The organism is Acidimicrobiales bacterium, assembly GCA_016794585.1.
Lineage (GTDB): Bacteria > Actinomycetota > Acidimicrobiia > Acidimicrobiales > DATDAH01 > JAEUJM01.
The window spans coordinates 1-114,053 of record JAEUJM010000042.1; the positions used below are offsets into that span (position 1 = coordinate 1).

The following is a 114,053-nucleotide window of genomic DNA, read 5'->3' on the forward strand; positions in this document are numbered from 1 at the left end:
GTCGTAGTCGCGTTGTGCTTTGGTGCGGGGCCCTTCGGGGCTGTCGGCGGGGTCGGGGCTGTCGTGGAGGTCCAGGGCGGTCTGGAGGAGCTCGGCGTCTTCGTTGGTTCCCCAGATCTCGGTGGAGGCCATCCGCCCGGACCGCCGGCGGCGCACCGAACGCTTCGAGAGGTCGGGGGGTTCTTGTTCGTCGACGGCGTCGATCCAGTCGTCGAGGAACCCGACGAACTCCTCGAGCGTGACGATGCGCCGGGCGGCTTCGACCATCGCGTCGACACACGCCGCGAACGCCGTCTCGTGCTTGTGTTCGGCCTGGGCCAACAGCCGTACCCGCAGGACCGGGATCTCGTCGCCGTCCAACGCGGCGGCCACCTCGGGGTGGCGGGCGTAGAGGCCGGCGGTCTTGACGAGCAGTTGGGCTTCGGGGCGGGTCATCTGAAAGCGGTGGGTGAGCCACGGGACCGGCCCGGTGGCGCCGTCGTCGGCCCACGCCCCCGCGGCGTCCCACTCGGCCACCGCCCGCACCCGCTCCGCTTCAAGGCGCTCGGTGGCGCCCAACACGTCGAGCACCCGATCCGACCGGGCCAACGACGACCACCCGGCGCGCTCCTCGGCGGCGAGCCCCTTGATGCCCACCCGCAGCTCGGCGACCGGATCGAACATACGTTCATTCTACGGACCCCCTGTGACAAGAAAGAGGGGGCGTCGACCGTGTCGGCCGTCCCACTTGCCGGGTGGACACTCAGAACCCGACGGTCGCCGCGGGACGCCGCCCACCCGCCGGCCCGCCGCCGCCTCACTAGCGTGGTGCCGGTGAGCCGGGCACGTGAGCGCCACCCGTGGAACACGGGCTTCGAGTGGGAGCTGCCAGAGCGGGCGCCGGCGACCATCACCGCTGAGCAGCGGGACCAGTACGACCGGGACGGGTTCCTCGTGCTGCGGGGCGCCTTCGCCCCTGAGGAGCTGGCACCCGTGGAGGCGGCGTGCGACGAGGCGGTCGAGCTCGTCGCCGGGCTGCTCGAGCAGGTGGAGGGCGGGCGGCTCTCGGTGGCGGGGCTCGACACGCAGGTGGTCGCGCCGCACGTCGTGCTGCGGTCCGAGGCGGCCAAGGCGTTCTGCCGCCACCCCGTCTTCGCCGGCGTGTGCCGCGATCTGATGGGCGACGACGTCCGCCTCTACTGGGAGCAGGCGGTCTACAAGGTGCCCCACGGTGCCGAGCCGGTGCTGTGGCACCAGGACAACGGCTACACGTTCATCGAGCCGCAGGCGTACCTGACCTTCTGGGTCTCGCTCACCGACGCCACGCCGGACAACGGCTGCGTCTCGATCATGGCGGGGGCCCATCGGGACGGGACGCTGACCCACGCCGAGACGCCCATCGGCTTCGAGTGCTGGGGCGACCACGACCAGGCGATCGACGTACCCACGCAGGCCGGCGACGTCGTCGTCTTCTCCTCGCTCAGCCCGCACGCCACCCGGGTCAACACGACCGACGCCGTGCGCAAGGCCTACATCGTCCAGTACTGCCACGCCGACGCCGTCGGCTACCTCGGTAACGGCGCCGGCGGCCGAGGCGACCCCGTCCCGCAGGACGACGTCGCCCGACAGATGCCCCTGCTCGTCGGCGGCGCCCCGGTGCCCCCGAGCTGAGCGCCACTCAACCGATCTCGTCGATGAGCTCGTCGAACAGCGCGATGAGCGCCGGCACTCGCTCGGCGGCCACCTCCCAGACGATCCGATCATCGATCTTCGTGTACTCGTGGATCAGCACGTTGCGGAACGCGACGATCCGAGGCAGATCCGGGATGCGTTCAACCAGATCCGGGGCGGTCTGCCCGAACTGGTTGAGCGCCTCGCCCACGATCTCGAACTGGCGCTCGACCGCAGAGCGCACCAAGGCATCGTTCTCGTAGTCGTCCCACGAGCGGCCGGCCAGGAACTCGACGATGAGGCCCGCGGCCTGGCGGGCATCCCAGAGGAACGCCCCGAGGATCACGCGGCATACAACACCTGGCGAGTGGGCTCGACGGAGGCGGCGAAGAACGGGTTGCGCAGGGCCGATGGGTCGACGAGATCGATGGGGAGACCGAGCAACTTCTCGAGCGACTCCTTGAAGCCGAAATAGGCGTCCAACCGGCTCAGGCCCGTCGGCGGTTCGAACTCGACGAGTAGGTCCAGGTCGCTGTGGTCAGGGTCGAACCCACCGGTGACTGCAGAGCCGAACAGGTCGAGGCGCGTCACGCCGAAGCGTCTGCACAGGGCGTCAAGGGCGTCCCGCTGGGCGACGACCTCATCGAGCACGGTCACGCCAAGGATTCTCCCACGCTGACCCAGCGTCGGCAGCTTGCGCTGGGACGGCCAGGTCGCCGCCCGGCTCACTCCAGCCAGTCGGCGAGGTCGGCGGCGTCCCAGTCGTCGGGGCCATACACGGTCCCCGGCATCGGCGTCATGAGGTGGGTGTCGCCGCCGGTGACGAACCCGGCGACGGTTCGTTCCCACGCCACCAGGCGCTCGTCGCCGTCGCCGTCGCACAGCCCACGGGCGGCGTCCCGGGCCCGCCGCAGCGCGGTCTGCGCAGCGATGGACGTCGCCCACAGCACCACCACCTCGTGCTGGTTGCCCAGCACCTCGTAGATCCCGGTCGGCTCGTGCCCGTGCTCGCGCCACACCGGCACCTGCTCGCGCACGACGGCGTCGAGGTAGTCGAGTGCGGTCCCCGGACGCACCGTCAGCAGTTGCTGGACGAACAGGGTCCCCCGCACGCCCGCCGCCGCGATCGACGCCGTGGACGGCGATCCGGGCACGCCGCCGCACAACCGGTCGAATCCGCCGGTGCGCCATTGCGCCGCCTCGTCCCACCAGTCGCCGTAGAAGGCGTCGCGGCGCTTCAGGTTCAGCCGGTCGACGTTGGCCGCCCACCCCTCCCAGCCGGCGGGGCCGACGTCCCACACGTTCACCACCTGGGGCCAGCGCCCGCCGCCCATCGCACAGACGAAGAACGTGCCCTGGAGCGAGAGCATGTCGGGCATCGCATTGGTGGGCTCGCGGGCGGCGTGGGCCATGTAGTCGTACTGGCCCTGCCCGACGATGTCGATCACCTCGTGCAGGTAGAGGTCACGCTCGGCCACCGGCCCACCGTAGGGCGGGCGACGAGCGCAGGGCTCGAGCGGAGCAGCAGCCGATGAGTCGCGCCGTCGACCTCCGTCACCTCTCCCATGGGAGAGCCACGGCCTCTGTGCCGCGTGCGGGTGGAGCGCTCCGACGGGTCGGTCGTGGCCGATCGGGTCCTGCACGGCTTCGGCGAGCCCGACCTCGACACCCTCGACGCCGTGGCCCGCCTCCTGCTGGCGGCACGGCGAACGGGGGAGCACCTCGTCGTGGTCGACGCGGTCCCCGCCCTGTGGGAGCTGCTCGAGCTGGCCGGCCTACCCGTCGAGGTGGGCGGGGAGCCCGAAGCGGGGGAAGACCTCACCGGGGTCGAGCAGGTCGAGGAAGAAGCTCATCTCGGCGATCCGGCCGTCTGAGATCTCGAGCACCTGGATGGCCCAAGGGGCCCACCCGCCGGCGGGGTCGGGGCGGTACTGGCCGAACGCTGGGCACCCGTTGGCGGTGGTCGCCACCAGGCGCGAGCCGCGGCACCCGCTGGGCCCCGGCTCGACCATCCAGGCACCGATGTCCTCCGCGCCCTGGAGCCACAAGGCGAAAGGGGGCATGGACTGGATGGCGTCGTCGTGGAGCAGGGTGACCAGCGTCTCGATGTCGTAGCGCTCGAAGGCGTCCACGTAGCGCTCGAGCAGGGCGGCGTCGGCCTCACCCAGATCGGTGGGGTGAGGCCGCTCGGGCAGCTCGGCCATGGTGGCGCGGGCCCGCTGGAGGGCGCTGTTGACCGAGGCGACCGTCGTATCGAGCAGCTCGGCCGCCTCGGCCGCCGGCCAGCGCAGCACCTCGCAGAGGATCAGCGCCGCCCGTTGCTTGGGGGGCAGGTGCTGGAGAGCGGTCACGAAGGCGAGGCGGATGGTCTCGCGGTGGTGGGCCACCTCGGCCGGGTCGGAGGTCTCCGGGGCGATGCGACCGTCTCCGATCGGCGTGACCCACGGCAGCTCGGGCTGTGGAGCGCCCAGCAGGCGCTCGTCGGGCGGCGAGGAAGGGCCCATCTCCATGGGACGGGCCCGGCGCTGCACCTGACGGCCCATGTCGATGCAGACGTTGGTGGCGATGCGGTAGAGCCACGTGCGCAGGCTGGACCGGCCCTCGAAGCGGGCGGCGTTGCGCCAGGCACGCACCATCGTCTCCTGGACGGCGTCCTCCGCCTCGGACCCGGCGCCCAGCATGCGGTAGCAGTAGCCCGTCAGCTCGCGCCGGAAGGGCTCGAGGTCGAGCACGACCTCGGTGTCGGAAGCGGTCATCGCGTCCCAGGGTAGGGAGCGCGGACGGGTCGGCGCTCGGGTGGCCATGGATGGGGGACGGACACGGGCAGCCGAACTCATCGTGCCCGGCGCCGCGCCCGACCTCAGCCGAACGCCGCCTCCCGCCGGCGCAGGATGGCGCACAGCGTCTGGTTGAACGGTGCCTCCAACCCGAGCTCGCGGCTGAGGTCGACCACCGCGCCGTTGATGACGTCGACCTCGGAGGGCCGGCGGGCCAGGTGGTCGAGGCGCATCGAGGGGCTGGCGTCGGGGATCGTGGCGGCGAAGTCGGTGACGTAGCGGACGGGGTCGTCGAAGGGGAAGGCGACGCCGAGAGCCACGCCCGCTCGATGGGCCTCGAGCATGCACCCGAGCGCGACGGCCCAGGCCTCCTCGTCGGCCATCAGCTCACCGACGGTCAGGTCGAAGGCCGCGGTCGGTGCGCTGAGGGTCACGTTGCAGAGGAACTTCTCCCAGATCATGAGGGGGAGGTCGGGGAAGGCCTTCACGTTGAACCCGGCGTCGCGCCACGCCGTTTCGAGGGCCAGCAGCCGGTCGGTCAGGCCGCCGCGCAGCTCGCCGATACGGATGAGGCGCATGCCCTCGTGGTGCACATGGCCGGGCTCGGGGATCGACGAGCCGAAGCCCTCGGCGATCCCGATCAGGATGTGGCGCTCGGGCACGTGGCGGGCGACCCGCTCGCCGGCACCGAGTCCGTTCTGGAAGGCCATGACCATGTCGTCGGGGCGCAGCAGAGGAGCGACCTCGGCGGCCACCGCCTCGACGTCCGCGGCCTTGGTGGCGATCAGCCACAGGTCGGCGGGGCCGGCATCCTCGGGCCGACGCCCCGCGGAGATGCCCTCGACCACCCGGTCGCCGCTGGCCCCGGAGACCCGCAGGCCCGCGCTGGCGATGGCGTCGACGTGCTCGGCCCACCGGTCGACGGCCCACACCTCGTGACCGGCCGCGCCCAGCAGCCCGGCGTACACCGAGCCCATGGCCCCGGTCCCGACGACGACGATCCTCATCTGCGCTCCTGTCCTGCGGGCGGCCTGCCGGGTCGAGCGCTCAGCTCGCGGTCAGGCCGTTGTCGATGGTGTAGACCGCGCCCGTCACCGACCGGGCCTCGTCCGACGCGAGGAAGGCGAACAGCGCCGCCACCTCGTCGGGCTCGGTCATGCCCCGGTGCCCCACCATGCGGCCCGCCAGCTCGGCATCGAGGTCGTCGGGGAACGCCGCGGTGGCGGCGATGTTGGTGCGCGTTCCGGCCGGCGCGATGGCGTTCACCCGCAGTGGGGTCTTGAGGTACTCCGTGGCGAGGGCCCGCGTGAGCTGGACGACACCGCCCTTGCTCATGCAGTACGCCACCACGTAGGGCACGCCCTGGAGGCCGGCGTTCGAGGCGATGTTGACGATGTTGCCCTCGGCCTGGAGCAGGTGAGGGATGGCGGCCTGCGAGAGGAAGAAGGGGGCGTCGAGGTTGATGGCCATGAGCTTGCGGTACTGCTCGCGGGTCACGTCCGTGGCGTGTGCCGCCACGAGGATCCCGGCCACGTTGCCGAGCACATCGAGACGGCCGAATCGACCGACGGCGGTGTGCACGGCGGTGACGCAGGCGTCGGGGTCACTCAGGTCGGCGATGGCGGTGGCCAGCTCACCGTTGCCCTCGGCGAGGGCCCCGAAGCCGGCCGTGTCCTCCAGCCCGGCGGCATCCACGTCCACGGCGAGGACGGACGCGCCCTCGTCGAGCAGGCGCAGCGTCACCGCCCGGCCGATCCCCGCTCCTGCCCCGGTGATCAGTGCCACCTTGCCCTCGAAGCGATCCCCCATCAGGTGCGTCCTCCGTCTCGTGTGCGTCGGGCGAGTCTGGCACCGCCGGGGCGAGCGCTCCGAACCCGCCAGCGGGAGCTCGGCCCCAGCCGTCGTCAGTAGGATCGTGGCCATGCCGACCTACGAGTACCGGTGCCGCGCCTGCGGCGAGACCTTCGAGCTCCGGCGTTCGATGGCCGACTCCGACGCCGCCGCCACGTGTCCATCGGGCCACGACGACACCACCCGCCTGCTGAGCGTGTTCGCCTCCGTGGGTTCGGCCACCGCCTCCGGCCCTGCGCCCAGTGCCGGCCCGCCCGCCGGCGGGTGCGGTGGCGGGTGCGCCTGCTACCCGAGCTGACGCCCGCCGACACCCGGGCCGCCCGGCTCGCCCGGCTCGCCCGGACGATGCCGTGCTAGCTTCTGGACACTTGTCCAGTTCAGGGGGGACCGGGATGTCGAGAGCGCCGCTGCGCGTCGTCCAGATGGCCACGGGCAACGTCGGCACCGAGATGGTGCGCCGCCTCGTCGACCACCCGGACCTCGAGCTGGTGGGCCTCTACTGCTGGTCCCCCGCCAAGGTGGGGCGCGACGCCGGCGAGATCGCCGGGATCGACCCGATCGGCGTGATCGCCACCGACTCGATCGACGACGTCCTCGCCTTGGCGCCCGACGTCGTGGACTTCAACGGCGTCTGGCCCGACATCGACCTGTTCTGCACCCTGCTCGACCACGGCATCAACGTGGTCACCACCTCGGACTGGATCACCGGCCACCACCGCAACGCCAACCATCCGCACCCCTCTGGCCGCCGGCCGAGCGAGCTGATCGACGAGGCCGCCAAACGTGGCGGCGCCAGCTTCTACGGCACCGGCATGAACCCCGGCCTCGCCCAGATCCTCAGCGTCGTCGCCACCGCGGGCATGGGTCGGGTCGACCACCTCACCGTGCTCGAGACCGTCGACGTCTCGTGCCACCACTCGGTCGACACGTGGAAGAACGTGGGCTACGGCCGTCCCGTCGACGACCCCGAGGTGCCGGGGTTGCTCGAGAAGGGCTGCACCGTCTTCGGCGACTCGATCCACCTCATGGCCGACTGCCTCGACGTCGAGATCGAGGAGATCACCTTCGAGTGCGAGCTCGGCGCCTGCACCGAGGACGTCGACCTCGGCTGGTGGACCCTGCCGAAGGGCTCGGTGGGCGGCAGCCTGGCCAAGTTCAAGGGCATCGTCGCCGGCGAGCCGAAGATCGAGGTGCACCTCGAGTGGCAGATGACCCCCAAGACCGAGCCGCACTGGGACATCCGGGGCTGTTACATCACGACCATCGAGGGCGACCCGATGATCATCAACCGCCACATGATCCTGCCCGCCTCGGGCACCCCGCACACCCTGATGGACTCGGACTACTTCGCCTCGCTGGGCATGACCATCACGGGCATGCCGGCGCTGAACGCCATGCGCTCGGTGTGCGAGGCCCCTCCGGGGCTGCTCACCAGCGCCGACCTCCCGCTGCGGGCCTTCGCCGGGCGCTTCCACGACGGGACCGCGGCCCGACGGGGCTGACCCCGGAGCCGACGCCATGAGCCGTTATCCCTTCCCGTCGGCCCCCAACGGGTGGTTCGGGGTCGCGGCCTCCGATGACGTGGGCGTCGGCGACGTCCGGGCGGTCGAGTACCTCGGACGCGAGCTCGTGGTCTTCCGCGGCGGCGACGGCGCCGCACGGGTGTTCGACGCCCACTGCCCGCACCTCGGCGCCCACCTCGGTCACAGCGGGAAGGTGCGCGGCGACGGCCTCGCCTGCCCTTTCCACGGCTGGTGCTTCGGCGGTGACGGGCAACTCGTCGAGGTGCCCGGCCTCGACCGCACCCCACCCCGGGCCACCGCCGGCCCGTGGCCCGTCTGCGAGCGCAACGGCCGCATCTTCGTGTGGCACCACGCCGACGGCGGCGCCCCGACGTACGACGTGCTGGGCTACCGGGCCGACGAGGACGCCTGGACGCCGTGGCGGCGCAACACCTACAGCGTGCGGGTCCACGTGCAGGACCTCACCGAGAACATCCTCGACCGGGCCCACTTCGCCACGGTGCACGACATGGCGCCCCCCGAGCGCGAGCACTTCGAGGTGTCGTTCGACGGGCCGACGATGGTCGTCGAGCAGCGCCTGCGGGTGACCGCGGTGTCCGACACCGGGGTCGAGGTGCTGGCCCGCACGACGGCCTGCGGCCCGGGCATCGCCGCGGTCGAGGTGACCGAAGGCCCGCTCGAGATGCTCACCTACATCACCCAGACCCCTGTCGACGACGAGCACACCGAGGTCAACCTCGACTTCTCGATGAAGCGCCTCGACGACGACGACACCACCGCTGCGGTGGCCGAGCTGAACGACCAGATCACCAACCTGCAGTTCACCCAGGACGTCCCCATCTGGGAGCACAAGGTGTACCGGGAGCGGCCGCTGCTGACGAAGGTCGACGGCCCGGTGCACGAGTACCGGCGCTGGTTCGCCCAGTTCTTCACCGCCAGGTGAGTGTGTGCGTCGAGCGGCGCCTCGGTCAGCCGGGTAGAACGCTGGGATGAGCGGGCCAGTGACCTCGTCGGACGCCTCCCCCACCCCGGAGGCCGACCAGCCGGGCGGACCCGGTCTGGAGGTCCTCGACGGGCGCGCCGCCGAGGTAGGGGGCTTCGCGGTCCGCCGCGTCCTACCCCGCCGCGAACGGCGCACGGTCGGCGCGTGGTGCTTCGTGGACCACATGGGCCCGGGCACGGTCGGGCCGGGCCACGGGCTCGACATCGGCCCCCACCCCCACATCGGCCTCCAGACCGTGACGTGGCTCCTACGCGGCGCCGTGTTGCACCGGGACAGCCTCGGCTCCGAGCAGCTGATCCGCCCCGGCCAGCTCAACCTGATGACCGCCGGCCAGGGGATCTCCCACTCCGAGGAAACCACCGGCGTCCACGAGGGCGAGGTGCACGGGGTCCAGCTCTGGGTGGCGCTGCCCTCGGCGACCCGAGCGGGCCCACCCGACTTCGAGCACCATGCCGAGCTCCCCCAGGTCGATCTCGGTGGCGCCACCGCCACCCTCCTCGTCGGCGCACTGGGCGGCTCCACGTCGCCGGCCCGGGGCGACACCGACCACCTCGGCGCCGACCTCGAGCTCCATGCGGGGCGCACCGTCGTCCCCGTGTCCCCCGAGCACGAGCACGCCGTCGTGGTGCTCGAGGGAGCCGTCACCGTGGACGGCCAGGCCCTCGAACCCGGTCGACTCGGCTACCTCGGCACCGGACGGGACGAGGTCGCGGTGGACACCACCGAGCCCGCCCGCGTCCTCGTCCTGGGTGGGACTCCCTTCCCCGAAGAGGTGCTCATGTGGTGGAACTACGTGGCCCGAACCCGCGACGAGGTGGCCGCGGCGCACCGGGACTGGTCGACGGGCGCACCCCGGTTCGGCACGGTCGCCTCGCCGCTGCCGCGGATCGATGTCCCCGACCCACCCTGGTCGACCGGAGCCTCGTCACCGCAGGACCAGACCGCTCGACCGGGACGGACGGGATGACCCGCCGACCGACCGAACCGTCGGATCGGGCGGCGCCCGACACGCCGTGGCGTCGCCCGGGTGCGGCCCGTTACGCGCGTCGCCGCCTGCGGGGCATCCTTCGGGTCCCCGTCACCGTCGACGAGCCGCCGTCCGGATCGGTGGTGATCGAGCCCGATCTGCCCGTCACCACGCGCGACGGCACGGTCCTGCGGGTCAACGTCCATCGGCCACCGGGGGACGGCCCGTTCCCGACGATCGTGTGCACGCACCCCTACGGGAAGGACAAGGTGCCCGTGCGCACCCGTCGCGGGGGCTACCGCGTCTCGTTCCAGTACCGGGTCCTGCGCCAGACCGACCCCATCCGCTTCTCGAACCTGACCACCTGGGAGGCACCCGATCCGGCGTGGTGGACCGCGCAGGGCTATGCCCTCGTGAACTGCGACCTCCGTGGGGCCGGCACCTCGGAAGGCATCGGGAGGCTCCTCTCGGCGCAGGAAGGTGAGGACATCAGCGATCTCGTCGAGTGGGCGGCGGCGCGGTCGTGGAGCACCGGCGCGGTCGCGCTCGTCGGGGTCTCCTACCTGGCGCTCTCGCAGTGGAACGGCGCCAGCAAGCGGCCGCCGTCGCTGCGGGCGATCGTCCCGTGGGAGGGGTTCACCGACCCGTACCGTGGCCTCCTGCGGCCTGGCGGCTTCGCCGAGGTGGGCTTCCTGAAGCTCTGGGCCCAGGGGATGAAGAGCACCCGCCAGTCGTACTCGCTCATGGACGCCTGCCTGGATCGCCCGCTCATGGACGACTGGTGGCGAGCCCTGACGCCGGACCTGTCGGAGATCGAGGTGCCGGCGCTGATCTGCGGCAGCTTCTCCGACAACAACCTCCACTCGCGGGGATCCATCGACGGCTTCGAGCAGATCCGGTCCCGCGAGCGCCACCTCCACACCCACCGGGGCGGGAAGTGGGCGACGTTCTACAGCGACGAGGCCAAGGCCGTGCAGCGCCAGTTCCTCGACCGCCACCTGCGCGGCCTCGACGTTCCCCGCCTGCCCACCGTCCGCCTCGAGGTGCGCGAGTCCGCCGACCAGGTCGTCGAGGTGCGCGACGAGGCCGCCTGGCCGCTCGCGCGCACCGTGTGGACCCCCCTGCACCTCAGCGCAGCCGGCCTCACCGAGGCCGCAGCCGACGCCGACGGCTCTCTCCGCTTCGCCATCCGCAACGGCGGGGCACGCTTCGGCTGGACGGTGCTGGACGACGTGGAGCTCACCGGGCCCATGGCGCTGCGCCTCCACGTGTCGGTCGACGGGACCGACGACGTGGACCTGGTGGTCGGGGTCGAGAAGTGGCGGGACGGGCAGTACGTGGGCTTCGAAGGCTCGTACGGCTTCGGACGCGACCGCGTCGCCACGGGTTGGTTGTCCGCCTCGCTCCGCGAGCTCGACCCGGATCGCTCCCGCCCCTTCCAGCCGGTGCCCACGTTCACCGGGCGCCGACCGCTCGGCGACGGCGAGATCGTGCCGGTCGACATCGCCCTGGGTGCTTCCTCCACGCTCTTCCGCCGCGGCGACCAACTCCGACTCGTCGTCGCCGGCCGGTGGCTCTGGCCCGTCAACCCGCTCACCGGGCAGTTCCCCGCCCGCTATCGGACGAGCAAGCGCGGCTCCTGCACCCTGCACTGGGGCCCCGACCACGACGCCCAGCTCCTGCTCCCGGTCATCCCGCGGAGTTGACGCTCACGCCTCCAAGGCCTGGGCGAGGTCGTCGAGCAGGTCGGCGGGGTCCTCGATGCCGACCGAGAGGCGCACGAGGTCGGCGGGCACCTCGTTGGTGGTGCCCGCCACCGAGGAGTGGGTCATGCGGCCGGGGTGCTCGATGAGGCTCTCGACCGCACCGAGGGACTCGGCGAGGGTGAAGACCCGGGCGCGGGCGCAGACGTCGAGGGCGGCCTGCTCGCCGCCGGCGAGGCGGAACGACACCATGCCCCCGAAGCCCGACATCTGACGGGCGGCCACCTCGTGGCCGGGGTGGGAGGGGAGGCCGGGCCAGCGGACCTCGGTCACCGCGGGGTGGTCCACGAGCAGGGCGGCGACCGCCGCCGCGGTCGACGAGTGACGCTCCATGCGCAGCGCGAGGGTGCGGGCCCCGCGGTGCACGAGGTAGCAGTCGAAGGGGCCGGGGACCGCACCGGCGGCGTTCTGGAGGAAGCCCACCCGCTCGGCAAGGCGCTCGTGGGACGTCGCCACGAAGCCCCCGACCACGTCGCTGTGGCCGCCGAGGTACTTGGTGGTGGAATGCACGACCGCGTCGGCGCCCAGGGCCAGCGGTTGTTGCAGGGCCGGGGTGGCGAACGTGTTGTCGACCACCACCACGGCACCGCGGTCGTGGGCCAGCTCGCAGAGCGCGGCGATGTCGACGATGGTGAGCAGCGGGTTGGTCGGCGTCTCGACCCAGACCATGCGGGTGTGGGGTTGCCACGCCGCGGCGACCGCGTCCAGGTCGGAGAGGTCGACGGTGTCGACACAGGTGCCGGCGGGCGCATGGACCTGGAAGGCGAGGCGCACCGTGCCGCCGTAGGCGTCGTCGGGCATCAGCACGTGTTCACCGGGGGCGACCGTGCGCAGCAGCGCGTCCTCGGCGGCGAGACCGGACGCGAAGGCGAAGCCGTGGGTGGCACCCTCGAGCGCCGCCAGGTGCGCTTCCAGCGCCGCCCGGGTTGGGTTGCCGGAGCGGGCGTACTCGAAGGCCCGCAGGCCACCGACGCCGTCCTGCGCGAACGTCGACGACACCGAGATCGGCGGGACGACGGCTCCCGTCACGGGGTCGGCAGGGCCGGCGCCGTGCACGCAGCGGGTGGCGAAGCCTCGCCCGGTCAGGTCGTCCACGGCATCCTCGGGTCGGTCAGCGGGCGCAGGGCGATTTGGGTCACGGGCGCGCGCCGCCCACGTTGGCGATGGCGCCCAGGAGATCGGCGCGGCTGACGACCGCGACCGGATGGCCGCCGTCGAGCACCAGTGCGGCAGGGGCGGACTCGAGCCTGGCGGCGACCGAGGCCAGGGATTCGCCGATGCCCACGGTGGGCAGCGGCGGCCCCATGATCGACCCCACGAGCTGGTCGAGGACCGCCGGGTCGGCCACGGCCGCGCCCAGGAGGTCCCGCTCGTCGACCGAGCCCACGACCTCGGCGAGCACCACCGGCGGCTCGTGCTTCACCACCGGCATCTGGCTCACGCCGTACTCGCGCAGGATCTCGATGGCGGTGCGCACGGTCTCGTCGGGGTGGCTGTGCACCAGCGAGGGCAGTCCGGGGTCGCGCTCGCTCACGAGGTCGCCGACGGTCGGGCCCGCCGTGCGCAGGAACCCGTGGTCGGCCATCCAGCCGTCGTCGTAGAGCTTGGACAGGTAGCCCCGCCCCGAGTCGGGGATGTGCACCACGACCACCGCCTCGGCGGGGAGCCCCTGTGCGACGCGGAGCGCGGCGGCGATGGCCGTGCCGCCGGAGCCGCCGATGAGGAGGCCCTCTTCCCGGGTCACCCGTCGGGCGGTGCTGAAGCTCTCGGCATCGCTGACCGCGATCACCTGGTCGACCACGGAGGGGTCGTAGGTGGTGGGCCAGAAGTCCTCGCCGATCCCCTCGACCAGGTACGGCCGCCCGCTGCCACCCGAGTAGACCGAGCCTTCCGGATCGGCCCCGATGACCTGGATGGCCGGGTCCTGCTCCTTCAGGTAGCGACCGATGCCCGAGATCGTGCCGCCGGTTCCGACGCCGCAGACGAAGTGGGTGATGCGCCCGGCCGTCTGGCGCCAGATCTCCGGTGCGGTGGTGTCGTACTGGGCCTGGGGGTTGTCGGGGTTGTGGTACTGGTCGGGCTTCCAGGCGCCGGGCACCTCCCGGGCGAGCCGGGCCGACACCGAGTAGTACGAGTCGGGATGCTCGGGCTCGACCGAGGTGGGGCACACGATGACCTCGGCGCCGTACGCCCGCAGCTGGGCGATCTTGTCGGGCGCGACCTTGTCCGGGCACACGAAGATGCACGAGTAGCCGCGGCGAGCGGCCACGATGGCCAGGCCCACCCCGGTGTTGCCACTCGTCGGCTCGACGATGGTGCCCCCCGGCTGGAGCCGCCCGTCGGCCTCTGCTGCGTCGATCATGGCCAGCGCCGGCCGGTCCTTCGAGGAGAACCCCGGGTTGAAGAGCTCGAGCTTCGCCAGCAGGTGGCAGTCGATGTTGCGCGCCGTCCGATCGAGCCGCACCATCGGGGTGTTCCCGATCAGGGCGAGCAGGTCATCGGCGACGTCCATCGCCGGGCCGGGGTCGGACAAGGGGTGCACGTCCACCCCGTCGATGGGCTCGGCACCGTCCGCATGGAGGCTGACCGGGAGGCCGTGGTCGTGCAGCTCCCGTGCCACAGGGGCGGCGTCGGCGGCCGCGCCGGCCACCCCCACACGTCGCGGGATGTGCCCGCGCAGGTCGGCGAAGACGCTCGTCAGGTCGTCGCCGGGCCGCAGGTGCTCGGTGCGCCGCGCCCGCAGCGCCAGGCCGGCCGGTACCTCGACGTGGCCGACGACCAGCAGGAGGTCCATCGCACGAACGGTATCGACCGCCCGGTCCGCCCGCTCGGGGGCCGACCCTCAGGAGGCCGAGGACGCCGACGGCACCCGCCGCACCCGGAGGCAGCGGGTGTTGCCGAACAGACGGATCTCGCGCTGCTCGGACGGCGAGAACTCGTGGCCCGAGTCGGCGGTGTCGAGCAACTCGGGCGCGGTGACCGTGTACGTCTCGCCCTCGTGGACGATGGTCGCCCCGCCGGCGGCGAGCACGTTGCGCACCCAGTCCGGGCGGTCGCCGTAGGGCAGGAGGATCACGAACCCGTCCTCCGTCGGCAGCGGCACCACGGGCGTCTCGTAGGCCCTGCCACTGCGCCGGCCCACGTGGCGGACGATGCCGGCGTAGGCGCCCGCCGTCCCCGCGGTGCGCATCTGGCGCGGGTTGAACACACGGCGGTTCACCCGGCGCTGGAAGTCCCGCACCGGGGGCCACTTCGTGCGCATCCCGACGAACCAGACGACGGCCAGCGCGAGAAGCGCAGCAAGGAGCACCCCGAGGATCAACAGCACGGTTCCGATCACGTCATCGCTCCCTTCTCCTGTTCCGCCTGCTCGCCGATGGCGACCACGACCTTGCCGCGGACGGCGCCGTCCTCCATGCGCTGGAGCTCGGCGGCCACCTGCTCCAGCGCCACGACCCGCTCGATGGACGGGACGACCCGGCCGGACGCGAGGTGCCCGGCGAGGAGCTCCAGGTCCTGCCGGCGCTCGGGCGCCACGAACATGCACATCCGCTGGCGCAGGAACGGCGACCAGAGCACCGCCCGCACCTGCCGGTCGATGCCGCCGAACCAGTCTCCACCGCCTTCGCCACCGACGATCACGAGTGTGCCCGTGGAAGTCAGTGCCCGCCGCAGGTCGCGGAGACGGCGGTTGCCGCCGATGTCGAGGATCAGGTCGTAGCGCACGGATCCATCGGTCGGGTCGGTGACGGCGTAGTCGAGCACCTCGTCGGCGCCCAGCGAGCGGACGAGGTCGACCTTCGCGCCGCTGCACACGCCGGTCACCCGGGCGCCGAAGGCCTTGGCGAGCTGCACCGCGTAGGTGCCGACGCCTCCCGAGGCGCCGAGGATCAGCACGGCCTGGACCGCCTGCACCCGGCCCTGGTCCCGGAGAGCGTGCAGCGCGGTCTCCGCGGACACGGGGACTGACGCCGCCTGCACGAACGTGACCCCGGCCGGCGTGCGGGCGAGCTTGGCCGGATCGGCCACCACGTACTCGGCCAGGGCACCTCGTGCGGTGCCGAACACCGCGTCGCCGACGGCGAGATCGTCCACCTCCGCGCCGACGGCCTCGATGACGCCGGCGTAGTCCAGGCCAGGCACCTGGCGGCGGGGTCGGCGCCGCCCCTCCACGAGGCGGTAGAGGTAGGGCAACCCGCGGACCAGGTGCCAGGTGCCCCGGTCGAGGCCGGCCGCTTCGACCCGGACGAGCACCTCACCGGGGCCGGGATCGGGGCGGGGAAGGTCGTCGGCCACCTCGAGCAGGCCGGGGGTGTCGGGGCGTCCGTAGCCGCTCTGGCGCAGGCCGCGCATGCGGGTCGGGGTCGGCGCCGGAATCGGGGTCGGCGCCTCCGTGGTCACGTTCTCCATACACTGTAAGGTAGACGTACATCGTAAGGTGGTCAAGTCCCGAAGGTCCTGATCCGAAGGTCCCGATCCGACGAGGAGGTCGCGATGTCGCCGGTCGATCGCCGCAGTCCGCTCAACCGCGACCAGGTCGTCGCCGCCGCGGTGGCCCTCGCCGACGAGGACGGGATCGCCGCGGTCAGCATGCGCAAGGTGGCCGGCCGCCTCGGCGTCGAGGCCATGTCGCTCTACCACCACGTGGCCAACAAGGACGACCTGCTCGACGGCATGGTCGACGCCGTGACCGCCGAGTTCACCGTCCCCACCGACACCACCGACTGGCGGGCCGTGGTGCGCGGTCGCTGCCACGCCGCACGGGCGGCGCTGCGCCGCCACCCCTGGGCGGTCGGCCTCATGGACTCCCGCTCCTCGCCCGGACTCGCCACCCTCCGCCATCACGAGGCCGTCCTCGCGAGCCTGCGGGGCGCCGGCTTCTCCGTGGCCGGCGCCGCCCACGCCTTCGCCCTGATCGACAGCTTCCTCTACGGGTTCGCCCTCCAGGAGCGGAACCTGCCCTTCGCTACCGGCGACGACGTCGCGAAGATGGCCGAGGAGCTCGTCGACCACCTGCCGCCCGACGAGTTCCCGTGCATGATCGAGATGGCCACCCAGCACGTGATGGTGCCGGGCTACGACTTCGGCGACGAGTTCGAACCCGGCCTCGAGCTCGTCCTCGACGCCCTCGAGCGCGCCCGTCCGACCACCTGACCCGGCGCCGCCGCGACGGAGGCGCGAACAGCCATCACTAGGCTGGCCGTTGCACATCGACGGCGAGAGAACAGCCACGCCATGGTCCCCGAGCCACCATCGGACACGATCACCGCTGCGGCGGAGGTCGCGGGCACCCCGACGCTCCGCCGCCGCCTCGTCTGGATCCCCGTCGGGCTGCTGTGCGTCGGACTCGGCGGCGTCGGGATCGTGTTGCCCGGGCTGCCGTCGACCATCTTCTTCCTCGCCGCGGCCGCCGCCTTCTCCAAGTCGTCCCCGAGGCTCGAGGCCTGGGTGCTCGACCTGCGCGGCGTCGGCCCCCTGATCCGGGACTACCGGGCCGGCCTGGGCATGCCCCGGCGCGCCAAGGTGATCGCCATCACCATGATGTGGGCGGCCATCGTGCTCAGCGGCCTGGCCACCGGCCGGGCCGTCGTGGCACTCGGCCTTGCCCTGCTCGGCGTCGCCGGCACCGTGACCATCCTGCGCGTCCGCACCCGCGAAGCCTGAAGCACGGGCCCGCCGCCAGGATCGTCGACCCTGACGACGGGACCGCAGGTTGGTCAGTTCTTGTGGAGGACGTCCTTCACCTTGTCGGTGGCGGTGTCCACGGCGTCCTTGACCTTGCCGGAGGCCTTGTCCGTCTTGCCCTCGCGCTTGAGGTGGTCGTCACCGGTGAGGTCACCGGCGGCCTCCTTGGCGCGACCCTTCATCTCGTCCTTGTTCTGCATCTCGTGCTCCTTCGTGGGGGAACCCTCCTCCTACCCATCCGGGAGCCGAACATCCGCCGCTCAGCGCTTCGTCGATCGGGCGCGCCGCTTTCCCTCGTGCATGGCCTGCACCCGGGCGACGGGGATCTCGCTTCCCTCGGCGACGAGATCGGCGGTGAGCGCCTGCGGCGCGGGCATGGCCTCGCACCACGGGTCCTGGTCGCCGAGGCGCTCGAGCGCGATGCGCAGGGTGAAGTCGCCCGGCGTGACGTCGTCGAGATCGGCCCAGGAGACCGGGAACGAGACGGGGACGCCGGACCGCAGGCGCGGGCTGTAGGCCGCCACGACGGTGGCGCCGGCAGTGCGGGTGGAGTCCACGAACACCTTGCCCTCCCGCTCGTCCTTCACGAAGGCCGTGGTGGCGACCTGTGGCACGAGCCGCTCGACACGCGCCGCGAGCGCACGGGTGGCTGCCGCCGCCTGCGCGCCGTCGACCTCCGCGGTGATGGGCACGAACACGTGCAGCCCCTTGGCGCCGCTGGTCTTGACCGCACCCTCGAGACCGGCGCCGTCGAGCACCTCGTGCACGGCGTGGGCGACCTCGACGGCCGCCCCGAACCCGTCACCCTCGGGCGGGTCGAGGTCGATGACCAGGTGGGTCGGCCGGTCGAGGTCGGGGAGACGGGCGAGCGACGGGTGGAACTCGATGGCCCGCTGGTTGGCGAACCACACGAGGGTGCGCCGGTCGTTGCACAGCGCGTAGGCGACCTTGCGCTTGGACGTCTCCGCCCAGAGCTCGATCGTCTCCACCCAATCGGGCGTGCCCCGGGGGACGTTCTTCTGCATGAACGCCTCCTGCCCCCGGTGCACCCGGATGACCGACAGCGGTCGGTCGGCGAGCTCGGGCAGCAGGCGGTCGCGGACCCCGTCGAGGTAGTCGACCAGCTCGCGCTTGGTCACCCCGGCGTCGTCGAACAGCGGTTGGTCGAGGTTGGTGAGCGGCACCTCCGCCCTCGACTCGCCGCCGGCGTCCTTGGCCATCATGCGCAGGCTAAGCGTCCGACCTCACGAGCGCCGCCGGAACTCCTTGAGGGCGAGGGCCCCCACGATGGCGATGGCGATCACGAAGATCACGGCGACGGGCTCCATGGTGACGTTCTCCTCGGCTCGGGATCCCCGTGCCTACCCGGCGCGAACCGAGGATGTGTTCGCCGAGTGTGGACGCGTGGCCCCCTGCGGTCGGGTCGATCGCTCAGGTGATCAGCGGCGCCGCGGCGAGCAGCAGGATGAGCACGACCACGCCGATCATCAGGAGGATCGCCCGACCCATGGGATGAGCGGGCGGGTGGTCGCTCTCGGGCCCCGGTCGGCGGTGAGTCGGCATGGGACAATTGTATAGTCTGAAAGTGTGGAACTAGACGTCGAGGGCGAAGTGGGTGTCCGTGTTCGTGTGCACCCGGCGCTCTGCGAGGGCTGGGGCAACTGCCACCGATTCGGCGGTGACGTCTACCCGCTCGACGCCGACGGCCACGTCGACCTGCACCTGCTCGACGTTCCCGCCGAGCTCGCCACGCAGGCCCGGCTCGGGGCGAGCGCCTGCCCGGAGCAGGCCATCACGGTCATCGACCGCCAGCGCTGACTTTCCTTCTAGGGTGCCCAGCGGTGCGCCGCACGCTCGTCCAGATGGCCGGTCACGCCGGCTCGGGGAAGTCGACCCTGGCCCGCCAGATCGCACGGCACACCGGTGGGGTGGTCATCGACCTCGACACCGTCAAGTCCGCCCTGCTCGACGCCGGCGCCGACTGGGACGAAGCGTCGTCGTGGAGCTACTCGGTGCTCTATGCGCTGGTCGAGGACGCCCTCGACGCGTCCGAGGTCTGGGTCGTGGTCGACACGCCGTCGTACTGGCCGCAGATCCACGAGCGCCTGACCGCGGCGGCCGACCGGTCGACGGCGGCCTACGTCTTCCTCGAGTGCGAGGCCGACGAAGCGGTGCGCGCCGACCGCCTGGCCCGGCGGCGTCCGAGTCGGAGCCAGGTCCGGGGACTTGCGCGGCGCCCCGCCGACGCCCCCGACTCCCTGGACGCACCGCACCTCCGCCCGATCCAGCGCCCGACCGGACGCGCGTGCATCCGCGTTGTCACCGACCGGGAGGTCGACGTGGTCGGCCTCCTCGCCGACCCGGTCTTCGGCGCGCCCGCCCGGTAGGCCGGTGGGTGCCGGCGCGCCCTCAGTCCGCCGGCTGGGGCGTGGGCGGGGCCCAGGAGCCGTCGAGGACCTCGGGGCGGGGACGGTAGAGCCGGACCGTGTAGTTCCAGCCGTCCATGACGTAGAGGTGGTTCGGGGCGTCGCCGGGCTCGGGGGCGAGGTGCAGGACGACCGAGCCGTCGGCCTCGGGGGTTGACGTCACGGAGTTGGCGCTGAAGGAGTCGTAGGGGTTGGGCTCGAAGTAACCCTCCTGGTTGTAGATGCTCACCGACCAGAACGCGTCCACCGGGACGTCCCGGAAGGTGAGGGTGAACTCACCCACCGGGCGCGCCTCGCTGTCGATGGCGTAGAACGCCTCGGTCTCGGGCAGGCCACCCCACCCGGCGGCGGTCCCGATCAGGTGCCGGACGGGGTCGACCGCGGACGGAGGCCCGAACGTGCGGACCGCGTCGTGCACGCCCTTGCCGAGCGCCAGCACGGCGGCACGCGTGGCGTCGAGGCTCTCGGCGTCGTAGTCGGGGTGCTCGTAGGGCCCGGCCGATCCCGCCTCGATGACGAGCTGGTCCTGGATGGCGTTCACCGCGGCGACGTCATCGGGGTCCTCCGGATCGAGGAACACCCGGGCCGCCACGGCGACGAAGCGGCTGCCGTGGTCCTCCTGGCGGAGCGCGTGCGGGCCGGCGCCGTGCAGCACGTCGTTGATGTAGTGGTCCTCGTTGACGACCATCGCGGACAGGTAGCGGTCACCGGCCTCGGGCAGGGTGACCGTCGCCCCATCGGCCAGATCGACCACGGCGATGCTGTAGAGGGTGTCCCGGTTCATCCGGATCACCGGCTGGTTCTCGACCGGCGTCGGCGCCCGGAAGTGCAGCCAGCGGTTCACGCCGCCGCTGCCGGCGACGAACTGGTCCAGCATCCGGGCGGTCTCTGCGGCGACGAAGTTGTCGGCGTTCACGGGCACGGTCATCTGGGTCTCCTCTGTCATCGGCCGCTCGGACGCGGCCGGTGAACCACGCGGTCACAGGAGGTATAGCGGCCGACCGCACCGGTGCGGTCACCCGAACCGGGTGGACCGACGAAGGCGGCTACAGGATCGAGCGTGCCACCGCCCGGTCGGCGAGGCCCTCGGCCTCGACCGGGTCGACGCCGAGGGCGGCGAGCAGCCTTCGGATCACCGTGCGGCGGTGGTCGAGGCCGGCTTCGCCGTCGACGATGCGACGAGCGGCCAGCAGGAGCGACCCGAGGACGACGTCGAGCGTGGCGGCGTCGGGCGGGCCGTCGAAGCGGCCGGCGGCGTGGCCCGCGGCGAGGTCGCCGCTCAGGTGCGCGAGCGGTCCGTCGACCAGCAGTGCCCGCTGCACCGCTTCGAGGCGCAGCGCCACCCGCACCAGGTCCGGCGCCTCTGCCGCCACCGCCAGCGCCCGCGCCGTGATGACCGCGAACCGCACCGCGGGATCGGCCTCCTCGACCTCGGCGGCGGCCCGGGTTGCGAAGGCCTCGACCAGCACGGGGACGAGCGCGGCGACGAGGTCCTCGCGGTCGGTGAAGTAGTTGTAGAAGGTGCCGTGGGACACGCCGGCCCGGGCGGCGACGTCGACGACGTTGAAGGACTCGCCCTGTTCGACGAGTACGTCCAGTGCCGCGTCGAGCAGCTGCTGGCGGGTGCGGGCCTTCTTCTTGTGGCCGCGCGTGAGCGCCGGCTCCGTCGCCGTGGGCATGCCCTGATACTACTCAGTATTGACAACCTGTCCAATATTGGAGACTCTGTCATTCATGACGGCCCCCAACCCGCAGCTCCGCCTCGGCCACGTCACCCTCGCCGTGCGCGACCTCGACGCCATGGTGGGCTTCTACGCCGACGTCCTCGGCTTCACGGTCACGAACCGCGGGGAGCCCGTCCCCGGCATGGGCGAGATGGCCTTCCTCTCGCAGGACCCCACCGCCCACCACCAGATCGTGCTGGTGGAGACACCTGAGCCACCGCCCCGGGCGTTCATGATGGCCGACCACCTGGCGTTCCGGACCGAGACCCTCGACGACCTCCGAGCCATCGGCGAACGCCTGGTCGCCGCCGCGGTCGACTCGGTGATCCCCGTCTCGCACGGCAACGCGTGGTCGCTCTACTTCACCGACCCCGAGGGCAACGGACTCGAGTGTTTCGTCGACTCGCCCTTCCACGTGGCCCAGCCCTACGCCGGCGCCCTCGACCTGGCGGGCTCCGACGCCGAGATCGAGGCGGCCACCCGCGGCGAGATCGAGGGGCTCCCCGAGTTCCAGCCGTTCGACGAGTGGCGGGCCGCGCTCGCCGATCGCCTCGCCGCCCGCGGGGCCTGAGCGGTGGACCTCGGCATCGCCGACCGCCATGCGATCGTCTGCGCCTCCAGCCGGGGGCTCGGCTTCGCGTGCGCCGAGTCGCTGGCCCGCGAAGGTGTCCACGTCACCCTGAACGGCCGCGACCCGGCGGCGCTGGCCGAGGCCGTCGACCGACTGGGCGCCCACCGGGTCGACGTGGGCTCGGTGGCCGGCGACATCGCGGACCCGGCGACCCACGCGGCGCTGCTGGCGGCCTGCCCCACTCCCGACATCCTCGTGAACAACAACGGCGGGCCGGCGCCCGGCCGCTTCGCCGACTGGGACCGCGACGTCTGGATCGCCGCCCTCGACGCCAACATGCTCGCGCCCCTCGCCATGATCCGGGCCGTGCTCGACGGCATGGTCGAGCGCCGCTTCGGCCGGATCGTGAACATCACCTCGGCCATGGTGAAGACGCCGCTCTCCCCGATGGGCCTGTCGACCGGCGCCCGGACCGGGCTCACCTCGGTGGCCAAGGCACTGTCCAAGGACGTGGCCCGGGCCAACGTCACCATCAACAACCTGCTGCCCGAGCGCATCGACACCGCCCGCCAGCGCCAGATGGCGGAGCTGCACGCCTCGTTGGCTGACATCACCGTCGAGCAGGCCTACGAGCACATGGCCTCGACCATCGCCGCCGGCCGCCTGGGCCGCCCCGAGGAGGTCGGCGACGCCTGCGCCTACCTGTGCAGCGCGCAGGCGGGCTTCCTCAGCGGCCAGAACCTGCAACTCGACGGCGGCAGCTACGGAGGGCTCCTCTGATGACCGACACCCCCACCCTCGACATCCCCGTGCTGATCGTGGGCGCCGGCCCGGTCGGGCTCACCGCGGCGCGCCTGCTGGCCAACGCCGGCCGGCGGTGCCTCGTGGTCGAGCGGCGGGACGGGCCGCAGCGCAACCCCGCGGCCCACGTCGTCAACGCGCGGACCCTCGAGATCTTCCGTCAGGGCGGCTTCGACATGGCCGAGATCGACCGCATCGCCAAGGACCCGGCCGACGCCGGCCACGTGAACTTCGTGACCCGCCTCGGCGGCGAGCTCATCGGTCGCCTGCCCTTCGAGCGCCAGGGCGACGAGTGCCTGGCCCACACGCCCACACCCCTGCGCAACATCAGCCAGCACCGCCTCGAGCCGCTGCTCGCGGCGGAGGTCGCCCCACTGGTCGACCTCCGCTACGACACCGAGTGGGTGTCGGCGTCCCAGGACGACGAGGGCGTCACCTCGGTGATCCGCGACCGGCTCACCGGCGCCGAGACCACCGTGCGCAGCGACCACCTGATCGGTGCGGACGGAGCGGGGAGCGGGGTGCGGAAGTGGCTCGGCATCTCCATGCTCGGCCCGGCCAGCATCCAGAGCTTCGTCGCCATCCACGCCGCGGCCGATCTCCGGCCCTACGTGGCCGACCGTCTCGGCGTCCTGCACTTCGTGCTCGACCCCGAGGCCCAGGGCACCTTCATCGCCCACGACCTCGACCGGGAGTGGGTGTTCATGGTCGCGTTCGACCCCGAGGGCGAGTCGGTGGACGACTACGACGACGCCCGCTGCACGAAGATCCTCACCGATGCCGTCGGCGACCCGGGCGCGAAGGTCGACATCCTCGGCGTGGGCACCTGGCACATGTCGGCGCAGGTGGCCGAGCGACTGGGCGAGGGCCGCACCTTCCTGGTCGGCGACGCCGCCCATCGGTTCCCCCCGACCGGCGGCATGGGGCTGAACACCGGCGTGGCCGATGCCCACAATCTGGTGTGGAAGCTGTGTGCGGTCGCGGACGGGTGGGCCGCCCCGGCCCTGCTCGACTCCTACGAGGCGGAACGGCGCCCCGTGGCGGAGACCAACTGCCACCAGAGCGCGTCCAACGCGTTCAAGATCGTCCACCTGCACGAGGCCCTCGGCGTGCGGCCGGGGGCGACCAGCGCCGACCTCGCGGCGACGCTGGCCGACCCCGCTCGACGCCCCGCCATCGATGCCGCCGTCGCCGAGCAGGCCACCCACTTCGACATGCTGGGCCTCCAGCTCGGCTACGTCTACGGCGAGGGTGCGCTGGCCCGCGACGCCGACGTGCCGGCGCCGACGCCGATCGAGGACCCCAGCGCCTTCGTCCCGACGGCAGAGGTCGGTGCCCGCCTCCCCCACGGCTGGCTGACCGACGGCCGTTCCACGCTGGACCTCATCGGTGGCGACGCCCTGGTGCTGCTGACGTGTGGCGCCCACGACGCCTGGGCCGAGGCCGCCGCCCCGCTCGCCGACACACTGCCCCTCCGTCAGGTGCGTCTGTGCGAGGACGCAGAGGTCGACGCCGCGTGGTGTGTCACCAGTGGTCTCGGCGCCGACGGCGCCCTGCTCGTCCGTCCCGACCAGCACGTGGCCTGGCGGGCCGCGACGCTCCCGGCCGACGCCGGCGCCGCCCTGGCGGTCGCGGTCGCGGCCGTGCTCATCTGAGGGTCGGGCCCCGACGGGGCGAGGCGACCGCCCGACAGCCGCCCGCCGCGTGAGAGCCAGTCAGCGGTCAGGGCGATCGGCGGCCAGGACTGCTGGCACCGGGCGCCGCGGGTCGAACCAGCGCAGCCACGCCCGCACGGCGTGGGTCCCCGCCCGGGTGCGGTAGCGGTCGAGGGTGTCGGGCCCGCACGACGCCGTGCCGAGGCCGCGCTGCAGCGCGTCGAGCGCGAGCACCGTGTGCCGGGGACGGTCGAGCGGGGTCAGCTCGTCGACGTGCGTGGCGGCGAACAGCTCCGCGTCGTCGTGGTGGCGGACCGACCACCCGAGTGCACCCGGCTCGTCGGCCACGACGAGCAGGCCGAGGCGGGCGGTGGGGTCGGTGACCGCGAGCCACCGCAATCCCGTGTGGTGGCCGTGCTCCTGGGGGAAGGCGTAGGGGACGTACTGCTCGGCGACCGACGAGCGCCAGCGCCCCACGACGGCCGCGGCCCGCCGGTCGGGGTAGCTCTCTCGGGGCCCGTCGCCGTACCAGTCGAGCTGCGCGAACGAGGCCGGCAGGGTGGCGGTCACCCCCATCCGCGGGACGTCGGCGTGCTCCTCGTCGAGCGTGATGGCTGCGTCCAGGCGCCACCAGCCCGCGGGGTCGTCGACCGACCCGACCGGCTCGAAGGCCACGGTGGCGGCGACCGACGTGGGCAGGCCGTCGGCGAGCGCGGTCCAGGGCGCGAGCCGGGACTGCAGCGCCCGCATCCACCCCACCTGGATGGCGTCGTTGTCGGTGAGGGCCCGGAACAGCGTCGGCGTGAACGACAGGTCCGGGACCGCGGCCTTGGGCGCCGCGGCGCCGGTCCCGGCCGTCCGTGCCCGGCGCCGGGGCGCCGGCAGGTCGACCTGCTGGCGCGCGACGACGTGCCCGGCCGGTGCCCACGACGAGCGCCGCCGCGTCGTCCACGTCACCGTCAGGTGGGCCTCGCGGCCGGCGGCGCCGGCCGGCGGCCGCGTCGGCACCAGCACCCGGGTCGACGCGCCCGGCGCCAGGTCGTCCACGTCGAGGGGGCCGGCCTGGAGGACCTCGCCGTCAACACTCAGCTCCCATGCCCCCCGCAGGTCGGCGAGGGAGGTGAACCACCGGCGACTGGTGACCTCGACGCCCCGGGAAGCCAGGGCCACGTCCACAGGGCGGCCGACCCACTGCACCTCCGCCATGGCCGGGTGCGGCGTGCGGTCCGCGGCGACGAGGCCGTCGCAGATGAAGTTGCCGTCGTGGGGCTCGTCGCCGAAGTCACCGCCGTAGCCCCAACACGGGCCGCCGTCGGGTCCGGTCCGCCCCGGCAGGGCGATGCCGTGCTCGAGCCACTCCCAGATGAACCCGCCCTGCAGGCCGGGCGTGGCCTCGATGGCGTCCCAGTAGTCGGCCAGCGAGCCGTTTGAGTTGCCCATGGCGTGGGAGTACTCGCACAGGATCAGCGGGCGCCGGAGGTCGCCCTCCCAGCCCGCTCGGGCGACGATCTCGTCGATGCCCGTGTACATCGGGCACACGACGTCGGACACCAGCGCCTCGGCGTAGAGGTCGTGCATGAACGGGCCCTCGTAGTGCAGAGGCCGGCTGGGGTCGAGGGCCCGGACGGCGCCGGCCGCCGCCGCCTGCGCGGGGCCGTCGCCCGCCTCGTTGCCGAGCGACCAGAGCACCACGGACGGGTGGTGGCGGTCCCGTCGCACCATCCGGGTCACGCGCTCGACGATGGTGGCCGTGTAGCGGGGGTCGTGGCAGAGCGAGGTCTGGGCGGCGTGGGACTCCACGTCGGCCTCGTCGCACACGTAGAGGCCGAGCTCGTCGCAGAGGGCGGCGAAGTGCTCGTCGTGGGGTGCGTGGGCGGTGCGCACCGCGTTCAGGTTGTGCCGCTTCATGAGCACGAGGTCCGCCCGGCTCAGCGTGGGCGGCACCGCGCGGCCCCGCTCGGGGTCGTGCTCGTGGTGGTTCACCCCGTGGAGCAGCACGGGCCGACCGTTCACCAGCAGCTCCCGGTCGCGCACCTCGACCGAGCGGAACCCGGTGACCAGCGCGGTGACCTCGACCACCTCGCCCTGCGGGTCGCGCAACTCGGTGACGACCCGGTAGCGCTCGGGAGCCTCGGCCGACCAGGGCGTGATGCCGGGCACCTCGAGCCGGGCGGTGACCGTGCCGGGCCGCACGAACATGGCCGTGACCATCGCCGCGGCCTCGCTGGTGTCGTCCCATGCGGTCACGGCCTGGGGCCCCGTCGTCGCCAGCGCGCGACCGCCGAGCGTCTCCACGCCGACCGCCACCGTCCAGCCGGTCTCGGTGCGAGCGGGGCCGTCGACGCCGACGGCCACGTCGAGCGTGCCGGTGCCGACGCCCGGTTCGACACCCGGGTCGAGAGCCGCCAGCCCCGGCGTGAGGGACAGGTCCGCGAGGTGCGAGGGCGCCGTCGAGTAGAGGGCCACGCTGCGCTGCAGGCCGGCGTGCCACCACTGGTCCTGGTCCTCGACCCAGCTCTGCGCCGACCAGCGCACCACCACCAGGGCGATGGTCGCCCGCCGGCCGGGCCGGACGTGGTCGGTGACGTCGAACTCGGAGGCGAGGCGGCTGTCGGTGCCGAACCCCACGAAGCGGCCGTCCACCCACACGGCGAGGAAGGACTCCGCCCCGCCGACCCTCAGGACGACGCGGCGGCCGCGCCAGTCCCTCGGCACGGTGACGGTGGTGCGGTGCACGCCCGTCGGGTTGGGGGCGTCGTCAGCGGCGCCGGGCACGTCCGGGGGCGCTCCCCGGAACGGCATGATCACGTTCGTGTAGTGGGGGGCGCCGTGCCCCTGCATCGTCCAGGCTCCCGGCACTTCGAGGCGGTCCCAGTCCCGGTCGTCGGTGGCCGGGTCGACGGCGTCGACGGGGACATCCTCGGGCCGGTCGTGGAGGCGGAACCGCCACGTGCCGTCGAGCGACCGCCACCACGGCGAGGCCGCGTAGGTGGCCGGGTCCGTGGCGTCGAGGGCCCGGGCGGTGGCCCGGTCGGGGCAGGGCACGGCCAGCGGCCGCATCGGCAGGCGCTGCCACGCCGTCAGCTCGGGGTCCAGCCAGGGCCGGCCCCCCAGGGTGTCGAACAGGCGCAAGGCGGCGAGCGTAGGCGCGACCCGGGGCCCCGACGGCCCGCCGACGCCCTGCCCGCGCTCAGGCGGTCGGCGTGAAGGTGCCGTCGGCCACGTCGACGGGCAGGCCCACGGGCTCCTCGATCTCGAACCGCGCCAGCACGGCGGGGTCGAGGCACGCCGCCATGGTCCGGCACCCGTCCGCCAGGTCGACCACCGCGATCGCCCGCTCTGGAGCACCGCCCTTGTGGAGCACGGTGGCCGCCACGATCGTCCCGGGGCCCGACGCCTCGTCGTCGACGGGCAGCGCCGGCTCGAGCGTCGCCACCTCGGCGGTGACGTCCAGCACCGTGAACGCCTGGTCGGGCGGCGCGGTGGCCAGCACGGTGAAGCCCTGCTTGGTGTAGAAGCCGCTGACGCAGGTGACCAGCGCCGTGGCGCCCTGTCCGTCGGCGAGCAACTGCGCGGCCCGGGCCATGGCCTGGAAGACGTAGTTGTTGAGGGGGCCGCCGGCGAAGGACATGCCACCGGTGACGGTCAGGTCGCGGCCGGCAGGCACCTCGAGTCCCTCGGCGGCGGTGGTGACCGCGACGGGAAAGCAGCTGTAGAGGTCGAGGAGGTCGACCTCCACAGGGTCGACGCCGGCGACCCGGCGGCAGGCATCGGCCATGGCGCGCATGGCGCCCGGCTGGGTGAGGTTCCGCCGGGCGGTGACCGGAACCATGTGGTTCGACTCGACCGCGACCACCGGGTAGAGCCAGCGCTCCTCGGGGATGCCGAGGCGGCGGGCGGTGCCCACCGTGGTGAACAGCAGCGCCGCAGCCTGGTCCACCGTCCAGGTGGTGACCATGAGCTTCGTGTACGGGAAGGCCACGTACGGGTTCTCGGGGGACGGCTCGGCGAGCTCGTCGGCGGCGCGGACGTCACGGCGCACGGCGTCGGGGTTGGCCGCGGCGATCTCGGAGAAGCGGGCGTAGAGCCGCCCGAGGTCACGGCGGTTCTCGTCGGGTGACTGGCCGAGCCGCGCCCGGCGCTCGCTCTCGAGCAGGGCGTAGAAGGCGGGCGCGCCGCCGGCACCCGCCGCCCGCTCGCAGGGGAGGGCGAGGTCCTCGGCCGGGACGAGCACCTCGTCGGGCTCGACGGCGGCGTCCTGGGGGGTCGGCGCGACCTCCTCACCCGCAGCGAGGGCCACGACCTCGCGGTAGCGGGCCTCACCGCCGACGACCAGCGCGAGGGTGGCATCGCCGGACTGCACCCGGGCGCAGGCCTGGGACACGAGGGTCTGCTGCATCACGCCGATGCGGGCCTGCACCGTGTGGGCCGTCGGGGCCCCGATCGCCTCGGCGACGAGCCGGGCTGGGTCGGGGTAGTGGGTGAGGCCCTGGGTGGCCCCCACCCAGTCGACCTGGGCCAGGACCGTGCCGGCCAGCTCGAAGGGCAGCGACGACCGCGCCGCCTCGATCATCAGCCCGGCGGCGTCGAGCGCCCCCTCGTGGGTGGGAAGGCGCTGGTGGGCGGTGGCGTAGCCCACGAGCACGGGGGTGCGGTCGTCCAGGAGATCCATGGGGGAGTCAGCTTGCCGATCGGCACCAGGTGAGCGCCACCCGTCGGCCGCCCGGAGGAGCCGAGGAGCCCCGTCGACGATCAGGTCTCGAGCGCCGCCGCGAGACGGGCGAGGGTCTCCTCCATGCCCCGGCGGTTGTGTTCGGCCCGCTCGCTGACGCCGGAGATGGTGGCGGTGAACTCGATGACCTCGGGCGGGCGGCCCTCGTCCCACGTCTCGGTCACGACGCAACCCTCGTCGGTGGGCTCGATTCGATAGCCCCACTTGGCGAAGCGCAGGTCGCCGAACACCCCGTCGAAGGCGAACGCCCGGCCGGGGACCCACTCGGTGACCTCGCACTCGGTGGCCCACTCGAACTCGCCGTTGCGGTTCTCCCCGGTGAAGATCGACCCGACGCCCGGCGGCGTGTCCGGGTCGTTCCAGGAGCACGTGTGGCATTCCGGCGACCACTCGCCCATGCGGGTGACGTCGCTGACGGCCGCCCACACCTCGTCGGCGGAGGCCTTGATCTCCCGGGACACCTCGACGTGTTCGATCACGTCGAAGACCGTACGCCAGCCGCACGCACCAGACCCGACGAGTTCAGCCCTCCAGCACCCGGAGCGTCGCCAGCGTCGGGTCCGCGGCGTAGGCGATGCGGACGCCGGCCCCCTTGGCGGACCTGAGGGCGTCGAGGACGGCTGGGGTGAGCCGCTCGCCCGGCGCCACCACGGGGATGCCCGGCGGGTACGGGGCGACGAGCTCGGCGCTGACCCGACCGGCGGCGACGGCGATCGGCACCGCCTCCGCGGGCGCGAAGAACGCGGCCCGCGGGGCGACCACGGTCTCGGCCTCGACCCCGTAGGCCGCGGGACCCACGACCGGCCGGGGCGCACCGCGCCGACGCTCGATCGACGACACGAGCGCCGCGGTGAGGCGCCCCAGCGTCGCCTTCGTGTCCGCCAGCGACACCACCGCGACGAGGACGTCGCGGTCCGCGGACTCGACGGGCAGGCCGGCGGCGAGGAGGTCCCGTTCGATGGCGTTGCCGTCCGCACCGGTGGCGGAGAGCACCAGCGTCAGCTTGAGCGGGTCGACGTGCGCGCCGTCGAGCACGACGAGGCCCTCGACCTCCTGCAGGCGGTCCCGCGCCCTGCGCACCGCGGCGAGGGCGCCTTCGAGCAGCGCCTCGCCGTGGCGCTCGAGCAGCGCCCGCGCCGCGTCGATGCTGGCGAGGATCGAGCCCGCCGGACTGGTGGTCGCCGTGGCCTCGACACCGGCGTCCAGCCGGGACGGGTCGAGGCGCTCGGTGCGGGCGAGCAACAGCGCCCCTTGGCTGTAGGCGGGCAGGGACTTGTGGGCGCTCGTCACCATCGCGTCGGCGCCGAGGGCGAGCGCGTGCGCCGGCAGGGCCGGATGGAAGCCGAAGTGGGCGGCCCATGCCGCGTCCACGACGAGGGGGACGTCGTGGGCGTGCGCCGCGTCGGCCAGCCCCGCGAGGTCGCCGACCGTGCCCACGTAGGACGGGTCACCGACGAAGACCGCCCGAGCCCCTGGGTGCGCGGCGAGCGCCGCGGCGACGGTCGCCGGCGCCACCCCGAGAGGCAGACCCGTGGCCGGGTCCACCTCGGGGCGAACCCACACGGGGGTCAGACCGGCGAGGACCAGACCGAGGAGCAGCGACCGGTGCAGCGTCCGGCTGACCACCACCTCGTCGCCGTCGCCGGCGACTGCAAGGGCGATGGCCTGGTTGGCATGGGTCGACCCGCCGGTGGAGAACCGGCACACGTCGGCGCCCCACAGCGCCGCGGCGCGGGCCTCGGCGTCGGCCAGCACCCCGGTGCTGAGCTTCATCGTGTCCAGGCCGGCGTAGAGCGGGACGTCGCCCTCCACCACGTCGCCGACGAGGTCGGTCCGCTGCTTGTGGCCGGGGATGGTGAACACCGTCGGCGCCGCCTCCTGGAACCCCAGCCAGGCGTCGAGCAGCGGCGCCGAATCCCGCAGCCCCCGGGGATCAGTCGCCATCGGGGCGCTCTCGGCCGGGCACGGCATCCGCCGTCATGGTCTCCATCGCCCCGAGGCTACGGATCGCCGCGACCTCGGTGACGCCCGGTGTCGCCCCTGGCCGAACGGGCGGTACCGGGGCCGTCCCGGCGCGAGGATCAGGGGCACGGCAGGCGTGAGAGGAGCGGTGGTGCGGGTACGACCGATGGTGCGAGAAGAGCTCGACGTGCTCGTCGAGTGGGCGGCGCTCGAGGGGTGGAACCCGGGCCGCGACGATGCGGACGCCTTCTGGGCCGCCGATCCCGACGGCTTCGTCGCTGCCGAGCTCGACGGCGAGCTCGTCGGCGGGGGTTCGATCGTCACCCACGGCCCCCGCTACGGCTTCATGGGGTTCTTCATCATGCGCCCCGAGTTCCGCGGTCAGGGCCTCGGCCGCGAGCTCTGGTTCACCCGCCGCAACCGCCTCCTCGACCGGCTCGAGCCCGGCGCGGCCATCGAGATGGACGGCGTGTTCGCCATGGAGCCGTTCTACGCCGCCGGCGGCTTCGTCACCCAACACCGTGACCTGCGCTTCGCCGGCGTTGCCGCGACGGCCGACGACCCGCCGACGATCGAGGTCGTGGACGTCGCCGACGTGGCCTTCGAGGTGGTCGAGGCCTACGACCGCGCCCACTTCGCCGGCGAGCGCGTGGCGTTCCTGCGCCGTTGGCTGTCCCCGCAGGACGGCCACGCCCTCGCCGTGGTGGGCCCAGACGGGTGCCGCGGGTACACCGTGCTGCGACCCGCCCGGGAGGGGTACCGCTTCGGGCCGCTGTTCGCCGACGACGCCGAGGTGGCGGAGGCGCTGTACGCCGCCGCCACCGCCCGGGTCGTGGGCGCCGCGGTCTTCCTCGACGTGCCTGAGCGCAACGCGGCGGCGCTGGCCCTGACCGAGCGCCACGGGCTGACGGAGGTCTTCGGCTGTGCCCGCATGACCTACGGCCCGCCGCCGGCGCTGCCGTGGGACGAGATCTACGGCGTCACCACCTACGAGCTGGGCTGACCAGGGGCGCCGCGACGATTCGCCTTGGGGCCACAGGCCCCCTGGGCCGTAGCGTCACCCCATCGCCTCGCCCACCCTCGCCCCGGCGCGCCATCGGCGCGGCTACGTGCTCGTCCTCGGCGGGGCGACCCTGTTCGGCATCAACGCCAGCGTGTCCAAGGTCGTCCTCGCGAGCGGTCTCCAGCCGGCCCGCCTCACCGCGCTGAGGTGCACAGGGGCCGCCCTCGGCCTCCTGCTCGTGCTGACCACGGTGCGACGGACGTCGCTGCGCATCCCGAAGGCCGAGATCCCCAAGCTCATCGTGCTCGGGCTCAGCGGCGCCGCGCTCCTCCAGTGGCTGTACTTCGTCGCCCTCGACCGGCTGCCCGCCGCCATCGCCCTGCTGCTCGAGTTCACGGCGCCGCTCATGGTGGCGGTCTTCTCGGTGGTCGTGCTGCGCCACCGAATCGCCCGCCAGGTGTGGTGGGCCCTCGGGCTGGCGCTCCTGGGGCTGGCGCTCGTCTCCCAGGTCTGGACCGACGTCGGCCTCGATCTGATCGGGGTCCTGGCCGCCCTCGGCGCCGCCGCCTTCCTCGCCACGTTCCACCTGCTCGGCAAGCACATGCTCGAGACCAGGGACCCGCTCGTCCTGAGCTTCTGGATGTTCGCCATCTCGTCGGTCTTCTGGGCCTTCGTCCAGCCGTGGTGGGACTTCGACCCCGGCGTCCTGACGGAATCCACGTCGATGCTCGGCCGACTCGCCGCCTATTCGATCCCCGTCTGGCTCGGCGTCCTCTGGGTGATCCTCCTGGGCACCCTCGCCCCGTACGCCCTCGAGGTCTTCGGCCTGCGCCACCTCTCCCCCACCACGACGGGCATCGTGTCGATGATCGAGCCCGTGATCGCGGCCACTGTGGCGTGGATCTGGCTCGAGGAGGTCCTCAACGGCGTCCAGCTCCTGGGCGGTCTGCTCGTCCTCACCGGTGTCGGCCTCGTCCAGGTCGCCCGCACCGGCGCCGGGGAGCCCGAGCCCGAACCACCGTTGGTCGGCGAGGCCACGCCCGTGCAGTGAGTCCGCTATAGTTAGGTATGTGCCTAAGTATTCGGAGCCGGTGAGCCTGGTGTTCAACGCCCTCGCCGACCCGACGCGTCGCCAGGTGATCGAGCGGCTGGGTAGAGGTCCCGCATCCACCTCGGAGCTCGCCGAGCCGTTCGCCATGGCGCTGCCGTCGTTCACCCAGCACCTCGCGGTGCTGGAAGGCGCCGGCCTGGTGACGTCGCACAAGCAGGGGCGGACTCGGACGTTCCGGCTCGCGCCACGCGGGCTCGAGACCGCCGAGGGCTGGCTGGCCGGCCAGCGCCGCACGTGGGAGCGGCGCCTGGACCAACTCGACGAGTTCCTCCTCAACCAGAAGCTGGAGACACCGTGACCTTCACCCCCCGTACCCTCGACCCCGCCCTCGACCTGGAGCTCGTGCGCGAGCTGCCCGTGACGCCCCAGGCCGTCTTCGCGGCCTGGACCGACCCCGAGTCGCTCAAGGTGTGGTTCGCGCCCCGCCCCTTCTCGATCGAGCGCTGCGAGATCGACCTCCGCCCCGGCGGCGGCTTCCGCACCGTGATGAACGACCCCGACGGCAACCAGATGATGGACAGCACCGGCTGTTATCTCGAGATCGTCCCCGACGAGCGCCTGGTGTGGACCGCCGCGCTCACGACGGACTACCGCCCCCAGGCCGGCGACATGCCCTTCACCGCGATCCTCGAGCTCGAGCCGACCGCCGGGGGGTGCCGCTACCGGGCCATCGCCGTGCACCAGGACCCCGAGGGGGCCCAGCAGCACGAGTCCATGGGCTTCCACGACGGCTGGGGCACGGTCGTCGACCAGCTGGTCGAGCACCTGCAGGCCTGACGCGGTCGGCGCGGCCCGTCGAGTGACGTCGGCGGACCGCCCCGCCGCGCCCGTCGTCTCCCGAGCACGGCCGGTTACGGCGGGTCAGGATGTGGGGATGATCTCGCTCATCGTCCACGCGGTGCTTGGGGTGGCGACGACGGCGTTCGTGGGCTGGCGCAACCGCCGACTGTTCGCCGGGTCGTGGGCCGGCCGGCGGGTCACGCCATTGGAGGCGACGTTCTACGTCGTCGGCCTCGTCTCGGTGGCCCTCGGCTGGTACTGCAACGTCCGCTACGTCGACCAGTTCGGCTCGACCGCGAGCTGGGTGCACTTCACCGAGTCGCTGTTCGCGAACTGGGCCTCGAGCTCCGGCGCCCAGGACTACATCATCGCCAACGTCGTGCTGTTCCCGCTGTGGACGATCGTCGACGGGCGCCGGCGCGGCATCGTCGTGCCGTGGGGCTTCTTCGTGATGAGCCTGTTCACCAGCTTCGCCTTCTCCATGGCCGCCTACCTGGCCGTGGTCGAGCGCCAGGTCCGCTACGACCGGGCTCACGGGTCGGCGGCGCCGGGCGGGACGGTCGCCTCTCCGCCGGCGCCGGCTTCGGTGCCCGCCGCCGGGGCGTGAGGACGACGTGACCTCTCTCGAGCACGTCGACGCCTCCGCCGACCCGGCCTCGATGGTCGCCGCCCTCGAGCGCGACGGCGCGGTCGTGGTCGAAGGCCTGCTCGCCGCCGACGTCGTGGCCCGGGTGAACGACGAGGTCGAGGAGGCGGTGGCCGCCGACGACCCCTCGAACCCGATGTTCAACCCGATCATGCGGGCCTTCCACGGGGCCCACACCCGTCAGGTGTCCGGGCTGGCCCGGGTGTCGCGGACCTTCGCCACCGAGGTCCTGTGCCACCCGGTGCTGCTCGCCCTGGCCGACGCCGTGCTCCTGCCGGCGTGCGCCCGGTACCAGATGAACATCGGGCACCTGCTCGAGCGGGGCCCCGGCGCCGAGGCGCAGCTACTCCACCGGGACGAGGCGGTCTGGAGCGACGTCCCCCGCCCGGCGCCGGAGCTGCAGCTCGCCTCGGTGATCGCCTTCGTGGACTTCACGGCCGACAACGGCGCCACCCGCCTCGTGCCCGGCAGCCACCGCTGGCCCGACCGCGACCTGCCGCCGTTCGAGCAGGCGGCCCAGCCACCGCCCGGGCCCGACCAGGTCGTGTGCGCCGAGATGCCCGCGGGCTCGGCCGTGGTCTACACCGGCGGCGTGCTCCACGGTGGCGGCGCCAACACGTCCGACGTCCCCCGCCGCGGCGCCCACCTCAGCTACTGCCTCGGTTGGCTGAGGACCGAGGAGAACAACCTCCTCGCCGTCCCATCCGCGGTGGCCGCCACCCTCCCCCGCCAGGCCCAGGAGCTGCTCGGCTACGCGATGTATGACAACCTCTCGCGGGGCGGCGCCTACCTCGGCATGCTCGACAGCCAGGACCCCGTCGAGCTCCTCGCCCGCGGCGAGCTCTGACCGGCCCGTCCCAGGGCCCGACCGTGCGATGACCGCGATGCCCGGCTTCGCCGATCCTGGCGAGCTCCGCGCCCTCCTCGACGGACGGCGGGGGCCACTGGGCGACCCCCGAGCGTCGGTCGACGCGCTCGACGACGTGCGGGCGGTCGTCAAGGGCCTCGACCCGGTAGGGCGGGCCGAGCTCGGCCGTGCCCTGACGTCGATGCTCCCCGATCCGGAGTCCCCGATCGCCACCGCCGCGGCCCTCTCACTCGGGATCATCGGCGCCGACGTCGACCTCCCCGGGCTGGTGGACTGGCTGACCGGCGCGGACGCCGCCGACGCAGCGGCCCTCGACCGGGCGCCGATCGGCTTCGCCGCCGCGAGCCGGCCGACGTTGCGGGCGGAGCTGGTGGCGGTGGTGTGCCGCCACGTCCGACCGGACCGGCCTGACCACGCCGCCGTGGTCGCCGCCGTCGACACCTGGATCGAGGCGCCGCCGGGAGGGCTCACCCGCGGCGATGTGCTCCTTCTGGTCGCCGACCGCTGGGCCGATGCCATCGCCCGGTGGGCCCCGGAGTGGCTGACCACGGCGGACACCGGCGTGCTGGTCCGGCTCCCGACCCACTGGCACCGCCTCGCCGTGGCCGGCGCGCTGCGCCCGTGGCCGGACGCCGCCGCCGAGCCGGTCCGCACCGCCGGCCGCACCCAGGGTTGGAACCCCATCGAGCTCGAGGCCGTGCTGCGGGTCATGGCCGACGACGCCCCCGAGCTCTCCCGGCTCCCCGGCTTCGAGGACGAGCGCCGTTGGCGGATGGTCCGCGAGCGGTCGTGGGACTGGACCATCTGGGCGGCCGACGACGGGACCTGGGCCATCGAGGTCGTGTGCGGGCGGGTCGGCGTGTACACCGTGGCCGAGCTGCTCACCGTCGGAGAGGCCGAGCGGCTGCTCGACGCCCCCGAGCCGGAGGTCACCGCCTTCGCCCGGGCCGTCGAAGCCCGGCACTGAGCGCCCCACGCCATGACGCCCGGGGTGATCGAGGCGCACCTCGAGGCGAGCCTCTCGGCGCTGATCGGCTGAGCAGCCCACCCGTGCTCAGGGTGTGGCGACCTCCGGGAACCTGGCGGCCAGCGCGCCGCTGATCTCGTGGTGGCGCACCAGGAACGCCGCCTCGTCGAGCTTCTTGCGCCGCAGCCAGCCGGTGACCTCGTCGTTGCACTTGCTGGCGTTGCACGAGGGGCAGGCCGGCACGATGTTGGCCAGCGTGTAGCGCCCGCCCCGGGACAGGGCGAGGACGCAGTCCCGCTGGAGGGGCCGCCCCACCGCCCCGCAGTAGGCGCAGCCTCCCCACGCCTCCCGCAGCGCCGCCCACTGCTCGTCGCTCAGGTCGTGCTCGACCCGGTCCATGCGGCGCTTTCGCTTGCGGGCGCTGCGAGCGCGACGACTGCGGTTGACCGCCACGGCCGCAGCGTACGACTCACGCCCGCCCGGAGTGACCTGGCGGTCGTCGATGCGAGCGAACTCCGACATCGAATCGTCCAGATGATCGAGGGCCGCCTGGCCGGTCGAAGGCGACAGGCGCATCCGGGTGAAGGCACCGATGCGGTTCGGATTGACACCGAAGCTGAAGTCGCTCCACCACGAGAAGTCCACGACCACGTCAGTGCCTTCGTCATAGGCGTTGCCGAAGTGCCACACGAAGAACGGGTCCGTCTCGATCCACCGCAGCTCGCTGCCGTCCCTCGGGGATGAGCGCGACCCTCAGCCGGCGCAGGCGTCGAGCCCGAGGTCCGTCGCCAGCTCGTTGACCGGAGCGAAGAGCTGGTCGAGGGTCGCGCTCGGCCCGCTACCAGCGCCTCGACGCCCTCCTGGCGGACCTGCCCGACGAGAACCGAGGAGAAGCCCAGTGAACGAAGCCGAGATCATCGTCGACGACTAGCTGCCCGTCGTGCGCCTCATCCGTGAGTTCGACGCCCCGCCCGAGAAGGCGTTCCGGGCCCACGTCGATCCCGACCTGTTCGTGCAGTGGAACTGGATCGACGACTACACGGTCACCTTCGACCACTTCGACTGCCGCACCGGCGGCGCCTACCGCATCACCATGTCCGGTCCTGAGATGGCCGGCAGCGTCCACGGCTCGTTCCACGACGTCGTCCCGAACGAGCGCATCGTCCAGACCTTCTCCCCCGACGGCATGCCCGACCTCGTCGTGCTCGAGCGCCGCACCTTCGAGGACCTCGGCGACGGCCGCACCCGCCTCACGTCCCAGTCGCTCGTCGAGAGCTTCGAGTACCGCGAAGTCTTCCTCGACGCCGAGCTGGTCCAGGCCTGGACCCGCCTCGACGCCCTCCTGGCGACGCTCTAGGACTTCAGCACGACCCGGTCGCGGCGAGGCCTGCCCTCGCAGCGTGACGTCGATCGGCAACAGGATGTCGAGCCGGCGCGGGACCGGCCACCCACTGCGTCGGCCCGGAGCTCCTTCGACCAGTCACACCTGGCCCGTCCCCTGCCGCACCCATCGACCTCCGATGCAGGCGTACCTGTACGGCTCGATGTACATCGAGTCCCCCGGTGTGCACTGCTGGCGTCGTGCACCTGTGCTGTCGACTAACTCGAACTCGTCGTCGCGGATGCGGCGAAGGACACCCGGGGTGCCGTCCCCACAGTCCTCGACCTCGATCTCCTCGTGTTCGTCCATGCCTCATTGTCGCGTCCAAGGCCTAGGCGTCGAGCGGACTAGACCTTCCGGCAAACCCAGAAGCAATCCGTGCCGCCCTGCACCTGCTTGCAGACGAGCCGGCAGCGGCCTGCGTTTGCGTCACGTACGGCCTGCACGTCGTCCGAAGAGGCTGGTCGAGCGACAAGTTCCACGTCTGGCGGCACCCGGATCCCGCGATCCCGCAGCATCGTCGCCAGGTCCCGGGCGGGATCTCCGTCACTCCCGAGAAACGAGGCTGCGACGTCGGCAAGGATCTCGTCTGCGTCGTCAGGAAGGGCCCATGCGCTCATGTACTGCAGTCTCGCGCCGCACCAGACCTCGGCATCGCGAGACATGGATCTCTGCGAGCCGGGCGCTACCGGCAGCGACCATCGTCAGCAACTGACGAAGGCCCCTCCCGGAGGAGGGGCCTTCTCAGAACTTGGTGGCGGGGGCAAGATTTGAACTTGCGACCTTCGGGTTATGAGTTACACGATCAGAATCTCAGCCCGTACCAACGCGTACCGGAATGTGCCCTTGACCTGGGGTTTCTTCGATCAGACTACACCGGCCGTGCCAGTCCGTACACCCCCGTACCGCACCGCACAGTAGAAGGAACAGTAGAAATCCGACCCTGGGACGGGCCCCGCAGCAGCATTGTTCTCGATCTCGCTGGGCGACCGTCAGAACATGCTGCTGTGGGCTGTCTCCGGTTGAGGGTGGCGGTCCGCGGGCGATCTTCGGGTTCTGGTCACACCCGCGGGGCGAACATGATGACGGCGACCCCGACGAGGCAGATGGCGGCGCCCAGGTAGTCGAAGCGGTCTGGCTTGAAGCCGTCCATGATGATGCCCCAGGCGAGTGATCCGGCGACGAAGATGCCGCCGTACGCGGCGAGGATGCGGCCGAAGTTGGCGTCGTCTTGGAGGGTGGCGACGAACCCGTAGCCGGCGAGCGCGACGATGCCGGCGCCGATCCAGGCAACGCCGCGGTGCTCGCGGACGCCTTGCCAGATCAGCCACGCGCCACCGATCTCCGCGATCGCGGCCAAGACGAACAGCGCGACCGTTCGCAGGACGCTCATGAACGATACGAACGCATGCTTGCGTCGTCGGCGCGACCAGCGATGGGATCCTCAATGGGCACCGTGCCAGCGCTGCGACCACCGAACCCGAGGACCCGGGCAAGGATCCAGCTGCCGCCGATGAGGACCACGGCGATCGCGGCGACGAGCCCGAGGAACACCCCGGCGGTGGCGGCGAGCCCGCCGGTCACCCCGAGCGCGGCGATGATCGGCGGAGCGCAACAGGCCACGCATGCAGCGGCGGCGAAGCCGCCTCGTCCGAGTGCTTGGCGCGCCTTCACGGCGCGGTCCCGAGCCGGTCGCCGACCTCATGCGGCAACAGGGTGCATGCGATGACCGACCCATCTCGGTCGTCGCGCCGCATCCCGAGCAGGACGGGTTGGTCCGCGGTCGTTGGGCCGTCGCTGGTGCAGCCGCAGGTGTCGTCGCACGGTCCGGCCGGGGTGTGGGTCCCGAGCGCGACGGCCACCCGTCGAAGCTCGAGGGTGAACGCCTCGAGTTCGGCGACCTTGGCCTGGGCGTCTGCGATCTTGGTGTCGACCAGGTCACGGAGTCGCCCCTGGACCGGGGCGCACTCGTCGTCGCCGAGCAGTGCGAGGAGCTCGCTGATCTCGTCGAGGGACAGCCCGAACCTCTTGGCCCGCCCGATGAACGACAGGCGTTCGAGGTGGGTGTCGTCGTAGCTGCGGTAGCCAGACGGGGTGCGGTCGGGGCGCACCAGCCCGGACTGCTCGTAGAACCGAAGCGTCGTTGGTGGGAACCCGGTGCGTTCAGCGACCTGGGAGATCGAATAGCCGTCCACACCGGCCACCGTAAGGGTTCGACCCGACTCGAAGGTCAAGTCGCAAGCCAGGTGCCTCGTCGGCGCTCAGCAGAGCTTGCCACTGCGGTGGCGCCGCACTGCGGCGGCACCGACGACGATCGCGGCGACGGCGAGGCCGACCAGCAGCCACCACTCCCCGGCGACGGCGCCCGACACCGCGGCGACGCCCCCCACGGCGAACGGAACGGCCAGGCACGCGACCGCACACGCCGCGGCCAGCAAGCCCGCCTTGAAACCCGTCCGAGAGGTCGTTGCGGCGGGCGCCGACCGGTCGGGGGTGCTGCAGCCACAACCCGAATCGGCGCACGAGCGATCGACGGCGCAGGCTTCGGTGTGCTGGTCGGGCGGGGGGCTAAGGGTGCTCATCGGGTGCCTCCGTGGCGGTCGGCCGCCCGGCTGGCGGCTGCTGCTCGGACCGTAAGGGCAGTACCCGACTCGAAGGTCAAGCGCCGATCTCGCTGTCGTCGAACGGGCACTCGCCGCGGTCACACGCACCCATGACCGTGGTGACTTCGCGGCGCACTGTGCGCAGTTCGGCGATCTTCGTGTCGATGCGCTCGAGCACGGCTTCGAGGCGCCACCGCTCCGATGCGCAGGTCGCGTTGCCCTGATCGGTGGCGTGCAACGCGTCGACGACCTCGTCGAGGGTGAACCCGAGTGCCTGTAGTCGGCGCGCCAGTCGTATCCGTTCGACGGTTGCCGGTGTGTAGGTGCGGTATCCCGATGCCAGTCGTTCCGGTATCGGGAGGAGGCCGCGGCGTTCGTAGAACCGCACCGTGTCCACGCTCACGCCGGACTGCTCCGCGACCTGACCGATCTTCACGCCCGAACATTCTCTTGACTCTGGACCTATGTCAAGAGTTTACGTTCCTCTCGTCGGAACCAACTCCGACCGGCACCGAGGAGACCCCATGACGAGCCAGCCCATCCCGATCGTCTGCGACATGACCGATGCACCCGACACCACCGAGGAACGGCTCGCCGAGTACCGCCGGCTCTTCGGCGGCGATCTGGTCGGCCGTGAACGCACCGAGGAGGGGATCCGGTTCCGGTTTCGGGTTCGCGACGGTCTCGCCGAGGAGATCCGCGACCTCGCCGCCCGGGAGAAGGCGTGCTGCGCGTTCTTCGATTTCGATATCCGCGAACACGGAGACGAGATCACCTGGGACGCGTCCGTCATCGACGACCCCGTCGCCCGCCAGATCCTCGACGATTCCTACGCCCTGCCCGACACGCTGGCCGGTTCCGTTGCCGAGCTCTTCGACCGGTTCGCCGACAACGGGCTCGAGATCGTGATCAACGACGACGGTGTCATGCGACCCGCGAACAACACCGACCTCGGCATCGACGTCCTGTAGCCCGGATCCAGTTGGTGCCGTGTTCGTGCATCGGTTCACCCGCGACCCGTTGCGCGCCAAGAGCCTCGAGCCGGCGGGCTTCGGTCTCGATGTCGACGAGGTCGATGTCGAGGTGCATGCGGTTCTTGACCCGCGTGGCCTTGGAGCAGCGGCTCCGGCCCCCTGTCGTCGGGGTCCAGCAGCGGGACGCGAGTCGGTCTACAACAGCGGCGAGGTCCGCTCCCGGCGCCGTTGGCGACCACCGAATGGTCACCACCTCAGTACAGCTGGCCGACGAGGAACCAGACTGCGAAAGCGGTGAGAAGGACCCCGAACGGCTTGCGCAACCGGTCAGCGGGGAGATGGGCAGCGAACCTGGCGCCGGCGAGGGTTCCCGGCACGAGACCAAGCGTGAAGGCGACGGTGATGGACCACACGACGTCACCCACCAGAGCGTGAGTCACGAGGGTCGGGATGGTCAGGGCTGCGGCGACGACGAGGCTGGTACCGGTGGCTTCGGGCATCTGCAGCCCGAACAGGACGATGAACAGGGGTACGAGCAGGAACCCGCCCCCGTTGGCGAGCAGACCTGCGAGGAACCCCACCGCCGCCGCCATCCCGACGACCAGAGCGGCGCTGTTCCGTCTCGCGGCGGCCCGTGCTGTCGCCTCCGGGTCGGCGCGGGTGGGCCACAGGATCCTGACCCCGACGGCGATCAGCACAACACCTGACACGACCACGAGCGGGCCGCCACCGACGTAGCGGCTGCACAGCGACCCGAGAACCGAGGCCGGTACTCCGCCGGCGACAGCCCGTCGGGCCATCGTCCAATCGATGCGGTCGGCCTTGGAGTAGGTCCACGCACCCGCCGCGGAACCCGGGAGCAGCGCCGGGAGCGGGCAGACGACCGCAGCGAGACCCGGGACACCGATGAGGGCCAACAGCGGCGTGGCGAACGCGGAACCAACCCCGAACAGTCCGTAGAGAACGCCGATGGCCACACCCGCGGCGACGATCTCGGGGAACGGAGGCATGCGTTCAGTACACCTGACGACCTTGTATTGGCGCTATGCCATATCACCTCTATGTGGCATAGCCTTTGGCTATGGAGTTCCATCAGCTCGCCGCGGTCGTCGCGGTCGCCGACCACGGGAGCTTCACCGGTGCAGCCGAAGCCCTCGGTCACTCGCAGCCTTCGATCTCGTTGGCCGTGCGACGCCTCGAACGCGAGGTCGGCATCGCGCTGTTCGAACGGCTGTCCACCGGCGTGGTGCCCACCACCGCCGGCGAGGCCCTGCTGGGTCCGGCCCGCCAGGCGCTACGCGACCGCGACATCGGACTCGAGGCAGTCGCAGACGTCTCGGGCCTCGCTGCGGGCCACCTCGACATCGCCTGCATCCCGACCCTCGCCGCCGACATCGCGACGCCGATCCTGGGAGCATTCCGACGCTGCCACGACCACGTGTCGATCCGCCTTCGCGAGCCCGAGGTCGGAAGCTCGGTCGAGGACCTTGTTCGACGGGGTCAGAGCGAACTCGGGTTCTGCGCCCTTCCCGCCGATGGCACCGGTCTCGCGCAACTCCTCATCGAGGACCAGGAGCTCGTCGCGGTCCTCTCTGCCGGCCACGCGGCCGCCTACGAACGAAAGGGGGCGATCCCCATCGAGCGTCTCGCTGACCTGCCGCTCATCACCGCACCCGAGGGGGCCTCGACCCACACCCAACTCGCTGCCGCCCTAGACGCAATCGGCGTCATGCTGGTCCCCGGAATCGTCACCGATCATCGAGACACGATTGTTCCCCTCGTCCTGGCCGGTGCCGGCGCCGCCGTGCTCCCCCGCGCCGTCGCCGAGACCACTCACTCCCCGGATGTCACGGTGCTCCCTCTCCACCCGGCGATGACGAGAAGTGTCGGGCTCGTGCACCGCCAGACCGTCCTGTCACCCGCAGCCAGGACCATCATCGAGCTCGCGAGCCAAGGCCGTGATGCCTGGCTCTGATTCGCCGGTCAGGCGGATTGTCGACCACTCGAGAGCGACGGGGCCCACATCCCACCGCAATTCCGGATCGGCGCGGCGGCCCCGAGACCGCCGAGGAGTGGACGGACAGCCGGGCGGTCCAGACTCGTTGTGTGGTCACGGTTGGATGGCTCGTCATCGCGCTGGGCGGAGTCGCGGCCATCGTGTGGGGAGCCGAGACCTTCGCCGAGCATCTCGCTGTCGCGTCGACACGGCTCGGCGTGAGCGCGTTCGCCCTTGCGCTTCTCCTTGCGGGGGCGGAGCCCGAGGAGCTGGCGACAGCGGTGACGGCATCGCTGCGCGACGCTCCGGCGATCGCGTTTGGCGATGTCATCGGCGCGAACGTCGCCATCTGCCTCGTAGCACTGGGCGTCGGTGCCCTGATCGCTCCACTCCCGTTCGACAAGTCCGTGATGCGCTACGGCCTCGGTGGTCTGGCGGCGGGAGCGCTCGCTGCCTGTCTCTCGTGGGATGGGACGATCGGTCGGCTTGGCGGGTTGGTACTCATCACGACGTATGCCGTGTTCGTAGGGTTGATCTGGGTGCTCGAACGGCGACCGCCGACCCTGGGCGAAACCGCTGAGCTGGCAGAGGCCGCGGAGTACGAAGAGCCGGGGCGGGTTGGCATCGAGCTGATGCTCGTCTTCGCCGGAGTTACGGCGATGGCCGTCGGCGCTATGGCGCTGGTCGAGGGTATCCGACGTATCAGCGACGTGGAGTCCACGCAGACCGTCCTGGGCTTGACGGTGGTTGGCTTCGCTACCGCGTTCGAACTGGTGGCGCTCGCTTGGTCGAGCGCGCGACGCGGTATCAGCACTGCCGTCGTTGCGGCCGTCGTCGGATCGTTCACCTACAACGTCACCATGACCTTGGGCGCCGGTGCCCTGGCCCGCCCGCTTTCCATCGCCGACGCCGCATCGCTGCACGTGCCCTGGATCACGATGCTTGCCAGTCTCACGCTGGTCCTCGTCCTCGCATTCCCGCGCCACGAACTGCGGCGTGGAGCCGGCCTGTTGCTTCTCACCACCTACCCGTTGTTCGTCATCTGGGTAGTGCTCACGGGCTGAGGCGTCGGGTCACCACCTTGACCGATCCCAGGACCTCACAGGTCACGTACCAGGGTTGCCGCGGGGGCTCGTGTCGACCGCAACGCCGCGGTGGCGGCGAGCGCGACGGCCAGGACCGCGACTGCCCCCACGGTTGCGAGGTAGATCCACGGGACGGCCAGCACTGATGGTGGTGGGTCGAAGACCCCGGTCAGGACTTTGACGAGCATTTCGGAGAGGGCCCAGCCACCGACGGCGCCGGCGAGCAGACCGCCGACGGTGACGAAGGCGGCTTCGCTCCATACGAAGCCGCCGAGTTGGCGGGGTTTGGCACCGAGCGCGCTGGCGATGGCGAAGGTGCGGCGCCGCTCGGCGAGTCCGAGGGCGAGCACGAGTCCGGTGGAGGCGGCGGCGAGCACGAGAGCGAAGCCGAGCTCCACCCGGGTGAGGCCGGCGAGGTCGACCGCGGTCAGGCTCGAGCCGATGATGCGGCGGCTGGTGGTGATGTCGGTCACCTGTGCGGCGGGCCCGACGACATCCTGCACCCCTTGGGCGACGGCTTGTGGTGATGCGCCGTTGGCGTCGACGAGGAACGCGCCGACCGCGTCGGACCCGGTCTGTTGGGTGATGTAGTCGGCGTTGGCGACGAGGAAGCTGTCGCTGGGCGCGGTGGGGAACTCCTTGGCGACCCCGGCGTAATGGAAGGTGACGTCGGTGTACTGCTTGGTCTGTCCATCTTGGAGCCGCAGGATGAGCGGATCGCCCGGTGTCAGCTGGAAGTCGTGCACGGTCTCGAGGCTCACGAGCACGGAGTCGGGGCGCGATCCCAGGGTGCGCATCAGCTCGTCGGCGGTGCCCCCTTGGAAGTACGCGTCCTGGAGCCTGGTGGCTCCAACGATGGTGTCGGTGCGTACCCCGTAGAGGTCTTGGAGGTCGGCGCCGACGTAGGCGAACCGGTGCTGGATGGGCTCGACGCTCCCGACGCCGGGAACCACTTCGATCGCGGTGGCCGTCGATGGGCCCACGTCGGCCCCTGGGGACTCGGTGACGGTGACGTCGGCACCGTTGGTGAGCAACGCGTCCGCCTCGGCCTGTTGGCGGTAGGTCGCGTTGAACACTGCGGTCGATGCGGCGAATGACACGGTGAGGGCCACGAGGACGACGGCGCGGGCCAGCAGTCGGCGTTGGCGGGACATGGAAGCGGCGACCGTCCCGGCCAAGGGGCCCGCGACGAGTCGCGACGCCGAGCAGACGGCGGGTCGACCGCGTCCGAGCACCAGTTCGGCGACGCGCCAAGTCAACAGACCGGCGCCGGCCCACAACAGGGCCGGACCGAGGAAGGCCCAGTAGTTCACCGAGATGGTGGGCACGCCTTCGGCGGCGAGGACCAGCTTGTAGCCGCCTCGGCTCGTGAGCCAGAAGACCAGGGCGCTGGCACCGAGCAGCCAGAAGTCGAGGCCGTAGCGTGCCCAACGCAGCGGCTGGACGCGCCCGACGACTCGGCGCCCGTACGCCACCGAAGCGCTCCGTGCGTCGCGCCACGCTGGGAAGGCGACGGTCGCGGCGGCGATGAACAGGCCAGCCGCGGCCGCGGCGGTTGCCCACCCGATCGAGGCGAGGGTGGTGGCGCCGAAGCCGGCGGTACCGAACACGAGACGTCCGATCAACCAGGCGACTCCGAGGCCGACCGTGGCGCCGCCGACGCCGACGACGGCCGCTTCGGCGCTGCCCAGTTGGACGAGGCGCCGTGTTGTTGCGCCTCGGGCTCGTAGCAACGCCTGTTCGCGGCGGCGGCGCTCGGCCCCCGCGGCGGCCACGGCTGCGGTGAGCAGCCCGGCCAGCACGGCGCCGGGGAGGCCGAGGAAGAGGAAGAGGATCTGCGCGTAGAGGGCATCGCCGCGGGCCCCGTCGAGGGTGGCGGCCAGGTTGTCGCCGACGAGCCCGGTTCCGGCCAGTTGGACCTCGAGGTTGTTGGCCCGACCAGTCACCGTGGTGTAGGCGGCGGAGGGGTCCGACGGGAGGTGGTGGTCGATTCGGGCGTGGGCCTGGGTGCGCACCAGGTCGGGGCGACCCGCGGCGAGGGGATCGAACAGCCGGTGCCATTGCCCCGCCGGGAGGAGGAGCACGTTGTCCGGTGGGGCCTGTGGTTGCGCGCCGATCGGGGCGCCGACCGCTTGGAAGAGCGAGTCGGCCTGGGGAAGGTCCACCACGCCGTCCACCGTTACTCGAACCGGGGGGAGCCCTTGGCGGCCGATGGTGACGGTGTCGCCGGGTGCGGCGCGGAGGTTGGCCGCTGTTTGCTGCGCGAGCAGCACGCCGTGGCTCGACCCGGAGAGGTCTCTGAGCTCATCGGGGAAGGTGGCCCGGTAGCCATCGGGGAGTCCCAGCACGAGGCCGGGCCCAGTGGTCTGTGTGGTCCCGCCGGTGGTGGCCTCGAAGCCGGTGGTGTCGGCGAAGCCGACGGCCATGGTGTCGGTGACGCCGGGAGTCGAGCGCACGGCGTCCAGGACTGCGGTCGGGTCAGCGCCGGCCTGGGCCTCGACCTGCCAGTCGACGGCAACGTCGGCGACCGCCCGATCGGTCATCGTGGCCTTCGAGGCCGACAGGAACGATCCGATCGACGCCAGAAGAGCTACCGCCACTGCTACGCCGGCCGCGGTGGCGGCCAAACGGAGCGGGCGGCGAGCAAGCAGCCCTCGAATCCAGGTCAGGCCGACCATGAGAGCGCTCCGTCGTGGTCGGTGACCAACTCGCCGTCGTCCATCGACCAGAGGTGGTCGAAGCGGCGGGCGACTTCGGGGTCATGGGTGGTGACGAGCAGAGCGGCACCGTGGGCGGCGGCATCGAGCAGGGCCCGGACCACCGCTGCACCGTTCACGTGGTCGAGTTGGCCCGTGGGCTCGTCGGCCAAGATGAGTCGCGGCTTCCCGGCCAGGGCGCGCGCGACAGCGACTCGCTGTGCCTGCCCGCCGGACAGTTCCTCGGGCAGCTTCGAAGCAAGCGAGTTCAGGTCGAGCGCTTCGAGCGCGGTGAGCGCGGCGGCGGTGGCCGCTCTCTCACTTTCGCCGCCGAGGATGAGTGGTAGGGCGACGTTCTCGACCACGTCGAGCGGCGGGAGCAGGCTGGGCCCTTGCAAGATCACCCCGACGGGGCCCGGCCGCAAGTCGTCCAGCCCGCCGATCGCGGGCCATCGCACGTCACCGGCGGTCGGATTGTCGAGGCCGGCGATCAGGTGGAGCAGCGTCGACTTGCCGGAGCCTGAGGGGCCGACGAGGGCAATCTGCTGGCCCGGTTCGATCTCACAGGTCGCGCCGTGGACGGCAACGACGGCGGCCGCGCCGGCACCGAAGGTGCGGCCGAGGCCATCACAACGGACCAGGGGCCTCGACCTCATGACGCGATCCGCCCGTCTTCGAGAGCGATGGTGCGATCCGCGCTGGCGGCCACCGCGTCGCTGTGGGTCACCACGACCACGGCGGCGCCGGCGTCGGCGCGAGCGTGGAGGAGGGTGAGGATCCGGTGCTCGATGGCCTTGTCGACCTCGCCGGTGGGCTCGTCAGCGAGGACGACCGAGGGATCGTTGGCCAGCGCCACCGCGAGGCCGGCGCGGACCGCTTCGCCTCCCGAGAGCTGTGACGGGTTTGCGTGGGCGCGCTCGGTGAGGCCGAGCTCGGCGAGAACCTCTTTGCGTCGGGCAGCGTCGGGCCGCCCCGACATCTGCTGAGCAAGGGTGACGTTCTGGGCCACCGTCAGGTGCTCGATGAGGTTGGCGGTCTGGAAGAGCATCCCGATGCCAGCGGCCCGCATCGCGGCCCGCTCTGGTTCGGTGCGGCGGGTCATCACCTGCCCGTCGATCAGCACCGTGCCGCCGTCGGGCTCATCGAGGCCGGCGAGGCAGGCCAGCAACGTCGATTTGCCCGAACCGGACGGTCCCATGACGGCAACGAGCTCACCCGGGTCCACCGTCATCGACACGCCTCGGAGAGCGAGGGTCTCTTCGTTGGCGGCGTGGTAGAAGCGGTAGAGGTCACGGGCCTCGAGGGCGGCCATCACTGCCAGGTGAACGAGTCGGTGACGATCCGCCAGGGGTCGACGTTGTCGGCGCCTTGGCCGCCGGAGAGCGTGATGATGGCTTCGCGGCCACCCTGCCAGAACTCATAGCGCTCGACGTCGATCGTGACCGGCTGCCCGGTCACTGGGTCGGGCGTCCTCTCGGCCTGGTAGCTGATGAGCACAGCGGTTCCCGCCGTGCGGTCGACTGTGGTCACGTCACCCGCCTGATAAGCGGGGGTGGCCGCGGCGAGCGCAGGGACCTCGTCGGCAGTCGCCGAGGCCGCGGTCGGGGCCGCCGCGGCGCCGATGGTCTCGAGCCGGATGCTGTTGAAGTTGTCGGTGAAGGTGACCACGCCGGCGGACTCGTTGCGGGACCAGCCTTCGGGCACCGTCACGCTGAAGTCTCCCGAGGGCACCGTGTAGGGCACGAACGCCTGGTTGTCGGGGATGTCGCCAGCCGGGTTGACCTCGACCGTGTTCGGGTCGACGGTGGCCGAGCTCGACGCCGAGCCGCTGGAACCGCAGGCAGCCAGGAGCAGGGCCAACGCCACGGCGCCGACGAGGAGTGCAGTTCGTTTGGTCATGGGGTGAACCTACGGAGGGGTCGGTGTCCTGGTCCTCCCCGCTCGGTCAACGGACGGCAAAACCTCGCGAGCGGCGCCGCGCTGGACCGGACGCCGCCCTTACGCTGCACGCCATGGCCGGTCCGCGCTCCCGCCCCCTTGCAGGTACACCCGCGTGACGGCACCGCGGATCCTCGTGGTGGAGGACGACGCGACCATCGGGCGCGGCATCGTCCGCGCCCTCGGCGGGGAGGGGTACCACGTCGAGTTGGCGCCCGATGGGCACGGCGCGCTCGCGATCATCGAACAGGATTGGGACCTCGTCCTGCTCGACCTCGGTCTGCCGGACGTCGATGGGTTGGAGGTCTGCCGCCGTCTCCGCGTCGACCATCCGCTGCTCCCGATCGTGATGCTGACCGCACGCACCGACGAGATCGATGTCGTCGCCGGCCTCGATGCCGGTGCGGACGACTACATCACCAAGCCGTTTCGGGTCGCCGAGCTGTTCGCGCGTGTGCGGGCGCGGTTGCGGGAGCCGTCCGCGTCGGACGAAACGTCCGATCGCATCGTTCTCGGCGACGTGGCCGTCGACCTGGCGGCGAGGCGGGCGTGGCGGGACAGCGTCGAGCTCGACCTGCGGCCCAAGGAGTTCGACCTCCTGAGGCTCCTGGTCACACAAGCGGGCCGAGCCCTGACTCGAGAGCGGATCATGGAGGAGGTCTGGGACGAGCACTGGTTCGGGTCGACCAAGACCCTCGACATGCACGTGTCGTCGTTACGTCGGAAGCTGGTCCCGGCAGGCGGTCCCGACCCCATCACCACCCTGCGCGGGGTGGGGTACCGCTATGAGCTGCCGTGAGGCGTCGAATCCTCGTGGCCATCGTGGCGGTCACTGCGCTCGGTGTCGTCGGCTTCGGGGTGCCGCTCGCCCTCGTGTTGGGCCGCCTCTATCAGGATGAAGCGGTCACCGATCTCGAGCGCCAGGCCGATCGGGCCGCGGTCGAGGTTCCCGCGTCGTCGCTGACCAGCGACGATCCCGTGGAGCTGCCGGCGCCCGAAGGATCGACGAGTCTGGCGCTCTACAACGCAAGCAACGAGCGGCTCTTGGGTGACGGTCCCGCCCAGGGTGACCCCACCGTTCAGCGGGCGTTGCGCGGCGAGGTGAACGACGACCGCCACGGAGGTCTACTCGTGGTCGCGGTGCCGGTGACCAGCGAGGAGCAGGTGTTCGCCGTGGTGCGCGCCGCTCGCCCCGCCTCGGAGGTCCGTGCCCAGCTCTATCGGGTGTGGCTGGCCATGGCCGGGCTGGGCCTGCTCATCATCGCGCTCGCCGCCATCGTCGCCCGGTGGCAGGCCGGACGGCTCAGCCGGCCGGTGCTGGACCTGGTCGATGCCGCTGAACGTCTCGGTGACGGCGACTTCTCCGCCCGCGTCCCCCCTTCGGGTGTCGCGGAGTTGGACGTCGCGGGCCGAGCCCTCGGCGACACCGCCGAGCGGTTGGGTGCACTGGTGACCCGCGAGCGAGCGTTCAGCGCCGACGCGTCCCACCAGCTCCGCACGCCACTGACAGGGCTCCGCCTGCTCCTCGAGAACACGGGGAACGATGGTGCCGACCAGGAAACGGTGCGCGAGGCCATCCACGAGGTCGACCGCCTCGAACAGACCATCGAGGACCTGCTCGGCCTCGCGCGCGACATCGACCGACCACGAGACCTCCTCGACCTCGACACGTTGTTCGCCGACGCCGAACGTGACTGGCACGGCCGGTTCGCCGCCGAGGCGCGCCCCCTCCGCGTGTCCATCTCGCCAGCCGTACCGGCCGTCCGGGCGTCCCGGCGGGCGTTGCGCCAGATCCTCGAAGTGCTCCTCGCCAACGCCCTCGAACACGGCGGCGGTGTTGTCACCCTCGCGGCGCGTCCCACTGCGGCGGGCTTGTCCATAGAGGTCTCCGACGAAGGTCCCGGCGTCGTCGGCGATGTGACCCGCCTGTTCCGCCGGCGCGCCAGCCGCGCTACCCGCGGCATCGGCCTTCCCCTCGCCGCGACGCTCGCCGACGGCGAGGGCGCCCGACTCTCGTTGCGGGCACCGGGCGCCGGCCCGGTGTTCACCCTGCTGCTCCCGGCGGCCAGTGCGTCACGCGACGAAGGTTTGCCGTCGGTTGACTCTGCGGGGAGCGGGCGCTGACCCGGGAGTACGCAGAGTCGCAACCATGAGCGGTAGAGCCATCGAGCGATGAGAGTGCTCATCGTCGACGACGAGGAGCAGTTCGCCGACGCGGTGCGCCGGGGTCTCGAAGCCGAGCACTTCGCAGTGGATGTCTCCCATGACGGCGCCGACGGACTGTGGCGCGCCCGCGAGAACGACTACGACGCGGTGATCCTCGATGTCATGCTCCCCGGGCTCAACGGCTTTCGCGTCTGCCGTCGCCTGCGTGACGACGGCAACTGGGTGCCCATCTTGATGTTGACGGCGAAGGACGGCGACCTGGATCACGCCGAGGCGCTCGACACCGGTGCCGACGACTTCCTCACCAAGCCAGTGTCCTACGTCGTGCTCGTGGCGCGCCTTCGCGCGTTGCTCCGGCGGGGCCGCCAACCCCGGCCCGCGATCTTGCAGGCGGGCACACTGCGCCTCGATCCCGCCGGGCACCGGTGCTGGCGGGGCGACACCGAGGTGGAGCTCGCGCCTCGGCCCTTCGCCGTGCTCGAGTACCTGATGCGCCGGGCCGGCGAGGTCGTCTCGAAGGCGGAGATCGTGGACCACGTGTGGGACGACGCCTTCGAGGGCGACCCGAACGTGGTCGAGGTGTACGTCGGGACCCTGCGACGACGGATCGACGAACCGTTCGGCCGAGCCTCGATCGAGACCGTGCGCGGTGCGGGCTACCGGCTGGCTGCCGACGGTGGCTGAGCGACGCCGCCCGCGGTCGATCCGAGCGCGAACGACCCTCGCCGCCACGGCGATCGCGGCGATCGCCCTCATCATCGCCTCGGTGGCGCTCGTCGGCCTGCTTCGCAGGTCCCTCACCGGTGGAATCGACGACACCGTCGCCGCACGCGCCGACGATGTCGCCCGCCTCGTGGCGACGGGGGACGTACCGCACCCCCTCTCGGTGCCAGGCGGTGAGGTCGCGCTGTTGCAGGTCGTCGATTCGAACGGAGAGGTGGTCGCAGCCAGCGAGAACCTCGACGGCGAAGGGCCCATCGCTGACTTCCCCAGCCGACCACGCGAGCCAGTCACCCACACCGTCAGCGACCTGCCCATCGGGTCCGGCGATCCGTTCCGGGTGGTGGCGGTCACGCCTGCACCACCGAACAGCGATGTGACGGTGTACGCCGCCTTGTCGCTGCGTCCCGTCGACGAGTCGGTCCGCACGCTGACCGGGGCGCTGACCGTGGGCGTGCCCGTGCTGCTCACCCTTCTCGCGGCGATTACCTGGATCGTGGTCGGCCGTGCGCTGCACCCGGTCGAGGCGCTCCGCTCGAAGGTCGCGGAGATCTCCAGCCGGACACTCGACGAACGGGTGGCCGTGCCCCCTACGGGCGACGAGATCGCCGGGTTGGCCGTCACGATGAACGGGCTGTTGGACCGACTCGAGACAGCCGACCGCCGGCAACGCCGCTTCGTGAGCGACGCGTCCCACGAGCTGAAGAGCCCACTGTCGTCCTCCCGCATGGCGCTCGAGGTCGCGCTCGCGTACCCCGAGCGGACCGACTGGCCGGGCGCCGCCCGCCGCCTGCTCGACGAGCAGGGGCGCATGGAACGCCTCGTCCGCGATCTCTTGTACCTGGCCCGGGCCGAGGAACGCCCGACCATCTCACCTCGTGGCCGGGTGCGGCTCGACGAGGTCGTGCACGACGAGGTCAGTCGCCTCCACGACAACCCGGCAATCGACTTCGACACCACCGCCATCCAGGCGGTGACCATCAACGGCAGCGAGGAAGACCTGATCGGTCTGGTGCGAAACTTGCTCGAGAACGCGGCCCGTCACGCGTCGACGCGGGTGACCGTTGAGGTGCGTGACGACACTGACAACCACTGGGCCGTCGTGGTGGTGAGCGACGACGGCCCCGGCATCTCGCCCGACCAACGCGAGCGGGTGTTCGAGCGGTTCGCCCGCCTCGATGACGCCCGCTCGAGGGATCTCGGGTCCAGCGGCCTCGGGCTCGCCATCGCGCGATCCATCGCAGAAGCACATCAGGGAACCCTCGTCATCGAGGACTCACCACGAGGAGCGCAGTTCGTTGCTCGACTGCCCGGGACCAGGACACCGTGACCGTGCGCTCGAAACGCCCTTCAGGGTCCCTTCAGCTGCCTTCAGCATCCGCACAGGCCCGCGAGCGCATCCTCACCAGTAACAGCAACACCCCCCAACAGATGGAGCATGAGATGCACCTCAACCGAAAGCTCGCCGCTCTGGCGATCGCAACCCTCGGCATCGCCGGCCTCGGCGCCGGCACGGCCCTGGCCCAGTCGAGCAGCACGTCGAGCCCCACCAAGGCTGCCGCGGTGGCCGACAACCACCAGGACGCCGACGGCGACAACGTCGACTTCACGCCCGCCGGCGAGGACCCCAACAACGAGGTCCCCGACGCCAACGAGGCGCCGGAGGCCGATGAGGCGAACGAGGCCCCCGAGGCCAACGAGGGCCCGGACACCGACAACGTCGAGTGCGAGGACGGGATCGATGCCACCACCGGCGCCAACTGCGACGGTGGGCCCGCCGCCAACACCGGCAACGACGCCGCTGAAGGCGACACCGGCACCGAGTAGGACCACACCGGTCCGACAGAGAGGGGTGGGAGGGCTCCGGCCCGCCCACCCCTCTTTCGCGTCCGCAGCGACGCAGAGGCTGCGCTTGTTTGCGGTCCGGTTGCCTGGAGCCGACCGCCCGAATGCCTGCCGCTCTCTACCTTCAGCGACGACCACGGGTCTCAGCGGGCAACTCGCGACCTGCTGTTTGCCTTCATCGTCGAACTCCCGATGGCCGGTCCAGAATCGCCCGATTGGCAGGAATGAGCGACCTGTCTCTGGCGCGAACCGACCGGGCGCTGCGGAAGGACAGCACCCGGTCGGGTCGGTGGTGGACAGACGGCGAGTGCCCTCAGTCTCCGGCTTCGTTGCCGTCCGGCGCCTCGGAGTCACCTTCGATGACCACGACGCCGTAGCTGTCGTCCAGGCGGACATCGACCGTGGTGCCGTCGGGCCGCGTGACCTCGACCTCCCAGGTCGCGCCGTTCTCGGTGTCGCGCTCGACCGAGTGGGCTTGGCCTCCGCCCGTCGCCTCGAGGGCTGCGGCGGTGGCCCGGTCCGCGCCAGCGCCGGTCACGGTGCCTTCACCTCCGTCACCGCCGCCGGCAAGCGCTACCGCGCCTCCGGACAGGCCTACAGCGAGCACCACACCCGCACCGGCTGCAATCAGCTTCTTTCGCATCTCGAACTCCTCTCAGGCCCCGGAGGGCCGGTCGAAGGGAGATTCGCTCTCTCCGTGTGCGGATGAACGTACGACAATGCGCCTGAACCCAGCCTGACGGCCCTGGGATTCAGCGCTCGTTCAGGAAGTGGCGCTCAGAATGGCCGACGCCATCAGATGGTCGAGGCTGGAAAGGTCGCCATGAAGCTGCTCGTGGTCGAGGACGACGTCAAGATCGCTCTGGCGGTGACGCGCGGGCTGGAGGCCGAGGGTTTCACCGTCGAAGTCGCCCACGACGGCGACGACGGGCTGTGGCGGGCAATCGAAGGGGCGCACGACCTGATCATCCTCGACCTCATGCTGCCAGGACGTAGCGGCTTTCAGGTCTGCAAGGAGCTTCGTGACGCCGGGATTTGGACCCCGATCCTCGTGCTCACGGCCAAGTCCGGGGACCTCGACGAAGCGGAGGCGCTCGACACTGGGGCCGACGACTTCCTCACCAAGCCGTTCTCCTTTCCCGTACTCGTTGCGCACGTGCGAGCGCTCCTTCGGCGGGCGGGGGGCGGAAACCCCGTGCCGGTCGCGGTTGGGGACCTCCGCGTCGACCCGGGTCGCCGACGAGCCTGGCGAGGTGACACCGAGCTCGCGCTCACCGCGCGTGAGTTCGACGTCTTGTCGTTCCTGGTGCGCCGATGCGGGCAGGTGCTCTCGAAGGAGGACATCTTGGCGGGGGTCTGGGATTACGACTTCGACGGTGATCCGAACATCGTCGAGGTGTATGTGGGGCGTCTTCGCCGCAAGGTTGATGAGCCCTTCGGGCAGAGCTCCCTCGAAACAGTCCGAGGCGCCGGCTACCGCCTCGCCGAGGCCGACGGGTGAGCCGCCCGTCCCTCCGAGCGCGAGTCACCGCCGTAGCGTCCATTGCGGTCGCCCTCGTCCTGGTCGTGGCCGGCACGGTCACGGTGCTCGCCGTTCAGCAGCGCCTGGTCGGGGACCTCGACGACGTCGCCGCCACCATCGTGGGCGAGCTGACACCGGAGATCACCCCTGCCCGACCGCCCGACACCCTGGTGGTCCGAGGCGACGACGACGCCTTCGCTCAGTTCGTCGATCCGCAGGGTCGGGTCATCACCGCCACGACGAACATCGAAGGCGCTCCGCCGATCGTGACTGCCGTCGGGCTCCGCACTATCAGCGGCCTGCCTCATGACGAGGCTCGCTTCCGGGTCCTGGCTCGCCGCGTCGACGGTGGCGTGCTCATCGTCGGCGTCACCCTCGACGACGTCGACCAGAGCCTGGGAGCGCTCCGGCGCACGCTGCTGGTGGTCTCGCCGCTCGTGCTCGTCGCTCTCGCCGCCGTCGTCTGGCTCGTCGTCGGAAGGACGTTGCGACCGGTCGAGATCGCCAACCAACGGCAACGCCAGTTCGTCGCCGACGCGTCACACGAGCTGCGCACCCCCTTGACGAGGATGCGTTCCGAGCTCGAGGTCGACCTGTCGCACCCCGAGGAGGCGGACCTCCTGATGACGCATCGCACCGTCCTGGCCGACGCGATCGAACTTCAAGCCCTCGTCGACGACCTCCTCCTGTTGGCCCGCAGCGACGCCAAGGAGATGGTCTCGCGCCGCGAATCTGTGGACCTCGACGACCTGGTGCTCGACGAGGTGCGCCGCTCGCGTGTGTCGTCGACCGTGACCATCGACCTCTCGCAAATGTCGAGTGGGGAGGTGCGAGGCGACGCTGACCAACTCAGACGGGTGGTTCGGAACCTGGTCGACAACGCGCTGCGGCACGCGACGTCCGTCGTGGCCGTGGAGCTCAGCGAGGACGTCGACGGCGTCTTGCTCGCATTCACCGACGACGGCCCTGGCGTCCCCGCTGCGGAACATGCGCGCATCTTCGAACGCTTTGCTCGCCTCGACGAGGCACGCACGACGCGCGCTGGCGGCACCGGTCTGGGCCTGGCGATCACACGCGACATCGTTGTGGCACACGGCGGGACCGTGTCCGTGGACGCCGACCACGTGGGCGGGGCTCGATTCGTGGTGCGCCTGCCACTGGCACCCCGGTGACACCGGGCCGGGGTCGCAGCGACGAAGCGGTGCCGAGCTGCCGGTGTGCCCCGTCGTTGGAGAGCCGACTGTTCAGGCGGGCGTCAGGTGCTCCTCGGTACAACAGCATCCATGTTGCTCGAACCACCGTCCTCGAGAAGTGCGATCCGCGCAGGCGCGCACCGGCCGCTCCTCCGTGGATGGCGCGCAGGCGTGGTGCCGGTGGCGGCCGCCCTCTTCGTCCTGACGGCCGCATGCGGCGGGTCGGGTTCCAGCGAGGCGGGGTTGGCCGTCGATCCGAACGACGAGGGGACGAAGGTCGATTTCGACCCGGCGAACTTCGTCGACCCGACCTTGTCCACGAACCCCTATCACCCGCTGGCGCCCGGTACCCAGTGGGTGTACGGCGGAAGCACAGAGGTCGGTTCGCGGACGGTTCCTCACGGGATCATCGTCACCATCACGGACGTGATCCGTGAGATCGACGGCGTGCCCACGGTGGCGATGCTCAGCGAGTCGACCGACTCCGGGGAGATCGCCCAGATCGGCATGGACTACATGGCGCTCGACAAGGACGGGAACGTCTGGATCCTGGGCGGCTACGACGAGGACTATGAAGGCGGCGAGTACACCAACATCGACACGGCGTGGCTGGGAACGGGCGAGGGTCAGATCGTCGGCATCCTCTCGCCGATGGATGTCACCGCCCACACCCCACGGTGGTTCATCGGACAAGCACCCGAGGAGGCAGGCTCGGTCGGCGAGCCGGTTCGGGTCGGTGTGCGCGAGTGCGTGAGCTATGGGTGCTTCGACGACGTGCTCGTGGTGCAGGAAGGCAATGTCGGTGCCCCCGACAACGAGGACAAGTACTACGCCCCTGGTGTCGGCGTGATCAAGAACGTCCCGCTCGACGCCAGCCTGCACCAGGACCGCTTCGAGCTCCTCAACTTCCTCGATCTGAGCGCCGACGGTCTGGCCGAGGCCAGCCAGACGGTCCTCGACATCGAAGCCCACGCCCTTGAGACGGCCCCCGAGGTGTTCTCGGGGGAGCCGGCAGCCAGGCGGGCGTCGTGACCACAACCCCGATCGTGGCGCTCAACGGTGTCTCGAAGTCCTTCGAGAGCGGCCCGGATGCGACCGTCGTGCTCGACGATGTGCACCTCGAGATCCGCCCCGGGGAGAAGGCCAGCCTGGTGGGGCCGTCCGGCAGCGGGAAGTCGACGCTGTTGTCCCTGATCGCCGGCCTCCTCCGTCCCGACTCGGGCAGCGTCGAGATCGACGGCGTGGCGATGAGCGAGCTCGACGACCGCCACCGCGCCCGGCTGCGGGCCGACCGGATCGGGATCGCCCTCCAGTCCGACAACCTGATCCCCTTCCTCACCGCCCGTGAGAACGTGGAGGTGGCGCTGGCCTTCGGGACTCGTCGGCGGGCGGGCAGGTCGCGGGCGGCCGCCCGAGGTCGAGCCATGGAGCTGCTCGATCGGTTCGATGTCGGCGACCGGGCCGGCCACCGTCCCCGCCACTTGTCCGGTGGTGAGGCGCAGCGGGTGGCGCTGGCGGTATCGATGGCCAATGAGCCGGCGCTCCTGCTGGCTGACGAGGTCGTGGCCCAGCTGGACGGGGAGACCGCGACCCGGGTGGTCGACGAGGTGTTGGACGCCGACTTCGCCGTGTTGTACGTGACGCACGACCTCGCCTTGGCCGACCTGGTCGAACACCGTTATGTGCTCGACGGCGGGGCCGTGGTGTCCAGATGACCAGCGTCCAGAGGACCAGTGACCCGATGGCCAGCGACAACACGATCGTGGCGGTCGACCTCATGGTCGAGCATCACAACACCGACGAGGTCGTGCGGGCCCTCGATCCCGTGTCGCTGACGGTGAAGGGCGGTACCAGCGTGGCGGTCATGGGGCCCAGCGGTTGCGGCAAGTCGACCCTGCTTGGCCTCTTGGCTGGTTTGGCCCTCCCCACGGCCGGCACGGTCACGATCGGTGACGATGCCGTCTCCGAACTCGATGAGCGGCGCCGGGTGCTGTTCCGCCGCCAGAAGCTGGGCATGGTGTACCAGGCCGACAACCTGCTTCCGCACCTGACGGTCGAGGAGAACGTGGGTCTCCAGCTCGCCATCTGTGACGGGGAGACCGCCGCCGACGCGCCCCGGGAGGTAGCCGACGTGCTGGAGCGCCTCGGGATCGGCGAGCTCGCGGGCCGGCTCCCTGATCAGCTCTCCGGCGGGCAGCGTCAACGCGCATCGGTCGCCCGGGCCATCATCCACCGACCCTCGGTGGTACTGGCTGACGAACCCACCGGTGCGCTCGATGGTCGCAGCGCCCAAGTCGTGATCGAGCTCCTCGTCGAGGTGCAGGGGGAGATTGGCGCCACGCTCGTCCTGGTCACCCACGACCCCGCGATCGCCGCACATCTCGACCGGACGGTCGAGCTGCGGCGACCCGCCCGAGCCCAGGAACCAACCAATGCTGGTTAGGTACGTACTCGCCGATCTCATCCGCAACCCTCGCCGGACGCTGTCGACGATGGTCGGCGTGACCCTGGGGGTCGGGCTCTTCTGCGGCGTGCTGTTCTTCGTGGACGGGCTCTCAGCGTCCATGACCCAGCGCGCCGTGGCGCCCCTGGCCATCGACATGCAGCTCGTCGTGACCCAGCCCATCGGGGCCTCGCTGACCATGACGCAAACGTCGGAGCCGTCGGGTCGGCTGCCCACCGGCGGCGAGTCGTCCATCGTCCTCGAGATCGCCAACACCGGCGAGGTCGACGCCCATGACGTGACGGTTCGGTCAGTGCCGGTCGCCGAGCTGGCGTTCGTACCCCGCTCAGCCGAACTGGACGGGACCCCCATCGCCGGGATCGGCGACAACCCCTTCGCCCACGGCCGAGCGCAGACAGGCTTCAACCTGGGGACCCTTGCACCAGGCGACTCCCGGCGCATGAGCTATCGGTTGACCGCGACGGGCGAGGTTCGTGTCGACGAGTCCGCCGTGGTGTCGAGCTACTCGAGTCGCGAGAACCCGATCCCGGTCGCCGCCAACGAGCCCGCGGTGGTGGACCTTCGCGATCTGGCGACCACGATCCGGGCGGTGGACGGGGTGGCCGCCGCCAGTCCCCTGTCCATCGCCGACCTCGGCGTCTCCCGTCTCACGGGCGCCGGGATCACCCCGCCCGACCCGGCCAAGATCTTCGCCTTCGACGACGCGTACGCGGCACGGGACAACTCCATCGACATCGTCGACGGCACGCTCTCCGCCGACGGCGCGGTCCTCAGCGCAGAGGCGGCCGCCGCGCTGGGACTCGCGCCGGGCGACACCGTTTCGGTGCAGCTGCCCGACAATTCGACGATCGATCTGGTGGTCAGCGGCGTGGCGGACCTGTCGAGGGCGCGGTCGCTGTTCTCGAGCCGTCGCGGTGGCGACCTCGAGACGTTCGTCTACACCGCCCACTCGGTGATCGTCTCACCAGGGACCTTCACCGATGTCGTCCAACCCGCCTTCGACCGCGCCGCCGCGGCGGGCGGCGGGCGGATCAAGGCTCCGCCGGTCCGCGAAGTCGACATCTCCTTGGTCCGCGACCGCCTCGACGCCGACCCCGCCAGCGCCCGGCTCGAGACCGGCCGAATCGGCGGCGACGTCGTCGCCGCAGCAGGACGCTCCGACTACCTGCTCGACAACATCTCCAACACGCTCGAGGTCGCGTCCGGAGACGCCGACGTGGCCAAGCAACTCTTCCTGTTCCTCGGCATCCCCGGCGGGTTCCTCGCCGCGATGCTCGCCGCCTACTCCGGCTCCGTGCTCGCTGAGGCCCAGCGTCGAGAGCAGGCCATGCTCCGCGTCCGCGGGGCCGCCCGACGGCACCTCCTGCGCATGCTCGCCCTCCGCACCGGGGCGCTGACCGCCGTCGGATCGGCCCTCGGGCTCCTCTGCGGCTACCTCCTCGCAGCGGCGATCCTCGGCCAGGAATCGCTCGACCGCGCCAACCCGTCCAGCCTGGCCACCTCGGCGGTGCTCGGCACTCTCGGAGGGTTCGCCGCCACGGGTATGGCCCTCTACCTGACCGGGCGCCGCTCCATCGACCGCGAGATCAACGGCGACCGGGCCCGGCACACACTCAGCGTCCCCATCTGGCGTCGCGCCCGCCTGGACCTCGTCGGCGTGGCGGTCGTCGCCATCGGGACCGCGATCGCCGTACGCGCCGGTGCCTTCGAGGGAGCGCCAGGGTCGGTGTACTTCGGCCGCGGGGTCAACCTCAACGTGGCGCTGCTCGTGCTGCCGCTCGCGGTGTGGATCACCGGCAGCCTGCTGGGCGCTCGCGTCATCGGCGCCGTGCTCGGGCGGACCCAGCCGCGATCGACCGCCGCGGTCGGGCGGCCGCTGCCCAGCCTGTACCGACTCAGCATCGGGCGCCGCCCCTGGTCCATCAGCAACGGGGCTTTCATCGTCACCCTCATCGTCGCGCTGGCCACGTGCCTCTCCGCCTTCACTGCGTCCTACGACGCCGCGAAGGTCCGAGACGCCCGCTACGCGAACGGTGCCGACATCCGCATCACCCCCAGCCCGACGTCCGCCCGGGCGTACAGCGTCGATGACACCCAAGCGTTCCAGACCACGGGCGTCGTCGACGCCACCCCTGTCGTGTACGAGCTCAGCAACGTCATCCTGCGCAGCGCGCGCACGTCGGACCCCGCCAACCTGGCCGCCGTGGACCCCGCCACCTACCCCTCGGTCGCCCCACTGTCCGGCAGCCGCTTCACCGGCGGCAGCGCGGAAGACGCCCTTCGCGGGCTCCGCGACGACCCCACTGCCATCCTGGTCAGCGAGGACACGGCGGCGTTTCTCAAGGCTGAAGTCGGTGACACCCTCCAAGTGGTGCTGGCCCGGGCCACCGACGCCCAGGTGGAGGTCCCGCTCCACATAACCGGACTCTTCGAACGCCTCCCCGGGTTCCCTGACGGTGCCGACGCCGTGATGGCCATCTCCGCGCACACCGCCGCGGTGCCGTCGAAGAACCCCGACTTCTTCCTCGCCGCGACCGAGCGCGACGACACCGCCGGACTGCGCACGGCAGTCGAATCGCTGCGCGCCGACGCCCCGAGCGACGCCGAGTTCCAGATCGACACACGCGTCACGGCCCTCGCCAGCGATCAGTCGAGCCTCGCCGCGCTCAACATCGCCGGCCTGGTCGACCTGGACTCCACGTTCTCCCTCGCCATGGCCGTCGTCACCATCGCCATCTTCGTGTTCGGCCTCCTCCTGCAGCGCCGCCGGGAGTACATAACCCTTCGCGCGCAGGGCCTCGAGCCGTCCACCATCAGAAGGCTCATCACGCTTGAAGCCGCCACCGTGGCGGTGCTCGGCGCCACCGCCGGCGTCGTTGTCGGCGTCATCATGGGCTCCTACTTCGTGGCCGTCCTTCGACCCCTTTTCGTCCTCACCCCCTCCTACACCGTCCCCGTCGACGGCGTCGCGATCGCGGTCGGCCTGGTGCTCCTCGCCACCCTCGCCTCGACCGCCGCCGCCTCCCGTATGGTCAACCGCCTCGAGCCGACCGAGCTCCTCCGCGACGAGTGACCGAGCGGGTTCGGCCGACCACAACCCTCTGTTGCGAGCCTGGCGCAGCGGCCACGCGAAAGCGGGACCCCTCGCAAGGGGTCCCGCTTTCCGCCCGACCGGGGAACCGGGGTTTCGGTTCAGTTCCCGGCCGACTCGGCGGCGTCGGGGGCCTCGTTGCCCGCGTCGCTCTCGTTGGCGTCGGGGGCCTCGTTGCCTTCGTCGCTCTCGTTGTCGACCTCCTGGGCGAGGACCTCAGCCGTACCGGCATCGACCTTCACGTCGGTTACGGTTCCGTCCGCTGCCGTCACCTCGACGCTCCAGACCACACTGCCGTTCTCGTTCTCGAGTTCACCCTTGGCGGCCGTGCCCGGGACCGCCGCGAGCGCGGCTGCGCTCGCTTCGTCGGCCGTGACGGTCGCGAGGCGGTCGAGGCTGGCCGACTCGCTGGCCTCGGACGTTCCCTCCGCGGCCTCCGGAGCCGTCACCGAGGACTGGTAAGACGGATCCTGCTCCTGGTCGGCCTCGCTGGACGCCGGTGCCGGGTTCGTCGAGGTCTGGCCGGTGGCGGCGCCGGCGATGCCGGCAGCACCAGCCACGATGCCGACTGCGGCAGCGCCGGTGTAGAGCAGGCGTTTGGTTCGGGTGGAGGGCATGGTTCTGGTGTCTCCTGGTTGTCCGGCGACGGTCGGTCGACCTGCCGCCACCGACAACCTGCGCCTCGCGTGCTGAAGACGACCTGAAGGCGTCTCCTCATTCGGTGTGACGCCGAGTACCGAGCTGGCGGTCCTTCGCTTCTTTGCCGTCCCGTTGCCTTGCGGTGACCGCCCGAATGCCCGCCGCTCCTTACCTTCAGCGACGACGGCTCGGGTGTGAACCACCCGCATCGCCGCTCGACCGGACGCATCCGCCGTTCGGCCAACGCAGAAGGAGGAGGAACCGCATGGACGGCTCAGCGATCGTACTCGAGGGCATAAGGCACACCTATGAGGACGAGGAGGTCTTGCACGGGATTGATCTAACGATCGAGCACGGCGAGATCTTCGGGTTCCTGGGCCACAACGGCGCAGGCAAGACAACGGCCATGAACGTCCTGACCACCCTGATCGTCCCGGCTGCTGGCCGCGCTCAGGTATGCGGATACGACGTGGTGACTGAGCGGCGTGAGGTCACCAAGTGCATCGGCTACCTGCCCGCTGATGTGCGGCTGTATGGACACATGACCGCTGCGGAGAACCTGCTGTTCTTCGCCAAGCTGTCAGGGGTCCCCGAGCCTCGCGGCGCTGTGGTGGAGACGTTGGAGTACCTCGATATCACGGACCTGGCCGACAAGAAGCTGAGCTCGTTCTCGACGGGCATGCGCCAGCGGATCGGCATCGCTCAAGCAGTGCTCCACCGTCCGAAGGTGCTGTTCCTCGACGAGCCGACCGCCGGCCTCGACCCGTTCGGCGTGCGCCAGCTCCGCGAGACGATCCTACGGCTCAACCAGGAGTTCGAGATGACGGTCTTCATGAACACCCACTTGCTGAGCGAGGTGGCGAAGGTGTGCACGACGATCGGTGTGCTCAACCACGGCGACCTCATCTACAAGGACTCCATCGAGGAGACGACCCGTCGTTTCCCGGACGAGGCCTCCTTGGAGGACATCTACCTCCGCATGGAATCGGCGCCGACATGATCGCCACCGTCGCGTCCCAGCAGGTCGTCTCTCTGAGCCGCCAGCGGATCTTCCTGGCGCTTCTCGGGACCTTCCTGGCCATGACCGCCCTCGCCGGCGTGATCGGATGGTCGAGCCACAACACCATCGTGCGGGTCTACAACGACGCGGTCCAGGTCCTCTCGGCTGCAGGGCAGCCGGCCCCTCCGAGCCCCTTCGGATTGAAGCCGACGCTCTCGTTGCTGTCGAACATGGCGATCTACATACCGCTCGTCGGCGCGTTGTTGGCGTTGGTGCTCGGGCACCTCAGCCTCGCCGATGACCAGTCCGGCGGCATCGGCCGGCTCATCTTCTCACGGCAGCTGTCTCGGACCAGCTACGTCATGGGCAAGCTGGTCAGCGCCGCAGCCGTGCTGGGGGCTGTCATCGTCGCCAGCATGGCGGTGAGCGTGGTGTCACTGCTGCTGGTGAACCGATCGAGCCCTTCGGTCGCGGAATTCGGCCGGCTCGGCCTCTTCTACGGCCTCTCGTGGCTCTACCTCATGTTGTTCGCGCTCATCGGCATGGTGGCGGTGCTGGTGACCCGGCGGCGGTCGGTCGCGCTGCTCGCCGCGATGGGTGTGTGGCTCGTCCTCACGTTCGCGGTGCCGCAGTTCACCTCGGGTCTCCACCCGACTGCGTCGCTGAACCCCGTCAACGACCCCGTGAGCACCTCCCAACCGTTCTTCGACGCGACCGCCAAGGTTCGACCTGTCTCGGTCACCGAGCAATACAAGGAAGCGGGCGCCCGGATCTTGGGCACCGCACCGTCCGAGTCCGCGCCGGAGACCGCGCTGCGAGTCCTTCCGCTGGCCGTCTCGGTCGCCGGGCTCGGCTTGCTCACCACCCGACTCGTCCGCCGTCACGACTACTCGAAGGGCTCCTACGATGAATAGCGAACGACGCACCCGGATCATGGCGTTGGCCCGCCACGAATATCGGGCCGCGGTCCGCAGCCGGGCCTTGGTCGCGCTCCTCGCGGTGTTGGTCGTGGCCACGATCGCATCGGTGTACATCGGCGCGGTCGACTACCGCAGCCAGCTCGCCGACTACCAGGCGTACCGGGACGCCGCCCAGGCCGGCGGCATCCAGCAGATCGCACCGTCACCGCTCGCCTTGCTGTCGCTGCTGCGGGGAGCGATGGAGTACCTCGAGATCATCGGAGCGGTCATCGCCATCACCCTCGGCTACCTCAGCGTGGCGCGCGAGCGATCCAACCGCACCCTGCCACTCATCCGGTCACGGCCCGTCTCAGCCGGCGAGCTCGCCGTGGGCAGCCTGCTCGGCGCGATCGCACTGCTGTCCACCCTTGTCCTGGGAACCGCCGTCGTCGCGGTCGTCGGCCTCGGCCTCATCGGCCACGACTGGGTGAACGGTGCGCAGATCGTCAAGCTCCTGCTCGCCTACGGGGCATCGATCATCTACATGACGGTGTTCTACTGCCTCGGCGCGATCGCCACGGCGAGGTCCCGTGTCGCGGCGAACGGACTGATGATCGCACTCGGGATCTGGCTCGTCGTCGTGCTCATCCTCCCCCAGATCGGCGACACCCTCGACGCCGACAACCAGGTTCCCGGCGGCTTGTTCTCCAGCCTCGCGCTCAGCAAGCCGCAGGAGGACCAGATCCTCACGCACTTCACCACCTACGAGTCCGTGCGGACCGCCATCGAGGCGACGTCGTTCTCGAAGCACTACGAGCGCTTCGTCTTCGCGATGACCGACGTCAAGGAGAAGTACCGCGGGCTGAGCCTCTCCCAGCTCCTGTCGATCAAGCGCATCGAGATCGAGTGGATGTTCGTGTGGTCCCTCGGCATCGCCACGCTCCTCTGGCGCACCTTCCGTCGCCAGCCAACCGTCCCCCAAGGAGGACAATCATGAAGCACATCAACCGTTCACACCCGACGAGGCCGGTGCTCGCACTCGGCGCCGTGGTCTTCGCAGCCGGCCTCGCGCTGGCCGGATGCGGCAGCAGCTCCACACCCGCCGGATCGGCGAGCTCCCCGTCGACGACGGCCACGGCTACGAGCGGCGCCGACCAGGTGCTCCCCGTCACCGTCAACCCGATCACGAACACCGCCACCGCCGAGACCCTGAAGATCACGTCCGTGCTCGTGGAGAACAACATCGACGCAGCCGGCCAGGCGGTCGACGACCACCTGGAGATCGAGCTGAAGAACACCGGCTCGACCGACCTGGCCAACGTGGAGGTCTTCTACACCTTCACCGACCCCACCGCCCAGACCTCGGAGAGCTACTACACGCGGCTACCGGACACGTTCACCGTGCCCGCGGGCGGAACCCGGATCGTGCACTTCGACGACACCGGCGCACCGGACCACTTCCCGGTGAACAAGTTCAGCCTCTACTACACGTCCACCAATGCCCTCGATGTCGAGGTCACCGTCAGCGCCGACGGCGCTGCCGTGCAGACCACCACGCTGCAGAAGGACGCCGGAGGCGCCGAGAACCCCGGCGAGTAGCCAGCGAAGAACGACGACCGAGGGTGGCCCAGTGATCGGTCCTGGGCCACCCTCGACGGCTGGCAATGGTTTGCCCTCCGTTGACCTCCTCGAGGCCCGGCGAATACCGGGACCCTGCGACCGTCACCTATGCCACGCCGCGCACTTGCGTCCCCGCCTGCGGTGCGCTCAACGAGGTGGCCGACGGCAAGGGTCCGTGCGGTCGACCCACGCTTCGCCCTCCTCCTGAGCGCCGCCACGACCGCGGCCTGGCTGGTGGTGTGGCCGGCCCTCGATGGCATCCCTCGCCTGCTCCTTGTCGTGGCGACAGCCCTCGCGTACGCCGCCGCGCTGAACGCGCTCACTCGGTCAGCAGACCGCGGTCTCAACACGCCGATCGCCCGCACGGCGATCGTCACCGCCGCCCTCCTGTTGGCCACGGCCTCCTTCCTCGCGCCGCGGGGATCCCAGGACGTGTGGTCCTACGTCATGTACGGGCGCACGGTCGCCGTGCACGACGCCAGCCCGTACACCCATGCTCCGGCGGTGTTCGCCGACGACCCGTACCTGGACCGCGTGTCCCGGGGCTGGCGGGACAGCCCATCGGTCTACGGCCCCGCGTTCACGGCCTACTCCGCAGGGTCGACGGCCATTGCCGGCGGCTCCGCGCTCGCCGCCCGCCTGGGCCACCAACTCCTGGCCGCAGCCTCGGTCATGGTGGTGGGAACATCGGTCGCATGGCGGCGGCGAGACATCTCGGCGCTGGTGTTCGTGGCGTTCAACCCGGCGGTCGTGGCCATCGTCAACGGTGGTCACAACGACCTCCTGGTCGGCGCACTCGTCGCGGGCGCCATCGCCCTCGCTGGACGACGGCGACCAGCGGCCGCCGGCCTCGTGATGAGCGTCGCGGTCCTCGTGAAGATCATCGCGGTCCTCCCCGCGATCGTCCTGCTGGCCTGGCTGTGGCACCGCTTCGGTCGGAAGGTCGCGGCGATCGGCGCGGTGGCCGCCGCCGCTCCCGTGGTGGCGGGGTACGCACTCGCCGGAGGGCTCGAGGCGCTGAAACCGGTGCTCGCCGGCGCCCACTACACCAGCCGCGCCTCTCTCTGGTCGGCGGCTCGGGGGCTCGCCTCGTTCCCGTGGCCGCTCGGGCGATGGTCCACGCAGACCGCCACGGTGGGCACGGCGATCGTGATGATCGCGGCCCTGGGCATCGTCGCTGCGATCAACCGTCGCCGTTGGCTGGCCGCCCCCTCACCAGCGAGCGGGGCGACAGGAGCGTTGGTGACGCTCCTGTACGCGCTTCCTTACGTGCTGCCGTGGTACTCGGGCTGGCTGTTGCCCACGGCGACGCTCGTGCACGCATCGAGGCTGGCCCGGTTCGCCCGATGGCAATCGACGGCGCTCGTCGTCGCGTACGCAGATCCGCCGGGCGCCTTGTCTGGAGGGACGATCATCAGTGTGGTCAGCCGGATGGCCTTGCCGGCGACAGCCGCTACGACCGTGTTCACCGCCTGGTGCCAGCGCCACCGAGCCCGCGAGGAGACCTGACGGCGAGGACGCACAAGCACGGGCGCCTACCCCGCGGCTGCGTCGACGCGAACCCGACCGGGGGCTGTGGAAGGACAGCACCCGGTCGGGTCGGGGATGGACCAACGGCTGGCGTGCCGTCAGTCGTCGGCCTCGTTGTCGTCGGGTGCCTCGGAGTCGCCCTCGATGACCACGACGCCGTAGCCATCGTCGAGGCGGACATCGACCGTGGTGCCGTCGGGACGGGTCACCTCGACCTCCCAGGTCGCGCCGTTCTCGGTGTCGCGTTCGACCGAGTTGGCCTGACCCCCGCTCGTGGCCTCGAGGGCGGCGGCGGTCGCGCGATCCGCGTCGGGCCCGGTCACCGTGCCTTCGTCACCATCGCTCCCGCCGGCCAGTGCCACGGCTCCCCCGGACAGCCCGGCGGCGAGCGCCACCCCCGCTCCGGCGGCGATCAACTTCTTGCGCATCTCGAACTCCTCTCCGACCCGAGCGGGCCCGGCGGCGGGATCTGGACGATCCCTGTGGCGGCCAACGTACGACGGGGCACCTGAACGGAGCCTGAAGCCTGAACGGACCCTGAAACCGACCACCCGTGTGCCGAGCCAGACGTCGACCCGCTACACGCCGCCGGCAACCACCACCATGTCGGTGAGGAAACCGGCAGAGAGCCCGACGAGAACACCCCAGTGGACCAGGGGGCGCAGGCCAGAGCGTTGGGCGACACCCAGCAGTTGGATGACCACATAGAGGATCGATCCCCCGGCCAGGCTGAGGAACGCGACGCTGGTCGCCGGGCTGGTGAACTGGTAGCCGACAGCCGTGCCGACGAAGGTGGGCCCCCCGGCCAACAGGCCCAGCCCGAGCAGGAAGCCCCAGCTGGGACGGGTCGGCTCGGCCGCCAGCGGCGCCACGATGCCGAAGCCCTCGGTGGCGTTGTGAAGGGCAAACCCGATCACGAGGACGGTCGCCAGCTCGATGGCGCCGCTCGAGGCGCTCTGGCCGATGGCCAGGCCTTCGGCGAAGTTGTGCAGGCCGATGCCCACGGCGATGAGCAACGCAAGTTGACGGGCCGGTGACCAGCCCCCAGGCCCCGCGACCCGGGGTGTCAGCTCGCCCACCGCCATGGCGCCGGGCCCCTTTGACGCTGGCGCACGGCGTGCTTCCAGCCAGGCTTCATAGTACACGAGGCTCATCAGTCCCAACGCGGTCCCACCGAAGAACAGCGCGCTGTAGCCGAACACGGGGGCGAACCCACCGGTGCCGTCGTGGAGATCGACGAGCGCCTCCTCGATGGGCTCCCACGCGTGAACGAGCACGTCCCACAACAGGAAGAGCAGGATCCCGATCGCCAGGGCGTTGAGGAACTGGCGGAGCCCCGGCGATGCCTTCACCCTGCCGAGAGGCAGCCCCAACACGATCGTTCCACCCGCGATCAGTCCCAGCACCAACGTCTGCGCCTCGGACATCGTTGCCACCTCCGCCGCTCGAGTTCACCAGGAGGCCTTCTACCAGGTGTTAGGTGAACCTACTATCACGGGTTTTCAGTAACAACTTGAGAACCGGACCTTCGATCCCGGCCGACCCCGCGCATCGGTGCCGTAGTGTCCGCTTGCGTATGGCTGACGAGCTCGATGGTCTGTTGGCACGTGTGGACGACGCCGCCCTGCGCGCTGATCTGCGTACCCACATCGACCGCCTCCGTTCCAAGCGCAGCTTCGGGCTGGTCTTCGAGTCGCACCTGCCCGAGCGGGTGCGGCTGCCTGAGCACCCGGTGCGGGTCGGCGCCAGCGTCGCCCTGCGCGACGACCCGAAGAGCGCCACCTACGAGGTGCTCGGCGTCGACGCCGGCCGGGCCGCGGTGCGCACGGTGCGCCACCCCGACGGCTCGCGGCTCTCGCCGGAGGAGCAGGCCGAGTCGGTCGTCGAGGCCCACCCCGTCGAGGACCTGGTGGTGATCTCCGACTTCGGCGACCCTATCTACCCCGGGCTGCGCCGACTCGGGTCGGCGGACCGCGGCGGCGACAAGCCCGCGCACGTCGTGGTCAAGGGCGAGAACCACCACGTCCTGAGCGCCCTCCAGTTCACCCACGCCGGCAAGGTCGACTGCATCTACATCGACCCGCCCTACAACACGGGTGCCCGGGACTGGAAGTACGACAACGACTACGTCGACGACACCGACGCCTACCGGCACAGCAAGTGGCTGGCCTTCATGGAGCGGCGCCTGCTGCTCGCGAAGGAGCTCCTCAACCCGGCGGCGTCCGTCCTGATCGTCACCATCGACGAGAAGGAGTACCTCCGCCTCGGGCTGCTGCTGGAGCAGGTGTTCCCGAGCGCGCGCACCCAGATGGTGAGCAGCGTTGTGAATCGGAAGGGAGTGCCACGCAAGCAGGGATTTGCTCGGGCCGACGAGTATCTCTTCTTCACGTTCATCGGAGACACTCCGCCCGCTGTGCACACGAACGACATGCTTTCGGATCCGAGGCCACAGCCATCCAGCGGTGACCTCGTGACCTGGGTTGGCCTTCGTCGAAGGGGGTCGGAGTGGCGTCGGTCTGATAGGCCCGGGTCCTTCTTCCCGCTGTACGTCGATGCAGAAACGGGCGAGGTAGTTGACGCAGGAGAGCCGCTGTCCATCGACACGCCACGGTCAGCTGTTCCTGAGCGGGCGGGATGCCTGACCGTCTGGCCCGTCAACAGCAAGGGAGAGGAGTCGAGATGGCAACTGTCGCCAGCCAACGTGATGCGGCTGCGGTCCGACGGGTTCCTACGCTCGCGCTTGCAGAAGAGCGGGGGTGTCACGGTCGAGTACCTCTCCGACGGACAGCGCCAGCAGATCGGTGATGGCCGGATCGTGGTCGAGGGACGTCACGAATCCGGGGCGGTGATCGTCCGGCACGTGGGTTCCAAGGTGCAGCAAGCAAAGTCCGTGTGGAACCTCGACGCCCATGGTGCCACTGCCTACGGCACCCAGATGATCCCTGCTCTCTTGCCAGGGCGAGCGTTTCCCTATCCGAAGTCCCTCTACGCCGTCGAAGATTTCCCTCCGCTTCTTCGTCGGCGACAACCCCGACGCCGTCGTGCTTGACTTCTTCGGTGGCTCTGGCACCACGGCTCACGCCGTGGCGCGGTTGAACAAGCAGGACGGAGGGCGCCGACAGTCGATCGTGGTGACCAACAACGAGGTGTCGGCGGCCGAGGCGGAGGCGCTGCGCAAGGCCGGGCACCGGCCGGGCGATCCGGAGTGGGAGGCGTTGGGGATCTTCGAGCACGTCACCCGGCCGCGCATCACCGCCGCCGTCACCGGACGCACCCCTGATGGTGAGCCGGTGAATGGGGACTACAAGTTCACCGACGAGTTCCCGATGGCCGACGGGTTCGAGGAGAACGTCGAGTTCGTGGAGCTGACCTACCTCGACCCTGACGACGTCGAGTTGGACCTGGCCTTCGCCGGTGTGGCGCCGCTGCTGTGGTTGCGGGCAGGGGCCCAGGGACCGGTGATCAACGAGTGCGTGGACGCGGCCGGCGGGGCCAAGACCCACGAGTGGACCGACCGCTACGGCATCTTGTTCGACGCCGACCGGTGGCGGGCCTTCGTCGACGACCGGCCCGACACCGCCACCACGGCGTTCGTGGTGACGGACTCGCAGGCCACGTTCGCGGGGATCGCGGCGGAGGTTCCCGATCACCTCGAGGTCGTCCGCTTGTACGAGAACTACCTGACCACGTTCCGCATCGACGGGGGTCGGCTCTGATGCGCTACGAGCTGATGGACTACCAGCGGGCCGCGGCCATCGACGTGTTGGACCGACTGCGCCGCGCTCGCGGGGACTGGGCGAACGGGTACCGGTCGTCGTTCGCGCTGTCGGCCATCACGGGGTCGGGCAAGACGGTGATCGCCACCGCGGCGATCGAGGCGACGCTGTTCGGCTCGGCCGACCTGGGGGCGGACCCGGACCCACAGGCCACGTTCCTGTGGATCACCGACGACCCGGCGTTGAACCGTCAGACCCGCAACCGGATGCTCGATGCCTCGGACCTGCTGGCCCCGAAGACACTGGTGGAGGTCGACGATGGCTACCTCGACGCCGCCTTGCGGCCGAACCGGGTGTACTTCCTGAACATCCAGAAGCTGTCGAAGTCGAGCCGGCTGGTGCAGTCCGGCACCAACCTGCGGCAGGTGTCGTTCTGGGACCTCCTGGCCAACACCATCCGGGCCGAAGCGACCACCCTCTACCTCATCTTGGACGAGGCCCACCGGGGCATGAAGCGGGCCACGGACCGCAAGACCATCGTGCAGCGCCTCATCCACGGCGAGCCCGGCTCGAACCCGCCGGTGCCGACGGTGTGGGGCATCTCCGCCACCATCGACCGTTTCACCACCGCCATGGGCGAGACCCGCGACCGCACCGGCTACCCCCACGTCGTGGTCGACATCGACCAGGTGCGGGTGTCGGGGCTCATCAAGGACGAGATCGGGCTCGAACAGCCCGACGAGAAGGGCACCTTCTCCACCACCCTGCTCCGAGACGCAGTGCGCACCACCCTCGGGTACGAGCAGCGCTGGGCCGCCTACTCGACCGCGGAGAACGAACCACAGGTGGTCCCTGCATTGGTGGTGCAGGTGCCCGACAAGGCCGACGAAACCAAGCTCGCCGAGATGGTCGCAGTGATCGAAGCCGAGTGGCCCGACCTCGCCTCCGACGCCGTCGCCCACGTGTTCGGCGAGCACGAGCCCGTCGTCCTCGGCGGGCGCACCATCAACTGGGTGCCGGCCGAATCCATCCAAGGCGACACCGACATCCGCGTCGTCCTCGCCAAGGAGGCCATCTCCACCGGCTGGGACTGCCCCCGCGCCGAGGTCCTCTACTCAGAGCGGCCCGCCAAGGACGCCACCCACATCGCCCAGGTCATCGGGCGCATGGTCCGCCAGCCGCTCGCCCACCGCGTCGCCACCGACGACGTCCTTAACTCGGTTGCGTGCTACCTGCCGCTGTTCGACGCCAAGAAGCTCGCCGCCATCAAGGAGGAGCTCGAAGGCAAGGGCGGCGACAACGGCCAACAGGCCGTCGGCCCCCAAGTTATCCGGGCGCCTGCGGTCTTCGAGCGCAACCCGCTGCTCGAGCCCGATGTGTTCACCTTCGTAGAGACGCTGCCCAGCATCCCCACCCCCGACATCGCTGCCAGCCCCCTGCGTCGTGCCAAGCACCTCGTGCGCCTCCTCGTCGACGACGGCGCCGGCCCCGCGCTGGTGCCCGACGCCGGCGCCCAACTGGCCAAGCGGCTCAACGCCCGCCTCGACGGGCTCGCCGCCGAACGCGCCGACGAGGTCGCCGACGGCGTCGACGACCTCCGCACCGCCATCGTCCGACGCGAAGGTGTCGGCCCGGGCGGCGAAGCCGGCGAGGTCACCTCGCGGCTCATCGAGACCCACCGCAAGGACATCGACCGCGACACCCGCAAGATCATCAGCTCAATCCGCGAAGGCGTCGGCACCGGCTACTACGCCCACCGCGCCGCCGGCGCAGACGCGTCACAGGACCGCCTCGACCTGCGCGTGCAAGTCGCCGCGCTGCTCCGTCTCGACGGCGTGGTCGACAGCATCGATGCCGCCGCCACCGAGTTCGTACAGGAGCACCTGGCCCGCTTCGCGGTCGAGATCAAGAACACCACCGGCGCCACCCGCGACGCCTACCGCAAGGTGCAGGAACAGACCACCGCCCCCGAAGCCGTCACCATCGAACTGCGAGCCAACGAGAAGGCCGCCACCAAGGACAGCGCCGGCGGCGACCTCCCCACCTTCGGAGGCCACCTCTACGCCGACGCCGACGGGCACTACCCCACCCAGCTCAACGACTGGGAGACCCAGGTCATCACCGCCGAGACCGAACGCCCCTCGTTCGTCGCCTGGTACCGCAACCCCTCCCGCGCCACACCCAACGCCCTGCGCATCGCCTACCAGGACGACGCCGGCCGCTGGGCTAGCCTCCAAGTCGACTTCCTCGTCATCTCGCGCCGCGACGACGGCACCCTCGCCGCCTCCATCGTCGACCCCCACGGCGACCACCTCGCCGACGCCAAAGCCAAGCTCCGCGCCCTCGCCGACTTCGCTGAGACGCACGGAGATGCCTTCGTCCGCATCGTCTCCATCGCCAAGGGGCGGGACGGCGAACTGCAGGCGCTCGACCTACTCGATGGTCACGTCCGTGAAGCCGTGCGCGGCTTCACCGGAGCCAAGGTGTCCGCGCTCTACGACGCTCCAGCCGCGCAACTCTTCCTCTGACCGCCCGCCGGTCTCTTGCGTCCGGCATCTCGGGCCGGAACCCCGTCGTTGAGCACCAGGATCTGCATACCAGTCACCATCTCACCGAGTGGTCATCCGACAATCACCGGAGAGCTGCGGCGTAGAACCGGAGGTAGTCAGGGGTCTGTGATCGCCAGTAGCTGCGATCGTGCCTGCCGGGCGACACGCGCACTTCGACGTCAACACCGTGCTGCTCGAGAGTCGTAGCCATGGGCTGCAGATTCTGTCGGGTCGAATCGTCCGTACCGGCGTCGAGGCTGATCGGGATCCCTGCGTCGGCGATGCGCTGGGCGCGGTCGTCGTCGATCTCGGTGGCGGGGCTGTGCCCGCCCAGGGCGACAAAGGAGTGGGACCTGGCGTCGAACGCCAGGAACGCGAGGGCCGCACCGCGAGATATGCCGCCGATGGCGCGACGCGTCCCGTCGAGCGGGTTCGAGGCGGCGACCACCGGTTCGATCTCGTCGATCAAGAGGGTCGCCAGCCGCGCCCCACCGGGGTCAGATCCGTAGTCGGTGGCCGCGTTCGGCATGATGATGGCGGTCGGAGGAAGAACGCCTTGGCGGACGAGCTCGTCGGCAGCCTGCCCGACATCGAGGTCGACCCACTGCGTCTGATCCGCTCCCGCGCCGTGCAGCAGGTAGAGCACGGCCAAGCGGCCGTGTCCCGGACAGGGCGTGAGGTGGACTCGCACCGTCTCTGTCGTCGCGTACACCGGACTCGGGATCACCAGTTGCGCGTCGCGACCGGTGCGCTCGTGACATCGCGAGAGATGAGACGGGGCACGGGGAACGGTTGGGTCCGGGGCAGTCGAATCGGTCGGCCCCGAACAGGCCGATGCCCACACGGCAAGCACGACCAGGACGAGGATGCGTCGCCTCATCGGACGAACATGGCGAAGAAGTCGCGTTGGTCGGCCGCGAGGTAGCGATACGGGGATTTGGGCATGGTCCCGGTCAGGTGCGCTGCGGAAACGCCGTAGCCAGTCCCCGCAGGCTGGATGACCGAGAAGGTGACCTGGCCGTGGTGGATGTCGAGCTGCATGGCGCGGACGGCGCCGGCGCGGGCCAACACCGAGGCGAGGTCGCCGAGCCGCATGTGATCGCCGGCCGCGTAGATCAGGCGTCCTTGCGCGTCGACGCCGATGCCCGATCGCCAGGTCCATTGCAGCTGGTTGCGCGAGGCCCCCCACGATCCATCGACGTTCGTCATCAATCCCGAGACGGGCCGCCCGGCATCGACGATGAGTTTGAGGTTCTGGCGCACCGACACGATGTCGCCACTGAGGCGCCCATCACGCCCCCACTCGGCGATCGACACGGTTCCGTCTCGGTGAACGATGAGCGATGCTTGACCGTCGACGAGGGGATCGATCGTTCTCCCCTCGCTGTAATAGCCACCGGGGATGTGCCTGAACCTGAAACCCGAGTTGAAGGTCGCTGTCAGCGTGTTGCGCTCGCGGCGCGGCACCCCCGAGGCCCATGCCCAAGGGCCGTGCCCGGGCTCGATCGTGCCAGGCACCGAGACGGTGCGCAGCAAGTGCTGATCCATGGAGACGAGCGCCGTCACGATCGAGGTGTTGTGCGGATCCGGACGTAGGAACGTGGTGAACATGGTCGGCGCACCGTGCACGGTCTGTCCCGCCGGCGTCCACAAGCCCTCGCCGGCGATGGCGTGATCCGTGACGATCGGCGCCAGCGGAGCAGGTGGCGCCGTGGATGTCGCCAAGCGCTCCGTCGCCCCACGCGCGGGGACGGTCCCGCCCAGCGCAGGGAAGGCGTCGGGATTGGGCGCACCCGATCCGGGGGGGCTCCGTGTGTACCACCAGGTCTCGATGCGATCGACGATCGAATCCCCGCCGTGGTCGCGGAACCAGTCGATCGAACGCTCCGCCGTGCTCGCGGAGCCGGGCTTGGTCAGGTAGGTGCCATAGGAGTAGAGCACGGGTGCCGCCAGCAGAAGAACGACGAGGAGTGCCGCCCAGCGCCGAGGGTGCCGACGACGGGCCACGACCTCGGCATCGGCCGCCGGGTCGGTTGGCGGTCGGTCGACCCGTGGCGGCGACAGGGGTCTCGGTCGATCGAGAACAGATGAGTCGGACTGCATTGGCGCGTCTCCGGTCGTCGACTACTTGCTCGCCGACGGCGGGCAACCCCGCCACAGAAGAACGGTCTTTCGGAGCGTCGCGAAGCCGAGGTTCCGCGACACGCCGCGCACGGTCAACAGACGGCAAAACCTCGGGCAGGCCGAACGAGACCAACGAGCCAGCACCTGCGTCATCACCGTCACCGGTCAGCGGCGGAAGCCTCAGTGCCGGCGCGACGCGACAACTGCTGCGCCCGTTTCGATGGTGCCGCTGTCTTGGCCGTGGCGCGGCTGTCATTGACTCCCGCCTCGCTCCGAGTTCGGCAGCGTCGCCCCGGTGGGCAACACGTTCAGCCAGCCTTCAGAATCCGTGGTCCACTATCGAATCGACAGATGAAACCGATCGAGAAGGCGCGACTGCTGTGCGTGTACTGGTAGTGGAAGACGAGACCCGGTTGGCCATCGGCCTGCGCAAGGGCCTGGAGGCCGAGGGCTTCGCTGTCGACATCGCGGCGGATGGGACGGACGGTCTGTGGATGGCGACGGAGCATCCCTATGACCTGATCGTGCTGGACATCATGTTGCCGCGAATGAACGGCTACAAGGTGTGCCAGTCGCTACGTGACGCCGGCAACTGGACACCGATCTTGATGCTGACCGCGAAGGATGGTGAGCTCGACGAGGCCGAGGCGCTGGACACCGGCGCTGACGATTACTTGACGAAGCCGTTCTCCTATGTCGTGTTGGTTGCGCACCTTCGAGCGTTGCTGCGTCGGGGTGGTCGGGAGCGTCCAGCGGTCTTGTCGGCCGGTGATCTGCGTTTGGACCCTGCGGCGCGACGGGCGTGGCGTGGCGACGTCGAGGTGGAGCTGACGCCCCGGGAGCTGGCGCTGCTGGAATTCCTGCTGCGCCGACGGGGAGAGGTGGTGTCGAAGCGAGAGATCCTCGACCACGTGTGGGACTACGACTTCGAGGGTGATCCGAACATCGTCGAGGTGTACGTGAGGCACCTCCGGAACAAGCTCGACCGTCCTTTCGAGCGGGAGTCGATCCAGACGATCCGGGGGTCGGGCTACCGCATGGCCGCTGATGGTGGCTGATCGGAAGCCGTTCGGCGGCCGGTTTCGCCTGGGTTCGCTTCGGGTGCGCACGACTGCGATTGCGGTCGTGGTCGTCGGTTCGGCGCTGCTGGTCGGGGGTGCGGCACTGGTGGTGCTCCTGCGTGATTCCCTGACCGATCAGGTTCGGACCGCCGCCGAGCTCCGAGCGCAAGATGTCGCCGGTGTCCTCGAGTCCGGCACGGCCCCGGAGGAGCTGGCGGTCAACGATGAGGAGGACCTGGTGATCCAGGTCGTCGACGCGGCAGGCCAGGTCGTAGCGTCGAGCGGCAACGTAGAAGGCGAGTCGGCGATCGTTGATGTGGCACCCGGTCGCTCGGAGCAGGCGCGTGCCACGCCGGTGGACGACGACAGCAGCTTTCTCTTCGTGGTGGCGAACGCCGATGCCCCTGACGGCCGGTTCACGGTGATCGTCGGGCGGTCGACTGAGCTGGTGACCGATGCCACCGGTCTGGTGGCCGGCCTTCTTGCGAGTGGCATTCCGTTCCTGGTGCTACTGGTCGGGGTCATCACGTGGCGGACCGTTGGTCGCACGTTGCGCCCGGTCGAGGAGATCCGGCGAGAGGTCGACGAGATCTCGGGCAGCGAGCTGCATCGTCGCGTCCCCGGCGGACCGACCGACGATGAGATCGCTCGTCTGGCCACCACGATGAACCGGATGCTCGATCGGCTCGAGGCATCGGCCGAACGGCAACGACGGTTCATCTCCGACGCATCCCACGAGCTGCGTTCGCCCGTATCGGTGATCCGCCAGCACGTCGAGGTGGTGTTGGCGCACCCGGGAGGGACCAGCGCCGAGGAGTTGGCCGAGACCGTTCTCGCCGAGGATCTGCGGATCCAGCGACTGGTCGAGGACCTTCTGTTGTTGGCCCGGGCCGATGAGAACACGCTGCGAGTCAACTGGCGGCCGATGGACCTCGATGATGTCGTGTTCGAGGAGGCCGACCGCCTGCGCTCTGGATCCCAAGTCCGGGTCGACACCTCGGCCGTGTCGGCGGGCCGGGTGTCCGGCGACCCCGCTCAGCTTCGCCGTGTCCTGGTCAACCTGGGTGACAACGCGGTTCGTCACGCACGGTCGACTCTTCGGTTCACCCTCCGAGAGGACGACATGGTCGTGCTCACGGTCGAGGACGACGGCACAGGGATCGACGAGACGTCGCGGACTCGGATCTTCGAGCGGTTCGTCCGTCTCGACGACGCGCGCGCCCGCGACGACGGGGGCAGCGGACTGGGCCTGTCGATCGTGGCAGAGATCGTGGCTGCGCACGGCGGCGAGGTCGTCGTCGGGGACAGCGACCTTGGTGGGGCACGGTTCGAGGTCCGCTTCCCGCGCGTGGCCGACGGCTGACTGAGCGGACCGTTCAGGCCCGCTTCAGGCGCTGTGACGCATCGTTTGGTCATGGATCGAACCGACCGGCGCGGCCGGTGAGCAGTGCCGAACTGACCGGCGTGGCCGGCTGGATGGCCACCATCCTGGCCACCGCCGGCCCGCCCGGCGTCGGCCTCATCGTTCTCGTCGAGAACCTCTTCCCACCGATCCCCAGCGAAGCAGTGCTGCCCGCGGCCGGATTCCTGGCCGCCCAGGGTGAGTTCGGCGTCGTCCCTGCCACCGTGTGGGCCACAGCCGGGAGCGTCGTCGGGGCGCTGCTGCTCTACGGTGGCGGCCGCTGGATCGGCGACCGACGGATGACGGCGCTCATCGACCGAATTCCGCTGATGTCGACCGCGGACGCTGAACGCGCCTGGTCGGCGTTCGACCGATTCGGTGAGCCGGCGGTGATGTGGGGCCGCATGGTTCCCGGCGTTCGCAGCCTGGTGTCGATCCCTGCGGGTGCCCGTGGCATGGCGCTCGGTCCGTTCCTGGCGCGGACGCTCGTCGGATCTGCGGCGTGGAACTCGGTCCTGATCGGCGCAGGCTTCGGGCTCGGCGATTCGTTCAGTTCGGCCGCTGTGGCGGCCGAATGGGCGAACCGGCTGGTGTATCTCGCCGTCGCTGTCGGTGCAGCGCTGCTCGTCGGCGGGCGTGTACGCAGGCGCGTCGGTCGAGGCGCGTCCAGCATCCCACTCGACCAGACAGGAGACGGGTCCGACGCTCTCGTCGCGGCGTCAACGTCGATGACCGAGGCGACGGGCGGAGCTTGCCTGGACGGTCCGCTACGTCGCGCCGTGCGGGTGCGGCAGCCGGGTGAGCAGGTCCGTGTGCTCCTGGTCGAGGATGATCGGCGCCTGGGCCTGCTAATCAGGCAACTACTCGAGGAGGACGGCTACGAGACGACCTGGGTGGACCAGATCTCGCTGGCGCTCGAGGCGCTGCACATCGACGATTTCGACGTCGTGGTGAGTGACTTCAATCTTCCCGACGGCATCGGCCTGGACATCCTTCGTGCCAGCGCCCCACCGGTCGTGGTCTGCACCGGACGCGACGACCCTGACGTGCTCGGCCAGGTGCGGAGCGAGGGCGCAGCCGAGGTGTTGATCAAGCCGTTCAGTCTCGACGATCTCCGATCGATCCTGGCAGCCATCGTCGACCGCGTCTGATCACACGCTGATGGCGGCACCGTTCAGCGGGCCTCAGCTGATCCCCGGTACGGTCCACACAAGTCCAGGGCCCCTGCCGGGTTCCGGCCCGGTCCTGCTCGAAGGCGACCACCGGCGAACGTGGCGCCTCCCTGCCGCAACGCGACGCGTCCGCGACGATGGCCGCGTCAACTCGTGACGCAGACAGCGGTTCCTGAACAGCACTTCAGCGTCGTTCAGATCCGCATCAGCACGACCTTGAGATCGTGGGGTTCACCAAGGCAGCGGTCAACCGGACTGCAGCCCCACGAAAGGAATCCCGCCCATGTCCATCAAGGATCGTTCCACGCGGATCGCCGCCGGCGGTGCCGCAGCACTCGGCCTGACCCTCGGCGTCGCCGGCCTAGCCGGCGCCGCAACCTCGCCCGACCAGACCGCGAGCCCGGCACCGGCGGTCGAGGAGGACCAGACCCAAGATCCCATCCTCAACGGCTCGATCCAGAGCCCCGAGGACGAGTCGCTCTCCGAAGCCGACGAGGCCAAGGCGCTCGAGGGCCTCGCCACCATCGCCGCCTCCGACGCCGAGCATGCCGCGCTCGCCGCCAACCCCGGCGCCACTGTCAACAGCTCGGAGCTGGGCAACGAGAACGGCAGCGTCGTCTACGAGGTCGACCTCACCGACGCCAGCGGTGCGGACGTCGAGGTCAAGGTCGACGCCGGCAACGGCGACATCCTCTCCCAGGAGAACGACGACGACGGCAACGAGGCGGACGAAGGCGACGAGGGCTCGGCATCCGGGGCCGACGAGGCGAACGAGGCGGCGGAGGTGACGCCCAACGGCTGAGCAGAATCCATCCTGGATGGTGCACAAGGCGGTGCCGGACCCAAAGCGGTCCGGCGCCGCCGCGACACGGCACTGTTCACGTTCGTTCAGCGTGGCCTCAGGAAGGTTCGTAGACGATGCCCCCCTGGAACAATCCCGACAGGAGCATTTGTGCAGTTCCCGCGGAGGCGAAGGCAGCGACACCGATCCTGGTGCCGATGACGAAGACGAGCGTGAAGACGAGTCCGACGAGGAGAACGCGTTCGACGGAGACGGCGACGGCGACGGCGACGATGAGGCGTAGAGACCGGCGTAGTCCGATCGTGCCCACCCGAGCGAGCGCGGCGCGCTCAACCCACAGGGCGCCACGATGACGAACCCTTCCGCCACGGGTCCGTCATCGTGGCGCGTCCGACTCGCGTTCGTGGTGGTCGCGTTCCTCCTCGCGGCCGGAATCGCGGTATCCGCCGTCGGTCGCGACAAGACGTGGCACTGGATCGAGTCGTGGTGGCGCCTCGACATCGGTGCTCCTGCGGCGACCAGTCCGTATCCCGTCGATCTCGAGACCCCGGACGTTCGCCTCGCCGTCGCCGGCGACGTCGGCACCGGCGAGTCCGCCGAGTACGACACCGCATCGGCGATGGACGCCCTGGAGTTGACCGGCGAGTTCGACGCGCTCCTGCTGCTCGGTGACAACGTCTACCCGGCCGGCGACCCGGCCGCGCTGAGGACGAACGTCTTGGACCCGTTCGCCCAGGTGCTCGACAACGGCACCGAGCTCGTCGCTGCGCTGGGGAACCATGACATCCAGACCAACAACGGCGACGGCCAGATCGACTCGCTCGGCCTCCCGGGCCGCTGGTACGCGGAACGGTTCGGGCCCGTGCGAGTCGTGGTCGTCGACTCGACCCAGGCGTCGAACGCCGAACAACTCACCTGGCTCGAGGACGAACTCTCGACGCCGACCGATGCAGCATGGACCGTCGTCATCCAGCATCACCCGCCGTTCTCGGCCGGCTACCACGGCAGCCATGAGCCGTCGCAGCAGCACCTGGTCCCGCTCTACGAGACGTACGACGTCGACCTCGTGCTGTCGGGCCACGACCACGACTACCAACGCATCGCCCCCCAGAACGGGGTGACGTACGTCGTCTCCGGCGGGGCCGCCAAGCTACGGAGGACGGCATCTGCTGGGTTCACTGTCGTGGCGGCGTCGACCTATCACTTCGTCGAGATCGCTGCCTTTGACTCACGCCTCGACCTCCGCGCCGTCGACCAGGACGGCCGGGTCTTCGACTCGTTCTCGCTCACCACTCCAGCCTCAGCTACACCCCACTCCTCGAGGGGGAGCACCAGTATCGTCACACCCAGGCCGACGTGGCCGCGCAATCATCCTGACCGATGAGCGGGGGGAGCCTCCCTCGGAGGGCGCTCGAAGCAGTCCTACGGGACCGACTCCGCGAACTCGAAGCGCGGGCTGCTGGACGGGGCCTCGAAACCCTGCGCGGTCACAACCCAACTCCTGGGGAGTCGACGGTGGCCGGGCGCTGAAGGGCACCGGGGCGGGCCGTCATCCGGGCCGCCGGGGCCAGCTCTGGCCCTGAGCGGCCGGGAGTCGATCCTTGCCCCACCGACGTCGGCTCGGTGGTGGCTGCGAGCTGTTCGTCGATCTCTCGATGACGGCGACGCAGACCGGCCAGTTCTTCGCCCCGGTCCCATGGCCTGTCGACCCGGGTTGCTGCTCGGTCGGCTTCAGCTCTCGCCGCGGTGGCTTCCTGGTTCAGATCGACGATGGTGTCCGGGAGTCGGTGCAGGTGGCCTTCGAGCCGGGTGACGAGGTTGGACGGGTCGCTGCGGGTCAGGTCGTTGGCGAAGAAGCTGACGTCGACATGGGCGTCGGGGATGGTGACCCGGACCTCGTCCTCGATGGTGGTGATCGCTTGAGCCTGGACATCGAGCCCGCCCAGCGTGCCGATTTGGCTGGAGGACCCGCAGGTCTCGGGCGGCGTCTGGTCGAGGCGCTGCCGAAGGAGACGCTGTAGGTGCTCGCCTGCGTCGACTCGCTTCGTGTGCGCACGACCGTCGATGGTCATGGCGAACCGGTCGCCGCGGGTGTCGATCACCCGACCGATGACCGCGTCGAGGTCGGCGGCACGGCGCGCGGCCCTTTCTGCTCGGTGAGTCGCAGCGTCGAGCGTTCGGCGAAGGCGGTGCTGGTCGTCGTGGTGCGCTCGTTCGAGTCGGGCGAGGCGAGCGACATCTGCGTCGACCGCTGCCTTCTCGAGGACGAGGGGGTCGCCGGTGGCCAGCGCCTTGACCTCGGCGAAGGAGAGGGCCTGGTCGCCGATGTCGTCGACGTCGCGGTCGGGCAGGTCGCCGCGGGTCACCTGAGCGATGAACGCGGCCTTCCGTTCGAGGGTCTGCCACATGTAGGTGTCGAAGCTGCCCTCGGTGACGTAGCGCAGCACGCGAACCTCGGGGTTCTGGTTGCCCTGACGGAGGATGCGCCCGTCGCGCTGCTCGATGTCGGCAGGTCGCCACGGCGCGTCCAGGTGATGCATGGCGACGGCCCGCGCCTGGACGTTGGTGCCGACGCCCATCGTCTCTGTCGAGCCGACGAGGACCGACACGGTGCCGTCCCGACAGGCAGCGAACAGCTTAGCCTTGGCCATGTCGCTCTTGGCATCCTGCATGTAGCGAATCGACCCGGCGTCGACGCCACGACGGACCAGGAGGTCGCGCAGTTCGTCGTAGGCGTTCCACCCTGCGCCGGCCGGGGTGGACACGTCGCAGAACACGAGCTGGAGTGCACCCGGTCGGAGCGTGAGCTGGCCATGCTCGTCGGTGTAGCGGAGGTCGCGTGTGGAATGGTGAACGGCGGCGATCCGCTGCGCCGCAGCAGCGAGCTTCCCGCCATCGGTCGGGGCGTCCTCGCCAACCAGTCGGAGGTCGAGGGCGGCACGCCGGCCGTCGCCGGTGACCTTGAGCATGTTGTCCTCGCTCGGGTCGACGGCTCGATTGCGGATGGCCTCTGCCCGCGAGGCGAGGTCGCTGACGTAGTCGACGAGGGCGTCGGTTGGTTCGACGACGATCGTCTCGGCCTGGCCGCTGGCGAGCGCAGGGACGGGAAGGTCGAGGTCGTCGTTGGTTCGGACGTCGGCGACTTGCCGGTAGAGGGTGAGGAGCTCGGGGACGTTCTGGAATCGGGCGAAGCGGGTCTGCATCCGGTACGAGGCGCCGTCTGGTGCCAGCTCGAGCGCAGTGTGGGTGCGCCCGAAGGTGGCGGCCCAGGCGTCGAAGGCTCGAAGGTCGACGCTGGCCAGAAGGTCCGGGTGCAGGTAGCTCTGCATGACCCACAGCTCGGCCATCGAGTTCGCCACGGGTGTCGCGGTGGCGAACGTGACGACGCGCGGACCGTGTGTCCGTCGCAGCGCCCAGAGCTTGGCGTCGAGGTCCTGGGCGCGCTGGGACCCGGTGTTGGCGACGCCGTCGATCGAGCTGTCGACACGACGGTTCTTGTAGGCGTGGGCCTCGTCGATGAACAGGTAGTCGATGCCGGTCTCCTCGAACCGGACGCCGTCGTCCTTGTTGTGCTCGGCGAGGAGCCGTTTGTAGGTCTCCTCCATCTGGGCGATTCGCCGCTCGAGCTTCTTGACCGACAGGCCCTTGCCGTCCTTGGAGCCGGCCAGTGCGGAACGGGCCGTTTCGATCTCCTCGCCCAGGTAGGAGGTCATCAGGTCGTGGCCGAGGGGCAGGCGAGCGAACCCCGATTGTGTGAAGACGATGCCGTCCCAGTCGCCGGTGGCGGCGCGGGCGACGAACTCCTTGCGCCGGTCCTTCGACAGGCGCTCCCGGTCGGCGACGAGGATGCGGGCGGTCGGGTAGAGCTGGAGCCACTCGCGGGTGAACTGCTCCAGCATGTGATTTGGCACGACCACCGCCGGCTTCGAAGAAAAGCCGAGGCGGCGAAGCTCCATCGCAGCGATGACCATCGTTGCGGTCTTGCCGGCGCCGACGGCGTGAGCGAGCAGGGCGCGCCCGTCGGTGAGGATGCGGGCAACGGCGTCCCGCTGGTGGGTCCTCGGTGTGAACGTGCCGGCGAGTCCAGGAAGGCTGAGGTGGCTGCCGTCGTGCGAGGGCAACACGGTCGACGAGAAGAGTTCGTTGTAGCGACCGGCGAGCCGCTCGGCCCGGTCGGGGTCTTCCCACACCCACGTCGAGAACCGCGAGGTCAGCGCTTCCTGCTTGTCTCGAGCGGCGAGGGTCTCGGCGTCGTTGCGGACCCGGCGGCCGTCCTCAGTGGCGTCGGTGACGGTGTGGAGCCGCTGGTTCAGTGCCGCGTCGAGCAAGGTGATGCCATCCGCACGGGAGGTGCCCCACTCGGAGGAGAGGGCGACGCTCCGACGGCTGCCGTCGCGTAGCCGGGCGGACCAGTGGCCGAGCTGCGGGAGGTGCTCAACGTCGACGGTGGCGTCGAGCACCTCCCGACAGAACTGCTCGATGTCTCGACTCGGGATCCATGGCGCGCCGAACCGGGCAGTGATCTCCGAGGGCTCGAGCTGGCGGGGCAAGATCCGTTCCAGTGCGGCGACGTTGGTCCGGAAGAGGCCGTCGGGATCGTCGGCAGCCCGGCAGGCGTCGAGCTTTGCCCGGACGTTGCCCGACAGGTACTCGCTGGCGGCGACGAGCCGGCCGGTGCCGGGTTCGTCGTACACCAGCTCGCCAAGGTGTCGGCGTGCGGTGGTGGCATCGGTGCCGAGTAGCTCGGCGGCGCGATCGATCGTGATGGTGCCGGTCTCGTCCAAGCAGACGGCGACGGCTTCGTCGGAGGTCTCGACGCCGTGGCGCTCGTGGGGAGGGTCGATGACGCGTTCGTGGAAGATCGCGGCGGGGCGTGCCTCCTGGGTTTCCTCGTCGAACACCTCCAGGGCGGCGACAAGGGGCCAGTCGGGGTCTTCACGGAAGCCGCCCATGCGCGGCCGCAGGCGACGCATGATCTCCTCGCCGGTCTCGGGATTGCGCCGACCGGTGCGAGCTTGGCTGGACCGATTGATCGGCCCGTACAACCGGGCGTAGGTGCGGTACTCCTCGGCGAGGGTCGCTTGCGCGGCGGTGAGCTGGTCGTCGCTGCCGCCATCGACCTGGACGGTGAGCACGCTGCGGGCGGCGTCGCGCAGGCCGACGAGTCGAGCGAGCTCGCTGCGGTCCTTGGCGAAGCGCGGCTCGTAGGTGACTGGGGTGCCGCCCTGGAGTTGGGCGACTTCGCCGCGCTGGTTGACGACGAAGCTGCCGTCCTGTGCGTGGGTGAGGTCGAAGTCGCCTCGCGCCGCCTGGGGCTCGGTCCGCGTCTCGTCGGCGCAAGCCGCGGGCACGTAGACCAAGCCACGATCGCGGGCTCGGGTGGCGAGATCGTCGAGCGCGGCCGGGAGCTGCCTGTCCAGGTCGCCGTTGGGGGTCACGGTCAGCTCGTGATCGCGGTACATGCCCCGGCCCGCGACCAGTTCGCCGAGGACATGTTCGGGATGAGCCAGGAAGTACTCGTTGACCTCCAGCGGCGCCGTCCCGTCGGCGGTCTCGATGGGTGCGGGCCCGACGCGTTCCCAGCCGGGACCGGAGGGTTCGGCTCCGGGTGGGCGGCGGCGCAGGATCACCAGGTCGACAACGACGTCGGTGCCGGACGAGCAGGCGAAGGCGCGTTCTGGCAGGCGGATCGCGCCCACCAGATCGGCGAGCGTGGCCATCTCGCGCCGGGCCGCGGGGTTGCGGGCGTCGAGTGTGTACCGGGAGGTGAGCGCGACGACGAGGCCACCGGGGCGGGTCAGGTGCAGCGACTTGAGGAGGAAGTAGTTGTGCAGTGCGTGGCGGCCGCGGTTGTGGCGGGGGTCGTGGGGCGTGACCTTGGCGAAGGGCACGTTTCCGATCACGACGTCGAAGGCGCCGTCCTCGACTCGCAGTTCCTCGAACGCTGTCGCATGGATGGTGGCCCTGGCGCCGTAGAGGTGCTTGGCGATCTCGGCGGTGGTCTGGTCGAGTTCGACGCCGGTCAGCTGTGCTCCGGGTGGGGCGAAGCCGATGAAGTTGCCCGACCCGCAACCCGGTTCCAGTACCCGCAGATCAGCGTCGGCACCGAGCGCTCCGGTTGCGCGCCACATCGCGGCGACCACCGAAGCCGAGGTGTAGTGCGCGTTCAGGGTCGTACGCCGGGCCTGAGCCCAACCGTCCTCGGTCCGAAGTAGCCGGCGTAGTTCGGCGCGCTCGTCCACGTAGCGGTCGTCCGCTTCGTCGAAGACCTGTGGGATCGCACCCCATCCCGACCAGCGCGCCAGGACTGCCTGCTCGTCGACGTCGGCCCACCGGCCGCCCTCGTCATGGCAACGGTTCAGAACGGCGAGTGCGTCGAGGTTCGCTCTCAGTTTGGCGGCGGTGCCCGCAGGAGCGAGGGCGTCCTGGCCGGAGGGTCGAAAGGGCGCGGGCCGCGCCGGTACCTCCGGTCCGCCTACAGCGGGGTGTTGATTGTCTCGTTGATCTCGGCGAGGGCTTGGTAGCGGCGGTCCAGGTCCGGATCGTCGTTCTGGTCCTCGTCCGTCCCGGTCGTCGAGACTGGCTGGAAGAGGTGGTGGTCCGCCATGGTCAGTTCCTCGGCGGTCACCAAGGCCTGGTAGCTCCGGAGCCGGTAGGCCTCGAGGCTCTCGCCGGGCCGGGGCTGGTCGAGGATCTGATCGCGCAGCCGGGTCACCTCCACCGCGATCGCTTCGCCGGCCTCCGCGAAGAACGCGTCGGGGTCGGGGATCTGCGAATAGACGTCCGGCCGGTGCTGCCGGTTGTGGTCGTGGGCGATCTGCCCGTAGCGATTCATGGTTTGCCTCCTGTCTCGATGCACTCGCATCGTCGGGAGGGAGCGCAAGATCGAACAGCGACAGCTGCCCGGAGGGATCACGGCGAGCGCTCCGATCGCTTGCCGTCACGCTACCCGCGCCCTCGACCGCTCCAGCGGACCATCACAGGCCCCGGCCTTCGAGCGGTTGCGTCCTGGCCGGTGTGTGGTTGCCCACGACTCGCCCGTGGCCTTGCTCCACGGCGGCGGTGCGATCGCGCATCCACATCTCCTGCTGGCCGTCGACGGCCAGGCGCCGGAACCCCTCCCCCGCCAACGTCGCTCGGGTCGTGTCGCCCGGCTCGTCGCGGACCATGACGATCTGGTGCTGGCGCGGGTCGAACACCACCTCGACCTGACGACCGGCCCACAGCCCGGCGGGCTCCGACACCCACCCGACTGGAGCGAGGCGGGCGCGGTCCGTCGCTCGGAGGAACGGCTTCACGCCGCGCTCCCCTCACCGACCGAGATCGCAGAGCGCTTCGCCAGGTGCGGGCTTCGATAGAAGGGCCGGGTTCGGACGTGGGCCGGCGGGAGGGTGCCGTGCACCAGCAGCGCATCGCCTGGCCGCATCTGCCTCAACACATGGGCCGGGGCCAGCGGAACGCGAATGGTCGAGAACTGGTCCGAACCGCCATTGAGGCGTTCAGCGGCCGAGTGCGACCGGGTGTCGACCTCGGCCTCGCCGAGAACCCGCTCGATGTAGTGGATCGAGGTCGGGTCAGACAGGCCCGCGTAGAACACCTTCGTTAGGTGGTTCGTCAGGATCGTGTCGGCCGCCTTGCCGTAGGCGACCTCGAGCTGCGCGAGCGACTGCCAGATCGTGACCAGCAGCACGCCGATGCCGGCGAGTGTCGAGGCGTACTCGGGCAACTGCCGCAACGGGGTGTTGCCGGCTTCGTCGATCACCACCAGGAGCGGCGGGTCGAGCGGCTTGCCGGTCGCGGCGACGTGGCGGTACGCCTGGTTGATCAGGTCGTTGAGCAACCCACCGAAAGCTGGGGCGAGACGCTTCTGGTCCTCGATCGGCGAGCACAGGTAGACGGTGTTCGACCCCGACAGCAGCCACGGGAGATCGACCCCGTCGAACTTGAGCCGGCGGCCCTTCTTGTCCTTCCGCGAGCGGGACGACGCGGCGACACCGGGGTCGGTCCACGGCCAGATCACCGTCTGAGCGGTGGCATAGATGGACGAACGGGTTCGTTCCTCCATCTCCCACACCGACACGACGGCCTTGGCCACCTCGACGGCACCCCGTGCGACCACGGCATTGTTCGAGACGCTCAGAGCGTCGAGCGCTTCGCGGACCTCGCCGGGTCCCAACTCGCCGGGACGGTCCTGGGTGAGCACCCACTCGCACACCGCGTCCATGTTGCGATGCGCGTGGTGGGCGACAAACAGCAGACCAGACAGCAGGATCTCGGCCTGCGCCAACCAGAAGTCCATCCCACCCTCGACCCCACCTCGCGGGGCGGCATCGCATAGGGAACGGGCGGCGCGTTGGGCGCCGACGACAGTTCCCGCCTGCTGCAGCGGCGACCACAGCGCCGACGCGCCCTTCGGGGTGGTCGACGAAGTTGGGTCGTAGACCCGTGCCTCACCGCGAGTCGAGCGCCATCCGTGGGTGGTCGCCAACAGGTCGGCCTTCACCGACGACAGCACCGCCGGCCCGTCCCACTCGAGGATCCCGGCAACCGCTGCGGTGGTCTTTCCCGACCGCGAAGGCCCCACCAGCGCCACCGCGCCCCGATCTCCTCGACGGGTTCGGCGAGCTGCTCTACGAGGCGGACGGGACGGTCGAGGGGGCGGGGACTCGGTGGCCACCAGGCGCCGGCCAAACTGAGCGAGCACGAACCGCCCGGCGACGGGTCCCGGCACCAGGAGCGGCTCCAGATCGCGCCGCTTCGCGAAGCGGGTGCGACCGTCAACCCCGAGAGGACGACGCCTCGCCGTCCCTACCTTCGAGCGGCTCAGCCACCTGACGACCAGGGCCACGGCAGCAGCAAGCGCCGCCGCCGTCAACGCAGTGCAGAACCAGTAGAGCGGAGTACCCGGCAGCAGCTGACTGAAGGGCATGCTCCACGCCCCCGCGGGTGCGCTCAGGTTCGCCGGCAGTCGCGGCGCCGCATCCGCTGCCGCAGAGAACGGGATTGCGCGAGCGCTCCCCGAGGCGGCAAGTGCGAGCCATGCGCCCGCCCACACCGCACCGACGAGGGACAGACCGGCACCGGCGACGACGATAACGAGCAGCTCGAAGCCACCTAGACCCTCGCGTTCCATACCCAAGTAGGCCCGAGCGATGGCCGAAACTTCGCGAGCGGATCATCGCCGGCGTCGCTCCGCGTCCCTACGGGCATTATTGGGGACAGGGCTTCGCCGACGGGCGTCGGCGTAACCGTCCGCACCCTTCGGCACCCAAGCGCCACGGGGCGCATCCGTAGCCGTCGTTCGGGTCGGATGGCGGAATGTACAACCGTCTCCCTGGCGCGTGGCATTGCCGGTCCACGACAGCGGCCACGCCGTTCTCGTACGCTGGCGTGGGTACGAGCGGCGTCTGACGTCGCTGACACGGGATCGAGTTCGGCGGGCCGTTCAGATGACGTCCACAGAGCAGGACACACTCGAAGCGATGGCCGCGATCCCGACGGCGGGATCGGGCCTGGTGCGCCTTGCTCTGCTCAACGCGGAGGGCGAGGCGGCTGGTCGCGATCGCTTCGAGCGGCTTGTCACCGGCGTCGTCTGGGAGCTGCATCCGACGGCGCGGGCCGTGCAGGCGAATCCAGGCGACTGGGGGATCGACACCTTTGTCGGTGAGCTCTCGCGCGGCACGATCAGCGTCTGGCAGTCGAAGTACTTCATCGACGGTGTCAACAAGGCGCAGCAGGCGGAGATCAGAGAGTCCTTTCGCTCAATCCAGAAGTCGGCAGAGCGAGAGGGCTTCAAGGTCGCGAGTTGGACACTTGCGATCCCGGTCGATCTCGACGGTCCCGCCACGAAGTGGTGGGACGGTTGGAGGAGTCGAACCCAGCGCACCTCCGGCGTAGCCATCGAGCTCTGGCCTGGCGCACAGCTTGAGGGCCTGTTGCGCAAGCCCGACCTCGCCGGAGTGCGCCAACAGTTCTTCGGTCGAGCGCCTGGGGAACGCGCAACCGAACGATCTGTCCGCGATCCAGATGACTGGTCGCGGTTCGACTCGGCTCTGTTCGTCGAGCAGTTGCGGGTTGCCGGGATCACCGACGATCGAGTGGCTCGACGTGCGTTCTTCAATGCAGAGGTCATGGCTCGAGACGTACAGGAGCGCGAAGTCCGCTCAGAGATCGAAGCACTCGGGTCAGTCCAGGCGAATCTCCACCAGATGTGGCACACGCGTTTCGAGGCGGCGAAGGCGGCTGTTGACGCCGCTGTGAACGAGCTGCCACACCTCTACCCAGGGGTCATGAGCGCCGTCGAGGCACATCACCAGGCCAACCCGTCACGCGAACTCCGCGACACCCTCGTACATCGCTCCGGGTTGGTGCATCACCTCGTCGAAGCCGGCGACGCCGGCTGGGTGCGCAACTACAAGGACGTCGTCGACGCTCGAGCGGCGACACCTTGATGGAGTTCACCGCAGTCTCTCGCCCGCCTGAGACAAGCGCCGTGTTCCGCCGCGGGCAGTTGCTGGTGCTGCTTTCGACCTTCGACGCTCCACTCAACATCGACCGCATCGGCTACTTCGAGTTCTTCGCGGCCAATCCACATCTGGTCGTACAGGGCTCCGACGCTGTGCGGCTCGAGCTGGCCGGCTTCAATCCGGCGGCATTGAGCTACCAGTCGGCACCGGAGAGGTACGCAAACCGGCGTGCGCGTCTTCGCTCGGACCTCGCAGCGCTCACGGCGTGGGGGTATGCGCGACCGTCGACGGTTGACGGACGGATCGTCTGCGAGCTCACCGACCGAGGCCGGCGAGAAGCCCAGAGCTTCGAGTCGCTCTACGCAGACGCCTACCGCCAGAGCATCGACATGATCCGGCCGTTGTTCCGGCTGAGCGATGCGCGCCTTGCTGCACGCGCCTCGGAGTGGCTCAGGAGCAGCGGGATGCGACTGGACATCTTGGATGTCGACAGCGAGTTTCAGCCGACGCTCAACCTGGAGGCGGGCGGCTGATGTCCAAGCTCGCGGTTCGCCGCCTCCGTTTGCAGGGCATCGCTAGGAACTACGACGTCTCGTTCCTCGGCCCCGACGATGAGCCCGAGCGGCTCGCTGTTATCGCCGGGCAGATCTCGACCGGGAAGACGAGTGTCCTCGAGTTCATCGCGTATTGCCTCGGCGGGGCGGACTTCCCCCACCACCCAGAGGTCCGGTCTCGCGTGCGCACTGCGCTGCTCGAATGCGAAATGCAGGGCGCACGATTTGTCATCGAGCGCTCGACTGTGCAGCGGCCTTCCAAGTCGGCGTTTGTGCACTCGTGCACGATCGACGAGCTCGAAGGGCCGCACCCACAGCGTGAGCTGACCATCAGCCCGCCGAGCAGTGACGAGTCCTTGTCACAGTTCCTGCTCGGTCAGTTCGGCATCGGACACGTAGTCCTGCGCGAGGCCCCGACAAAAGGCGCTTCTGCCGTCGACAAGCTGTCCGTCCGAGACCTGCTGCGCGTCATGTTCCTCGAGAACTCGGATCTCGACAGTCGCAACCTGCTGCTTGAGCGCAGTCAGCCGGTGGTCCGGCTCAAGCACGAGCAGGTCCTGGACCTCATGTTCTGGGCGCACGACAATTCAGCTGCGTCGCTGGCTGCGGAGGTTCGAGCACTCGAGCAGCAGATCGCCGATCGAGATCGCGAACTCGCGACGGTCGAGGCCTTCATGGCAGAGCAGCGGATCCCTGCGCTCGAAGTCATTGACGAGCAGATCGCCGACCTCGAGGAGCAGGAAGGAACGTTGGGCGAGCGCTTGTCCATCGTCGAGGTCCAGATGGACGCCGAGGCGGCCTTCGGCGACGAACAGCGGTTGGTGTACCAGGACGCCGCGACTCGCTCTCGCCGGTTGTCGAATGAACTCCGCGACACACGCACTCAGCTCGACCGGCTCATGGCACTAGGCGCCCAATACGAGCAGGACATCAAGAAGCTGGTGTTCGCGAAAGAAGCGAGCCGCCTCTTCGATCCACTTTCGATCGAGGTGTGCCCGTGGTGCCTACAGCCGGTCACGAACTCCGGCCCCGACACCGATGCTTGCTTTGTGTGCCACCAGCCAATCGAGACTGACGTAGACGATGTCGACCTCGACAAGGAGCTGCGAGCGATCCGAAGCCGTCACAAGGAATTGGTCGGCTATCTGGACGAGCTGCGCGCCACCGAGGATCGAGTGGACGCTCAGATGCAGAGCGCCTCTCAGGACCAGCGCCGTGCCCAGGTCGCCTTTGACGCAGCGATGAGGGGGCGGTTTTCGCCGTTCATGACCCAGCGCGACGCGCTACTCGAGGAGATCACCCGCGTGGGTGCATCAGCAGCCGAGTTCCGTCGAGTCCGCAACATGCACATGTCGCGCCAGCGCCGACGCCAGGAGCTCGGTGCGCTCCGACAGCAGCTAGCTGAGGTGACCGGTGCTCAGCTGGCTGCAGCCGAAGCGAACGTCACTCGTGGCTCGATCCTTGACGACCTCACCGCGCGTCTGACTGCGATCCTCGGAGACTTCCACTACCCGAAGCTGGCTGACGTCGCCCTCGACAGGCGCTTCGTGCCGTCGGTGCGAGGGGTGCGCTATGACCAGCTCGGATCAGCCGGTGCGATGACGTTGATCGCTCTTGCGTGGTATCTCGCTGTGTTCGAGAAGTCCGCTGACGATGGCGGCGCTCACCCCGGTTTGCTCATGATCGACAGCCCGCAGAAGAACCTTGTGCCGGCTTCGGGACACATCGGCGACGATTACCAAGCACCGGCGATCGCTCGAGGTGTCTACCAGCACCTTGTGGCATGGGCCGAGAGTGGGCGGTCAGATGGCACGCAGCTGATTGTCGTCGACAACGACCCACCGGAGTTCGCTGACCAGTACGTCGTTGCGCGCTACTCCGGTGACCCGGAGAATCCCCCGTACGGGTTGATCGAGGACGCAGTCGAATAGCCCGGCCGCCGGCTGAGCCGCTCAGGTAGGCGTGTTCGGCTCCCTGGCGTACCTGTGCAAGGCGTCGGACAGGGGTAAGCCGGGGGCGACGGAGACGGGGACGTCCGAAACGGCGTCCAGGGCGCTCTTCAGAACCCGAGAGCGGTGCTGCGCTTCACCTAGTTGTCCACACCGATCGCAGCAAACGTCACTTTGTATCCGGATCGCCGCAACGTTTGGGCATGCTTCAGGAGGTTGACCTTTGAAAAGAACGGCAGTCGATTGGCCAGGCCACCATTCTGCCAATCGCCGATTATGCCGTAAACAATCTCGTAGTCGCCGGCGCGGTACACATCGTCGTCGAACAGCGCTTGGTGGGTGGCTGATGCTCCATCGATGTCGTGAAGCTTGGCTCGCACAGCTGACCTGAACGGAGTCGAATCAACAAGGAGCGATCCGGACACGCTCCCTTGCCCGAAGAGGTGACTCAGGGCGGCTGAGCCGAACTTGCGCTTGACGTGAACCAACCGCTTCTGTCCTGTGTCGAGTACGTCGCAGATCTCGATCGGACTGGTTTTGCCTGGAATTACGACACTCTTGGCGTCGAGGAGCAGGAAGTCCTCGCTGGATGCTGCCGCCAATGTGTTGTACTCACCCTCACCAATCTCCTTGCCATCCGCTCCAAGATGCGAATTGGGCAGCACAACCGTCGACTCCGCAATCGCGGTGAGTGCTGCGTCGATCGCGGCGAGGTAGTCGGCCTGGACGATGGAAAACGATCCAGCGGTCAGTAGCACCGTGGCTGCCTCGTGCTCGACGTCGGCTTCGAACTGACCGTCGAGACACTCGATAAGGCGCCAGCTGTTCATGATCCCGTCGTCGGAGGTGATGCCAGTCAACGTGATGTCCTGCAACAGCTCGGCCGTAACACCGCCGACACCTGCCGTCTCGAGCGCAGCGAGCAGATCGGTGGCAGCGGTGCCCGGATCGACTTCGACCTCGTCGATGTCAGCATGCGATACCACCAGTGACGACAGGCAATCGAAATCGACGAGCTCGGGGGGAGAGAGCTCCCAATCGGCGGGGTCATCTCGGAGTTGTGCAGCGACGACGGCGGTGAGGGTTGCGGTGGTCGATGCGTTGGTGATGGTGGTGACTCGGTCGACGAAGCTGAAGCGGCGTTTGTAGTCGGTCTTGCGCTCGTACTGGGCGACGGTCCGACAGATCCCGGCAAGGTCATCGAAGTCGATGCTGCGGCCCAACCGAAGGCTCGTTTTGCCCGACACGCGAGTGCCGAACAGCTCGGCGTTGACTGGCACGCCCGTTAGACCGACGAGTTGTTCGATCTCCGGGTCGAACTCAAACTGGTCAAAGTCGGCGTCCCTTCCAGCCTGCCGGCGAGTTCGCATGCTCGTCTCGCCTCGGCGCAGCCACTCGGCCTCTCGAACCCGGGGGGCGGCGGTGAGGGCATCGGCACCTTCATCGCCCTCGTAGACGACGTTGAGCTGCACCCTGCGGGCCGCATCGAAATCGCACGCCGAACGATTCAGCGCGTGGCGGCCTGCGCCGAGCGGAATCGCGAACAATCGCGTACTGAAGTACTGAATGGTCATCACAATCAGTGCGCTGCTCCGTGATGAATCGGGCAGCGTTAGGTCATCGCCGAACCCGTCGCGTACGAATGTCAGCCAAGACGGCGGCGTCGGATCCCCGGCCCACAGGTACAGGCGCGCCGTCCACGAGTTTCCGTCCGTCGTGCCCTCTACGTCGCGGACGTCTGCGTGTTCCAGGGGTTCTGGACGAATCACATCGTCGGGATTCGTCGTCCCGCGGCGAATCGGCTGGATTGTGACGCCTTGCAGACTCATCGACACACCCGTCCTGTTGGTCGTTCGGTCGAAGCCCGACGCTAGCTTCAGCTCGCTGACATCTGCGCGCTCAGTGGTGCGGCTCGAAGCCACGAAGAGTCCACCCATTGATCGGCTGCGCAGCTTCGCCTAGCCGAGGTTCGAGGGCGTCTGGCCCTCGGGCCTCGTGAGTCTCACGCCAGTCACCTGATGCTGCCTCGGAGTATTGCCACATCGACGAGGGATGGCAGGTGCCAGTTAGCGGCTTACGGCCGCACCGATCGACGCGGACCGCTCGGCTATCGGCGAATCGACAGCGTGCTGCATCCGCATCGGCCAGTCGTCAGAGCGGCGCATCGCGTCGTTGAGGTCGCCGGCGCCGAGGTCGAGGACGACCGGTGGACGTTTGTGCGCCTCGAGGAGTGCGCCGAGTCGGTCGGCACCGGCGCGACCGGCGTCGTCGGCGTCGAAGGCGATGACGAGTGGGTGCGGGAGCTTCGCCAGGGCGACGGCGACGGCCTCGTCGCCATAGGCGGCACTGAGCACGGCGACGGCCCGGTAGCCCGCAGCCGCCGCGGACAGCGCGTCGATGGCGCCTTCGGTGACGACGACCTCCGGGCGTCGTGCCTCGACGGGCCGTGCTCGGGAGAGGCGCGGGTTGGTTGCGAGATCGGAGGTCGGGTTCAGGTAGCGGGGCCGATCCGCCGCAGGGTGGGGAACTCGGAGTTGGGCGTAGACCGCGTGCCCGTCGTGGATCACAGGCAGCACGATGCCCATCGAGCGGGGCATGCCTTCGGGCCGCTGCTGTGCGCGGGGTCCCAGGTCGGCGCCGACGCGGTTCTCGACGAGGACATCACGAGGCAGGCCGCGCGTGTTGATGAGCCAGCGCCGCATCCCCCGCCCTTCCGGTCTCCAGAGGCGCTCGGCGCACTCATCGACGTAGCGGTTGAGCCCTTCGGGATCGCGGCACCCGGCAGGTGGGATTGAACGGGAGCGATTCGGACGGGGCGAGGGTCGCCAGTCCTCCGGTTGTTCACGATGGCCGGCGCGTTCGGCGAGGTAGGTCATCGCGTCGCGGGCGGTGCCTCCTCGGCAGGCGAGGACGAGGTCGATGGCGGTGCCGCCGTCACCGCAGCCGTGACATCGCCAACGCTGGTCACCCCGGCGGCTGGTGAAGATGCTGACCGGTGGGGTGCGTCCGGTCTGAGCGTGCTGGTCGTTCGGGCAGCGCCACATCCGAGCGCGTCCGTCGGCCCCGGCCGGGCCGAGTAGGTCGTCGGCCAGCTCTCGGAGGTCGACGGCGGCGAGGAGTGTGTCGCGGTCGTACACGGCTCATGCCGCCTCGGCTCCGCTGCCGGTCGAGCCGTGCATGCGTGCGTCGGTGTCGATGATCTCCAGCTCGCTCGGGCCGAGGACATGTTGGACCACGGCCGTTCTGCCACCGAGCTTCCACAGGGCTCTGCCGCGGGTGAGCTGGCCGATGATGCTGGCCTCGGGTCCGGTGAGTCCGAAGTGGGCGATTGCGGCGTCGAGCTGATCGGGGGCTTGGCGGAGGATGATCTTGGTGGCCGAGTCGGCGAGCAGCCCGGCGGCGATCTTGCTGGTGGCGGTGCCGTCGTCGGCCTGGGCCACGAGGTCGGATGCGCGGTGGGTGATGCAGAGATTGGCCACGCCGTAGGTGCGGCCGAGCTTGAAGCAGGTCTGGAGGTAGCCGGCGGTGTCGCGGTTGCCGAGAAGTGCCCATGCTTCGTCCAGGATCTGCACCCGTTGGGGGCCGGGGCACGCCATGAGCTGTTGGAACCAGCCGGCCGCGGCGACCATGACGAGCGGGAGCGCGTCGGAGTCAAGCGGCACGGCGGAGAGGTCAAGCACGACGCCGGGCCCGTCCCATCGCAGCGGAACGGTGGAGCGACCGTCGAACATGCCGCGCAGCGATCGGGACAGGAGCTTGTCCAGGGCGTAGGCGATCGTGCTTGTGTCGGCGGCGAGGTCGCGGTCGTTGGTGCGCAAACGATCGGTCATCGCCTCGGTTGGGTTGGCGACGAGTCGCGCCACGTCGGTGAGTGTGGGTTCGGTGAGCGGCGCGGTGGTGAGCTGCTCGATGGCGGCGAACACGACCGCGTCCTCGAGCTGGGTGAGCGTGCGTTCGAGGACGGTGCCGACGAGAGCGGCACACATCTCAGCGCGGCGGAGGATCTGCTTGTCCTCGGGTTCGTGTTCGGCAGCGGGCCCGGGTGCGAGCGGGTTGATGGTGGCGGTGCCACCAGGGCTAAGCTTCACCGTGGTGAGCCCGAGGTGCTCGGCGAGGGTGGCGTACTCACCTTTCGGGTCGGCGATGGCCGTCCAGCGGCCACGGGCACCTGTGCCGTAGACGGCGGCTTGGCGCCACAGGAGGCATTTCACGAGGGCGGACTTCCCGTTGCCGGGTTCGCCGAGGATCCAACCGTTGGGATTGGTGACCAGCCCCGTGGCGTAGGCCTCGAAGGGGTCCCAACAGAACTCGCCGCCTCCGGCCAGGAGGTCGAGTCCGATGTAGGTGCCGCGGTGCCCGAAGGAGCCTTGGACCGAGAAGGGATAGATGCTGGAGGTGTGGGCGGTGGTGCCCTGGTGGTAGCGGAGCCGCAGTGCTGGACGGCTCATGACGCGAAGAGGGTCGAAGGGGCGAGGCCGAGCGGGAGCACGGCGGCCCAGCCGAGGTCCTGGCGGGCGTCGAGGACACGCAGGTCCATGCCGTTCTCACGGGCGAGTTGCTCGATGATTTCGCAGTGCTCATCGAGATCCTCGAGCGTGCGGGCCGCCACGGTGACCAGCCCGGCATACCCCATCTCGGGGTAGCCGGCGACGAGCTCCTCCTCACGATCGAGGAGGGCCTGCGTGGCACGCCGGTGGCGAGCGTCGATGCGCCGGCCCTTCTCCTCCTTGGTGACGGCATCGGACTCGAGCTTCACGAGGTCGCGCTCGATGCGCCGGCGGCTCTGGTGGGTCGAGACAGGTTGGAAGTAGACGGTCATCGACCGGGTGACGCCACCTCCGGAGAGGAACGGCTCCAGCCAGGCCGGCGGCACCGCGAGCCGGGGCCAGGTGCCGATCCACCAGGTGCGGTGGAACGCACCGTCGACGCGGAGGTGGCGCCAATCGGTCTCCAGCGCCAGGGGTCCGGCTGTGGGAGATCGGACGAGGGCGAGCCGCTCGACCAGCCGGCCCTTGCGAGGGCGTGACCGCGCCCCGACGGGGTCGATTCGCGATCGGATGAGGCGTTGCAGCGCGGTGGGGTCAAGTGGGTCGAAGGCGGCCAGGTCCGCCGAGCGCAGCCCGCGCAGGAGCGCCTCGACCGAGGTGACGAGCGCTCGACGAAGTTGCTCGTCGGCGCCGCCCTTGCCGGCGCGGTGTCGGGAGAGGCGGTCGCGAGCGACGGTGATAGTCACGACGGCTTCGTGGTTGATCGCCGAGGTGGTGCCGACCTCGAGCAACTCCCGGTACGAGGCGGACGCGGTCTGGTTGGGGTCGCCGCGGTCGTCAGAGTCGAGCCAAGCGACGTGGTCGCCCATGCCCGACGGTTGGGCGAGGTCGGACCACGACAGGTGGGCGACGACCCCGCGTTCAACGGCGTATTGGCCCAGAAGGTCGCCCCACCCGGCAAGAAGCCGTTCCTGCTCGCCGCGGGGCTCGACCACGAATTGCGGACCGGAGACCGGGACGACTGCAGTCAGGGTCTGGCGGTGCCGGTCTCGGACCGCGCCGAGGGACATCCCAGCCCGCCAGTCGATGCCGACGATGTCGAGTCCGTCGAGGCAGGGCGGCATCGGGGCCGGTCCGTCGGTCGTGGACCACAGCGGGAGCGGGGCGACCCACCGGCGACCGCGCCGCAGCCGCGCCCACACCCATCCGATGAGCAGAGGTACCCACTCCCAGGTGGCGTGTCCGCCAATGCGAGTGAAGCTCACCACCGCCGCTCCGATGACCGGGGCCGCGGCGACCGGGAGCAGCGCACCGGACGTCAAGGCCGCGACGCCGAGCGTGATCCCGCCACCCAGCAGCGCACACTGGACTACGCCCAGGCCGAGGAAGATGCCGGACGAGTCGAGTGGCTCGAGCCGGTAGGTTCGTTCGAGGCGTTCACTTGCCATTGGGCCCTCGCGGTGGCGGTGGCGGCTTCGACCCGTTGGACCCCGAGGGGCGATCCGGACGCGATGGCGGTCGCGATGGCGGTGCACCGCCTGCCGTCGGTAGCGGGTCCGAGGCTGCACCACCACTGGACCGCGGCGGTCTGCCACCGGAGGGAGCCGAGGTCGATGCGTCGCTGGCGGCCTGGGCGGAGTCGGTTGTTGCTCGGGCGCCGGTGGACGCTGCCTTCTTGGCGGTCTCGGCGGCGACGGCGGCGACGGCGAGCGGCCCTGCTGCGGCGGCGGCACCACCAGCTCCGGCCGCGCCGCTTGCACCACCGCCGGCTCCCGCGCCGGCACCCGCCGCGGGTGACGCTCCAGCCCCGGCACTGGATGCGGCGCGTCCGTTGGCGATCTGACTGAAGCGGCGTCCCGACACCATCTGGGCGGTGTTGGCCATCATCATCCCCTGGTGCCCGGCGCGTACCGGCCCGCCCTTGACGCCCTGGGCGACGACGGCTGCTTCGGTCATCGGCAGCAACCGGGCGATGAGCAGCGGCGAGAACGCCGAGACCCCGAAGGCTGCTGCCGCGGTCAGGAGGATGCCGACGGCTTGGGTGACCGACCCGCCGGGGTCCTCGGCGAAGACCTCCGGTTCCGGCAGGGCGGTCACCTCGCCACCAGAGCCGGACCCAACCGCAGCGGCGGCGGCGACCGCGAGGGCGATGGCGATGACAAGCTTGGAGAGGATGAGCGCCACCAGCAGGTCGAGGAGCTTGCGGCTCGCTCCCTTGGTGGCGGGCCAGAGGCGAGTAGCGAACACCAGCGGCGCCAGCGCGACCACGATGTAGATGAGCGCGGAGCGCACGACGAGCTCGGCGACGAGCACGAGGCCGGCGAGAACGGTCACGAGGCCGAGCACGAAGACCACGAAGGCGGTGGAGTGGCCGCCGGTGAGCCGGTCGAGGCTGGCGACGACGGTGCCGAACTCGGAGATGTCGTCCTGGAAGTTGTCGAGGACCTGCCCCGAGAGCGCGTCGGTGAGCCGGATGAGCAGCTGAGTGATGGTGACCAGGCCGATCATCCCGATGATCGAGACAGGCAGCTCGAGCGCGATGCGTCGGAGCATCCCGCCGACATCGCCGTTGACGGTGCCCTGGATGATCCCGGCGAGCACGAACAGCAGCAGAAGGCTGGCGCCGATGCTGACCGTCGTTGCGTAAGGGCCGTCGCCGGTGAGGAACCAGTCGGCTTGGACGTTGGGGTCCGTCGAGTCCAGGAAGAAGTTGAAGACGCCACCCACGGTCCACACGACGGCGTCGACGATCCACGCGGTGAGCCCGCCGATGATGGCCTCGAAGCCGGCGGTGGCGGCGCCGCCGACGAAACCAGTGACCTTGTCGATGACCCAGCCGACGGGGTTGGGGAAGCCGATTCCGAGGATCACGAAACCGGCTCCCCGTCGATGCGGGTGAACCCATCGAGGGCCTGGTCGAACGGCTCGGCGTCCCACGGCTGATCCTGGGGGCCGGTGATCGGTGTCGGGCCCGGGGTGTCCCGAACGCCGTCGACTCTCCAGTCACCGTCGATCCATGAGAGGTCGAGGGTGACGGTGAGGAACTCCGACTGTGGCGCGGCGACGCCAGCGGCGGACAGGACCGTGACGGTCCACACCGAGACGCGGGCTTCGGAGCTCCGGTAGTGCTCGACTCGCCAGGCCAACGGGCGAACGAGCCACCAGATCCGACCCTGGGACTGGCCGAGCTGGTTGCGTGCCATCGAGACGTCGACGACCACGTCCTCGGCCAGTCGTGGTGCGGCCACCGGTGTCGCGATCTCTGCGACGGCGGCTTCGATCTCGTCGTCGGTGAAGTACAGCCACCGTTGCGATGCCGTCGCGTACGCCACCGCGGCGGCGACCGCTCCCGACTCATCGGCGCTGAACCCAACCGCACCGGCCGCTTCACCCTCCGGCCCCGGTTCATCGGCCGGAGGTGTTGGCCGCGGCTCCTCGGCCGCTGCTCGAGCATCGGCTCGCGCCGGGCTGGACGAGGAGTCCTGTGTCAGCCGGACGAGGAACACCCCCGCGACAAGGGCGACCACCACGACCGCGGCGACGGCCGCCGTACGCCAGGACGGCGGATCTGACTGGCGGGCCATCAGCTCGCCGCCTCGAACAGCATGTTGACCGCGGTCGGAGCGACACCGGCGAGGATCGCACCGACCACACCACCGAGGGCAAGGGTCTTGCCCCGACTGGCGCCCCCGTAGCTACCACCCTCCCGGGCCAGGCCGTACATGGCCGCGCCGATGAGCAGCGCGGCAAGGCTGCCCCACAAGGCGAGCATCTGCGCCCAATTCAGGAGCTGCTGGATCAGGTCGGCACCAGGCATGCCATCGGTGCTCGGGTCAACCTGGACCTGGGCCAGGACACGAAGAATCGTAATCATCAGGGAACCCCCTCGGGAGCGGTGAGACGTAGGCGTCACTCCCGTAGGCCCCATGACGGGCGCCGACTCTCCACCCGATCGCGAAGAATCCGCGCCGTGCGGGGCCTACCGGGTCATGAAGCAACCACGACTCGGTGCAGCAATCGCCCTCGCATGCGTTCTCACCGTTGGTGGGTTCACCGCTCTGCCGATCCTCGCGGTCGGCATCGGCGCCTCAACGCCCTGCGGGCAGAAGGGGGAGATCGCCGACGACGGCACCCCGAGCATCCTCGGGCCGTCCGCCCTCACCGTGGTCGACCTGCGCTCGTGGTGGACCGGCACGGGTCGGGGCCAACCGTCGCGGCTCGGTGTCGCCATCGGTGACCTGATCGCACTTTTCCTCTCCGAGGGCGACGCCGAAGGAGTCCGCGGCGACCTCGCGCTCGCCCAGGCCGTGCTGGAGACCGGGTACTTCACCAACAGCGACACCGCCATCAACAACTTCGCCGGCATCGCCCACTACGACGGCACCGCCTCTGGTTCCGGGTTCGCCGACCCGATCATCGGCGTCCGAGCACAGATCCAGCTGCTCAAGAAGTACGCGCTCGGCAACGACGCCCCGCTCGCCAACGCCGACGTCGCCCTGAATGCCGGCGCGTCGGCGACCACATGGGGAGGGCTTGCTGGCACCTGGGCCTCGGACACCAACTACTGGACCTCGCTCAGCTCCGTCTACGAGTCCATGCGCACCTACGCCGGGACGAACCCCAGTCAGCTCGAGCCCTCCGCTCCGATCGGCGCGACGCCATGCCCAGCCGGCGACCTGGCCATCAGCGGCGACTACGCCCTGCCACTCGAACGGCGCTGGTACGACGAGCATCCCGAGTGGTTCACGAAGCCCCACCACGACTACCCGGCCGCCGACATCCCAGTTCCGGTCGGCACGCCGCTGTTTGCGGTCACCACTGGCGTCGTCGTCGGCACCCCAACCAGCGGCAAGTGCGGGATCGGCGTCGTGTTCAACGGCGACGACGGCGCGCAGTACACGTACTGCCACGGCCAACCCGGCACGCAGGCCGTGGCGATCGGCGACCGTGTCACTGCCGGGCAGTACCTGCTCGACAGCGCCTCCACCGGCAACAGCACCGGACCCCACCTCCACTTCAGCATCGAGGCCGGCGGGGCGAAGCGCTGCCCCCAACCCTTCTTCGTCGCCATCGCCGACGGTCAGCCCCTCGCCCCCGAAGGTCTTCCGACCACCGGCTGCACCAACTGACGTAGGTTCCATCGATGGCCGCGTTCCATGCCGTGTACTACCGAGAGGCTGGCGGGGCCGAGCCCGTACGCGACTTCCTCGACGATCTCGATGACGAGGTCGCTGCCGTCCTGGCCCAGCAAATCGACCGACTGAACTTGCTCAGCGACGAGGTTCCCCACCTCCCGTTCCCACACAGCTCGCAGGTCGACGGGGAGCTGCGCGAGCTTCGCTGCCACTACGGGCGACAGCTCTTCCGGATCCTGTACCGCCGCTCGGACCGCCTCCTGGTGCTACTCCACATCCTGTCGAAGCGGACCGCCAAGATCCCCGCGCAAGACATCACCGTCGCCCAAGAGCGCTGGGACGACTTCAAGGCCCGGATGGAGGCCGATCCCCGGACCCCGCCCCGGGCGGCGGGCCACGATGCCCCCTGACGACACGGTTCGCAGAACTGCTAACCTGTTCCTAGAGGTGACCGCCATGGCCAAGAACGACAGCCCCATCGGAAGCAGCGTCGAAGAGCACATCGGCCAACGTCGCGCCCGGAGCCCCAAGTACCGGGAGACCCAGGACCGGCTCCGTCCGTTCGAGGAGATCGCCCGCATGGTGATCATGCGTCGAGCCCATCTCGGTCTGACCCAGCAAGAACTGGCAGAGCGGATGGACACCACCAAGTCGGTGATCTCCCGCATCGAGAGCGGTCAGCACCGCAGCGGTACCGACACCCTGCGACGCCTCGCCGTGGCCCTCGACGGCCACGCCGTCATCGGCTTCGAGTTCGACTCGGCGCAACCAGCTCGATCCGACCTGGTCCGTCTCTAGCGACCCCACCGACCATGCCTTGGGCTTGCTGAGCCAGATGCGTCGCCTCGTCGAGCCCGCGTCATGACGGACAAGCAGAAAGACTTCGCCGTCGAACTCTCGGCCGGCGCCATCCTGCTGCTGCTCGGAGTGTTCGTGATCGCGACCCGGTGGCCGAACTGGCTTAAGGCCGTCGTGGTCATCGGGATCGTGCTTCTCTCCATCATTGCTGTTGTGCTGGTGGCACCCGTGGGAACCCGTATTCGGGCGCGAGCGGTCCAGGGTTCGAGGCATGCGCCACCTCCAGCGCCGCCAACTCTCGTGGAACAGCTTGACGAAACCTGGTTCGTCACCTTTACGTCCGGCCCGTACCCAGCCGGGTCGGACGGGCTGGTGCAGTACGCGACTGCGATCGCTGCGGTCGATCGGGTGGAGGGCGACGAGGTGGTGCTCCGATGGCGTGACAAGGGATCTTTCCCAGCCAGAGTGCCGATCAAGCTCCTCGAAGCCACGCGGGTGTACCGCTTCCGTGGCGACGGGGACGACCGACGTCGTGTTCGCGTCGAGAACGACGGTCTTCGCGTCCAGGGACCGGGCGGAGTCGTCACCGGAAGCGGCTGGCGCGCGCATCAACGCTCGCCGCATCAGATCGCCTTCTCTCGCTGCAAGGATCTGAGCTCCGAGGACAAAATGGTGATGGAAGCTGATGCGGACCTCGGCTCCTACGACCTCGAAGGTCTCTGAACTCCCTCGATCAGGACGCTGAGCACCGAGTAGGGCTCTATCCCACGGAGCCAGAACTCGGCGAACTGTCAGTGCGGGCGATCATCGTGGATGGAGCTCCAGCCTGAGTTGCTCGATGGAGTCCTCGGGGTCGCCGAGCTTCGCTTGCTCGAGAGCGGCGACGTGCTCCCTGTAGACGTTCTCGGCGCCGGCCCGATCCTCGTCGGCGATGTGGGCCCGCATGAGAGTCTCGACGACGGCGCTGTTCAGGGGGATCGCCTGGATGACTCGGCGGAGCATCGCGATCGCCTTGTCGGGCTCGCCCGCGTCGAGGTGCATCGCCGCGCACGCCTGGGCGACACCCGCGACCCGATGTTCCCAGCTGGTGGAATGGTGCTCGAAGTCGACCCAGCCGTACGAGGCGCGGGCAGCGTTCGGGTAGGAGAACGGCTTGCCGGTGACCAGGTCGAGCGCGGCCTGGTAGTGCTCGACCGCTTCGTCCGGCGGTAGCTCGGCAGCGCGCTGGACGTGCCAATCGAACAGATCGAGGTCGGTGCCAACGTGCGGCCCGACGACGTACTTGCCGCTGCGGTTGGCCGGGAAGTGCTGGGATCCGAGAGCGGAGCGGCACTCGGCCATCGTGTCGTGAAGCCGCTTGGTGTGCGAGACGCCGTCCGAGCCGAACCAGCAGGCTTCCTCCAACCGATCGGTCGTGACCGAGCGGTGGAGTGCTAGGTAGGCGACGACTGCCGTCGCCTTCGGTTTCAGCGGCTCGCCCCCTTCGACGGTGATGTCCCCGAGCAACCGAACGAGTACGTCGTACTCCGGTGGCTCGTCCGCCGGGTCACCTGGTCCTTCCACCATTAGATCAGGCTCGTCGCCATCGGTGGGGCCGGTGCCGTTCGACGATGCGGACGCTTCGAACTCGGCCCGTAGCTGGTCCATGAGTTCCTGCTCCGCTGGGCTGTCGGTGGCGACGAGAAGGCTGGAGGTGGCGGCCAGCTCGTCTGCCTCGAGTTCCTGGGGTGAGCAGGCCAGGTTGATCGCGTCGAAGTTGAGTGCATCCTCTTCGCAGCAGACCGTGGCCAAGGCGTCCCGGAACTCGCCGACGACGACCACTGCGACCGCAGACGGCTGAGCGGCGCGAAGTGCGGCGGCCAGCTCGTCGGGAGGTGGCCGGTCGGCTACCACCGCGATGGGAACGAGGGCGTCGTGGTCGGGATCGTGCCCGCGCCCGACGAATGCATTGGCCCAGCCGTTCTCAGCAAGTGCGGCGTGGGATTGGGTTGACCATGCCACGAGGTCCTCGGCATGACCATCCCAGGTGTCGACGATCGTGAGGTGCTCGAGGACGTCGGCGCCGGGGTCGACGAAATCGCCGATCGCGATGACTCGGAGCGTGTCGGCGAGTGGGCTGAGCGTCAGCTCGGTGACGATCGAGCGGGCGAGGTTGGTGGCGACGTCGAGGTCGCCGGTGAGAGCCACGATTCCGTCTGCTTCGAGGTCGAGGTAGAGCTGTGCGTCGTCTTCGGGCTGGCCGACGGTCACCATCAGCGGTGACGGACTGAGCGGCCCGTCGTAAGGCTCGTCGTTGTCCGGTCGCTCGACGAGGGTCCACACCGTGCCGTCGTCTGTGCTGTGCCAGCCGGGCAGGGCGTTCGGGTCGGGCTGGTCGAGCAGGACTTCGAGGCTGGTGTCCGAGTGTCGGATCATCCGTGGCCGGCGTTCTGATCCCATGGCAGCGAGGGATGCGGCGAGGCGGCCGAGCACGCCCTGCAGGTCGTCGATGCGACCCTCGTCGGCTTGGGCGATCACGGTCTGATGCAGCTCGCGCTGGTCGGCCGGCGTGCGGCCGGGGAGGTCACCCGGGTTCTCGTTGACGAAGCGGCGGCGCCGGCGGTCGAGGAGGCGCTTCAAGCCCACCGCGAGCGCGATGCTCGACAACCCGCCCAACGCCACCGCCACGGGCGCGTCGCTCGAATCCTCGCCCTCTGACGGATCGCCCTGCGACGACTCGTCGACCGTTTGCCGCGGCACGCCATCGTTGTCAGCGGCAGTCGTCGTGGGCGGTGTCTCTTCGGAAGCGGGGTTCTCCGTTGCCGGAGCCGGTTCCGTTGTTGCTGTCGGTGGTTCGTCGAGCACGACAGCGCCGGCTGGCGACGGCGCCGGCTCTTCTTCGGCCGTTGGGGGCGGCGGTGGTAGCTCGACACCCGTGGGCGGAAGCACCACGACCTGACCGGGATAGATGAGATCGACGTCCACGAGTTCTGCGTAGCGGGCCCGGTTGGCGGCGACGACCTCGCCCCAGTAGGGCAGGACCTCCGGGTCGCCCACTTCTCGTCCGAGGTCGCCTTCCAGTCGATCTTCGGCGATGGACCAGAAATTGTCGCCGCGCTCGACGACAAGGGTTGCGAGGCCATCTTCCTCCGCGGTTGCCGGGGCGGGACCACCGGACGGCGAGGCGGCAGGCTCGATGGTGGCGTCGCCAGGCAGCACGAGAACCCAGCCCGAGTGCAGCGTGTCGTCTCCCGCGCTGATCGTGGTGCCGTCGGGGAGCGTGCGCCCGACGTTGAGGTCGAGGATCTCGTTCCACCGCAGGCCGTCGCCGAGGGTGCGTTCGGCGATGGCCCAGTAGCTGTCGTGCCGCTGAACGGTGACCGTCGGATGATCGGCCGCTGGCGCGGCCGGCGCTGGGTCACTGGGGCGGCCGTGGAGTGTCGGCGTGTGCCCGTAGGAACTCGGATCCGGTGAGTCGGGGATCGACTCCGGTGTCGCTGCAGCTACTTCGGCGGGGACCGGGATGGGAGTGGGCTCGGCGACGGCGCGGGCAGGTTGCACGGTCGAGGCCATCATGAGGATCCCGGCAACCAGGCGGGTGGCGGTGACCTGGAACGCGGGGAGCACCGGGAGGTGGATTGCCTGGCGGCCTCTGGCGACCCCAACGGCTTCTGTCACCAGCGCGAGGGCGAGTTGTGGCCAGGCGATCCACGCGATGACTGCGAGCGTGTTGACGACGACCTGGTCGCTGATGCCCGACTGGGCTGCCTCTTCCAAGGCGTGGAGGGTCGGGATGCTGGTCGGTAGCGGCCAGCCCACCAGAGTGGCGAGCAGGAGCGGGACGCCGACGATCAGGGCGAGCGTCGCGACCAGTGAGAGGACGCCGCGGATCAGCAGCAGGGGTCGTCGGTCGTTCATGGCTGTACCTCGTCGACGGCTGTGGCGGTCTCGCGTACGACGATGGTTCGTGCGGCGCCGGGGAGGATGAGCATCGGCTGGACTGCGGTGACCGTGACGGTGACGGAGGCGATCGAGACGGTCGCCGTTCCTCTGGCTCCGGTCCGCTCGAGGCACTCGAGGGCGGCGGCCTCCGCGGCGGCCGGGTCGAGACGGGGCTCGTTCGTCGCGCGGAGGTGGTCGAGATCGATCTCCTGGGCCCCAGCTCGAGCGGCTCGCTCTGCGTCGTTGCGTGCTGCGTTGTGGGCGCGGATGACCTGGCCCCCGTCGTAGGCCATGCCGGCGACGAGAACTAGGGCGATGGCGACGACCGCGACGAAGGCGGTGATGCTTCCTCGCTCGTCGTGGGGGTTCACGACGCACTCCGGTAGGTGTCGATCACCTCTACCGCGGACGCCGTGAAGATTCGTCGGCCGGGAACACCGAGAAGCGTGACGTCGGCCATCGAGGCTTCGCAGCGGACTGTGACCGTGACGGTGCCGCCAGGTTCGAAGTCGCCGGTGTCAACCGTCGTGGTCAGAGTGAGGCACGGCACTCCAGCGACGGCGAGGTTCGCTGCCGCACTGGTCTGTGCGTCATCCGTGGCGTCGCCGGGGTGTTGGCGAAGCGATGCCGCTCGAGCGGCATCGGCCGCGGCGCGCTCGACGTTGCCGTCGGCCTCCGAGACCTTTCCTGCGTAGACGACGAGCAGCATGAGGAACACGAGCGCAGGTGCGATGACCGCGACCTCGACGGCGATCGATCCACGGTCGCCGCAGATGCGCGCTGGGAGTCTCATCGTTCTGCCTCGGGGACGAACCGCTCGACCGGTGCGGCGCTGCGAGCGGCGACCGACCATGCGAAGCCAGGGACGAGCTGGGGTGCTTCACCACGGACCTCGGCGGTGACCATCGCGGGCTCCCGGCTCACGGTGACGGTGATGCTGTGGAGGTTCCCGGAGTGGGCGAGGAACGAGCCGGCGGCGTCCTCGCCGTCGCGGGCGGTGCCGTTGGCGACCTGGGCTGCGTCGACGGCCTCGGCCGCGGCCGCGTTGGCGACTTGTTTGGCGTGCCACCACAGCCCGTACTGGACGATGAGCATGATCCAGAAGAGGACGGCAGGAAAGAGGACGGCGACCTGGATGGCCGTCACCCCTCGCTCGTCGCGCAGCCCCCGGCCCACGAGGCTCAGCCCCCTGGCTGGTCGGGGGTGGGGATGCTGTTGGCGTTGCTCTGCGCGGCGGCGTAGATGATGCCGAGCACCACGATCGCAGCACCGACCAGCAGGAATGTGATGACCGCGACTTCCGTGGTGGTCATCCCGCGCTCGTCGTTCGGATCGATCCCGAAGCGGGCGTAGCAGTACTCCAAGAGCAGTCGGGGGTCGGGCACGGGCATAGTGGCTCCTTGGGTGTTGTGGCTCCGTCAGGGTTGGGGTCCGCTGACTGACGTGATCTGCACGACGGCGGGGTAGGCGATGAAGACGAGGAAGCCGAACAACAGGACGGCGACAGGGAGGGTCATGCGTTCGGTGGCGGCCTCGGCTGCGGCCTCGGTCTCGGCGACTTGGTGGCCGCGGAGCGTGTCGGCTTTGGCGGCCAGGGATGTTCGGATGCGAGCCCCCTGCGATCCGGCGAGGGAGGCGCTGGCGGCGAGCTCGGCCATCTCGTTGATGCCGAGGCGGGCGCCGAGTTGGGCGAAGGCGTCCCACGGGGACTGTCCGGTGAGGCGGGCTCGGCGAAGTTCGGCGCGGATGGTCTGGTATCCCCAGCCGTCGCCGGCGTCGGCTGCGGCGTGCAGCGCCGTTTCGATGCCAGCTCCTCCGGCCAGGAGCACGTTGACCAGGTCAAGATAGGACGAGAGGGCGTGGCGGAACGCTCCCTGTCGCTTCCCTGCCTCGTCACGCAGGAGGAGATCGGGCATCAGGAACCCCGCGGCCGCGGTGGCCAGCGAGAACATCGCGATGACACCGACCGGCACCGGGATCCCGAGAACCACGAGCGCCGCGACGGCCAGGTTGGGGACGAGCAGCCCGGCGATCGCGCCGAGAAGCTTGTCGAACGCGTGGCGCTCAGCACTGCGGCCGACGAGCTCCAGCTCCTGAGTGTGGCGGTGCGCGTCGTAGCCGAGGGCCTCGACGACTCGTCGGGCAGCCGTTTCGATCGGGCCGAACCTGGACGCGTCCGCTGGTGCGACGTCGTCGAGGCTGGTTCCGGGGCGGGCGAGCCCGGCGAGGACCTCCTCGAGGCTCGGTGGGCGTGGTGCGAGGCCTCGCCTGATGAGCAGTACTCCGACACCGACGCCGGCTCCCAGCACGACCATGACGAGCGTGTTCACGTCTCTGCCCCGGCTTGCGTGGGCCCGCCGGCTCGGGCGGTGAACCGCTCGGGCAGTTCGATCTCGGCCATGCGGGTGAGGAGCCAGCCACCGACGGCGAAGATGCCGCCCACGATGGCCAACATGACTTGGCCGCCGGCACTGTCGTACACGGCGAGGTAGTCGCGGTTGGCGATGGCGAGGAAGACCACCGCCGCGATCACGACGCCGACGATGACCTTCGTCGCCGTGCGGACGCGGGTGCGGCCCACCTCGACTCGGATGCGCATTCGGGCTTCGCCACGGGTGGCGTCCGCCAGACGGGAGAGCAGCCCTGAGAGATCGGAGGCTTCCATGCGAGCGGCGATCACCAAGGCCGCGACGACGAGGTCGCCGGAGGGATGATCGAGGTCCTCGCCGAAGGCCACGAGCGACTCGGGGAGCCTCTGGTGGTCGAGGCGACGGACCATCCTTCGCACCTCGGTGGCCACCGGGGGCGGTGCGACGGGGGCGGTCGCGACGATGGCCTCCTCCAGCCCCGAGGCGGCGACGATCGAGTCGCGGATCATCTCGGTCCAGGAGGCGATGGCTTCGGTTCGGTCGAGGGCTTGTTGCCTCGCGCCCTTGCCGTTGAGGATGCCTGGCAGCACGAGCGCAGCGACGATGGCCATGACACCTCCGACCAGCCACCCGGTGGCTGCGAGTACCACCAACCCGGCGGCGGCCGCGATGGCGGCCTTCCGCAGCATCGAGCTGTCGACGAGGCGCCGGAGGTAGCCCCACGGGGCATCGAGAACCTGACGATCAGCGAGCCCGGTGATGTTCAAGAGCACTCCGAGGGCGGCGCCGGCCGCGAGGGCAGCGAGTACGAGCACGGTCATCGCCACCACCCGTGAGCGGCCGCGTGGGCACTGGCGTCGAAGCCGTGGGCCTCGAGCTGGGCCGCGAAGTCGGGAGTCGGCGGTGCCGCCGGGATCCCGCTGCCGGTGCCTTCGGGTCGCCACAGCTCGTTGGAGACGACCTGGCCACCTTCGACGGTGCCGGCGACCTGACGAACGCTGGTCACCCGACGTTCCCCGGATACCCAGCCGAGGTGCACGATGAGGTCCACGGCGTTGGCGACCAGCAAGTTGGTGACATCGGGGATCAGCCGCTCGGGAGTCATGGCCGCGTACATGGCGAGCCGCCCGAACACACCCTTGGATGAGTCGGCATGGATCGAACACATCGAGCCGTCGTTGCCTTGGCTCATGGCGAGCAGCATCGGAAGGACCTCCGCCCCCCGGACCTCACCGACGATCACCCGCTGGGGATCCATCCGCAGAGCGGAGCGGACCAGCTCCGCGAGGCTGAATGAGCCCACGCCTTCGGTGTTGGCCTCGCGTGCTTCGAGGGTCTCGTGGTCCGGGTGAAGTTCCTCGAAGCGCTCCAGGCCGATCTCGAGCGAGTCCTCGATGGTGATGAGGCGCTCGGTGGCAGGGATCTCATTGATGAGGCACCGCAGCGTCGTCGTCTTCCCGGTGCCGGTGCCGCCGGCCACGATGATGTTGGCGCGCGCCCGCACCGCGGCCGACAGGAAGTTGGCCAGCAGTTCGTCACAGACCCCTCCGTCCACCAGCTGGGACACGCGGTGGATGTCGAAGTCGTGGCGACGGATCGTGACCGTCGGGCGCCCCGACACCGCCATGAGAGCATGGAGGCGGTCGCCGTTCGGCAGTTGGAGGTTCAGCTCCGGCTGGGCGTGATCCCACCGGCGCTCGCTCCGCCCGATGCGCCGGGCGGCCGTGGCGATGAGCTCGATGAGGTCGTCGTCGGAGTCGGCGACAGCGGGCCCGCGGACCTTGGTCCCATCGCGCAGGTTCAGCCAGACGCGCTGAGCGCCAGAGATGTGGATGTCTCGGATCTGGGGGTCGTCGAGGAGCGGCTGAAGACGAGCGAGACCGTGGATGCGGTCCAGCACCGCCGCAGTGACCTTGGCTTCAGTGGCCTCGTCGAGCGGCGTCCGGCCATCGGCGTAGGCGCTCGCCGCCAGGTGGCGAAGGTCGTCTGCCACCAGCTTGCGGGCCAATGCCCGCTCGTCACTCGGCGAAAGCCGGCCACGGCCTGCTTCCTCATGGGCGACATGGGCCGCCGTGAGCGCCTCACCAACGCTGTGGTGCAGCCGGGCGACGAGATCAGAGTCGATCCCATCCTGATGCCACACTGTCGGCCCGGTCACCGTTGCGGTCATGGCACGACCTCAGCCACTGGATCGAGCAGCGAAGCGCCGACGTCTTCCCCCAGCGTCGATACCGCACGAACGAGTCGAGACCGGGACAACCGCGCTCCGGACGCGCGGCCGGTGCGCAACGCCTCGGCCGCATCCTGATCGTCGGGCAACTCGCCGACCACCCTCACTCCGGTCGAGCGCTCGACATCGGCGCTGCGGTAGGGCCCGTCGCCAAGGAGGACGATGCCGGCCTGCCCTCGGACGGGTTGAGGCAGGGTCGACAGGAGGTGGGTGAGGGCCACCAGTTGCTCGGTGACCGGATGGACGAGGATGGCCAGGAGGTTCGAGGCGGCCACGATCGTGCTCGGTGACCGCAGGCGTCCAGCGTCGACCACCGCGACGCCGTCGGAGGCGACCAGCGCACGGGTGATTCGCTCCCCCGCTGTTCGCCACAGCGCCGCGCTGGCGGAAGGCGCGTCCGGGCCGACGAGCACCGGCACACCGCCCGCATCCTGTGCATGCGCCCTCCATCCGGTGCCGCCGTCGGGTTCGGCAGCGGCGAAGGTGGTCAGGCCCGGCTCCCGGCCGAGGCCGTACCGGATGGCGAGCACGCCGCCGTCGAGGTCGGCCTCGACCACCAGGCCGTCGGCGAAGGTCGACGCCAGAAGGAGCGATGTTGTGGTCACGCCCGGAGCGCCCCGAACCGACGCCAGGGTCACCACCTTCATGGGGCCACCAACACGAGCCGCAGCCCAACTGCGCCGGCCGCGGCGGCGACCGCCTCCGCATCTGCCTCACTGGTCAGGACCGACACCAGGAGCTGATCGCTCGCCAGTTCCTCGACGTCGAACACCGTGGCTGAGCGAGCCACGACCGTCGGCTCAGCGTCGAGATCGGCCACCTCCTCGGTGCGCACGACGTGCACACGGTCGCCAGGGGCAAGCCCACGTGACGGGTAGGCCCCCGGGTCCAGGGACAGCCCGACGACACCGTCACCCGTGTCGACCGCTGGGACGTCCGCAACCAGCGAAGTCGAGAGGAGCGTCCCTTCGGCAAGGTCAACCAGGGCGGCACGCCCGACAACCCGATCCAGCTCCGAGTCATTGAGACGCGCCAACGTGTTGTCGCTCGACACGTACGCGACACGGACGTCGCTGGCGTCGATCATCTCGCCCCGCTCGAGCGGTGACGCCGCGACCAGCGCTGGCACCTTCTCGACCGCGCTCAGGTGCCAGAGCACGGCTCCGAGGGCGAAAGCGACCGTCACGAGGACACCAATCGCGAGCTCCGGCGTCCGTACCCTCCTCCCCGGCGGGCGGACATCTGCAAGTGGGCGTGTCGGCTGCCGGTCGGAGGAAGGGGCACCGGCCCGGGTTGGGGTCTGGGTGGACACCACGGCTACTGGCCCTCCTGTGTGCCGATCGCCTGGATCTCACCGACCTCGACATCGACAGTCGACGTGCGGTCGATCGCGGGGAGCGACCCGCCCCCACCGGGGACGTTCGTCGTCCACGACACCTCGATGGCCACGGTGGCTTCGATGCGGAACGTGCCGCCGGGCCTGGTGGCCGA

At 70.1% G+C, this 114,053-nt stretch carries 116 protein-coding genes and 1 pseudogene (1 of these 117 running past the window's edge); 56 read left to right on the forward strand and 61 right to left on the reverse strand.

The features are described 5' to 3' along the window. Positions 1-663, reverse strand: a 663-nt coding sequence (locus JNK12_19835) for a DUF222 domain-containing protein (protein MBL8778199.1), incomplete at its 3' end; no start/stop codon positions are given. Between the two features lie 150 nt (positions 664-813). Here JNK12_19835 and JNK12_19840 point away from each other — a divergent pair. Further along, positions 814-1,650, forward strand: a complete 837-nt coding sequence (locus tag JNK12_19840) for a phytanoyl-CoA dioxygenase family protein (GenBank protein ID MBL8778200.1) — start codon at positions 814-816, stop codon at positions 1,648-1,650. 7 nt (positions 1,651-1,657) lie between these two features. On the opposite strand, the gene JNK12_19845 is transcribed toward JNK12_19840, so the two are convergent. Next, positions 1,658-1,996: a DUF86 domain-containing protein gene (locus JNK12_19845; protein ID MBL8778201.1), complete on the reverse strand. Its 339-nt coding sequence runs from the start codon at positions 1,994-1,996 to the stop codon at positions 1,658-1,660. Then, on the reverse strand, positions 1,993-2,841 hold the full coding sequence (locus JNK12_19850; protein ID MBL8778202.1) for a nucleotidyltransferase family protein: 849 nt from the start codon (positions 2,839-2,841) through the stop codon (positions 1,993-1,995). Before JNK12_19850 ends, JNK12_19845 begins: the two co-directional genes overlap by 4 nt. A gap of 431 nt (positions 2,842-3,272) precedes the next feature. Here JNK12_19850 and JNK12_19855 point away from each other — a divergent pair, with 431 nt between their 5' ends. After that, positions 3,273-3,524 carry a hypothetical protein gene (locus tag JNK12_19855; protein ID MBL8778203.1) on the forward strand — a complete coding sequence of 84 codons (252 nt, stop codon included), beginning with the start codon at positions 3,273-3,275 and terminating at the stop codon, positions 3,522-3,524. Here the strand turns inward: JNK12_19855 and JNK12_19860 are convergent. The 3 genes from JNK12_19860 to JNK12_19870 form a co-directional block, all read right to left on the reverse strand. Continuing rightward, complete coding sequence (locus JNK12_19860; protein ID MBL8778204.1) at positions 3,426-4,406, reverse strand: sigma-70 family RNA polymerase sigma factor; 981 nt, start codon at positions 4,404-4,406, stop codon at positions 3,426-3,428. The two genes, JNK12_19855 and JNK12_19860, sit on opposite strands and share 99 nt — an antisense overlap. A 104-nt stretch (positions 4,407-4,510) precedes the next feature. Further along, positions 4,511-5,434 carry a 2-dehydropantoate 2-reductase gene (locus JNK12_19865; GenBank protein MBL8778205.1) on the reverse strand — a complete coding sequence of 308 codons (924 nt, stop codon included), beginning with the start codon at positions 5,432-5,434 and terminating at the stop codon, positions 4,511-4,513. A 40-nt stretch (positions 5,435-5,474) separates the two neighbouring features. After that, positions 5,475-6,236: an SDR family oxidoreductase gene (locus tag JNK12_19870; protein ID MBL8778206.1), complete on the reverse strand. Its 762-nt coding sequence runs from the start codon at positions 6,234-6,236 to the stop codon at positions 5,475-5,477. Positions 6,237-6,348: 112 nt separating this feature from the next. Between JNK12_19870 and JNK12_19875 the strand changes: the two genes are divergently transcribed. The 5 genes from JNK12_19875 to JNK12_19895 all read left to right on the forward strand — a co-directional run bounded on the left by JNK12_19875 (position 6,349) and on the right by JNK12_19895 (position 11,477). Further along, the gene (locus tag JNK12_19875; GenBank protein MBL8778207.1) at positions 6,349-6,576 is read left to right on the forward strand and encodes a zinc ribbon domain-containing protein; all 228 of its coding nucleotides are present in this window, start codon (positions 6,349-6,351) and stop codon (positions 6,574-6,576) included. Positions 6,577-6,670: 94 nt separating this feature from the next. Further along, entirely contained in the window at positions 6,671-7,780 is a 1,110-nt protein-coding gene (locus JNK12_19880) for a hypothetical protein (protein MBL8778208.1), read from the forward strand. 16 nt (positions 7,781-7,796) lie between these two features. Beyond that, positions 7,797-8,744, forward strand: coding sequence for a Rieske 2Fe-2S domain-containing protein (locus tag JNK12_19885; GenBank protein MBL8778209.1), 948 nt, complete (start codon positions 7,797-7,799; stop codon positions 8,742-8,744). Between the two features lie 46 nt (positions 8,745-8,790). Next, a complete protein-coding gene (locus JNK12_19890; GenBank protein ID MBL8778210.1) occupies positions 8,791-9,771 on the forward strand; it encodes a pirin family protein in 981 nt (326 codons plus the stop codon). Next, the gene (locus JNK12_19895; GenBank protein MBL8778211.1) at positions 9,768-11,477 is read left to right on the forward strand and encodes a CocE/NonD family hydrolase; all 1,710 of its coding nucleotides are present in this window, start codon (positions 9,768-9,770) and stop codon (positions 11,475-11,477) included. Before JNK12_19890 ends, JNK12_19895 begins: the two co-directional genes overlap by 4 nt. A 3-nt stretch (positions 11,478-11,480) precedes the next feature. On the opposite strand, the gene JNK12_19900 is transcribed toward JNK12_19895, so the two are convergent. The 4 genes from JNK12_19900 to JNK12_19915 all read right to left on the reverse strand — a co-directional run bounded on the left by JNK12_19900 (position 11,481) and on the right by JNK12_19915 (position 15,887). Continuing rightward, entirely contained in the window at positions 11,481-12,620 is a 1,140-nt protein-coding gene (locus JNK12_19900; GenBank protein ID MBL8778212.1) for a cystathionine gamma-synthase, read from the reverse strand. A gap of 49 nt (positions 12,621-12,669) precedes the next feature. Next, positions 12,670-14,046, reverse strand: a complete 1,377-nt coding sequence (locus JNK12_19905) for a cystathionine beta-synthase (GenBank protein MBL8778213.1) — start codon at positions 14,044-14,046, stop codon at positions 12,670-12,672. Between the two features lie 330 nt (positions 14,047-14,376). After that, the gene (locus JNK12_19910; protein MBL8778214.1) at positions 14,377-14,874 is read right to left on the reverse strand and encodes a nitroreductase family deazaflavin-dependent oxidoreductase; all 498 of its coding nucleotides are present in this window, start codon (positions 14,872-14,874) and stop codon (positions 14,377-14,379) included. Beyond that, complete coding sequence (locus JNK12_19915; GenBank protein MBL8778215.1) at positions 14,871-15,887, reverse strand: NAD(P)-dependent alcohol dehydrogenase; 1,017 nt, start codon at positions 15,885-15,887, stop codon at positions 14,871-14,873. Before JNK12_19915 ends, JNK12_19910 begins: the two co-directional genes overlap by 4 nt. A gap of 141 nt (positions 15,888-16,028) precedes the next feature. On the opposite strand from JNK12_19915, the gene JNK12_19920 reads away from it, so the two are divergent. Both JNK12_19920 and JNK12_19925 read left to right on the forward strand, forming a co-directional pair. Further along, the gene (locus JNK12_19920) at positions 16,029-16,688 is read left to right on the forward strand and encodes a TetR/AcrR family transcriptional regulator C-terminal domain-containing protein (GenBank protein MBL8778216.1); all 660 of its coding nucleotides are present in this window, start codon (positions 16,029-16,031) and stop codon (positions 16,686-16,688) included. 81 nt (positions 16,689-16,769) lie between these two features. Further along, complete coding sequence (locus JNK12_19925; protein MBL8778217.1) at positions 16,770-17,198, forward strand: YbaN family protein; 429 nt, start codon at positions 16,770-16,772, stop codon at positions 17,196-17,198. A 53-nt stretch (positions 17,199-17,251) separates the two neighbouring features. On the opposite strand, the gene JNK12_19930 is transcribed toward JNK12_19925, so the two are convergent. Continuing rightward, a complete protein-coding gene (locus JNK12_19930) occupies positions 17,252-17,419 on the reverse strand; it encodes a CsbD family protein (GenBank protein MBL8778218.1) in 168 nt (55 codons plus the stop codon). A gap of 60 nt (positions 17,420-17,479) precedes the next feature. Further along, the gene (gene ligD, locus JNK12_19935; protein ID MBL8778219.1) at positions 17,480-18,439 is read right to left on the reverse strand and encodes a non-homologous end-joining DNA ligase; all 960 of its coding nucleotides are present in this window, start codon (positions 18,437-18,439) and stop codon (positions 17,480-17,482) included. Positions 18,440-18,806: 367 nt separating this feature from the next. On the opposite strand from ligD, the gene JNK12_19940 reads away from it, so the two are divergent. Together JNK12_19940 and JNK12_19945 are read left to right on the forward strand one after the other, a co-directional pair. Then, positions 18,807-19,037 (forward strand): ferredoxin, encoded by a 231-nt coding sequence (locus JNK12_19940; protein MBL8778220.1) that lies wholly within the window; start codon positions 18,807-18,809, stop codon positions 19,035-19,037. A gap of 23 nt (positions 19,038-19,060) precedes the next feature. Then, positions 19,061-19,606, forward strand: a complete 546-nt coding sequence (locus JNK12_19945) for an AAA family ATPase (protein MBL8778221.1) — start codon at positions 19,061-19,063, stop codon at positions 19,604-19,606. A gap of 22 nt (positions 19,607-19,628) precedes the next feature. Here JNK12_19945 and JNK12_19950 read toward each other — a convergent pair whose 3' ends face one another. Together JNK12_19950 and JNK12_19955 are read right to left on the reverse strand one after the other, a co-directional pair. Continuing rightward, positions 19,629-20,573, reverse strand: a complete 945-nt coding sequence (locus tag JNK12_19950; GenBank protein MBL8778222.1) for a DUF1214 domain-containing protein — start codon at positions 20,571-20,573, stop codon at positions 19,629-19,631. Between the two features lie 118 nt (positions 20,574-20,691). Beyond that, positions 20,692-21,324, reverse strand: a complete 633-nt coding sequence (locus tag JNK12_19955) for a TetR/AcrR family transcriptional regulator (protein ID MBL8778223.1) — start codon at positions 21,322-21,324, stop codon at positions 20,692-20,694. Positions 21,325-21,379: 55 nt separating this feature from the next. On the opposite strand from JNK12_19955, the gene JNK12_19960 reads away from it, so the two are divergent. From JNK12_19960 to JNK12_19970, 3 genes are read left to right on the forward strand one after another with little or no spacing between them, the layout of a single operon-like run. Further along, on the forward strand, positions 21,380-21,940 hold the full coding sequence (locus JNK12_19960) for a VOC family protein (protein ID MBL8778224.1): 561 nt from the start codon (positions 21,380-21,382) through the stop codon (positions 21,938-21,940). 3 nt (positions 21,941-21,943) lie between these two features. Further along, positions 21,944-22,720 carry an SDR family oxidoreductase gene (locus JNK12_19965; GenBank protein ID MBL8778225.1) on the forward strand — a complete coding sequence of 259 codons (777 nt, stop codon included), beginning with the start codon at positions 21,944-21,946 and terminating at the stop codon, positions 22,718-22,720. Further along, entirely contained in the window at positions 22,720-24,396 is a 1,677-nt protein-coding gene (locus JNK12_19970) for an FAD-dependent monooxygenase (GenBank protein ID MBL8778226.1), read from the forward strand. Before JNK12_19965 ends, JNK12_19970 begins: the two co-directional genes overlap by 1 nt. Positions 24,397-24,456: 60 nt before the next feature. Here the strand turns inward: JNK12_19970 and JNK12_19975 are convergent, their stop codons facing one another. From JNK12_19975 to JNK12_19990, 4 genes are all read right to left on the reverse strand, one after another. After that, a complete protein-coding gene (locus JNK12_19975; protein MBL8778227.1) occupies positions 24,457-27,528 on the reverse strand; it encodes a DUF4981 domain-containing protein in 3,072 nt (1,023 codons plus the stop codon). Between the two features lie 58 nt (positions 27,529-27,586). Continuing rightward, complete coding sequence (locus JNK12_19980; GenBank protein ID MBL8778228.1) at positions 27,587-29,068, reverse strand: hypothetical protein; 1,482 nt, start codon at positions 29,066-29,068, stop codon at positions 27,587-27,589. An 80-nt stretch (positions 29,069-29,148) separates the two neighbouring features. Beyond that, positions 29,149-29,607: an SRPBCC family protein gene (locus JNK12_19985; protein ID MBL8778229.1), complete on the reverse strand. Its 459-nt coding sequence runs from the start codon at positions 29,605-29,607 to the stop codon at positions 29,149-29,151. A 43-nt stretch (positions 29,608-29,650) separates the two neighbouring features. Next, positions 29,651-31,072 carry an aminotransferase class V-fold PLP-dependent enzyme gene (locus tag JNK12_19990; GenBank protein MBL8778230.1) on the reverse strand — a complete coding sequence of 474 codons (1,422 nt, stop codon included), beginning with the start codon at positions 31,070-31,072 and terminating at the stop codon, positions 29,651-29,653. A 169-nt stretch (positions 31,073-31,241) separates the two neighbouring features. Here JNK12_19990 and JNK12_19995 point away from each other — a divergent pair, with 169 nt between their 5' ends. The 7 genes from JNK12_19995 to JNK12_20025 all read left to right on the forward strand — a co-directional run bounded on the left by JNK12_19995 (position 31,242) and on the right by JNK12_20025 (position 36,465). After that, the gene (locus tag JNK12_19995) at positions 31,242-32,093 is read left to right on the forward strand and encodes a GNAT family N-acetyltransferase (GenBank protein MBL8778231.1); all 852 of its coding nucleotides are present in this window, start codon (positions 31,242-31,244) and stop codon (positions 32,091-32,093) included. Positions 32,094-32,199: 106 nt separating this feature from the next. After that, entirely contained in the window at positions 32,200-33,144 is a 945-nt protein-coding gene (locus JNK12_20000) for an EamA family transporter (protein ID MBL8778232.1), read from the forward strand. A 19-nt stretch (positions 33,145-33,163) separates the two neighbouring features. After that, positions 33,164-33,502 carry a helix-turn-helix transcriptional regulator gene (locus JNK12_20005; GenBank protein ID MBL8778233.1) on the forward strand — a complete coding sequence of 113 codons (339 nt, stop codon included), beginning with the start codon at positions 33,164-33,166 and terminating at the stop codon, positions 33,500-33,502. Then, positions 33,499-33,981 carry an SRPBCC family protein gene (locus tag JNK12_20010; GenBank protein ID MBL8778234.1) on the forward strand — a complete coding sequence of 161 codons (483 nt, stop codon included), beginning with the start codon at positions 33,499-33,501 and terminating at the stop codon, positions 33,979-33,981. Before JNK12_20005 ends, JNK12_20010 begins: the two co-directional genes overlap by 4 nt. Before the next feature lie 97 nt (positions 33,982-34,078). Next, a complete protein-coding gene (locus tag JNK12_20015) occupies positions 34,079-34,591 on the forward strand; it encodes a DUF2834 domain-containing protein (GenBank protein ID MBL8778235.1) in 513 nt (170 codons plus the stop codon). Positions 34,592-34,598: 7 nt separating this feature from the next. Continuing rightward, positions 34,599-35,477 (forward strand): phytanoyl-CoA dioxygenase family protein, encoded by an 879-nt coding sequence (locus JNK12_20020; GenBank protein ID MBL8778236.1) that lies wholly within the window; start codon positions 34,599-34,601, stop codon positions 35,475-35,477. A 28-nt stretch (positions 35,478-35,505) separates the two neighbouring features. Continuing rightward, complete coding sequence (locus tag JNK12_20025) at positions 35,506-36,465, forward strand: hypothetical protein (protein MBL8778237.1); 960 nt, start codon at positions 35,506-35,508, stop codon at positions 36,463-36,465. Positions 36,466-36,552: 87 nt separating this feature from the next. On the opposite strand, the gene JNK12_20030 is transcribed toward JNK12_20025, so the two are convergent. Next, on the reverse strand, positions 36,553-36,918 hold the full coding sequence (locus JNK12_20030) for an HNH endonuclease (GenBank protein MBL8778238.1): 366 nt from the start codon (positions 36,916-36,918) through the stop codon (positions 36,553-36,555). Continuing rightward, a pseudogene (locus JNK12_20035) lies at positions 36,901-37,185 on the reverse strand (carotenoid oxygenase family protein). The gene JNK12_20030 and the pseudogene JNK12_20035 overlap by 18 nt, the downstream one beginning before the upstream one ends. Before the next feature lie 220 nt (positions 37,186-37,405). Between JNK12_20035 and JNK12_20040 the strand changes: the two are divergent. After that, the gene (locus JNK12_20040; protein ID MBL8778239.1) at positions 37,406-37,822 is read left to right on the forward strand and encodes an SRPBCC domain-containing protein; all 417 of its coding nucleotides are present in this window, start codon (positions 37,406-37,408) and stop codon (positions 37,820-37,822) included. Positions 37,823-37,945: 123 nt separating this feature from the next. Here the strand turns inward: JNK12_20040 and JNK12_20045 are convergent, their stop codons facing one another. The 6 genes from JNK12_20045 to JNK12_20070 form a co-directional block, all read right to left on the reverse strand. Then, positions 37,946-38,155, reverse strand: coding sequence for a hypothetical protein (locus JNK12_20045; GenBank protein MBL8778240.1), 210 nt, complete (start codon positions 38,153-38,155; stop codon positions 37,946-37,948). Positions 38,156-38,906: 751 nt separating this feature from the next. Then, positions 38,907-39,239 carry a YnfA family protein gene (locus JNK12_20050; GenBank protein ID MBL8778241.1) on the reverse strand — a complete coding sequence of 111 codons (333 nt, stop codon included), beginning with the start codon at positions 39,237-39,239 and terminating at the stop codon, positions 38,907-38,909. After that, positions 39,236-39,520, reverse strand: a complete 285-nt coding sequence (locus JNK12_20055; GenBank protein ID MBL8778242.1) for a hypothetical protein — start codon at positions 39,518-39,520, stop codon at positions 39,236-39,238. Before JNK12_20055 ends, JNK12_20050 begins: the two co-directional genes overlap by 4 nt. After that, positions 39,517-40,041 (reverse strand): MerR family transcriptional regulator, encoded by a 525-nt coding sequence (locus JNK12_20060; protein MBL8778243.1) that lies wholly within the window; start codon positions 40,039-40,041, stop codon positions 39,517-39,519. Before JNK12_20060 ends, JNK12_20055 begins: the two co-directional genes overlap by 4 nt. Before the next feature lie 66 nt (positions 40,042-40,107). Beyond that, positions 40,108-40,428, reverse strand: coding sequence for a hypothetical protein (locus tag JNK12_20065; protein MBL8778244.1), 321 nt, complete (start codon positions 40,426-40,428; stop codon positions 40,108-40,110). Between the two features lie 76 nt (positions 40,429-40,504). Beyond that, positions 40,505-40,885, reverse strand: coding sequence for a heavy metal-responsive transcriptional regulator (locus tag JNK12_20070; protein MBL8778245.1), 381 nt, complete (start codon positions 40,883-40,885; stop codon positions 40,505-40,507). An 88-nt stretch (positions 40,886-40,973) separates the two neighbouring features. Here JNK12_20070 and JNK12_20075 point away from each other — a divergent pair, with 88 nt between their 5' ends. Next, entirely contained in the window at positions 40,974-41,420 is a 447-nt protein-coding gene (locus JNK12_20075; GenBank protein ID MBL8778246.1) for a hypothetical protein, read from the forward strand. Here the strand turns inward: JNK12_20075 and JNK12_20080 are convergent. Both JNK12_20080 and JNK12_20085 read right to left on the reverse strand, forming a co-directional pair. Next, entirely contained in the window at positions 41,374-41,538 is a 165-nt protein-coding gene (locus JNK12_20080) for a hypothetical protein (GenBank protein ID MBL8778247.1), read from the reverse strand. The genes JNK12_20075 and JNK12_20080 overlap by 47 nt on opposite strands. Positions 41,539-41,677: 139 nt before the next feature. Next, on the reverse strand, positions 41,678-42,433 hold the full coding sequence (locus JNK12_20085) for a sulfite exporter TauE/SafE family protein (GenBank protein MBL8778248.1): 756 nt from the start codon (positions 42,431-42,433) through the stop codon (positions 41,678-41,680). Positions 42,434-42,504: 71 nt separating this feature from the next. Here JNK12_20085 and JNK12_20090 point away from each other — a divergent pair, with 71 nt between their 5' ends. Both JNK12_20090 and JNK12_20095 read left to right on the forward strand, forming a co-directional pair. Continuing rightward, entirely contained in the window at positions 42,505-43,398 is an 894-nt protein-coding gene (locus JNK12_20090) for a LysR family transcriptional regulator (GenBank protein ID MBL8778249.1), read from the forward strand. Between the two features lie 131 nt (positions 43,399-43,529). Further along, on the forward strand, positions 43,530-44,483 hold the full coding sequence (locus JNK12_20095) for a hypothetical protein (protein ID MBL8778250.1): 954 nt from the start codon (positions 43,530-43,532) through the stop codon (positions 44,481-44,483). A 35-nt stretch (positions 44,484-44,518) separates the two neighbouring features. Here the strand turns inward: JNK12_20095 and JNK12_20100 are convergent, their stop codons facing one another. The 4 genes from JNK12_20100 to JNK12_20115 all read right to left on the reverse strand — a co-directional run bounded on the left by JNK12_20100 (position 44,519) and on the right by JNK12_20115 (position 49,099). Further along, the gene (locus JNK12_20100; protein MBL8778251.1) at positions 44,519-47,047 is read right to left on the reverse strand and encodes an FtsX-like permease family protein; all 2,529 of its coding nucleotides are present in this window, start codon (positions 47,045-47,047) and stop codon (positions 44,519-44,521) included. Positions 47,048-47,169: 122 nt separating this feature from the next. Next, positions 47,170-47,856, reverse strand: coding sequence for an ATP-binding cassette domain-containing protein (locus JNK12_20105; GenBank protein ID MBL8778252.1), 687 nt, complete (start codon positions 47,854-47,856; stop codon positions 47,170-47,172). After that, positions 47,853-48,512, reverse strand: a complete 660-nt coding sequence (locus JNK12_20110) for an ATP-binding cassette domain-containing protein (GenBank protein ID MBL8778253.1) — start codon at positions 48,510-48,512, stop codon at positions 47,853-47,855. The genes JNK12_20105 and JNK12_20110 overlap by 4 nt, the downstream gene beginning before the upstream one ends. Next, positions 48,512-49,099 (reverse strand): hypothetical protein, encoded by a 588-nt coding sequence (locus JNK12_20115; protein MBL8778254.1) that lies wholly within the window; start codon positions 49,097-49,099, stop codon positions 48,512-48,514. The genes JNK12_20110 and JNK12_20115 overlap by 1 nt, the downstream gene beginning before the upstream one ends. Before the next feature lie 154 nt (positions 49,100-49,253). On the opposite strand from JNK12_20115, the gene JNK12_20120 reads away from it, so the two are divergent. The 5 genes from JNK12_20120 (at position 49,254) to JNK12_20140 (ending at position 53,851) form a co-directional block, all read left to right on the forward strand. Next, the gene (locus tag JNK12_20120) at positions 49,254-49,937 is read left to right on the forward strand and encodes a response regulator transcription factor (protein MBL8778255.1); all 684 of its coding nucleotides are present in this window, start codon (positions 49,254-49,256) and stop codon (positions 49,935-49,937) included. Further along, entirely contained in the window at positions 49,934-51,262 is a 1,329-nt protein-coding gene (locus JNK12_20125) for a HAMP domain-containing histidine kinase (GenBank protein MBL8778256.1), read from the forward strand. The genes JNK12_20120 and JNK12_20125 overlap by 4 nt, the downstream gene beginning before the upstream one ends. 48 nt (positions 51,263-51,310) lie before the next feature. Beyond that, positions 51,311-51,988, forward strand: a complete 678-nt coding sequence (locus JNK12_20130; protein MBL8778257.1) for a response regulator transcription factor — start codon at positions 51,311-51,313, stop codon at positions 51,986-51,988. Continuing rightward, positions 51,981-53,354, forward strand: coding sequence for a HAMP domain-containing histidine kinase (locus JNK12_20135; GenBank protein MBL8778258.1), 1,374 nt, complete (start codon positions 51,981-51,983; stop codon positions 53,352-53,354). The genes JNK12_20130 and JNK12_20135 overlap by 8 nt, the downstream gene beginning before the upstream one ends. 113 nt (positions 53,355-53,467) lie before the next feature. Next, entirely contained in the window at positions 53,468-53,851 is a 384-nt protein-coding gene (locus tag JNK12_20140) for a hypothetical protein (protein ID MBL8778259.1), read from the forward strand. A gap of 331 nt (positions 53,852-54,182) precedes the next feature. Here the strand turns inward: JNK12_20140 and JNK12_20145 are convergent, their stop codons facing one another. Continuing rightward, a complete protein-coding gene (locus JNK12_20145) occupies positions 54,183-54,512 on the reverse strand; it encodes a PepSY domain-containing protein (protein MBL8778260.1) in 330 nt (109 codons plus the stop codon). Between the two features lie 180 nt (positions 54,513-54,692). Here JNK12_20145 and JNK12_20150 point away from each other — a divergent pair, with 180 nt between their 5' ends. From JNK12_20150 to JNK12_20175, 6 genes are all read left to right on the forward strand, one after another. Next, positions 54,693-55,370 carry a response regulator transcription factor gene (locus JNK12_20150; GenBank protein MBL8778261.1) on the forward strand — a complete coding sequence of 226 codons (678 nt, stop codon included), beginning with the start codon at positions 54,693-54,695 and terminating at the stop codon, positions 55,368-55,370. Next, positions 55,367-56,563: a HAMP domain-containing histidine kinase gene (locus tag JNK12_20155; protein ID MBL8778262.1), complete on the forward strand. Its 1,197-nt coding sequence runs from the start codon at positions 55,367-55,369 to the stop codon at positions 56,561-56,563. The genes JNK12_20150 and JNK12_20155 overlap by 4 nt, the downstream gene beginning before the upstream one ends. 201 nt (positions 56,564-56,764) lie before the next feature. Next, a complete protein-coding gene (locus JNK12_20160; protein ID MBL8778263.1) occupies positions 56,765-57,616 on the forward strand; it encodes a hypothetical protein in 852 nt (283 codons plus the stop codon). Next, on the forward strand, positions 57,613-58,299 hold the full coding sequence (locus JNK12_20165; protein ID MBL8778264.1) for an ATP-binding cassette domain-containing protein: 687 nt from the start codon (positions 57,613-57,615) through the stop codon (positions 58,297-58,299). Before JNK12_20160 ends, JNK12_20165 begins: the two co-directional genes overlap by 4 nt. 26 nt (positions 58,300-58,325) lie before the next feature. Next, the gene (locus JNK12_20170) at positions 58,326-59,027 is read left to right on the forward strand and encodes an ABC transporter ATP-binding protein (GenBank protein MBL8778265.1); all 702 of its coding nucleotides are present in this window, start codon (positions 58,326-58,328) and stop codon (positions 59,025-59,027) included. 58 nt (positions 59,028-59,085) lie between these two features. Beyond that, a complete protein-coding gene (locus JNK12_20175) occupies positions 59,086-62,121 on the forward strand; it encodes an FtsX-like permease family protein (protein ID MBL8778266.1) in 3,036 nt (1,011 codons plus the stop codon). Between the two features lie 119 nt (positions 62,122-62,240). On the opposite strand, the gene JNK12_20180 is transcribed toward JNK12_20175, so the two are convergent. Next, positions 62,241-62,756 carry a PepSY domain-containing protein gene (locus tag JNK12_20180; GenBank protein ID MBL8778267.1) on the reverse strand — a complete coding sequence of 172 codons (516 nt, stop codon included), beginning with the start codon at positions 62,754-62,756 and terminating at the stop codon, positions 62,241-62,243. A 287-nt stretch (positions 62,757-63,043) separates the two neighbouring features. On the opposite strand from JNK12_20180, the gene JNK12_20185 reads away from it, so the two are divergent. The 5 genes from JNK12_20185 to JNK12_20205 all read left to right on the forward strand — a co-directional run bounded on the left by JNK12_20185 (position 63,044) and on the right by JNK12_20205 (position 67,806). Next, positions 63,044-63,778: an ABC transporter ATP-binding protein gene (locus JNK12_20185; protein MBL8778268.1), complete on the forward strand. Its 735-nt coding sequence runs from the start codon at positions 63,044-63,046 to the stop codon at positions 63,776-63,778. Next, the gene (locus JNK12_20190; protein MBL8778269.1) at positions 63,775-64,692 is read left to right on the forward strand and encodes an ABC transporter permease subunit; all 918 of its coding nucleotides are present in this window, start codon (positions 63,775-63,777) and stop codon (positions 64,690-64,692) included. The genes JNK12_20185 and JNK12_20190 overlap by 4 nt, the downstream gene beginning before the upstream one ends. Continuing rightward, positions 64,685-65,674, forward strand: coding sequence for an ABC transporter permease subunit (locus tag JNK12_20195; protein ID MBL8778270.1), 990 nt, complete (start codon positions 64,685-64,687; stop codon positions 65,672-65,674). The genes JNK12_20190 and JNK12_20195 overlap by 8 nt, the downstream gene beginning before the upstream one ends. Continuing rightward, on the forward strand, positions 65,671-66,276 hold the full coding sequence (locus tag JNK12_20200; protein MBL8778271.1) for a hypothetical protein: 606 nt from the start codon (positions 65,671-65,673) through the stop codon (positions 66,274-66,276). The genes JNK12_20195 and JNK12_20200 overlap by 4 nt, the downstream gene beginning before the upstream one ends. A 300-nt stretch (positions 66,277-66,576) precedes the next feature. After that, entirely contained in the window at positions 66,577-67,806 is a 1,230-nt protein-coding gene (locus JNK12_20205; protein ID MBL8778272.1) for a DUF2029 domain-containing protein, read from the forward strand. 119 nt (positions 67,807-67,925) lie between these two features. Here the strand turns inward: JNK12_20205 and JNK12_20210 are convergent, their stop codons facing one another. Next, positions 67,926-68,255, reverse strand: coding sequence for a PepSY domain-containing protein (locus tag JNK12_20210; protein ID MBL8778273.1), 330 nt, complete (start codon positions 68,253-68,255; stop codon positions 67,926-67,928). A gap of 150 nt (positions 68,256-68,405) precedes the next feature. Further along, complete coding sequence (locus tag JNK12_20215; GenBank protein MBL8778274.1) at positions 68,406-69,254, reverse strand: ZIP family metal transporter; 849 nt, start codon at positions 69,252-69,254, stop codon at positions 68,406-68,408. Positions 69,255-69,403: 149 nt separating this feature from the next. Between JNK12_20215 and JNK12_20220 the strand changes: the two genes are divergently transcribed. From JNK12_20220 to JNK12_20230, 3 genes are all read left to right on the forward strand, one after another. Then, positions 69,404-70,876 (forward strand): hypothetical protein, encoded by a 1,473-nt coding sequence (locus JNK12_20220; protein MBL8778275.1) that lies wholly within the window; start codon positions 69,404-69,406, stop codon positions 70,874-70,876. Positions 70,877-70,958: 82 nt separating this feature from the next. Then, a complete protein-coding gene (locus JNK12_20225; GenBank protein ID MBL8778276.1) occupies positions 70,959-71,543 on the forward strand; it encodes a hypothetical protein in 585 nt (194 codons plus the stop codon). After that, positions 71,543-74,071, forward strand: a complete 2,529-nt coding sequence (locus JNK12_20230) for a DEAD/DEAH box helicase family protein (GenBank protein MBL8778277.1) — start codon at positions 71,543-71,545, stop codon at positions 74,069-74,071. Before JNK12_20225 ends, JNK12_20230 begins: the two co-directional genes overlap by 1 nt. Positions 74,072-74,174: 103 nt before the next feature. On the opposite strand, the gene JNK12_20235 is transcribed toward JNK12_20230, so the two are convergent. After that, positions 74,175-74,972: a hypothetical protein gene (locus JNK12_20235; protein MBL8778278.1), complete on the reverse strand. Its 798-nt coding sequence runs from the start codon at positions 74,970-74,972 to the stop codon at positions 74,175-74,177. Continuing rightward, the gene (locus JNK12_20240) at positions 74,969-76,033 is read right to left on the reverse strand and encodes a phosphodiester glycosidase family protein (protein ID MBL8778279.1); all 1,065 of its coding nucleotides are present in this window, start codon (positions 76,031-76,033) and stop codon (positions 74,969-74,971) included. The genes JNK12_20235 and JNK12_20240 overlap by 4 nt, the downstream gene beginning before the upstream one ends. Before the next feature lie 563 nt (positions 76,034-76,596). Between JNK12_20240 and JNK12_20245 the strand changes: the two genes are divergently transcribed. From JNK12_20245 to JNK12_20260, 4 genes are all read left to right on the forward strand, one after another. Beyond that, the gene (locus JNK12_20245) at positions 76,597-77,274 is read left to right on the forward strand and encodes a response regulator transcription factor (protein MBL8778280.1); all 678 of its coding nucleotides are present in this window, start codon (positions 76,597-76,599) and stop codon (positions 77,272-77,274) included. Positions 77,275-77,317: 43 nt separating this feature from the next. Continuing rightward, on the forward strand, positions 77,318-78,640 hold the full coding sequence (locus JNK12_20250) for a HAMP domain-containing protein (GenBank protein MBL8778281.1): 1,323 nt from the start codon (positions 77,318-77,320) through the stop codon (positions 78,638-78,640). Between the two features lie 77 nt (positions 78,641-78,717). Continuing rightward, positions 78,718-79,830 (forward strand): VTT domain-containing protein, encoded by a 1,113-nt coding sequence (locus tag JNK12_20255; GenBank protein MBL8778282.1) that lies wholly within the window; start codon positions 78,718-78,720, stop codon positions 79,828-79,830. A gap of 304 nt (positions 79,831-80,134) precedes the next feature. Beyond that, a complete protein-coding gene (locus JNK12_20260) occupies positions 80,135-80,653 on the forward strand; it encodes a PepSY domain-containing protein (GenBank protein ID MBL8778283.1) in 519 nt (172 codons plus the stop codon). Positions 80,654-80,750: 97 nt separating this feature from the next. On the opposite strand, the gene JNK12_20265 is transcribed toward JNK12_20260, so the two are convergent. After that, on the reverse strand, positions 80,751-80,963 hold the full coding sequence (locus tag JNK12_20265) for a hypothetical protein (protein ID MBL8778284.1): 213 nt from the start codon (positions 80,961-80,963) through the stop codon (positions 80,751-80,753). A gap of 39 nt (positions 80,964-81,002) precedes the next feature. Between JNK12_20265 and JNK12_20270 the strand changes: the two genes are divergently transcribed. After that, positions 81,003-82,037 (forward strand): metallophosphoesterase, encoded by a 1,035-nt coding sequence (locus JNK12_20270; GenBank protein ID MBL8778285.1) that lies wholly within the window; start codon positions 81,003-81,005, stop codon positions 82,035-82,037. A gap of 103 nt (positions 82,038-82,140) precedes the next feature. On the opposite strand, the gene JNK12_20275 is transcribed toward JNK12_20270, so the two are convergent. From JNK12_20275 to JNK12_20290, 4 genes are all read right to left on the reverse strand, one after another. Further along, positions 82,141-86,784, reverse strand: a complete 4,644-nt coding sequence (locus JNK12_20275) for a DEAD/DEAH box helicase family protein (GenBank protein MBL8778286.1) — start codon at positions 86,782-86,784, stop codon at positions 82,141-82,143. Between the two features lie 344 nt (positions 86,785-87,128). After that, positions 87,129-87,488 (reverse strand): hypothetical protein, encoded by a 360-nt coding sequence (locus JNK12_20280; protein MBL8778287.1) that lies wholly within the window; start codon positions 87,486-87,488, stop codon positions 87,129-87,131. Positions 87,489-87,630: 142 nt separating this feature from the next. Continuing rightward, positions 87,631-87,897, reverse strand: a complete 267-nt coding sequence (locus tag JNK12_20285) for a hypothetical protein (protein MBL8778288.1) — start codon at positions 87,895-87,897, stop codon at positions 87,631-87,633. 50 nt (positions 87,898-87,947) lie between these two features. Continuing rightward, positions 87,948-89,246 carry a type IV secretory system conjugative DNA transfer family protein gene (locus tag JNK12_20290; GenBank protein ID MBL8778289.1) on the reverse strand — a complete coding sequence of 433 codons (1,299 nt, stop codon included), beginning with the start codon at positions 89,244-89,246 and terminating at the stop codon, positions 87,948-87,950. 889 nt (positions 89,247-90,135) lie between these two features. Between JNK12_20290 and JNK12_20295 the strand changes: the two genes are divergently transcribed. Genes JNK12_20295 through JNK12_20305 form a run of 3 tightly spaced genes read left to right on the forward strand, consistent with a single transcriptional unit; the run spans position 90,136 to position 93,604 of the window. Then, the gene (locus tag JNK12_20295) at positions 90,136-91,104 is read left to right on the forward strand and encodes a hypothetical protein (GenBank protein MBL8778290.1); all 969 of its coding nucleotides are present in this window, start codon (positions 90,136-90,138) and stop codon (positions 91,102-91,104) included. Then, entirely contained in the window at positions 91,104-91,652 is a 549-nt protein-coding gene (locus tag JNK12_20300; protein MBL8778291.1) for a hypothetical protein, read from the forward strand. The genes JNK12_20295 and JNK12_20300 overlap by 1 nt, the downstream gene beginning before the upstream one ends. After that, entirely contained in the window at positions 91,652-93,604 is a 1,953-nt protein-coding gene (locus JNK12_20305) for a hypothetical protein (GenBank protein ID MBL8778292.1), read from the forward strand. The genes JNK12_20300 and JNK12_20305 overlap by 1 nt, the downstream gene beginning before the upstream one ends. Before the next feature lie 158 nt (positions 93,605-93,762). On the opposite strand, the gene JNK12_20310 is transcribed toward JNK12_20305, so the two are convergent. The 7 genes from JNK12_20310 to JNK12_20340 form a co-directional block, all read right to left on the reverse strand. Next, entirely contained in the window at positions 93,763-95,559 is a 1,797-nt protein-coding gene (locus JNK12_20310; protein MBL8778293.1) for a TIGR04141 family sporadically distributed protein, read from the reverse strand. A 129-nt stretch (positions 95,560-95,688) separates the two neighbouring features. Next, the gene (locus tag JNK12_20315; GenBank protein MBL8778294.1) at positions 95,689-96,759 is read right to left on the reverse strand and encodes a toprim domain-containing protein; all 1,071 of its coding nucleotides are present in this window, start codon (positions 96,757-96,759) and stop codon (positions 95,689-95,691) included. Between the two features lie 3 nt (positions 96,760-96,762). After that, positions 96,763-98,070, reverse strand: a complete 1,308-nt coding sequence (locus tag JNK12_20320; GenBank protein ID MBL8778295.1) for a hypothetical protein — start codon at positions 98,068-98,070, stop codon at positions 96,763-96,765. After that, positions 98,067-99,557, reverse strand: a complete 1,491-nt coding sequence (locus JNK12_20325; GenBank protein ID MBL8778296.1) for a hypothetical protein — start codon at positions 99,555-99,557, stop codon at positions 98,067-98,069. Before JNK12_20325 ends, JNK12_20320 begins: the two co-directional genes overlap by 4 nt. Beyond that, entirely contained in the window at positions 99,547-100,980 is a 1,434-nt protein-coding gene (locus JNK12_20330) for a hypothetical protein (protein ID MBL8778297.1), read from the reverse strand. Before JNK12_20330 ends, JNK12_20325 begins: the two co-directional genes overlap by 11 nt. After that, positions 100,977-101,441, reverse strand: a complete 465-nt coding sequence (locus tag JNK12_20335) for a hypothetical protein (protein MBL8778298.1) — start codon at positions 101,439-101,441, stop codon at positions 100,977-100,979. The genes JNK12_20330 and JNK12_20335 overlap by 4 nt, the downstream gene beginning before the upstream one ends. Positions 101,442-101,692: 251 nt before the next feature. After that, positions 101,693-101,926 (reverse strand): hypothetical protein, encoded by a 234-nt coding sequence (locus tag JNK12_20340; GenBank protein MBL8778299.1) that lies wholly within the window; start codon positions 101,924-101,926, stop codon positions 101,693-101,695. A 172-nt stretch (positions 101,927-102,098) separates the two neighbouring features. Between JNK12_20340 and JNK12_20345 the strand changes: the two genes are divergently transcribed. The 4 genes from JNK12_20345 to JNK12_20360 all read left to right on the forward strand — a co-directional run bounded on the left by JNK12_20345 (position 102,099) and on the right by JNK12_20360 (position 104,765). Beyond that, positions 102,099-103,238, forward strand: a complete 1,140-nt coding sequence (locus tag JNK12_20345; GenBank protein MBL8778300.1) for a peptidoglycan DD-metalloendopeptidase family protein — start codon at positions 102,099-102,101, stop codon at positions 103,236-103,238. A gap of 14 nt (positions 103,239-103,252) precedes the next feature. Continuing rightward, on the forward strand, positions 103,253-103,654 hold the full coding sequence (locus JNK12_20350) for a type II toxin-antitoxin system RelE/ParE family toxin (GenBank protein MBL8778301.1): 402 nt from the start codon (positions 103,253-103,255) through the stop codon (positions 103,652-103,654). 46 nt (positions 103,655-103,700) lie between these two features. Then, complete coding sequence (locus JNK12_20355; GenBank protein ID MBL8778302.1) at positions 103,701-104,042, forward strand: helix-turn-helix domain-containing protein; 342 nt, start codon at positions 103,701-103,703, stop codon at positions 104,040-104,042. Between the two features lie 63 nt (positions 104,043-104,105). Further along, a complete protein-coding gene (locus JNK12_20360; GenBank protein MBL8778303.1) occupies positions 104,106-104,765 on the forward strand; it encodes a hypothetical protein in 660 nt (219 codons plus the stop codon). Between the two features lie 81 nt (positions 104,766-104,846). Here JNK12_20360 and JNK12_20365 read toward each other — a convergent pair whose 3' ends face one another. The 11 genes from JNK12_20365 to JNK12_20415 form a co-directional block, all read right to left on the reverse strand. Beyond that, positions 104,847-107,939: a LysM peptidoglycan-binding domain-containing protein gene (locus JNK12_20365; protein ID MBL8778304.1), complete on the reverse strand. Its 3,093-nt coding sequence runs from the start codon at positions 107,937-107,939 to the stop codon at positions 104,847-104,849. Then, the gene (locus tag JNK12_20370; GenBank protein MBL8778305.1) at positions 107,936-108,334 is read right to left on the reverse strand and encodes a Tad domain-containing protein; all 399 of its coding nucleotides are present in this window, start codon (positions 108,332-108,334) and stop codon (positions 107,936-107,938) included. The genes JNK12_20365 and JNK12_20370 overlap by 4 nt, the downstream gene beginning before the upstream one ends. Continuing rightward, positions 108,331-108,756 carry a pilus assembly protein gene (locus JNK12_20375; GenBank protein MBL8778306.1) on the reverse strand — a complete coding sequence of 142 codons (426 nt, stop codon included), beginning with the start codon at positions 108,754-108,756 and terminating at the stop codon, positions 108,331-108,333. The genes JNK12_20370 and JNK12_20375 overlap by 4 nt, the downstream gene beginning before the upstream one ends. Continuing rightward, the gene (locus tag JNK12_20380) at positions 108,753-109,109 is read right to left on the reverse strand and encodes a pilus assembly protein (protein ID MBL8778307.1); all 357 of its coding nucleotides are present in this window, start codon (positions 109,107-109,109) and stop codon (positions 108,753-108,755) included. Before JNK12_20380 ends, JNK12_20375 begins: the two co-directional genes overlap by 4 nt. A 35-nt stretch (positions 109,110-109,144) precedes the next feature. Continuing rightward, positions 109,145-109,354, reverse strand: a complete 210-nt coding sequence (locus JNK12_20385) for a hypothetical protein (GenBank protein ID MBL8778308.1) — start codon at positions 109,352-109,354, stop codon at positions 109,145-109,147. Between the two features lie 27 nt (positions 109,355-109,381). Further along, positions 109,382-110,293: a type II secretion system F family protein gene (locus JNK12_20390; protein MBL8778309.1), complete on the reverse strand. Its 912-nt coding sequence runs from the start codon at positions 110,291-110,293 to the stop codon at positions 109,382-109,384. Then, positions 110,290-111,153 (reverse strand): type II secretion system F family protein, encoded by an 864-nt coding sequence (locus JNK12_20395; GenBank protein ID MBL8778310.1) that lies wholly within the window; start codon positions 111,151-111,153, stop codon positions 110,290-110,292. The genes JNK12_20390 and JNK12_20395 overlap by 4 nt, the downstream gene beginning before the upstream one ends. Continuing rightward, entirely contained in the window at positions 111,150-112,340 is a 1,191-nt protein-coding gene (locus JNK12_20400) for a CpaF family protein (GenBank protein MBL8778311.1), read from the reverse strand. The genes JNK12_20395 and JNK12_20400 overlap by 4 nt, the downstream gene beginning before the upstream one ends. 158 nt (positions 112,341-112,498) lie before the next feature. Continuing rightward, positions 112,499-113,119, reverse strand: coding sequence for a hypothetical protein (locus JNK12_20405; protein MBL8778312.1), 621 nt, complete (start codon positions 113,117-113,119; stop codon positions 112,499-112,501). An 86-nt stretch (positions 113,120-113,205) separates the two neighbouring features. Further along, entirely contained in the window at positions 113,206-113,721 is a 516-nt protein-coding gene (locus JNK12_20410; protein ID MBL8778313.1) for a flagella basal body P-ring formation protein FlgA, read from the reverse strand. A gap of 158 nt (positions 113,722-113,879) precedes the next feature. Beyond that, a protein-coding gene (locus tag JNK12_20415; protein ID MBL8778314.1) for a hypothetical protein crosses the window boundary here: on the reverse strand, positions 113,880-114,053 show its 3' end. The gene runs 465 nt beyond the window's last position; only the last 174 of its 639 coding nucleotides appear in the window; its start codon lies off the right edge, out of view; the stop codon is at positions 113,880-113,882.

Coding starts and splice junctions, on each gene's coding strand:
- JNK12_19850 (MBL8778202.1), bottom strand. CDS start 2,841: ATGGCGCACCGGCGGATTCGACCGGTTGTGCGGCGGCGTGCCCGGATC.
- JNK12_19860 (MBL8778204.1), bottom strand. CDS start 4,406: ATGACCGCTTCCGACACCGAGGTCGTGCTCGACCTCGAGCCCTTCCGG.
- JNK12_19865 (MBL8778205.1), bottom strand. CDS start 5,434: ATGAGGATCGTCGTCGTCGGGACCGGGGCCATGGGCTCGGTGTACGCC.
- JNK12_19870 (MBL8778206.1), bottom strand. CDS start 6,236: ATGGGGGATCGCTTCGAGGGCAAGGTGGCACTGATCACCGGGGCAGGA.
- JNK12_19875 (MBL8778207.1), top strand. CDS start 6,349: ATGCCGACCTACGAGTACCGGTGCCGCGCCTGCGGCGAGACCTTCGAG.
- JNK12_19880 (MBL8778208.1), top strand. CDS start 6,671: ATGTCGAGAGCGCCGCTGCGCGTCGTCCAGATGGCCACGGGCAACGTC.
- JNK12_19885 (MBL8778209.1), top strand. CDS start 7,797: ATGAGCCGTTATCCCTTCCCGTCGGCCCCCAACGGGTGGTTCGGGGTC.
- JNK12_19890 (MBL8778210.1), top strand. CDS start 8,791: ATGAGCGGGCCAGTGACCTCGTCGGACGCCTCCCCCACCCCGGAGGCC.
- JNK12_19895 (MBL8778211.1), top strand. CDS start 9,768: ATGACCCGCCGACCGACCGAACCGTCGGATCGGGCGGCGCCCGACACG.
- JNK12_19905 (MBL8778213.1), bottom strand. CDS start 14,046: ATGGACGTCGCCGATGACCTGCTCGCCCTGATCGGGAACACCCCGATG.
- JNK12_19915 (MBL8778215.1), bottom strand. CDS start 15,887: ATGCGCGGCCTGCGCCAGAGCGGCTACGGACGCCCCGACACCCCCGGC.
- JNK12_19920 (MBL8778216.1), top strand. CDS start 16,029: ATGTCGCCGGTCGATCGCCGCAGTCCGCTCAACCGCGACCAGGTCGTC.
- JNK12_19925 (MBL8778217.1), top strand. CDS start 16,770: ATGGTCCCCGAGCCACCATCGGACACGATCACCGCTGCGGCGGAGGTC.
- JNK12_19930 (MBL8778218.1), bottom strand. CDS start 17,419: ATGCAGAACAAGGACGAGATGAAGGGTCGCGCCAAGGAGGCCGCCGGT.
- ligD (MBL8778219.1), bottom strand. CDS start 18,439: ATGGCCAAGGACGCCGGCGGCGAGTCGAGGGCGGAGGTGCCGCTCACC.
- JNK12_19950 (MBL8778222.1), bottom strand. CDS start 20,573: ATGACCGTGCCCGTGAACGCCGACAACTTCGTCGCCGCAGAGACCGCC.
- JNK12_19955 (MBL8778223.1), bottom strand. CDS start 21,324: ATGCCCACGGCGACGGAGCCGGCGCTCACGCGCGGCCACAAGAAGAAG.
- JNK12_19960 (MBL8778224.1), top strand. CDS start 21,380: ATGACGGCCCCCAACCCGCAGCTCCGCCTCGGCCACGTCACCCTCGCC.
- JNK12_19970 (MBL8778226.1), top strand. CDS start 22,720: ATGACCGACACCCCCACCCTCGACATCCCCGTGCTGATCGTGGGCGCC.
- JNK12_19980 (MBL8778228.1), bottom strand. CDS start 29,068: ATGGATCTCCTGGACGACCGCACCCCCGTGCTCGTGGGCTACGCCACC.
- JNK12_19990 (MBL8778230.1), bottom strand. CDS start 31,072: ATGGCGACTGATCCCCGGGGGCTGCGGGATTCGGCGCCGCTGCTCGAC.
- JNK12_20015 (MBL8778235.1), top strand. CDS start 34,079: ATGATCTCGCTCATCGTCCACGCGGTGCTTGGGGTGGCGACGACGGCG.
- JNK12_20025 (MBL8778237.1), top strand. CDS start 35,506: ATGACCGCGATGCCCGGCTTCGCCGATCCTGGCGAGCTCCGCGCCCTC.
- JNK12_20045 (MBL8778240.1), bottom strand. CDS start 38,155: ATGGACGAACACGAGGAGATCGAGGTCGAGGACTGTGGGGACGGCACC.
- JNK12_20050 (MBL8778241.1), bottom strand. CDS start 39,239: ATGAGCGTCCTGCGAACGGTCGCGCTGTTCGTCTTGGCCGCGATCGCG.
- JNK12_20065 (MBL8778244.1), bottom strand. CDS start 40,428: ATGAGCACCCTTAGCCCCCCGCCCGACCAGCACACCGAAGCCTGCGCC.
- JNK12_20075 (MBL8778246.1), top strand. CDS start 40,974: ATGACGAGCCAGCCCATCCCGATCGTCTGCGACATGACCGATGCACCC.
- JNK12_20080 (MBL8778247.1), bottom strand. CDS start 41,538: ATGCACCTCGACATCGACCTCGTCGACATCGAGACCGAAGCCCGCCGG.
- JNK12_20085 (MBL8778248.1), bottom strand. CDS start 42,433: ATGCCTCCGTTCCCCGAGATCGTCGCCGCGGGTGTGGCCATCGGCGTT.
- JNK12_20090 (MBL8778249.1), top strand. CDS start 42,505: ATGGAGTTCCATCAGCTCGCCGCGGTCGTCGCGGTCGCCGACCACGGG.
- JNK12_20100 (MBL8778251.1), bottom strand. CDS start 47,047: ATGACCGATCGGGCGGTCGCCGACGTTGCCGTCGACTGGCAGGTCGAG.
- JNK12_20105 (MBL8778252.1), bottom strand. CDS start 47,856: ATGAGGTCGAGGCCCCTGGTCCGTTGTGATGGCCTCGGCCGCACCTTC.
- JNK12_20110 (MBL8778253.1), bottom strand. CDS start 48,512: ATGGCCGCCCTCGAGGCCCGTGACCTCTACCGCTTCTACCACGCCGCC.
- JNK12_20115 (MBL8778254.1), bottom strand. CDS start 49,099: ATGACCAAACGAACTGCACTCCTCGTCGGCGCCGTGGCGTTGGCCCTG.
- JNK12_20130 (MBL8778257.1), top strand. CDS start 51,311: ATGAGAGTGCTCATCGTCGACGACGAGGAGCAGTTCGCCGACGCGGTG.
- JNK12_20140 (MBL8778259.1), top strand. CDS start 53,468: ATGCACCTCAACCGAAAGCTCGCCGCTCTGGCGATCGCAACCCTCGGC.
- JNK12_20145 (MBL8778260.1), bottom strand. CDS start 54,512: ATGCGAAAGAAGCTGATTGCAGCCGGTGCGGGTGTGGTGCTCGCTGTA.
- JNK12_20150 (MBL8778261.1), top strand. CDS start 54,693: ATGAAGCTGCTCGTGGTCGAGGACGACGTCAAGATCGCTCTGGCGGTG.
- JNK12_20170 (MBL8778265.1), top strand. CDS start 58,326: ATGGCCAGCGACAACACGATCGTGGCGGTCGACCTCATGGTCGAGCAT.
- JNK12_20180 (MBL8778267.1), bottom strand. CDS start 62,756: ATGCCCTCCACCCGAACCAAACGCCTGCTCTACACCGGCGCTGCCGCA.
- JNK12_20185 (MBL8778268.1), top strand. CDS start 63,044: ATGGACGGCTCAGCGATCGTACTCGAGGGCATAAGGCACACCTATGAG.
- JNK12_20190 (MBL8778269.1), top strand. CDS start 63,775: ATGATCGCCACCGTCGCGTCCCAGCAGGTCGTCTCTCTGAGCCGCCAG.
- JNK12_20195 (MBL8778270.1), top strand. CDS start 64,685: ATGAATAGCGAACGACGCACCCGGATCATGGCGTTGGCCCGCCACGAA.
- JNK12_20200 (MBL8778271.1), top strand. CDS start 65,671: ATGAAGCACATCAACCGTTCACACCCGACGAGGCCGGTGCTCGCACTC.
- JNK12_20210 (MBL8778273.1), bottom strand. CDS start 68,255: ATGCGCAAGAAGTTGATCGCCGCCGGAGCGGGGGTGGCGCTCGCCGCC.
- JNK12_20215 (MBL8778274.1), bottom strand. CDS start 69,254: ATGTCCGAGGCGCAGACGTTGGTGCTGGGACTGATCGCGGGTGGAACG.
- JNK12_20220 (MBL8778275.1), top strand. CDS start 69,404: ATGGCTGACGAGCTCGATGGTCTGTTGGCACGTGTGGACGACGCCGCC.
- JNK12_20230 (MBL8778277.1), top strand. CDS start 71,543: ATGCGCTACGAGCTGATGGACTACCAGCGGGCCGCGGCCATCGACGTG.
- JNK12_20235 (MBL8778278.1), bottom strand. CDS start 74,972: ATGAGGCGACGCATCCTCGTCCTGGTCGTGCTTGCCGTGTGGGCATCG.
- JNK12_20260 (MBL8778283.1), top strand. CDS start 80,135: ATGTCCATCAAGGATCGTTCCACGCGGATCGCCGCCGGCGGTGCCGCA.
- JNK12_20270 (MBL8778285.1), top strand. CDS start 81,003: ATGACGAACCCTTCCGCCACGGGTCCGTCATCGTGGCGCGTCCGACTC.
- JNK12_20275 (MBL8778286.1), bottom strand. CDS start 86,784: ATGTGGCGCGCAACCGGAGCGCTCGGTGCCGACGCTGATCTGCGGGTA.
- JNK12_20280 (MBL8778287.1), bottom strand. CDS start 87,488: ATGAATCGCTACGGGCAGATCGCCCACGACCACAACCGGCAGCACCGG.
- JNK12_20295 (MBL8778290.1), top strand. CDS start 90,136: ATGGCCGCGATCCCGACGGCGGGATCGGGCCTGGTGCGCCTTGCTCTG.
- JNK12_20300 (MBL8778291.1), top strand. CDS start 91,104: ATGGAGTTCACCGCAGTCTCTCGCCCGCCTGAGACAAGCGCCGTGTTC.
- JNK12_20305 (MBL8778292.1), top strand. CDS start 91,652: ATGTCCAAGCTCGCGGTTCGCCGCCTCCGTTTGCAGGGCATCGCTAGG.
- JNK12_20310 (MBL8778293.1), bottom strand. CDS start 95,559: ATGGGTGGACTCTTCGTGGCTTCGAGCCGCACCACTGAGCGCGCAGAT.
- JNK12_20320 (MBL8778295.1), bottom strand. CDS start 98,070: ATGAGCCGTCCAGCACTGCGGCTCCGCTACCACCAGGGCACCACCGCC.
- JNK12_20325 (MBL8778296.1), bottom strand. CDS start 99,557: ATGGCAAGTGAACGCCTCGAACGAACCTACCGGCTCGAGCCACTCGAC.
- JNK12_20340 (MBL8778299.1), bottom strand. CDS start 101,926: ATGCCTGGTGCCGACCTGATCCAGCAGCTCCTGAATTGGGCGCAGATG.
- JNK12_20345 (MBL8778300.1), top strand. CDS start 102,099: ATGAAGCAACCACGACTCGGTGCAGCAATCGCCCTCGCATGCGTTCTC.
- JNK12_20350 (MBL8778301.1), top strand. CDS start 103,253: ATGGCCGCGTTCCATGCCGTGTACTACCGAGAGGCTGGCGGGGCCGAG.
- JNK12_20355 (MBL8778302.1), top strand. CDS start 103,701: ATGGCCAAGAACGACAGCCCCATCGGAAGCAGCGTCGAAGAGCACATC.
- JNK12_20360 (MBL8778303.1), top strand. CDS start 104,106: ATGACGGACAAGCAGAAAGACTTCGCCGTCGAACTCTCGGCCGGCGCC.
- JNK12_20365 (MBL8778304.1), bottom strand. CDS start 107,939: ATGAACGACCGACGACCCCTGCTGCTGATCCGCGGCGTCCTCTCACTG.
- JNK12_20375 (MBL8778306.1), bottom strand. CDS start 108,756: ATGAGACTCCCAGCGCGCATCTGCGGCGACCGTGGATCGATCGCCGTC.
- JNK12_20385 (MBL8778308.1), bottom strand. CDS start 109,354: ATGCCCGTGCCCGACCCCCGACTGCTCTTGGAGTACTGCTACGCCCGC.
- JNK12_20395 (MBL8778310.1), bottom strand. CDS start 111,153: ATGACCGTGCTCGTACTCGCTGCCCTCGCGGCCGGCGCCGCCCTCGGA.